The organism is Peribacillus sp. FSL P2-0133 (genome assembly GCF_037975445.1).
In the GTDB taxonomy this organism is placed as follows: Bacteria; Bacillota; Bacilli; order Bacillales; family DSM-1321; genus Peribacillus; species Peribacillus simplex_E.
The window spans coordinates 4,262,171-4,377,513 of the sequence record NZ_CP150254.1 but is presented as its reverse complement, the minus strand read 5'-3'; the positions used below and the strand labels follow the sequence as shown (position 1 = coordinate 4,377,513).

At 42.5% G+C, this 115,343-nt stretch carries 112 protein-coding genes, 2 riboswitches and 1 other annotated feature (1 of these 115 cut by a window edge); of the genes, 90 read left to right on the top strand and 22 right to left on the bottom strand.

Annotation, left to right across the window (positions count from 1 at the left end):
* The first annotated feature begins 248 nt into the window (after positions 1 to 248).
* From MKY17_RS21035 to MKY17_RS20970, 14 genes are all read left to right on the top strand, one after another.
* The gene (locus MKY17_RS21035) at positions 249 to 593 is read left to right on the top strand and encodes a hypothetical protein (protein WP_339200566.1); all 345 of its coding nucleotides are present in this window, start codon (positions 249 to 251) and stop codon (positions 591 to 593) included.
* 128 nt (positions 594 to 721) lie between these two features.
* Positions 722 to 1,606, top strand: a complete 885-nt coding sequence (locus MKY17_RS21030) for a PHP domain-containing protein (RefSeq protein ID WP_141993967.1) — start codon at positions 722 to 724, stop codon at positions 1,604 to 1,606.
* A gap of 211 nt (positions 1,607 to 1,817) precedes the next feature.
* Positions 1,818 to 2,519 carry a GntR family transcriptional regulator gene (locus MKY17_RS21025; RefSeq protein WP_339200565.1) on the top strand — a complete coding sequence of 234 codons (702 nt, stop codon included), beginning with the start codon at positions 1,818 to 1,820 and terminating at the stop codon, positions 2,517 to 2,519.
* Positions 2,520 to 2,797: 278 nt separating this feature from the next.
* Positions 2,798 to 3,223, top strand: a complete 426-nt coding sequence (gene phnG / locus MKY17_RS21020) for a phosphonate C-P lyase system protein PhnG (protein WP_141993965.1) — start codon at positions 2,798 to 2,800, stop codon at positions 3,221 to 3,223.
* A gap of 12 nt (positions 3,224 to 3,235) precedes the next feature.
* Positions 3,236 to 3,853 (top strand): phosphonate C-P lyase system protein PhnH, encoded by a 618-nt coding sequence (phnH, locus tag MKY17_RS21015; protein ID WP_141993964.1) that lies wholly within the window; start codon positions 3,236 to 3,238, stop codon positions 3,851 to 3,853.
* Entirely contained in the window at positions 3,835 to 4,968 is a 1,134-nt protein-coding gene (locus MKY17_RS21010) for a carbon-phosphorus lyase complex subunit PhnI (RefSeq protein ID WP_339200563.1), read from the top strand. Before phnH ends, MKY17_RS21010 begins: the two co-directional genes overlap by 19 nt.
* Positions 4,961 to 5,815: an alpha-D-ribose 1-methylphosphonate 5-phosphate C-P-lyase PhnJ gene (locus tag MKY17_RS21005; RefSeq protein ID WP_098369890.1), complete on the top strand. Its 855-nt coding sequence runs from the start codon at positions 4,961 to 4,963 to the stop codon at positions 5,813 to 5,815. The genes MKY17_RS21010 and MKY17_RS21005 overlap by 8 nt, the downstream gene beginning before the upstream one ends.
* Positions 5,816 to 6,661, top strand: coding sequence for an ATP-binding cassette domain-containing protein (locus MKY17_RS21000; protein ID WP_141993961.1), 846 nt, complete (start codon positions 5,816 to 5,818; stop codon positions 6,659 to 6,661).
* 31 nt (positions 6,662 to 6,692) lie between these two features.
* Positions 6,693 to 7,871: a phosphonate metabolism protein PhnM gene (gene phnM / locus MKY17_RS20995; protein ID WP_098369892.1), complete on the top strand. Its 1,179-nt coding sequence runs from the start codon at positions 6,693 to 6,695 to the stop codon at positions 7,869 to 7,871.
* A gap of 22 nt (positions 7,872 to 7,893) precedes the next feature.
* On the top strand, positions 7,894 to 8,607 hold the full coding sequence (locus MKY17_RS20990; protein WP_141993959.1) for an ATP-binding cassette domain-containing protein: 714 nt from the start codon (positions 7,894 to 7,896) through the stop codon (positions 8,605 to 8,607).
* Positions 8,608 to 8,735: 128 nt separating this feature from the next.
* Complete coding sequence (phnD, locus tag MKY17_RS20985; protein WP_339200561.1) at positions 8,736 to 9,770, top strand: phosphate/phosphite/phosphonate ABC transporter substrate-binding protein; 1,035 nt, start codon at positions 8,736 to 8,738, stop codon at positions 9,768 to 9,770.
* A gap of 27 nt (positions 9,771 to 9,797) precedes the next feature.
* The gene (gene phnC / locus MKY17_RS20980) at positions 9,798 to 10,586 is read left to right on the top strand and encodes a phosphonate ABC transporter ATP-binding protein (protein WP_098369895.1); all 789 of its coding nucleotides are present in this window, start codon (positions 9,798 to 9,800) and stop codon (positions 10,584 to 10,586) included.
* Positions 10,576 to 11,361 carry an ABC transporter permease subunit gene (locus MKY17_RS20975; RefSeq protein WP_098369896.1) on the top strand — a complete coding sequence of 262 codons (786 nt, stop codon included), beginning with the start codon at positions 10,576 to 10,578 and terminating at the stop codon, positions 11,359 to 11,361. Before phnC ends, MKY17_RS20975 begins: the two co-directional genes overlap by 11 nt.
* Before the next feature lie 59 nt (positions 11,362 to 11,420).
* Positions 11,421 to 12,233 (top strand): ABC transporter permease subunit, encoded by an 813-nt coding sequence (locus MKY17_RS20970; protein WP_144526807.1) that lies wholly within the window; start codon positions 11,421 to 11,423, stop codon positions 12,231 to 12,233.
* Positions 12,234 to 12,388: 155 nt separating this feature from the next.
* Here the strand turns inward: MKY17_RS20970 and MKY17_RS20965 are convergent, their stop codons facing one another.
* On the bottom strand, positions 12,389 to 12,892 hold the full coding sequence (locus MKY17_RS20965) for a DinB family protein (protein WP_339200558.1): 504 nt from the start codon (positions 12,890 to 12,892) through the stop codon (positions 12,389 to 12,391).
* 701 nt (positions 12,893 to 13,593) lie between these two features.
* On the opposite strand from MKY17_RS20965, the gene MKY17_RS20960 reads away from it, so the two are divergent.
* The 13 genes from MKY17_RS20960 to MKY17_RS20900 all read left to right on the top strand — a co-directional run bounded on the left by MKY17_RS20960 (position 13,594) and on the right by MKY17_RS20900 (position 25,752).
* Positions 13,594 to 14,262, top strand: coding sequence for a YdeI/OmpD-associated family protein (locus MKY17_RS20960; RefSeq protein WP_339200556.1), 669 nt, complete (start codon positions 13,594 to 13,596; stop codon positions 14,260 to 14,262).
* Positions 14,263 to 14,378: 116 nt separating this feature from the next.
* Positions 14,379 to 15,392: a permease gene (locus MKY17_RS20955; protein ID WP_098369899.1), complete on the top strand. Its 1,014-nt coding sequence runs from the start codon at positions 14,379 to 14,381 to the stop codon at positions 15,390 to 15,392.
* Positions 15,392 to 16,156 (top strand): TIGR03943 family protein, encoded by a 765-nt coding sequence (locus MKY17_RS20950; RefSeq protein ID WP_339200555.1) that lies wholly within the window; start codon positions 15,392 to 15,394, stop codon positions 16,154 to 16,156. The genes MKY17_RS20955 and MKY17_RS20950 overlap by 1 nt, the downstream gene beginning before the upstream one ends.
* Before the next feature lie 147 nt (positions 16,157 to 16,303).
* Complete coding sequence (locus MKY17_RS20945; RefSeq protein WP_098369901.1) at positions 16,304 to 16,759, top strand: Rrf2 family transcriptional regulator; 456 nt, start codon at positions 16,304 to 16,306, stop codon at positions 16,757 to 16,759.
* A 74-nt stretch (positions 16,760 to 16,833) separates the two neighbouring features.
* On the top strand, positions 16,834 to 17,544 hold the full coding sequence (locus MKY17_RS20940) for a DsbA family oxidoreductase (RefSeq protein WP_144526518.1): 711 nt from the start codon (positions 16,834 to 16,836) through the stop codon (positions 17,542 to 17,544).
* 139 nt (positions 17,545 to 17,683) lie between these two features.
* A complete protein-coding gene (locus MKY17_RS20935) occupies positions 17,684 to 17,956 on the top strand; it encodes a hypothetical protein (RefSeq protein ID WP_098369903.1) in 273 nt (90 codons plus the stop codon).
* 542 nt (positions 17,957 to 18,498) lie between these two features.
* Positions 18,499 to 19,314, top strand: a complete 816-nt coding sequence (locus MKY17_RS20930) for a uroporphyrinogen-III synthase (protein WP_098369904.1) — start codon at positions 18,499 to 18,501, stop codon at positions 19,312 to 19,314.
* A 13-nt stretch (positions 19,315 to 19,327) separates the two neighbouring features.
* On the top strand, positions 19,328 to 20,776 hold the full coding sequence (gene cobA / locus MKY17_RS20925) for a uroporphyrinogen-III C-methyltransferase (RefSeq protein ID WP_339200553.1): 1,449 nt from the start codon (positions 19,328 to 19,330) through the stop codon (positions 20,774 to 20,776).
* Between the two features lie 532 nt (positions 20,777 to 21,308).
* Entirely contained in the window at positions 21,309 to 21,719 is a 411-nt protein-coding gene (locus tag MKY17_RS20920; protein ID WP_098369906.1) for a DUF4064 domain-containing protein, read from the top strand.
* A gap of 176 nt (positions 21,720 to 21,895) precedes the next feature.
* The gene (locus MKY17_RS20915) at positions 21,896 to 23,791 is read left to right on the top strand and encodes an immunoglobulin-like domain-containing protein (RefSeq protein ID WP_339200550.1); all 1,896 of its coding nucleotides are present in this window, start codon (positions 21,896 to 21,898) and stop codon (positions 23,789 to 23,791) included.
* A gap of 189 nt (positions 23,792 to 23,980) precedes the next feature.
* A complete protein-coding gene (locus MKY17_RS20910; protein ID WP_179890984.1) occupies positions 23,981 to 24,364 on the top strand; it encodes a DnaJ family domain-containing protein in 384 nt (127 codons plus the stop codon).
* 94 nt (positions 24,365 to 24,458) lie between these two features.
* Complete coding sequence (gene lepB, locus MKY17_RS20905) at positions 24,459 to 25,007, top strand: signal peptidase I (protein ID WP_192206107.1); 549 nt, start codon at positions 24,459 to 24,461, stop codon at positions 25,005 to 25,007.
* Between the two features lie 259 nt (positions 25,008 to 25,266).
* Positions 25,267 to 25,752, top strand: a complete 486-nt coding sequence (locus MKY17_RS20900) for a DedA family protein (protein WP_098369910.1) — start codon at positions 25,267 to 25,269, stop codon at positions 25,750 to 25,752.
* 84 nt (positions 25,753 to 25,836) lie between these two features.
* Here MKY17_RS20900 and MKY17_RS20895 read toward each other — a convergent pair whose 3' ends face one another.
* The gene (locus tag MKY17_RS20895) at positions 25,837 to 26,571 is read right to left on the bottom strand and encodes an SDR family oxidoreductase (protein WP_098369911.1); all 735 of its coding nucleotides are present in this window, start codon (positions 26,569 to 26,571) and stop codon (positions 25,837 to 25,839) included.
* Between the two features lie 463 nt (positions 26,572 to 27,034).
* Between MKY17_RS20895 and MKY17_RS20890 the strand changes: the two genes are divergently transcribed.
* The 8 genes from MKY17_RS20890 to MKY17_RS20855 all read left to right on the top strand — a co-directional run bounded on the left by MKY17_RS20890 (position 27,035) and on the right by MKY17_RS20855 (position 36,101).
* Entirely contained in the window at positions 27,035 to 28,372 is a 1,338-nt protein-coding gene (locus MKY17_RS20890) for an MATE family efflux transporter (protein ID WP_098369912.1), read from the top strand.
* A 155-nt stretch (positions 28,373 to 28,527) separates the two neighbouring features.
* Positions 28,528 to 29,940 carry a dipeptidase PepV gene (pepV, locus tag MKY17_RS20885; RefSeq protein ID WP_144549186.1) on the top strand — a complete coding sequence of 471 codons (1,413 nt, stop codon included), beginning with the start codon at positions 28,528 to 28,530 and terminating at the stop codon, positions 29,938 to 29,940.
* A 21-nt stretch (positions 29,941 to 29,961) separates the two neighbouring features.
* The gene (gene dat / locus MKY17_RS20880) at positions 29,962 to 30,816 is read left to right on the top strand and encodes a D-amino-acid transaminase (protein WP_339200548.1); all 855 of its coding nucleotides are present in this window, start codon (positions 29,962 to 29,964) and stop codon (positions 30,814 to 30,816) included.
* Positions 30,817 to 31,028: 212 nt separating this feature from the next.
* Positions 31,029 to 32,267 (top strand): Nramp family divalent metal transporter, encoded by a 1,239-nt coding sequence (locus MKY17_RS20875; protein WP_144549190.1) that lies wholly within the window; start codon positions 31,029 to 31,031, stop codon positions 32,265 to 32,267.
* A gap of 230 nt (positions 32,268 to 32,497) precedes the next feature.
* Positions 32,498 to 33,055: an RNA 2',3'-cyclic phosphodiesterase gene (thpR, locus tag MKY17_RS20870; protein WP_339202430.1), complete on the top strand. Its 558-nt coding sequence runs from the start codon at positions 32,498 to 32,500 to the stop codon at positions 33,053 to 33,055.
* Positions 33,056 to 33,076: 21 nt separating this feature from the next.
* Positions 33,077 to 34,084 (top strand): hypothetical protein, encoded by a 1,008-nt coding sequence (locus MKY17_RS20865; RefSeq protein ID WP_098369916.1) that lies wholly within the window; start codon positions 33,077 to 33,079, stop codon positions 34,082 to 34,084.
* On the top strand, positions 33,996 to 35,027 hold the full coding sequence (locus tag MKY17_RS20860) for a diacylglycerol kinase family protein (protein WP_142323938.1): 1,032 nt from the start codon (positions 33,996 to 33,998) through the stop codon (positions 35,025 to 35,027). The genes MKY17_RS20865 and MKY17_RS20860 overlap by 89 nt, the downstream gene beginning before the upstream one ends.
* A gap of 291 nt (positions 35,028 to 35,318) precedes the next feature.
* Complete coding sequence (locus tag MKY17_RS20855; RefSeq protein WP_063232868.1) at positions 35,319 to 36,101, top strand: phosphotransferase family protein; 783 nt, start codon at positions 35,319 to 35,321, stop codon at positions 36,099 to 36,101.
* Here MKY17_RS20855 and MKY17_RS20850 read toward each other — a convergent pair whose 3' ends face one another.
* Positions 36,102 to 36,377 carry a YtzH-like family protein gene (locus tag MKY17_RS20850; protein WP_034309293.1) on the bottom strand — a complete coding sequence of 92 codons (276 nt, stop codon included), beginning with the start codon at positions 36,375 to 36,377 and terminating at the stop codon, positions 36,102 to 36,104.
* A 241-nt stretch (positions 36,378 to 36,618) separates the two neighbouring features.
* Between MKY17_RS20850 and trmB the strand changes: the two genes are divergently transcribed.
* On the top strand, positions 36,619 to 37,257 hold the full coding sequence (gene trmB, locus MKY17_RS20845; protein WP_098369918.1) for a tRNA (guanosine(46)-N7)-methyltransferase TrmB: 639 nt from the start codon (positions 36,619 to 36,621) through the stop codon (positions 37,255 to 37,257).
* 139 nt (positions 37,258 to 37,396) lie between these two features.
* On the top strand, positions 37,397 to 38,242 hold the full coding sequence (locus MKY17_RS20840; RefSeq protein ID WP_098369919.1) for an MBL fold metallo-hydrolase: 846 nt from the start codon (positions 37,397 to 37,399) through the stop codon (positions 38,240 to 38,242).
* Between the two features lie 50 nt (positions 38,243 to 38,292).
* Here MKY17_RS20840 and MKY17_RS20835 read toward each other — a convergent pair whose 3' ends face one another.
* Positions 38,293 to 38,610: a hypothetical protein gene (locus MKY17_RS20835; protein ID WP_339200545.1), complete on the bottom strand. Its 318-nt coding sequence runs from the start codon at positions 38,608 to 38,610 to the stop codon at positions 38,293 to 38,295.
* 177 nt (positions 38,611 to 38,787) lie between these two features.
* Here MKY17_RS20835 and MKY17_RS20830 point away from each other — a divergent pair, with 177 nt between their 5' ends.
* The 3 genes from MKY17_RS20830 to MKY17_RS20820 all read left to right on the top strand — a co-directional run bounded on the left by MKY17_RS20830 (position 38,788) and on the right by MKY17_RS20820 (position 41,452).
* Complete coding sequence (locus MKY17_RS20830) at positions 38,788 to 39,861, top strand: M42 family metallopeptidase (RefSeq protein ID WP_076364630.1); 1,074 nt, start codon at positions 38,788 to 38,790, stop codon at positions 39,859 to 39,861.
* A gap of 81 nt (positions 39,862 to 39,942) precedes the next feature.
* Positions 39,943 to 40,464 carry a DUF84 family protein gene (locus MKY17_RS20825; protein ID WP_098369922.1) on the top strand — a complete coding sequence of 174 codons (522 nt, stop codon included), beginning with the start codon at positions 39,943 to 39,945 and terminating at the stop codon, positions 40,462 to 40,464.
* 118 nt (positions 40,465 to 40,582) lie between these two features.
* Positions 40,583 to 41,452 (top strand): AraC family transcriptional regulator, encoded by an 870-nt coding sequence (locus MKY17_RS20820; protein ID WP_339200544.1) that lies wholly within the window; start codon positions 40,583 to 40,585, stop codon positions 41,450 to 41,452.
* A gap of 112 nt (positions 41,453 to 41,564) precedes the next feature.
* Here MKY17_RS20820 and MKY17_RS20815 read toward each other — a convergent pair whose 3' ends face one another.
* Positions 41,565 to 42,014 carry a YtoQ family protein gene (locus MKY17_RS20815; protein ID WP_098369924.1) on the bottom strand — a complete coding sequence of 150 codons (450 nt, stop codon included), beginning with the start codon at positions 42,012 to 42,014 and terminating at the stop codon, positions 41,565 to 41,567.
* Between the two features lie 123 nt (positions 42,015 to 42,137).
* Between MKY17_RS20815 and MKY17_RS20810 the strand changes: the two genes are divergently transcribed.
* The 6 genes from MKY17_RS20810 to murC all read left to right on the top strand — a co-directional run bounded on the left by MKY17_RS20810 (position 42,138) and on the right by murC (position 50,456).
* Positions 42,138 to 42,644, top strand: coding sequence for a hypothetical protein (locus tag MKY17_RS20810; protein WP_098369925.1), 507 nt, complete (start codon positions 42,138 to 42,140; stop codon positions 42,642 to 42,644).
* 109 nt (positions 42,645 to 42,753) lie between these two features.
* A complete protein-coding gene (locus tag MKY17_RS20805) occupies positions 42,754 to 43,065 on the top strand; it encodes a thioredoxin family protein (RefSeq protein WP_076364640.1) in 312 nt (103 codons plus the stop codon).
* 50 nt (positions 43,066 to 43,115) lie between these two features.
* Positions 43,116 to 43,922, top strand: coding sequence for a DUF1444 domain-containing protein (locus tag MKY17_RS20800; RefSeq protein ID WP_098369926.1), 807 nt, complete (start codon positions 43,116 to 43,118; stop codon positions 43,920 to 43,922).
* Positions 43,923 to 44,176: 254 nt separating this feature from the next.
* A riboswitch (glycine riboswitch) is annotated at positions 44,177 to 44,278 on the top strand.
* Positions 44,279 to 44,405: 127 nt separating this feature from the next.
* On the top strand, positions 44,406 to 45,593 hold the full coding sequence (locus MKY17_RS20795; RefSeq protein ID WP_339202429.1) for an amidohydrolase: 1,188 nt from the start codon (positions 44,406 to 44,408) through the stop codon (positions 45,591 to 45,593).
* 428 nt (positions 45,594 to 46,021) lie between these two features.
* Positions 46,022 to 48,865, top strand: coding sequence for a DNA translocase FtsK (locus MKY17_RS20790; RefSeq protein ID WP_339200541.1), 2,844 nt, complete (start codon positions 46,022 to 46,024; stop codon positions 48,863 to 48,865).
* 286 nt (positions 48,866 to 49,151) lie between these two features.
* Complete coding sequence (murC, locus tag MKY17_RS20785) at positions 49,152 to 50,456, top strand: UDP-N-acetylmuramate--L-alanine ligase (RefSeq protein WP_098369927.1); 1,305 nt, start codon at positions 49,152 to 49,154, stop codon at positions 50,454 to 50,456.
* A gap of 56 nt (positions 50,457 to 50,512) precedes the next feature.
* On the opposite strand, the gene MKY17_RS20780 is transcribed toward murC, so the two are convergent.
* The gene (locus MKY17_RS20780; RefSeq protein WP_141993937.1) at positions 50,513 to 51,625 is read right to left on the bottom strand and encodes an aminopeptidase; all 1,113 of its coding nucleotides are present in this window, start codon (positions 51,623 to 51,625) and stop codon (positions 50,513 to 50,515) included.
* Positions 51,626 to 51,854: 229 nt separating this feature from the next.
* Between MKY17_RS20780 and MKY17_RS20775 the strand changes: the two genes are divergently transcribed.
* The 5 genes from MKY17_RS20775 to ccpA all read left to right on the top strand — a co-directional run bounded on the left by MKY17_RS20775 (position 51,855) and on the right by ccpA (position 56,398).
* The gene (locus MKY17_RS20775) at positions 51,855 to 52,364 is read left to right on the top strand and encodes a DUF948 domain-containing protein (RefSeq protein ID WP_339200540.1); all 510 of its coding nucleotides are present in this window, start codon (positions 51,855 to 51,857) and stop codon (positions 52,362 to 52,364) included.
* Positions 52,365 to 52,412: 48 nt separating this feature from the next.
* Complete coding sequence (locus MKY17_RS20770) at positions 52,413 to 52,985, top strand: YtxH domain-containing protein (RefSeq protein ID WP_144551082.1); 573 nt, start codon at positions 52,413 to 52,415, stop codon at positions 52,983 to 52,985.
* A 129-nt stretch (positions 52,986 to 53,114) separates the two neighbouring features.
* On the top strand, positions 53,115 to 53,441 hold the full coding sequence (gene ytxJ / locus MKY17_RS20765; RefSeq protein ID WP_098370103.1) for a bacillithiol system redox-active protein YtxJ: 327 nt from the start codon (positions 53,115 to 53,117) through the stop codon (positions 53,439 to 53,441).
* A gap of 494 nt (positions 53,442 to 53,935) precedes the next feature.
* Positions 53,936 to 55,012 (top strand): bifunctional 3-deoxy-7-phosphoheptulonate synthase/chorismate mutase, encoded by a 1,077-nt coding sequence (locus MKY17_RS20760; RefSeq protein WP_034309244.1) that lies wholly within the window; start codon positions 53,936 to 53,938, stop codon positions 55,010 to 55,012.
* A 381-nt stretch (positions 55,013 to 55,393) separates the two neighbouring features.
* Positions 55,394 to 56,398, top strand: coding sequence for a catabolite control protein A (gene ccpA, locus MKY17_RS20755; RefSeq protein ID WP_339200539.1), 1,005 nt, complete (start codon positions 55,394 to 55,396; stop codon positions 56,396 to 56,398).
* An 82-nt stretch (positions 56,399 to 56,480) separates the two neighbouring features.
* Here ccpA and MKY17_RS20750 read toward each other — a convergent pair whose 3' ends face one another.
* From MKY17_RS20750 to MKY17_RS20740, 3 genes are read right to left on the bottom strand one after another with little or no spacing between them, the layout of a single operon-like run.
* Entirely contained in the window at positions 56,481 to 57,662 is a 1,182-nt protein-coding gene (locus MKY17_RS20750; RefSeq protein WP_098369932.1) for an acetoin utilization protein AcuC, read from the bottom strand.
* Positions 57,655 to 58,305, bottom strand: coding sequence for an acetoin utilization AcuB family protein (locus tag MKY17_RS20745; RefSeq protein ID WP_098369933.1), 651 nt, complete (start codon positions 58,303 to 58,305; stop codon positions 57,655 to 57,657). Before MKY17_RS20745 ends, MKY17_RS20750 begins: the two co-directional genes overlap by 8 nt.
* A 26-nt stretch (positions 58,306 to 58,331) precedes the next feature.
* Positions 58,332 to 58,964 carry a GNAT family N-acetyltransferase gene (locus MKY17_RS20740; protein ID WP_339200538.1) on the bottom strand — a complete coding sequence of 211 codons (633 nt, stop codon included), beginning with the start codon at positions 58,962 to 58,964 and terminating at the stop codon, positions 58,332 to 58,334.
* Between the two features lie 345 nt (positions 58,965 to 59,309).
* Here MKY17_RS20740 and acsA point away from each other — a divergent pair, with 345 nt between their 5' ends.
* Complete coding sequence (gene acsA, locus MKY17_RS20735) at positions 59,310 to 61,028, top strand: acetate--CoA ligase (RefSeq protein ID WP_098369935.1); 1,719 nt, start codon at positions 59,310 to 59,312, stop codon at positions 61,026 to 61,028.
* 132 nt (positions 61,029 to 61,160) lie between these two features.
* Here acsA and MKY17_RS20730 read toward each other — a convergent pair whose 3' ends face one another.
* Positions 61,161 to 64,193 (bottom strand): transglycosylase domain-containing protein, encoded by a 3,033-nt coding sequence (locus MKY17_RS20730; RefSeq protein WP_098369936.1) that lies wholly within the window; start codon positions 64,191 to 64,193, stop codon positions 61,161 to 61,163.
* A gap of 148 nt (positions 64,194 to 64,341) precedes the next feature.
* Positions 64,342 to 64,558, top strand: a binding site (T-box leader).
* 67 nt (positions 64,559 to 64,625) lie between these two features.
* On the opposite strand from MKY17_RS20730, the gene tyrS reads away from it, so the two are divergent.
* Positions 64,626 to 65,882, top strand: a complete 1,257-nt coding sequence (tyrS, locus tag MKY17_RS20725; RefSeq protein WP_098369937.1) for a tyrosine--tRNA ligase — start codon at positions 64,626 to 64,628, stop codon at positions 65,880 to 65,882.
* A gap of 98 nt (positions 65,883 to 65,980) precedes the next feature.
* On the opposite strand, the gene rpsD is transcribed toward tyrS, so the two are convergent.
* Both rpsD and MKY17_RS20715 read right to left on the bottom strand, forming a co-directional pair.
* Positions 65,981 to 66,583, bottom strand: coding sequence for a 30S ribosomal protein S4 (gene rpsD / locus MKY17_RS20720; protein ID WP_098369938.1), 603 nt, complete (start codon positions 66,581 to 66,583; stop codon positions 65,981 to 65,983).
* Between the two features lie 530 nt (positions 66,584 to 67,113).
* Positions 67,114 to 67,593, bottom strand: a complete 480-nt coding sequence (locus MKY17_RS20715) for a GAF domain-containing protein (protein WP_098369939.1) — start codon at positions 67,591 to 67,593, stop codon at positions 67,114 to 67,116.
* A 154-nt stretch (positions 67,594 to 67,747) separates the two neighbouring features.
* On the opposite strand from MKY17_RS20715, the gene refZ reads away from it, so the two are divergent.
* Positions 67,748 to 68,404 carry a forespore capture DNA-binding protein RefZ gene (gene refZ, locus MKY17_RS20710; RefSeq protein ID WP_098369940.1) on the top strand — a complete coding sequence of 219 codons (657 nt, stop codon included), beginning with the start codon at positions 67,748 to 67,750 and terminating at the stop codon, positions 68,402 to 68,404.
* Position 68,405: 1 nt separating this feature from the next.
* Here refZ and hisJ read toward each other — a convergent pair whose 3' ends face one another.
* A complete protein-coding gene (hisJ, locus tag MKY17_RS20705; protein ID WP_098369941.1) occupies positions 68,406 to 69,209 on the bottom strand; it encodes a histidinol-phosphatase HisJ in 804 nt (267 codons plus the stop codon).
* A gap of 166 nt (positions 69,210 to 69,375) precedes the next feature.
* Here hisJ and ezrA point away from each other — a divergent pair, with 166 nt between their 5' ends.
* The 7 genes from ezrA to rarD all read left to right on the top strand — a co-directional run bounded on the left by ezrA (position 69,376) and on the right by rarD (position 78,431).
* On the top strand, positions 69,376 to 71,070 hold the full coding sequence (gene ezrA, locus MKY17_RS20700; protein ID WP_098369942.1) for a septation ring formation regulator EzrA: 1,695 nt from the start codon (positions 69,376 to 69,378) through the stop codon (positions 71,068 to 71,070).
* A gap of 232 nt (positions 71,071 to 71,302) precedes the next feature.
* Positions 71,303 to 72,451 carry a cysteine desulfurase family protein gene (locus MKY17_RS20695; protein WP_339200536.1) on the top strand — a complete coding sequence of 383 codons (1,149 nt, stop codon included), beginning with the start codon at positions 71,303 to 71,305 and terminating at the stop codon, positions 72,449 to 72,451.
* Positions 72,448 to 73,659, top strand: a complete 1,212-nt coding sequence (thiI, locus tag MKY17_RS20690; RefSeq protein WP_098369944.1) for a tRNA uracil 4-sulfurtransferase ThiI — start codon at positions 72,448 to 72,450, stop codon at positions 73,657 to 73,659. Before MKY17_RS20695 ends, thiI begins: the two co-directional genes overlap by 4 nt.
* Before the next feature lie 82 nt (positions 73,660 to 73,741).
* Positions 73,742 to 73,948, top strand: coding sequence for an alpha/beta-type small acid-soluble spore protein (locus tag MKY17_RS20685; RefSeq protein WP_034309203.1), 207 nt, complete (start codon positions 73,742 to 73,744; stop codon positions 73,946 to 73,948).
* 135 nt (positions 73,949 to 74,083) lie between these two features.
* Positions 74,084 to 75,667, top strand: coding sequence for an acyl--CoA ligase (locus tag MKY17_RS20680; protein WP_141993925.1), 1,584 nt, complete (start codon positions 74,084 to 74,086; stop codon positions 75,665 to 75,667).
* A gap of 152 nt (positions 75,668 to 75,819) precedes the next feature.
* Positions 75,820 to 77,421 carry an amidohydrolase gene (locus tag MKY17_RS20675; RefSeq protein ID WP_144526542.1) on the top strand — a complete coding sequence of 534 codons (1,602 nt, stop codon included), beginning with the start codon at positions 75,820 to 75,822 and terminating at the stop codon, positions 77,419 to 77,421.
* Positions 77,422 to 77,501: 80 nt separating this feature from the next.
* Positions 77,502 to 78,431, top strand: coding sequence for an EamA family transporter RarD (gene rarD, locus MKY17_RS20670; RefSeq protein ID WP_098369947.1), 930 nt, complete (start codon positions 77,502 to 77,504; stop codon positions 78,429 to 78,431).
* 93 nt (positions 78,432 to 78,524) lie between these two features.
* Here the strand turns inward: rarD and MKY17_RS20665 are convergent, their stop codons facing one another.
* A complete protein-coding gene (locus MKY17_RS20665; protein WP_339200534.1) occupies positions 78,525 to 79,352 on the bottom strand; it encodes a protein-glutamine gamma-glutamyltransferase in 828 nt (275 codons plus the stop codon).
* A gap of 302 nt (positions 79,353 to 79,654) precedes the next feature.
* Positions 79,655 to 79,763: riboswitch (TPP riboswitch) on the top strand.
* A 134-nt stretch (positions 79,764 to 79,897) separates the two neighbouring features.
* On the opposite strand from MKY17_RS20665, the gene MKY17_RS20660 reads away from it, so the two are divergent.
* The 5 genes from MKY17_RS20660 to MKY17_RS20640 are packed head-to-tail and all read left to right on the top strand — an operon-like array spanning position 79,898 to position 83,490.
* Positions 79,898 to 80,902, top strand: a complete 1,005-nt coding sequence (locus MKY17_RS20660) for an ABC transporter substrate-binding protein (RefSeq protein WP_098369948.1) — start codon at positions 79,898 to 79,900, stop codon at positions 80,900 to 80,902.
* A gap of 11 nt (positions 80,903 to 80,913) precedes the next feature.
* Positions 80,914 to 81,198 (top strand): thiamine-binding protein, encoded by a 285-nt coding sequence (locus MKY17_RS20655; RefSeq protein WP_034309193.1) that lies wholly within the window; start codon positions 80,914 to 80,916, stop codon positions 81,196 to 81,198.
* Positions 81,195 to 81,977, top strand: a complete 783-nt coding sequence (locus tag MKY17_RS20650; protein WP_144551105.1) for an ABC transporter permease — start codon at positions 81,195 to 81,197, stop codon at positions 81,975 to 81,977. The genes MKY17_RS20655 and MKY17_RS20650 overlap by 4 nt, the downstream gene beginning before the upstream one ends.
* Positions 81,961 to 82,704, top strand: coding sequence for an ABC transporter ATP-binding protein (locus MKY17_RS20645; protein ID WP_339200532.1), 744 nt, complete (start codon positions 81,961 to 81,963; stop codon positions 82,702 to 82,704). Before MKY17_RS20650 ends, MKY17_RS20645 begins: the two co-directional genes overlap by 17 nt.
* 15 nt (positions 82,705 to 82,719) lie before the next feature.
* Positions 82,720 to 83,490 (top strand): TatD family hydrolase, encoded by a 771-nt coding sequence (locus MKY17_RS20640; protein WP_339200531.1) that lies wholly within the window; start codon positions 82,720 to 82,722, stop codon positions 83,488 to 83,490.
* A 36-nt stretch (positions 83,491 to 83,526) separates the two neighbouring features.
* Here MKY17_RS20640 and MKY17_RS20635 read toward each other — a convergent pair whose 3' ends face one another.
* Complete coding sequence (locus MKY17_RS20635) at positions 83,527 to 84,327, bottom strand: NAD kinase (protein WP_098369952.1); 801 nt, start codon at positions 84,325 to 84,327, stop codon at positions 83,527 to 83,529.
* Between the two features lie 328 nt (positions 84,328 to 84,655).
* Between MKY17_RS20635 and MKY17_RS20630 the strand changes: the two genes are divergently transcribed.
* From MKY17_RS20630 to tpx, 9 genes are all read left to right on the top strand, one after another.
* Positions 84,656 to 86,323, top strand: a complete 1,668-nt coding sequence (locus MKY17_RS20630) for a PrpR N-terminal domain-containing protein (protein WP_339200530.1) — start codon at positions 84,656 to 84,658, stop codon at positions 86,321 to 86,323.
* A gap of 155 nt (positions 86,324 to 86,478) precedes the next feature.
* Positions 86,479 to 87,453 (top strand): 2-keto-3-deoxygluconate permease, encoded by a 975-nt coding sequence (locus MKY17_RS20625; protein WP_063232702.1) that lies wholly within the window; start codon positions 86,479 to 86,481, stop codon positions 87,451 to 87,453.
* Between the two features lie 29 nt (positions 87,454 to 87,482).
* Positions 87,483 to 88,775 carry a four-carbon acid sugar kinase family protein gene (locus MKY17_RS20620; protein ID WP_339200528.1) on the top strand — a complete coding sequence of 431 codons (1,293 nt, stop codon included), beginning with the start codon at positions 87,483 to 87,485 and terminating at the stop codon, positions 88,773 to 88,775.
* Entirely contained in the window at positions 88,775 to 89,770 is a 996-nt protein-coding gene (gene pdxA / locus MKY17_RS20615) for a 4-hydroxythreonine-4-phosphate dehydrogenase PdxA (protein ID WP_098369955.1), read from the top strand. Before MKY17_RS20620 ends, pdxA begins: the two co-directional genes overlap by 1 nt.
* 307 nt (positions 89,771 to 90,077) lie before the next feature.
* Positions 90,078 to 91,079: a signal peptide peptidase SppA gene (gene sppA, locus MKY17_RS20610; protein WP_339200527.1), complete on the top strand. Its 1,002-nt coding sequence runs from the start codon at positions 90,078 to 90,080 to the stop codon at positions 91,077 to 91,079.
* Between the two features lie 12 nt (positions 91,080 to 91,091).
* The gene (locus MKY17_RS20605; protein ID WP_260399618.1) at positions 91,092 to 91,631 is read left to right on the top strand and encodes an RDD family protein; all 540 of its coding nucleotides are present in this window, start codon (positions 91,092 to 91,094) and stop codon (positions 91,629 to 91,631) included.
* 99 nt (positions 91,632 to 91,730) lie between these two features.
* Positions 91,731 to 92,423: a DUF2953 domain-containing protein gene (locus MKY17_RS20600; protein ID WP_339200525.1), complete on the top strand. Its 693-nt coding sequence runs from the start codon at positions 91,731 to 91,733 to the stop codon at positions 92,421 to 92,423.
* A 14-nt stretch (positions 92,424 to 92,437) separates the two neighbouring features.
* Positions 92,438 to 92,914: a GerW family sporulation protein gene (ytfJ, locus tag MKY17_RS20595; protein ID WP_098369959.1), complete on the top strand. Its 477-nt coding sequence runs from the start codon at positions 92,438 to 92,440 to the stop codon at positions 92,912 to 92,914.
* Positions 92,915 to 93,087: 173 nt separating this feature from the next.
* The gene (gene tpx, locus MKY17_RS20590; RefSeq protein ID WP_034309176.1) at positions 93,088 to 93,588 is read left to right on the top strand and encodes a thiol peroxidase; all 501 of its coding nucleotides are present in this window, start codon (positions 93,088 to 93,090) and stop codon (positions 93,586 to 93,588) included.
* A gap of 168 nt (positions 93,589 to 93,756) precedes the next feature.
* On the opposite strand, the gene MKY17_RS20585 is transcribed toward tpx, so the two are convergent.
* On the bottom strand, positions 93,757 to 94,074 hold the full coding sequence (locus tag MKY17_RS20585) for a hypothetical protein (protein ID WP_144526548.1): 318 nt from the start codon (positions 94,072 to 94,074) through the stop codon (positions 93,757 to 93,759).
* Between the two features lie 553 nt (positions 94,075 to 94,627).
* Here MKY17_RS20585 and MKY17_RS20580 point away from each other — a divergent pair.
* The 4 genes from MKY17_RS20580 (at position 94,628) to MKY17_RS20565 (ending at position 98,559) form a co-directional block, all read left to right on the top strand.
* Positions 94,628 to 95,614, top strand: coding sequence for a class I SAM-dependent methyltransferase (locus MKY17_RS20580; protein ID WP_098369961.1), 987 nt, complete (start codon positions 94,628 to 94,630; stop codon positions 95,612 to 95,614).
* 177 nt (positions 95,615 to 95,791) lie between these two features.
* Positions 95,792 to 96,997 carry an acetate kinase gene (locus tag MKY17_RS20575; RefSeq protein WP_339200524.1) on the top strand — a complete coding sequence of 402 codons (1,206 nt, stop codon included), beginning with the start codon at positions 95,792 to 95,794 and terminating at the stop codon, positions 96,995 to 96,997.
* Positions 96,998 to 97,207: 210 nt separating this feature from the next.
* Positions 97,208 to 98,050: an EcsC family protein gene (locus MKY17_RS20570; protein WP_339200522.1), complete on the top strand. Its 843-nt coding sequence runs from the start codon at positions 97,208 to 97,210 to the stop codon at positions 98,048 to 98,050.
* Positions 98,047 to 98,559 carry a MogA/MoaB family molybdenum cofactor biosynthesis protein gene (locus MKY17_RS20565; RefSeq protein ID WP_339200520.1) on the top strand — a complete coding sequence of 171 codons (513 nt, stop codon included), beginning with the start codon at positions 98,047 to 98,049 and terminating at the stop codon, positions 98,557 to 98,559. Before MKY17_RS20570 ends, MKY17_RS20565 begins: the two co-directional genes overlap by 4 nt.
* Before the next feature lie 58 nt (positions 98,560 to 98,617).
* Here MKY17_RS20565 and MKY17_RS20560 read toward each other — a convergent pair whose 3' ends face one another.
* On the bottom strand, positions 98,618 to 98,932 hold the full coding sequence (locus MKY17_RS20560) for a hypothetical protein (RefSeq protein WP_283897859.1): 315 nt from the start codon (positions 98,930 to 98,932) through the stop codon (positions 98,618 to 98,620).
* Positions 98,933 to 99,144: 212 nt separating this feature from the next.
* Here MKY17_RS20560 and MKY17_RS20555 point away from each other — a divergent pair, with 212 nt between their 5' ends.
* A complete protein-coding gene (locus tag MKY17_RS20555; protein WP_144526551.1) occupies positions 99,145 to 100,350 on the top strand; it encodes an argininosuccinate synthase in 1,206 nt (401 codons plus the stop codon).
* Positions 100,347 to 101,726, top strand: a complete 1,380-nt coding sequence (gene argH, locus MKY17_RS20550) for an argininosuccinate lyase (protein ID WP_144551124.1) — start codon at positions 100,347 to 100,349, stop codon at positions 101,724 to 101,726. The genes MKY17_RS20555 and argH overlap by 4 nt, the downstream gene beginning before the upstream one ends.
* 55 nt (positions 101,727 to 101,781) lie before the next feature.
* Here the strand turns inward: argH and MKY17_RS20545 are convergent, their stop codons facing one another.
* Positions 101,782 to 102,216, bottom strand: coding sequence for a universal stress protein (locus tag MKY17_RS20545; protein WP_141993998.1), 435 nt, complete (start codon positions 102,214 to 102,216; stop codon positions 101,782 to 101,784).
* Between the two features lie 490 nt (positions 102,217 to 102,706).
* Complete coding sequence (locus tag MKY17_RS20540; RefSeq protein WP_339200519.1) at positions 102,707 to 103,804, bottom strand: Xaa-Pro peptidase family protein; 1,098 nt, start codon at positions 103,802 to 103,804, stop codon at positions 102,707 to 102,709.
* 119 nt (positions 103,805 to 103,923) lie between these two features.
* Here MKY17_RS20540 and MKY17_RS20535 point away from each other — a divergent pair, with 119 nt between their 5' ends.
* The 3 genes from MKY17_RS20535 to MKY17_RS20525 all read left to right on the top strand — a co-directional run bounded on the left by MKY17_RS20535 (position 103,924) and on the right by MKY17_RS20525 (position 106,417).
* A complete protein-coding gene (locus tag MKY17_RS20535) occupies positions 103,924 to 104,604 on the top strand; it encodes a metal-dependent hydrolase (RefSeq protein ID WP_098369969.1) in 681 nt (226 codons plus the stop codon).
* Between the two features lie 197 nt (positions 104,605 to 104,801).
* Positions 104,802 to 105,026 carry a hypothetical protein gene (locus tag MKY17_RS20530; protein WP_339200518.1) on the top strand — a complete coding sequence of 75 codons (225 nt, stop codon included), beginning with the start codon at positions 104,802 to 104,804 and terminating at the stop codon, positions 105,024 to 105,026.
* A gap of 71 nt (positions 105,027 to 105,097) precedes the next feature.
* Complete coding sequence (locus MKY17_RS20525) at positions 105,098 to 106,417, top strand: DRTGG domain-containing protein (RefSeq protein WP_137018167.1); 1,320 nt, start codon at positions 105,098 to 105,100, stop codon at positions 106,415 to 106,417.
* 27 nt (positions 106,418 to 106,444) lie between these two features.
* Here the strand turns inward: MKY17_RS20525 and MKY17_RS20520 are convergent, their stop codons facing one another.
* Positions 106,445 to 106,747 (bottom strand): YtpI family protein, encoded by a 303-nt coding sequence (locus MKY17_RS20520; protein ID WP_076364735.1) that lies wholly within the window; start codon positions 106,745 to 106,747, stop codon positions 106,445 to 106,447.
* Positions 106,748 to 106,915: 168 nt separating this feature from the next.
* Between MKY17_RS20520 and MKY17_RS20515 the strand changes: the two genes are divergently transcribed.
* Complete coding sequence (locus MKY17_RS20515; protein ID WP_144526553.1) at positions 106,916 to 107,854, top strand: bifunctional oligoribonuclease/PAP phosphatase NrnA; 939 nt, start codon at positions 106,916 to 106,918, stop codon at positions 107,852 to 107,854.
* 55 nt (positions 107,855 to 107,909) lie between these two features.
* Here the strand turns inward: MKY17_RS20515 and ytrI are convergent, their stop codons facing one another.
* Both ytrI and MKY17_RS20505 read right to left on the bottom strand, forming a co-directional pair.
* Positions 107,910 to 108,413: a sporulation membrane protein YtrI gene (gene ytrI, locus MKY17_RS20510; RefSeq protein WP_098369972.1), complete on the bottom strand. Its 504-nt coding sequence runs from the start codon at positions 108,411 to 108,413 to the stop codon at positions 107,910 to 107,912.
* Entirely contained in the window at positions 108,410 to 108,745 is a 336-nt protein-coding gene (locus MKY17_RS20505; RefSeq protein WP_098369973.1) for a YtrH family sporulation protein, read from the bottom strand. The genes ytrI and MKY17_RS20505 overlap by 4 nt, the downstream gene beginning before the upstream one ends.
* Positions 108,746 to 108,927: 182 nt before the next feature.
* Here MKY17_RS20505 and dnaE point away from each other — a divergent pair, with 182 nt between their 5' ends.
* The 5 genes from dnaE to accA form a co-directional block, all read left to right on the top strand.
* The gene (gene dnaE, locus MKY17_RS20500; protein ID WP_339200517.1) at positions 108,928 to 112,287 is read left to right on the top strand and encodes a DNA polymerase III subunit alpha; all 3,360 of its coding nucleotides are present in this window, start codon (positions 108,928 to 108,930) and stop codon (positions 112,285 to 112,287) included.
* Positions 112,288 to 112,399: 112 nt separating this feature from the next.
* Entirely contained in the window at positions 112,400 to 113,641 is a 1,242-nt protein-coding gene (locus tag MKY17_RS20495) for a malic enzyme-like NAD(P)-binding protein (RefSeq protein WP_141993903.1), read from the top strand.
* Positions 113,642 to 113,646: 5 nt separating this feature from the next.
* Positions 113,647 to 114,276, top strand: coding sequence for a GntR family transcriptional regulator (locus tag MKY17_RS20490; RefSeq protein ID WP_098369976.1), 630 nt, complete (start codon positions 113,647 to 113,649; stop codon positions 114,274 to 114,276).
* 90 nt (positions 114,277 to 114,366) lie between these two features.
* Complete coding sequence (gene accD, locus MKY17_RS20485; protein ID WP_098369977.1) at positions 114,367 to 115,230, top strand: acetyl-CoA carboxylase, carboxyltransferase subunit beta; 864 nt, start codon at positions 114,367 to 114,369, stop codon at positions 115,228 to 115,230.
* A protein-coding gene (gene accA / locus MKY17_RS20480) for an acetyl-CoA carboxylase carboxyl transferase subunit alpha (protein WP_098369978.1) crosses the window boundary here: on the top strand, positions 115,227 to 115,343 show its 5' end (the start). Its footprint extends 882 nt past the window's final position; 117 of the gene's 999 nt are visible here — the first part of the coding sequence; it begins with the start codon at positions 115,227 to 115,229; its stop codon lies off the right edge, out of view. Before accD ends, accA begins: the two co-directional genes overlap by 4 nt.

Sequence of the window (115,343 nt, the reverse complement as noted above, 5' to 3'; positions counted from 1 at the left end):
CCCAGGACTCGCTTTTCTAAGCAGGAGTCTCGCACACCCGCTCCAATCAACTTTGTTTTATTTAGATAGAACTCCTTTTGTTTACAAACTAAATAATAATTGTTTGCCAATAGTTTTTTTGTAGGTTTGTAAAATGGGAACGTTGTTTCCTCTCCAGGCAATCTGCAGGTGAACTCGCTTTCTTTGAGTTTGTCGACCTAATGGGAATGGTTTCAACCAGCACCTTGGTTAAGACTAGGTTATCCTTCATGTTTTTTACAGTAATCCTTAATGGATTGAAGAAATTTGCGACACTCCTGCCGAATAACTGGCTAGCCGAGACTCCGGAGACGCTTGCGTCGAGGAGGCTTGGCAGACAGTCGGCGGAAAGGGAGCGGATTTCTGAAATCAACTCGAATGAACCTTGGTTAAGACAAGGTTATCCTTCATGTTTTTTTACAGTAATCCTTAATGGATTGAAGAAATTCCAGCCGAATAACTGGCTAGCCAAGACACCAAAGGCGCTTGCTTTGATGAGGCTTGGCAGACAGTCGGCGGAAAGGGAACGGATTTCTGAAGTCAACTCGAATGTTTTTATTTGTCCACAGCCTTAAATACTTAAGTATTTTCACCAATCTGTATGACTATTACACCTTTACGTTTTTTTACATCTTCTTAACGGGACCGACATGGCACTAAGTTAAAATGATAATGGGTAACGAATAAGAATGGGGGGATTGGCATGAAGGTTGAATTACATTGTCATACGAACATTTCAGATGGTTCCAGTTCTTTTGAAGAACTATTGGAGACTGCAAAAAGGGAAAGCATTGGCCATATAGCGATTACGAATCACGATACAACGATGAGATTGCAAGAGATGGTGGAACGGGGAAAGGAAATAGGAATTGAAATCATCCCTGGAATAGAAGTTTCTGGTTATGACTTTGCAAGAGGAAGGCGTGTACATATTTTGGGCTATTTTGTTGAGCCTGGTCATAAGGCACTTGAGGAGCTATGTAATCCACTGATTCATAAGAGGAATGCAGCTTCTGAAAAAATGGTGGAACGGCTGATTCATGCAGGATATCGAATAACTTGGGATCAGGTTTCTAAATTCAGGGGAGGAACCGGTGTTTATAAACAGCATATTATGCTGGCGCTGCGCGAATCGGGGTATACGGATTCTATCTATGGAGATTTGTATAAGAAGATCTTCAGTCGCGGCCAAAATGGAGAAGAGCCAGGCATAGCCTTCATTCCTATGGAGTATGTGGATGCCATCCTTGCTGTGAAGGCGATTCGTGCTGCCGGAGGCGTTCCGGTCCTTGCTCATCCTGGACAATACGGGAGCTTCGAAATTATTCCCGATCTTGTAGAAGCAGGGCTTGAAGGGATTGAAGTTCTTCATCCTCATCATGGTCATGAAGAAGAGGAAAGAGCGATTTCATATGCAGATCAATATAATCTCATTAAGACAGGAGGTTCGGATTTTCATGGGGATTATGGGGAGAATCCGATTCGGCTTGGCAGCATGAGCCCTGGAAAGGAATGTGTGGATGCTTTGAAATTAAGGAAAAAAAGCATGTCCATTAATGATGTGGTATTGAAAAATATCGATCTATGAAACCAGGAGTTTTGCTGTGAAAGCGACCTGATCATATGCTGGATGTCGTATTGAAAAGATCCATAAAATAAGTATTCCCTTTCGTTCTGGTAATTGACCAGGACTTTTTTTTTACAAGAAAATCATGGTAGCTTCATATTTTCTCATTACACTGACACTAACAAGGAAAAATAGGTATTGGACAGATCTAATATTTAAAGGGGGATTTCTGTTGGCGGAAAAAAACTTTTTAGTGGATCATTTAATATCGGAAATTAAGAGTGGGACCTTTCAATTGGATAAAAAGTTACCTTCAGAGCATATACTCGCTGATCAATTTAATGTTCCAAGAATAGTTGTCAGGAAGGCATACGAGCAGCTTCAAGATTTAGGCTTTATCTATTCAAAGCAAGGTAAGGGAAGTTATGTCCAGGAAAGCAAGAAGCAAATTCCGTTAATTCTATCCGGAGATGTCAGTTTCACCGAGAAAATGAAAGAATTCCAGTTTTCCTTTCAAACGAGTACTATTTTTTGCGAAGAAATTTCTTATGATCAGAAGATTTTTCAAAGCCTCGAGGCGGAAAGGGATGACAAGGTCTTTAAAATTGGCAGGCTTAGGTTAATGGACGATTTCCCGATTGCTCTTCATACATCTTTTGTAGCAAAATCAACATTTCCTGAAATTGAAAAGGACGGTCCTGATATTACCTCTATGTTTCAATATTATAGGCAGCGTGGCTTTGTGGAATTCGGATCCAGCAGCAGTACACTGAACGTGATTTTTCCTACTCTTTTCGAACGGGATATTTTGCAGTGTTCAAGTTTAATTCCACTTTTGCAAGTGGAATCGTTATGCCGGGATAAGCGGAGCAATCAAGTCCTTGAGCACACGGTCATAATCTATCGAAGCGATTGTTTCACATATGTTATATAAAAACTTCCATTCCAGATATCGCTCGAATTCACAAGTAAATGCTCTGAATTCACGAGTAAAAGTACGAAACTCACGAGTAAATGCTTCGAATTCACGAGTAAAAGTACGAAACTCACGAGTAAAGCTCGAATTCACGAGTAATGGCACGAAATTTTGAATAGTGTAGGTCCGGCTTTAACAAATTTCATACAAGATTTACTCTTTCTTAACGTACGTTCACTTGGCAACAAGATACATTGAAGATGTAGCGGGAAACTAAAACATTGGAGGCCAATGGAATGAGAAGAAGGGAAAGAACCGAGATTTTGATTCAAGGCTCTGAGGACATTGCGAAGGAATTTGCCAAGGAAATAGCAATGAAATATAAAGTTACCGTCATTCAAAAGCCAGAGAGTGCCCTTGTGTTGCTAAAGACAAGGGAAACGGCAAAAAAGAGCTTGTTTTATCTTGGGGAAATGCTGGTGACTGAATGCACGGTCCAAATTCAGGATTCAATTGGGATTGGTATCGTTAAGGGACATCGGGAAGAGCTGGCACATCGTTTAGCTATCATTGATGCTGCTTATCAGGCTGATCTTGGCGAAACGAGATCATGGTCACATGTTTTGGAAAATGAGAAGGAGAATATACAGAAAAATCTTCAAGAGCTGAATCGATCAATCTTAAGAACCAAGGTAAACTTTGAAACAATGGATGTTCAATAAGGGGGGAAAGTAATGAATTTGGATGTAGTTCATGATATACAAACTGTTTATAGAAAGCTTGTAACGGCGACTTCAAGACCTGGAACTTTAGTGGTTTTGGAGAGGGAAGCCAAGACTTTGGATGTTCAAATGGAATGCCTATCTTCTACTATCCTGCTTGCACGAACGGTACTTGACCCTGAAGTGACTTTTAAGGTCATTGCAAAGGAGGGGGAGGCGGTGTCAAGAATGATCAATCAGCTTACTTATTCAAAGCCTGTCGATTTGCCGGAAGCGGATTTTATCTTTATTTTACATGATGCCTCCGAGGAGCAAATGAAGGAAGCGATAAATAAAGCAAAGGTAGGAAATCTGTTTAACCCCCATGAATCGGCAATGATCATTCTAGAAGTGCCGGATGTAACGAAAGGGGACTCAATGATTCTTTCTGGACCGGGAATTCAAGAGGAATCATTCATAAGCCTCCCGAATGTCTCCGCCTGGCTTGGTGTAAGGAACGAAAAAAACATAGAATTCCCTTTAGGAATCGATATGTATTTTGTGGATCAACAAGATCGTTTAATAGCTTTACCGAGAACGACTCAAATCAAAGAAAATGGGGGTGAGATTATATGGGATATGTTGCAGTAAAGGGAGGAACAAAGGCGATTGAGGAATCGATCAAACGCTTAAAGTATGAACGGGTCAAAAAAGGGACGGCTATAGAGCTGCATAAGATAGAAGCTGGGATGAGAGGGTTGATTGATCAGGTTATGTCAGAAAGCAGTTTGTATGATCAATCACTGGCTGCACTTGCCATTAAACAGGCTGAAGGCAATCCGGAAGAAGCTGTTTTCCTCTTGAGGGCCTATCGATCCACTTTGCCGCGAAAACATGTTTCACGTGTGATCAGTTCTGAAAATATGAAAGTGGAACGGCGGATTTCAGCTAGTTTTAAGGATGTACCTGGCGGACAGATTTTAGGTGCCACGACCGATTATACACATCGGTTACTAGATTCGGAGCTGGAAAATGAATCGGATATAAGCATTCAAGATTGGTTACGGGCTTTTCAAGAAGAAAATCATTCAACAGAATATCAGAACCATATGGCTGATTTAAACTCTCTGCCTAAAGTTTTGGACTACTTAAGAAGTGAAGGCTTATTAGCAAGCTGTGAAAACAATGATTTGCAGCCTGGGGATGTCACAAGGAAAAGTCTGGAGTTTCCTTCAATGCGGAGTGAACGCCTGCAAATTTTAACAAGAGGCCAAACCGGTGCAGTGACATCACTTGCTTATGCAGTCATTCGTGGATATGGTGCACTGCACCCGACAGTAGGGGAGCTGCGGGTAGGTCAGCTGCCCGTCCATCTCGATCACCCGCTGCTCGAAGGGAAAGAGGAAGATAGCTATTATATTGGGGACTTTACAGCAACGGAGGTAGAGATGCTCATTCCGCTTACGGTAGAGAAGGAACAAGGCAAAAAAGAAATAGAGTTTGAAGTTGGCTATGGCATGTGCATGGGACAAAATGAAACAAAAGCAATCGCAATGGGCATCCTGGATAATTGCCTGGAAAAACCCAACAAGGAGTTTCCAAGTCACAACGAGGAATTCGTCCTTTATCATATAGATTCAGTTGAATCAACGGGTTTCATCTCCCATTTGAAGATGCCTCATTATGTTACGTTCCAATCCAAGCTTGATAGCATCCGGAAGTCAAAAGATAAGACCACAGAGCAGGAGGTTGGATCGCATGAATAAAACCTATAATTTTGCATTCTTTGATGAAGGGTCGAAACGGGAGATTAGAAGGGCAACACTGAAGGCGATTGCCATTCCCGGTTATCAAGTCCCATTCGCTTCAAGGGAAATGCCGATTGGGCGTGGTTGGGGCACGGGCGGCCTGCAGTTGACATTGTCATTGATTGGAAAGGATGACGTCCTTAAGGTGATCGACCAAGGTTCGGATGAATCCGTTAATGCCGTTAACATAAAAAAACTCGTATCTGACACCACTGGGGTAAGGACGACGGATAGCACAAAAGATGCCTCTTTAATCCAGTCTAGACACAGGGTGCCGGAAGTGCCGTTGCAACGAGACCAGATTTTAATTCTTCAAGTTCCATTACCGGAACCTTTAAGGAATTTTGAGCCGAGCGAACATGAAACGAAAAAGCTTCATGCTGAGAGAGAGTATAGCGGTGCATGGCTTATGTTATTTGAACAAATCATGAAGTACGGAATAATGGCGACGGATGCAGACCATCCGGTGATGGTCCACGACAGGTATGTCATGGCACCAAGTCCAATACCAAGATTCGATAATGCCAAGCTGGACGAAAGTGAAGCACTCATTTTGTTAGGTGCAGGCAGGGAGAAAAAGGTATATGCAGTACCTCCTTATACAAATGTATCATCTTTGGCATTTGATGATTACGAATTTGAAATCGAGTCCTTTACAAATCATGCTTGCATTCTCTGCGGGTCCAATGATGTGTTTTTGGATGAACTTGTTGATGAGGAATCAGGGGGAACGTATTTCCTATGCAATGATACAAGCAATTGCCTTGAAATGGTCAATCAAAAACAATCATTGGGAGTGAATTAAATGTCTGTGCTAGAGGTACCCGTATTATCGGTTAAACAAATGAACAAACAGTACGGTAACGGATGTTCAATTTGTAAACATATGAAATTAGGAAAAGTGGCGAAAAACTATTGTCACGAATGCGGGACGGTATATGCCTGTAGAGATGTGACGTTTGATTTGTATCACGGTGAAGTTCTAGGAATTGTAGGGGAAAGCGGCAGCGGTAAATCCACTTTAATGAAAAGTTTATATTTTGACGAAGAAGTAACAGATGGAGAAATGTATGTGGCGGGCTTTGAGGATGGAAAAAAGAATTTATTCATGGAGTCAGCCCAGAAAAAAAGATTCGTTCGAAACCACCTGATGGGGAAGGTTTATCAAAACCCGATTCTAGGGTTGAAAATGGATTTCTCCTCGATAGGCAATATTGCTGAGAAGTTAATTTCAGCTGGGAACAGACATGTTGGCAGCATGGAAACAAGAGGCGCCGAGCTTCTTGAAGCAGTCAATATTCCCATTCATCGAATGAAAGAAGAACCAAGGAATTTCTCAGGCGGAATGCAGCAACGGGTCCAGATAGCAAAAGCATTGTCCAACAATCCCCCCATACTGCTTTTGGATGAGGTCACCACGGGTTTGGATTTATCAGTTCAAGCAAGTGTTTTGGATCTAATTAAAGGTCTCCAAAGAGATTTGAATATCAGCATTGTATTGGTATCCCATGATTTGGGCGTAATCCGAATGCTTGCAGACCGTACGCTCGTCATGCTGGAGGGTAAAGTAATCGAGCAAGGTTTAACAGATCAAATACTTGAAGATCCACAGCATCCTTATACCCAAAAATTAGTACACTCACTGCTGTAAAAGAAACTAAAGGAAAATGGGGGAAGAGACATTGTTGCTGATTAAAAATGGAAAAATAATTACGGAAGACTCGATCCTGATGGACCATGATCTCTTAATTAAGGATGATAGAATTTGCCGTATTGCACCTGTGGGAGAAATCGAAATGAGTCCTGAGATGGAAGTGCTGGACGCTTTGGGTGGATATGTCTCACCTGGTTTCATTGATCTCCATTCGGATTATATTGAACATATGACTGCGCCGCGCCCGACTTCTTTAATGAATTTTCAATTGAGCTTAAGAGAAACGGAAAAGGAACTGATTACGCACGGGATCACGACCATGTTTCATTCTCTGTCGCTCTATAAATCCACTGAATACGCATATAAGCCAATTCGGGAGCCTGAGAATGTAAGGAAGCTCATCGACTTAATTGATCAAACACATACGATGAAGCACCTGGTCCGTCATCGGTTTCATGCCCGGTATGAAATCGATAATTTGGAGGATATTGATAGTTTAAAAGAATATGTTTCCGAAAAGAAAGTGCATCTGGTCTCATTCATGGACCACACTCCAGGACAAGGGCAGTATCGGCATCTAGAGATATATCGAAACACTTTAAGGGGGTATAACAATTATAGTGATGAAGCCATTGATGTGATGATCCGGACTCATCAAGTGAAAGAAAAGCTGACGATTGAAAGAATGAAGGAAATTGCACTTCTAGCAAGGGAAAATAATATTGCCGTTGCCTCACATGATGATGATTCAATAGAGAAGCTTGAATTGGTTCACAGCTTCGGAACAAGTATAAGTGAATTTCCAATCACACTTGAGATTGCCCGTAAGGCCCATGATATGGGGATGTATACCATAGCTGGTGCACCAAATGTGCTTTTGGGAGGTTCTCATAGCGGGAACTTAAGTGCCTCTGAAGCCATTCAGGATGGAAGCATAGACATATTATGCAGTGATTATTACCCTGCGGCCCTGCTGCATTCAATGTTTGAATTGGTCGAAAACCATGGGATGGATCTTGTCGATATGTTTAAGCTAGTTACGATTAATCCCGCAAAGGCAGTCAAGATGGAGGACGAAATTGGATCGATTCACGAAGGGAAAAAGGCTGACATACTTATTATTGAAAAAATTTCGGGTGATTTCCCTGTAATAACAACTGTGATTGTAGACGGAAAATTGATTCAAAAAACGAATTACAGGATCTAAATTTTAGAAAGCGGGTGGGAAAGTGGAGAACATATTGGAGATCAATGATTTATCAAAGTCTTTTATTTTACATAATCAACGCAAGAATATCCATGCGGTCAGCAACATTACGATCACAGTGAAAAAAGGCGAATTCATTGGCATTACAGGCAAGAGCGGCAGCGGAAAATCAACGATCCTAAAATCGATTTATGGTACCTATCGGGTTCAAGAAGGAGACATCTGGTATGAATCTTCCCACTATGGTGCGATTAATCTAGCAAAAGCTACAGAAAGGGAAATGATATACCTGCGTAAGCATGAGATAGGCTATGTATCTCAATTTTTAAATGTCATGCCAAGAACTACAGCAAGGCAGCTTGTTACCGGTGCCATCCTTGAAATGGGACAAACCAGGGAAATGGCCAATATCGAAACGGAAAAAATCCTCGACCACTTTGAAATAGGAAAAGAGCTATGGGACAGTTACCCTGCTACTTTTTCAGGAGGGGAGAAGCTAAGGTTAAATATAGCAAGAGCAATGGTGAAAAGGCCGCGGCTCCTCCTGCTGGATGAACCGACTGCAAGTTTGGATCACGATTCTAAAGTGAAGGTGAAAACCCTGCTGGAACAGCTAATGAACGAAGGAACGACAATGCTGGGTATTTTTCATGACTTGGAGTTCATGAATCGGTTAGTAAATAAAGAATATAGCATACAGAATGGATGTTTTACTCAAGCTATTCAAAAAATTTAACGACGAATTCACATAAATTTTACTGAATGTTCAGCCTCCTTAACGGCAGGTTAGTATTGTACCGGTATTGTTTTATGGGAAGTGACTGAAATAAGAAAAGATCTTTTAAATAGGAGGGAAGATTTAACGTGAAAAAATCGATGATGTCCATATTGATGTTAGTTATTTTGCTGGTGTTCACAGGCTGTTCTTCCACTAGTTCAACAGGTGCAAATGAAGATGATATATTAACCGTAGCATGGCTGCCAAATGAATCCGGGGAAGATTTAGGGGAAGCCCGCGATGAAATCGGGAAGATCTTGGAGGACGCCACAGGAAAGAAAGTCGAACATAAGACCACTACGGACTATAACATTGCAATCGAGGCAATTGCTAATGGAAACGCGGATTTAGCATTCCTGGGAGCGCAAGGATATATTGAAGCAAACAACAAAAACGATAGTGTTCAGCCTCTAGTTGTTCCAAGCGGTGAATCAGGTACGTTGGATGATGCAGTCTATAATAGCTGGCTGGCCGTTCAAAATGCAGATGACTATAAAATTAACGGCGAATACAAGATAGACGGTATCCAAGGGAAAAAGTTCTCTTTCGTATCAAATAGCTCAACATCTGGCTTCAAAGTCCCTTCCACAGGAATCGTTGATTATTTTTCGCAGCAAGATAAGTTTAAGGAATTAACGGCCGAGGATTTATTGGAAGGCGGGAAAGATAAATTCTTCAGTGAAGTGCTTTATGGCGGTTCACACCAAGGATCGGCTGTTAATCTTTTGACCGGGAAAGCGGAAGTGGCGGCTTTTTGTGACACATGTGTCAATAATTATGTGGAGCTGGCTGATGGGGAAGAGAATAAAGCAGGTGCCGTGTATAAGGTGAAGAAGGATGCAGCTGAACCCTTCAACACAGTTGTAGATAAGACATTCTCACTCATTTCAGTGACTCCGGTTCTGAATGCACCTTTCGTTGTTAACACCGAATTAGTCAGTGAGGAGACACGTGAAAAAATTCTTGAAACGTTGATGTCCGATGAAATGGCAAATAATGAGAAAGTTTTCGTACCGGAAGATTCTAAGTTATCAGGTCTATTTAAACGGGTGAGCGGAAAAGAAAGATTGGTAGAAGTTGAGGATGACTGGTTCAATCCAATCCGGGAATTATCTAAATAAAGGCAGTAAAATGTAGGAGGAGCATACATGAAAACATTATTGGAAGTGAAAAATGTCTCAAAACATTTTGGAAATGGTACAAAGGCGTTATCCAATATTGACTTCACTGTGAAAGAAGGAGAGTTCGTTTCTATCATAGGGCCATCTGGAGCAGGGAAATCAACTCTCCTTCGATGCATCAATAGGATGATCGATGCTTCTAGCGGAGAAATCATTTTTGATAATGATCATGTATACAAGGTGAATAAAAGGGAGTTAAAGAAAGTACGCAGGAAAATAGGGATGGTTTTTCAGCATTACAATCTTGTAAATAGACTAAGTGTGATTGAAAATACCCTGCATGGACGATTAGGCTATAAATCTACACTGGCTGGAATCCTTGGCCTTTATAGTGAAGAGGAGAAACTTCAGGCTGCTAAAGTTCTCCAAATTCTCGGTCTGGAAGATCAAATCTATAAAAGGTCCGATCAGTTGAGCGGAGGTCAGAAACAACGGGTTGGCATTGCGCGGGCGCTTATCCAAAATCCTAAATTGCTATTATGCGATGAACCGATTGCCTCTCTTGACCCGAATTCTTCCAAAGTGATCATGGATCATTTAAGGAATATCTGCACTTCCATGGGGATCACAGTCGTAGTCAACCTGCATCAAGTCGATGTTGCCCTGAAGTATTCGGATCGAATCATCGGTGTGAATGGCGGGAAGGTTGTTTTCAATGGCACAACTCAAAATATTACCTCAAATGATATCCATCAGATTTATGGATCAGATGAAGGAAAGTTGATTTTTGATTTGGGAGGTTCCCATGTCGGCTGATGTTTTTGCAAAAAAGAGAAGAAATTCACTTGTATTGTTTTTGCTTATTGGGGCTGCGACGGCTGTTTCCATTATCATTACAGAATTCAGCATCGCAAAAGGGGTTACTTCGGTTCCTAAGGCCATACAATGGTCGTTATCGAACTTTTATCCAACAAAGGATTCCCTAACCAAACTCCCGGACATTTTGATAAAGCTGAAAGAAACGCTTTTAATATCCGTTGCTGCAACCACATTCGCGGGAATATTGGCCTTTGTATTTGCGATATTGGGTTCCAATACGACAAGGGTGAATGCTTTTTTCGGAGGGTTTAGCCGCGGGGTAGCAGTTTTATTTAGAAATATTGATGTCTCAATATGGGCGTTAGTTCTGTTATTCTCATTTGGACAAAGTTCCTTGACCGGTTATTTTGCCTTGTTTTTCGGATCCTTCGGGTTTTTAACAAGAGCTTTCATTGAAACGATCGATGAAGTGAGCTGCAGTTCCGTAGAAGCTTTGCAGACAACCGGCGCAAGTTATCTAACCGTCATTTCGCAGTCTGTTATCCCTTCAACAATTCCGCAAATGATCAGCTGGGTACTTTTTATGATTGAAACGAATATCAGGAATGCAACATTGGTCGGACTGCTTACAGGATCGGGTATTGGTTTTACGTTTAATCTTTATTATAAAAACTTGAGTTATGACATTGCCAGTCTTGTCGTCATTACGATCATCATTTCGATATTATGTATTGAATTGATCTCAAATTATGTGAGGAGGGTGATTTTATAATGCAGGCAGAGGGTCCAATCAAACCATTTCCTTCTCCTACTGGACAGGATTTAGATAAAATGCTACTTGAACGACTAGCCAAAAAGCCCTTCTCGAAATCTTCGATCGCCATTAGGTTGAGTGTGCTGGTACTAGCAGTTTTGACCATATACGCTTTTGCCAGTTTTGATTATAAGGATGTTAAACTGTGGGACGCGCTATTATTGACCGTCGATAATTTGAAGACCATGTTTTTTGAGCCGCATTTGAAGCACTTTACCTTCACTCAAGCGCTTTATCAGGTGTCGATTACATTGGGTTTAGCTTTCTTAACGACAATATTTGGTGCAATCATTGCCCTGATGTTGGGACTATTAGCGGCTGGAAATATCTCGTCCAAGCCATTATCGATTGTCATAAAGGGATCGGTTGCCCTGATTAGAGCCGTACCTACCGTATTATGGGTCCTCATTTTTGCAGTCGCAGCAGGGTTGGGCAGTGTAGCGGCAGTTATAGGGATGACGTTTCACTCCATAAGTTACCTTGTAAAGGCCTACTCGGAATCCTTCGAGGAAATTGATAAAGGTGCCATAGAAGCCCTGCAAGCAAGCGGAGCGAATTGGTGGCAAATCGTGTTCCAAGTCATCATTCCATCTTCGATCACTTATATCATTTCATGGACTTTCATGCGCTTTGAAATCAATTTTGCAGTGGCGGTCGCAATGGGCGCAGCGGCAGGCGCAGGAGGAATCGGCTTCGATATGTTCATGGCAAGTGGATTTTACTTTGACTTGAGTGAAATTGGAGCAATCACTTATTTTATCCTGATAATTGCAATCTGTCTTGAAATCTTCGCAACACAAATCAAAAGGAAACTTAAAGTATCATCTTGATGCTAGAATTGGGAAATATGGGTTCTGCCCATCTATCAATTTGGTGCAGCCCCCGACAGTCCGTTCGTTTCATAGAATGCATGAAAAAAGACCACAAAATGAAGTGGTCTCTTTGTTTGGAAATCGATTTAAATGTAGTCATTGTCATGAAAGGCTTATATAAGGGCGGACTTTATTTCTTGTATCTGTTTGATATGCCTTTGTTCATGTAACGATAATAATTCAATCCATTGATCCAATGAGAGGTCCCCGAACAGGGGATGCTTGGCTTTCTTTCTGCTTAACAAGATATCTGAATCCATATCATAAAGAACCTGTAATAAACGATCCCTTGATTCTGCCAGAAAATCCATAAGGCCCGATAATTGAAATGGGGTTGAAGAGGGTGAAACGATTTCAGGGGATACGAATTTCTTTGTTCTATTAGTAACCAGGTAAATGTTTTTTTGAATGATATTATTAAAGTCCCTTTCCCGAATGCCATTTGCTATAGCTTCTGTAAACACCTGTTCCGTAAGATATAAATGATGGCAAATTTGGGCGATGCTCCATACTTCAGATGCAGGCCTATGGTGGAGCATTGTTTCATCCAACTCCGTAATTTCCTCTATTAACTGGTTTCTTGATTCGAATAGCAAATCATACTCGATATAATTCATGAGAACCCCCCTTTTGTGACACCTCGATTTGAAAGCATCACGGAATTTTTGTTATGGGAAAAAAGGGATATCGACTGCATGACAAATGCAATAAAACTAAGATGAAACGATGTGGTACTTATAAAAAAACGCATTGATCTCAAAAGAATTATGATTTTTATTCATTGATGGAATATGAATGTCTAATGGGGTGTGACACTATGCATATAAGGAAGGTTCTATTTGGGAAAGATCGTCAAAGATATCTCGCATTGTAAAAAAAAAGCATGTTTCATGTGTAAGACCTTGCTTCAAAGATTGGCTTTTATGTTGTCTTGAGGAAGATATGCAGAGCTGAAGTCAGGTCAGTACTTCCAGGGACTACATTTTTTGGAGCTTTGATACCCTATCATGCCTATGCAAAAAAGTTAAGTTTATGCCTACGCGCTTCAATACAAGAATGCGACGTCCAGGGCTTCCTCTGATGAACCGGATAATGTATACTGGCATTCACTAAAAGAAGTTGGACATTGGAATTGATTATATCTGAATTATAGCACAGTTAATATTTTCCTAGAAATAATTATATGAAAAAAGACGGAAGGTTTACACATCGTCTTTTTGCTTTTTATATTGGATAGACTATCAAGAGAAAAGTTGCTAACGCAATGGGGAGCTTATAAACTGAAGATAGACAAAATGAACGAGGATGGTGAATCCCAATGGCTAAAACAATAGTCGAAAAACTGAATTTACATAAATATGAACGGGTTGCAGTCTTGAATCTGCCAGCCGGGGCGGATTATTTAGCGGAGCTGCCGGATTACGATACAGAGCTTAATGAAAGTGCCTATGATCTTATATTTGCTTTTGTATTGGATATGGATTCTTTAAAAGGAATCGTGGATAAGGTGATCGAGAACAATCACTTGAATAAAAATGGCTATATTTATTTGGCGTATCCCAAGAAGGGGAATAAAGAATATGCTACATATATTCATCGTGATGATCTGATGCAAGGCCTTGGTGCGGATGATGACGGTTATGTTGGCTCGAGTGACCTGAAGTTTGCACGTATGGTTGGGTTGGATGATGTCTTTACGGTAGTTGGACTAAAAGAAGATTCGAAAAATAGAAACCGTCCATATACTAAAGCAAGCCAATCAGTAGATGATTATATCGAAATGATTTCTGAAATTGAGAAAGATTTGCAGGATTATCCTGATTTGCTTGCGTTCTATCAATCACTTACCCCAGGGTATCGCAAGGATTGGGCTCGTTACGTGTATAGTGCAAAACAAGAGGCGACCCAAGTGAAACGGCGCCAGGAAATGAAAACGATTTTAGGAGAAGGTTACAAGAGCAGGGATCTATATCGAAGAAATAAATGAGGGTGGGGAATGTCTTCCATTCTCTTTTTTCATGTTCTGTTCATCCTATCAAAAGCATATACTAGACCGAATCAAAACTTAAATCGTAATAATTATGATTTGTGAGGTGGTAGAATATGCTTTTGAAACGATACACGGCAAATTTGCTGTTAGTGATGCTGCTGTTTTCGATGCTGGCATTCTTTTTCCTAGGCGATGTATTCATTCCCAAAGCGATTGATCTCTCGGGCTACCCGATGCTTCACTCTGTGTTCGTCGTGTTTTTGGGATTGTTTTTAGAATCGATTCCTTTTCTGTTCCTGGGGGCCATTGCCTCATCGTTCATCCAGTTGTTCATCAGTGAAGAAATCATTCAGCGGATGATACCAAAAAGACCCCTGACGGCCATTTTTGCTGCGATAGGGGCGGCGCTGATCATTCCGGTTTGCGAATGTGCAATCATCCCGGTCGTCCGGAAATTGATTCAAAAGGGTGTCCCGGTCCATGCAGGTGTTGTCTTGCTCGTAACTGCCCCAATATTGAATGTCATCGTGTTCGGCTCAACTTATTATGCGTTCCAAAATAATCCGGCCATTCTATATGGAAGAATCATTCTTTGTGTCCTGACTGCCATCATCGCAGGTTTATTCATTCATATATTCAGCACGAAAGATGTGGTGAAAGAGGATAAAGTGGAACTGGTTCACGGGGATGAACATGATATTCAGTCCAGTAATAAATGGACAAGCTTCATGGAACATACTTCACAGGAATTTTTTATGGTCGGCAGATACTTTATCATCGGGGCCTTGTTTGCCAGTGTATTTCAAGTGTTTATGGATCGGTCCGTAATGGCGGATATTGGTCAGGCACCAATAAAAGGCACGGCATTGATGATGGGAATTGCATTTGTGCTTTCACTCTGTTCATCAGCTGATGCATTCGTTGCCGCCTCCTTTTCCCATAGTTTTCTGCCAGGATCTTTACTCGGTTTCCTTGTATTCGGTCCCATGCTGGATTTGAAAAATGTCCTTATCATGATGTCCTGTTTTAAACGGAGCTTCGTCGTCACGTATGTCCTGCTTGTTTTCGCAGTCGTATTCAGTCTCTGCCTGATTGCAGGCGGATTGATCAGTAAGGGGGGCTTCTGATGAAACGTTTATTTATTCAAAGACTTGAAGGATTGCTGCTGCTTGGACTGGGCCTCATGATCTTTAAATTGTATGTTTCAGGATATTTAACGAAATTGATTGCACCCAAAATGATTCCATATGCATTGGCGGCGCTTTTTGCCTTTTTAGTGATCAGCCTTCTCAGAATGAAAAAACAAAAGCAAGGTGGACATCATTGTAATTGCGGATCGAATGGAGAGTCTTCCTCGTCGGCACTGGTCCTGAAATATAGTTTGTTCTTCATTCCGATTCTTCTGGGCTTCATCTTGACCGATTTTACATTAAGCGGCGAAGTGCTGGCGAAAAGGGGGCTGGCGAAGCAGCAGACACAGATGGTAAGTTCTTATGATCCAGGGAAACATGCGAATGGGGAGAAAATCTCCGTAACCGATGATAATTATTTTGAAGTACTGGATGATTTACTGAACAACCTCGATACGATCGAGGGGAAGGAAATAGAGATTTCGGGGTTCATATACCGTGAGGATGAATTTACGAAAAAACAAATGGCCATCTCCCGCCTCTCCATGTCCTGCTGTGTGGTCGATGCGACGTTATACGGATATATGGTCAACGGGAACGTGGAAGGAATGAAGACGAATGATTGGTATACGATTACAGGGACATTAAAAAAAGGAAGCTATAAAGGGGAACCCGTACCGGTGATCGATTTAAAAGAGTCGAAGAAAATAAAGGCACCCGAAGAAGCTTATTTATATGAAAATGTACAAATCATTCAGTAGAATTGGAAAACCCGGAAAAAGGATGCTTTTGCCGAGCAGGAAAATCGTGCGCTGCGGTCGAAAAAAACGGAAACGGCGCCATTTGTTCGGAAGCACGTAACATAGTATAATGGCCTTACCATGGATAGGGTGTAAGGGGGAATAATCATGTCTTCAGGTAATCGAAACAATCAAATCGGACCGCCGCGTTTCGCTATTGCCATTCACTCTCTGGTTTGGCTCGCACAAAGCGAAAAGCTCCTGACAAGTTCGGCAATCGCCTTAAAGGTGAAGTCACACGCCACTTTTTTAAGAAGGGTGATGGCCCAGCTTGCAGCTGCGGGGATCGTCGAAACGAAGGAAGGACGGGAAGGCGGATATAGCTTGAAGGTGCCTGCGTCTCAGCTTACTTTGGCGGATGTGTATCAAGCGGTAAGGCCGGAATGCCTTGTTTGTTTGGAAACGAGCGAATGCGGTGAAGTCGGGAAGCAGCTGGATACGGCATTGGAGGAGATCATGAACGAAGCCGAAAAGGAAACATTGCGCCTGCTAAAGGGCTATACATTGGAAGAATTCATGAAAAAAGTCGACTTCACCAATTTTGAAAATGAGTGTCTGGGGTAATATCCTTGCAAGAGGATACCCAGGATTATATAATGTGCTTAATGCGATTGCATTTAAAATGAGGAGGTTTTTACATGAAGGTGGAAATTTGGTCGGATTATCAATGTCCGTTCTGTTATATAGGAAAGCGTCGATTCGAAGAGGCGTTAAAGCAGTTTGAAAATAAAGATCAGGTAGAGGTCTCATTTCGCAGTTTTGAGTTGAATCCAGAGGCTGAGCGGGATATCAATATGACTCAAAATGAAATGCTGGCCAAGAAATACGGCATGTCTCAAGCGCAGGTGGAAGCAAGCAGCCAAAACCTGACTCAACAGGCTAAAGAATTGGGACTCGATTATCATTTGGACAAAGTGGTCTTAACGAATTCATTCGATGCTCACCGCTTGATGCACTTTGCTGAATCAAAAGGTAAAGAGAAAGAAATGAATGAACGCCTATTTAAAGCTTACTTTACGGAAGGCAAACATATTGGCGATCACGCTACATTGGCTAGTTTGGCTGAAGAGGTTGGCCTTGAAAAGTCCGAGACGGAGGCCATGCTGGCAGGAACGGCATTCACTGCAGAGGTTAGGGGAAATGAGCAAGAAGGAAGCCTGCTTGGTATTACTGGTGTGCCATTCTTCGTCATTAACCGCAAGTATGGAATCTCCGGCGCCCAGCCAACAGAAGCATTCTTGGATACGCTTAAAAAAGTATGGGCTGAGGAAAATCCGCTTACAATCGTGAATGATCCAGCAACAGGCGACACCTGTACGGACGGTTCCTGTAGCGTGCCGGAAAAATAATGCAGATATGAAGAAGGAGACCCGAAACTGGGTCTCCTTTTTTACTTATAAAGGAAATGTTATTTATGGCAAAGAATATAGTATATAGGATGGTTTTTCGAAAAAGTCCGAAATGAAAGGGAGCTAAAAGGTGTATATAATGATTGGAATACTAGTCTTCGTGATTGCATGTGTAGTAACTGCCAAAATAATTTCCTATAAATATTGGACATGTATTTATACGGCATTCGGGAATGAAAATTATTTTAAGGTAGTTGCGAAATTGGAAAGGGAAGGGATACAATTCAAAACGAAAACGCCTATTAATTCAGGATCCGAAAACTTTCAAAATCGCCATGAAACAATTCAATATGATGTTTTTGTGAAAAAGGAACAGGAGCATATTGCCCAAAGGGCCGTTCACAAAAGTTAATAAAGTGAAAATCTTGTATCTGGCTGTCCTGGTGGCGGCCTTTTTTACTGGCTAGGAAAGGTAAATAGGGAAATGAAGTTTTACGTATGTGATGATATTTCTTATTGAACTAACAATTACTACTCTAACAAACGTTCCATTCATAACCTGGTTCTTTAAGCGAAATGACCTGGAGTGAACTCCAGGTCAAATATTACTTCCTTGGAAACTCACGAGTATTTGCTCCAAACTCACGAGTAAAAGCCCGAAACTCACGAGTAAACGCTCGAAACTTACGAGTACTCGCTCGAAACTCACGAGTATTTGCTCGAAACTCACGAGTAAACGCTCGAAACTTACGAGTACTCGCTCGAAACTCACGAGGGTGAGACTAATAAGAAGAAAAATGCTGCTAATCCATTTTTCCATTGAATTTATATAGGATAAAAGAAAGAAAAAGCGTTGATTTTGATATGGAATTCGTTTTTTATAGTTTCAAAGACTGAAAATTTGTATAATGGGTGAGATGGATTTAATTGAATGTACATATAGGAGGGGCATGGATGAGTAAGCTTAATGGCAGGACCGTTGCTTTATTGGGAGCGCGGAAGACGGAAGAACTTAGTAAAATCGTTCAAAATCTTGGGGGAGTCCCGCTCGTACGCCCGGCACAGGGGACGGTATTCCTGGATGATTCCCATTTGGAAGAGGATGTCACCCGGTTGATGGCAGGGGAGTTCGATTGGATCATCCTTACGACGGGAGTGGGGACGGAATTATTATATAAAACGGCAGTGAAGATGGAAGCGGGAGATCGTTTCATAAAAGCCTTGCAGTCTATGAAAATTGCAGCCAGGGGCTATAAAACGGTGAATATGCTGAAAAAGCTTGGCCTGCAGCCATTAATCCGGGATGATGATGGCAGTACGGCAGGGCTTGTTCGCAATCTGGAAGGTCATCTGTCTAAAGGTGTAAAGGTCGCTTTGCAGCTTCACGGCGATCCGGCTCCTCTTTTGATGAACTGGTTGGATGAACAAAAAGTGGAACATAAAGAAATCCTGCCATATGAACATATACCGCCCGAAAAAGAAACGATGCAGCAGCTGATCCAAGAAATCCTTGAAGGCAAAATCGATTCGGTTGTGTTCACGAGTGCACCGCAGCCGCGAAATTTAATGAGATTTGTCCGTGAACAAGGTGTGGAGGATAAGATAATCGACCTGTTTGCATCAGATGTAATTGCTCTTGCGGTCGGAAAGGTAACGGCACAGGTGGTAATCGATGAAGGGATCGAGCGGGTCATATATCCTGAAGATCAGCGGATGGGCAGTGCAATGGTGGAGCTGGTGAAATATTATCATGGAATAGCAAGCAGATAGGGGTGAGTTCGGCATGACCAAGGGCAAGGTCTATTTTGTTGGTGCTGGTCCGGGTGATGTGGGCCTTATTAGCGTAAAAGGTCAAAAAGCGATTGAAAAAGCGGACATCATTTTATATGATAGATTGCTAAATCCCAAATTGTTAGAGGCTGCCACCCTCGATTGTGAATTGATATATTGTGGCAAGACACCTTATACGAATGGCATCACTCAAGGGGAAATCAATGAGCTGCTTGTTTCCAAAGCACTGGCAGGGCATCGGGTCGTTCGCTTGAAAGGCGGGGATCCTTCCGTTTTTGGAAGAGTAGGGGAGGAAGCTGAATCGTTGAAAGATGTGGGAATCCCATTCGAAGTCATTCCGGGGGTTACGTCCAGCATTGCTGCATCCATGTACGCGGGAGTCCCCGTCACGCATCGGGATTATGGACGTTCCTTTGCGATGGTGACGGGCCATGACCAAACGAAGAAGGATATGGATTGGAACGGGCTTGTGAAAAGTATAGATACGGTTGCCTTTTATATGGGTGTGGCCAACCTTCCGTATATCCGCGAAAATTTGATTAATCATGGAAAGCCGGGGAATACGCCGGCACTCGTCATACAATGGGGCACTTATGGAAGACAGGAAAGTGTCGAGGGGACTTTGGATGATATCGTCGAAAGGGTAAGTGAAAGGTCGCTTGGCAATCCTGCGATCACCTTGGTCGGGGATATCATTTCACTAAGGGGAAAACTGCAATGGTTCGAAAAGAAGCCACTGTTTGGGCAACGGTTTTTAGTGGCCCGGACCGGGACGGCAAAAAGTTCCTTGGCAGAAACCCTGGATGAACTTGGCGGCGAAGTCATCGAGTTTCCTAAATGGAATGCGGCCAAAGTGAAAATAGATGAAAGTCAGCTGCTCTCTTTTCTTTTGTATGATCGGATTCTCTTCACTTCGCCCGAAAGTGTCCATGGATTCTTGGATTCACTCACTGAACATGCTATTGATTTCCGCCGGATTTCTTCTAAACTTTATGTGTTATCAAGGAAATCGAAAAAAGTTTTACAGCAACGGGGACTGATGGCCGAACTCAAATCCGAGATGTCGGAAGCCGGAACCCTGTTGGTTGTTGGAGATCGAAACAGAGATCAAAGAGATCCGGCTCATGGGGACGGAGACTATTTTCAATCAGTCGATAAATTCGTCGATGAAAGATTCCTTGAAATTCTTCCGAGAATGCTGGACGGGATAGCTGTCGGAACGGTACTATTTTCGAATCGGCATTCAGTTGATATGCTGATGCAATATGGGAAAAAGGCAGATGTGGATGTTGAAGGGCTGCTAAATCAAGCCTCCATCGGGGTAATCGGGGAAAGCACTGGCAATAGACTTAAAGACTATGGATTTACATTGGATATGATGCCGAAAGAACCGTCTGTCGAACAATTGGTGGAGTTGATCTTGAATAGGAAAGTTTTTTAGGCTCTGATAAAAACAGAGTCTATTTCCTTTGGAAGGGATTCGTTATTCATACCCGTTGAAATGTTGTTTGCGTTCAGTGTTATGGCCTATCGTGTTATCATTTAATTAGGAAAGTTCGAAAAGCCTCACCTACTGCTATTATTGAGGATTTCCGGAATTGATGTTTAACATTCAATGACAGGGGGTGACTTCATGTTTAATATTGGCGATATTTATGGCAATTATTCTACATTGCCCTGCTTGTTCTGTTATTCGTAATGGTTGTGAAGGCGTTCCATTTCTTTATAAAATATATGACAAAGGTGAATAACCTGGAAAGTAAAAGAGATGAATTACATGATCGATTGAAAAAAGGGATGACTGATGGCCCTTTCTTCGGGTCGTTAGGGCAGGGATGGGCGTTGAATGGATTTGGTCGACTTTACCAAATGATGGACGCTCATAAGATTTTGAGGAGTAAGGAATAAAAGTCTTTTATTCCTTCACAGATTGGGTATTATATATACGTGACTTTTCCAGGGAGGCGAAGTAAATGAAACGGACATGGGAATTCGTATTAAGTATCTTAGGCGTGGGTATCGCTGTGATTTTTTTAATCATGACGATCATTGCGGCCGTTTATCTCAACAGTATCGATATGAAAGAAATGATGGACTACTCTTTAATGACAGATTCTGAGTTTTCCTCGTCTGAGGTAGATATGTCGATCAAGTTGTTCATGGGCATACTATGGGCGGGAATCATATCGCTGTTTATTGCATTGGCAGGCGGTTTGATCGCTATCTTTCTATTAAAAGGCGGCAAAGCGAAGGGAGCCGGAATCTTATTGATCATTACGGGCATTCTGACGATCTTTCATGTTTGGCCGCTTATTTTCTTCATCATACCGGGTATCATGTGCCTTGTAAGGAAGCCGAGGGAACCGGTGGAAGTGATCGTTTGATCCGACACAATACATAGTGTGATTTGAAAACAAAGGAGCTTTCCCGAAAATGCGGGTAAGCTCCTTTTGTGCTGTGAGGATATTTTAGGGGAATATACCTATTTATACCTGCAATCACCAGTCTATCATGTTACTATTATTATAGATTTAAATATAAATAGACTGGAGTTCGATCGATGAAGATACCTTTAATGAAGGTTGGAGCACTGACCTGTTTAACGATCGGTTTGTTCAATGGACAGGCTTTTGCGGAGTCTGGAATAACCAATGCTTGTTCATCATTCGGTGAGATTCAATCCAATGTAAATCCTTCCCATAAGCAGATTAACTGCTTACTGACGAATGCGGCAATTGAGGCCGAAATCCCCCCTGAAGTTGTAAAAGCGGTGGCTACGCAGGAAAACGGGGATTGGAGGCAATTTAATGAGGACGGTAAACCGATTATATCCGGCGATGGCGGTATCGGTCTTATGCAGCTTACCAATAAAAGTGGGTATGACCAGAAAAAGCTGGAAAATGATATAGTCTACAATATCGAGGCAGGCGTCGAGGTACTGGGTGATATGTATTCAAGAAGGGATTTGCCCAAGATCAAAGGTGCAGGACGAAGGGTCATCGAAAATTGGTATTTCCCTGTAATGGCATACAATGGGACAAAACCGGTTAACAGTCCTCTTTACCAGGAAAACGGGAAAATAAATCCGAATGCCTACCAAGAGGAAGTTTTTGCTGAGATAGAAAAACAAAGTTATTTGGATTTGGATGGCACAAAACTGGCCGAATATCCATTCAAAACAACGGACTTTCAATATGACCGGGAAAGCACCGAAAATATCATCTTTAAAAATCTTGAATACACACTGACAGATCAAACTCATGACTCTGTTTATTGGTTCAAGGCAGGAGACAAAGTTGTGACGACATCCAGTGCGAATATCAGGAAAGAAATAAGCACTACGGCAGGTGCAGTACTTGTGCCGCCAAATACAAGCTTGACCATCACAGGGAATTTTGACTATCACGAATCTAAGGGAAATAAATTTGTCTTTTACCCAGTACAAACGGAGGACAAGAGTATTAAGGGGTATGTTTCATCGGCTTACATCTCCAATAGTCCATCGGTTGTCGTGCCCATCAAGGATACGAATAAACCTGTGATTTCAGGGGCAGCTGGTAAATCGATACCATTCAACTCAACTTTCAATCCTAAAACCAGCGTGAAGGCGAAGGATGATAAAGATGGTGACTTAACGAGTGCCATACGTGTGGAAGGTAAGGTGGATACCAAGAAAGTGGGCACCTATAATTTGACTTATACGGTAGCTGACAAAGCTGGGAATGTTGCCAAGGCCACAAGGAAAATAACCGTTTATGATCAAGTCAAGCCGGTGATTTCCGGTGCCGGGAATAAAACCATCAAACTTAATTCTACATTCAATCCAAAAACAAACGTGAGTGCCAAGGATAATGCCGATGGCAGCTTGACTAGTAAAATCAAAGTGACGGGTACAGTGAATACGAAGAAAAAGGGGACCTATACATTGAAGTATACGGTCACCGATTCATCGAAAAATGCAGCGACAGTCACAAGAAAGATCACGATAGATGGCACCAAGCCAGTCATCTCGGGAGCCAATAGTAAAACCGTTGGCTATTATTCGACATTCAACCCTAAATCAGGCGTATCTGCGAAAGATAACCTGGATGGCAACATGACTAGTAAAATAAAGGTGACAGGTACGGTGAATACAAAGAAAAAAGGAACGTATACATTAAAGTATACAATCACTGATTCATCGAAAAATACTGCGACAGTCACAAGAAAGATTACGGTAGACAGCACCAAGCCGGTCATTTCCGGTGCCAATAGCAAAACCATTGCCTATAACTCGACATTCAATCCTAAATCAGGTGTATCCGCGAAAGATAATCTTGATGGAAGTTTAACAAGTAAGATCAAAATAACAGGGACTGTGAATACGAAGAAAAAAGGCACCTATACATTGACTTACACAGTTACGGATAAATCGAAGAACAAGGCAGAAGTAAAACGGAAAATCACAGTTAAATAGAAGGCAAAATGGGATTCCCGCAATAGGGGAATCCTTTTTTTGGCTGTCAGAATGTGTTTGGCTGAAAGATATGCATATATAATAGTAGAAAGTGTTCAAGGATTGATCCTCCAGGGTGGAGCGAATATTGATAAAAATGTTATAATTGTAAATACATGTAATGCGAAGTGATCTGAAGGGGGATTGTTTATGGGCAAAGAACAAGGGCATGTGAACTGGATGGATCAGATTTTTAAGGAATATGAAAGAGACGGCGGGCTGAAGAATAATCCTGGCTTTGGAAAACCGCTTCCGGAGTCGGCGCTATCGGGAAATATATATGACAACTTCTTGACGAAGGCCATGGATGCCGGTTACCTTCCGCTTTGGATAAAATGGCAAAAAGAAATTCGGGAAGAGCTATCAGGATTGGTTCGATTGAAAAAAATGAATGGAACTGAATCTGAAATTAAGAAACGAATTGCTGAAATAAATGAGAAAGTCCGTACATATAATGCAATTTGTCCAGCCAAAATGCAGCGCAGGGAAATAGAGTTGGAAAGCATCGAAATCCAGTATGGAAAATGGAAGTAATTGATAATGTGTAAAATGCGGGTATTTGTATGACGTGATCATTAATGGATTATGATATAATGACATGAATAAAAAACAGAGAGAGGGACTTCGATTGGAAAAAAGAAAAGAAGTTTTTTCATGGATAAAAGCGATATTGATTGCAGTCATTCTAGCTTTTTTAATTCGAACGTATATTTTTGCACCGATTGTCGTGGACGGTGAGTCAATGATGCCGACTCTGCAAGACCACGAAAGAATTGTTCTTACCAAGTTTGGAACGAATATCGATAATATAGACCGGTTTGACATTGTCGTTTTTCATGCAACGGTAGATAAAGATTATATAAAAAGGGTAATTGGTCTGCCAGGTGACCATATTGAATATAAAGACGATACGCTTTATATTAATGGGAAAGCTTATGAAGAACCATACTTGGACAAATATAAGAATCAGATGGCAGGGGTGCCGCTGACTGAATCCTTCAAGCTGGAGGATATTACAGGCAGCATGACAGTGCCGGAAGGCCAGTTGTTCCTTATGGGGGACAATCGCCAAAATAGTTTGGATAGCCGTGAAATAGGCACGATTTCCGTCGATGAAATTGTCGGCAAGGCGAATCTAGTGTATTGGCCAATCAATGAAATAAAGCTTGTGAATTAAGAAGAAGCGGACTCGGGTATCGAGTCCGCTTTATTGTTGCCGTTATTCATTTACGTAAAGAGGAAACATTGATTAGTATTATCATACAGGTATTTCAACAAAAAACGTGTCCATTCTTCTTTTTTTTCTGTTTTTTTTATGAAAATCAACTCATTTGGGTTAAATTAGGTTATCCTATTAAAAAGAAGTAATCACGTTACCCAGGCCCGTGTAAAATATGGATTACTTTAAAAAAGGGTGCTGAGATGGAGTACTTTAGATGGATATTGTAAAAGATTTAATATCAAACTATGGTTATTTTGCGATATATGGACTGTTGGCCATTGGGATTATTGGCTTGCCGGTACCTGATGAGTTCATGATGACTTTTGTCGGCTATTTGTCATCCATTTCCGTTTTGAATGTCCAGGGAGCATTCCTTGTCAGTTTCCTTGGTTCGATATCCGGGATGCTTGTCAGTTATTTCATCGGAAAAAAGGTGGGGAAGCCTTTTTTGAGGAAGCATGGTAAGTGGATCAAAATGACCCCCGCGAGGTTGGAGAGATTGGAGAAATGGTTCAATAAATACGGTCCTTGGACCATCATCATAGCCTATTTCATTCCAGGAGTCCGTCACTTCGCCAGTTACATTTCCGGGATGAATGGAATGGGGAAACGCAAGTACTTTATTTTTGCAGGAGCAGGGGCTTTCAGCTGGTGTTTGGTATTTACGACTTTTGGTTATTTCATTGGTGTGTTAACGTGACTCATTTCAACTTACCCAAATTTCTTTATTGGAATCAGAAAATCCCGTTTCTGGATCTTTAGAAACGGGATTTTCCATTTCTGCTTATTGAGCTGAGTATCCGCCGTCGATGACAAGCTCGGCACCAGTTACGTATGAAGCTTCATCGGATGCTAGATAAAGCACTGCATTTGCAATATCCGCCGGGTGACCCAAACGTTGTAATGGAGTTGCTTTGATCATTTGGTTCACTAACTCTTTTGACTCTTCTAATTTTTGAGTCATTGGTGTTTCGATGATACCAGGGAATACAGCATTGACACGGACGCCCATGCGGCCATATTGCGTTGCGGCAGCCTTGGAAATAGCACGAACGGCACCTTTTGAAGCTGAGTAAGAGTTTAAGCCCATTCCGATTTGAGCAGTGAAGGAAGAAATGTTTACAACTGCGCCTTTACCTTCTTTAGCCATGTGAGGAACAACGTGTTTCATTCCAAGGAATGGTCCAAATCCATTGATGCTTAACATTAGCTGCCAATCGGCCAATGTCGTATCGTTAATGCCTTTTTCTGTTGAGATACCGGCATTGTTTACCAAAATGTCGATTTTGCCAAATTTAGCGATAACTTCATCGGTCACCTTTTTCCAGCTTTCATCTGAAGATACATCAAGTACAGTTCCATGGACATTATCCAGTTCATTCACAACAGCTACAGCTTTTTCATTGATATCAGCAGCAATGACTTGTGCTCCTTCTTTTGTGAATAGGTCTACCATTTCCCTGCCCATACCAGATGCTCCGCCAGTGATAATGGCTACTTTATCAGTCAATCTTCCCATCATGATCACTCCTAATTAGTTGTTATAACGATGAATATATGTTCAAGCATAGTGCAAAAGTTATATTATCAACGAGCAATACTATAACTCCTTCAAGAATCCGTCAAGCATTTTATTTTCCGGCTTACGAATCTCCTTTTTCTTGGTCGATAAAAAGTGCATGTATGCCTGTAAAAAATGGACTTCCCATAATTGTGCAGGTTGAAAGCGGTATCAATCTTTCAATCTTCTTATATTGAAACCGTAAATTATCAATATCTAAATAGCTTTACCCGTTCTATTTGAAACGATTCACAAGTAATCTTGTAGAGGCATCTCATGCATGCCGGGGAGCACCATATGTTCAACTATAGTAATTAAAATTGAATACTGCAATCTTTTTGTACTTTGAATACAAATTTTTATAACGCGATTCCAATTCTAACTTTTCAGAACTTTTATGTACATAGGAGGACATCATTTTATGAATAACAGAGTGTATCTTTCCTTGGCCATCCCGCTTACGATTTCGACGATGAGTACGCCCTTGCTCGGTGCGGTCGATACGGCTGTGGTTGGAAAGTTGAGTGATCCCGCTTATATTGGCGGGGTGGCTGTCGGAACCATAATTTTTAATACGATGTATTGGCTTTTTGGTTTTCTACGGGTCAGTACATCTGCCTTTGCTGCACAAGCGGAGGGGGCACGGGATGAAAAGCAAAGCCTGATGGCCTTGATTCGGCCTTTTTTCATTGCCGCGATCATCGGCCTGCTTTTTATCGTGATCCAAAAACCCATATTGAATATCTCGTTAGGCGCAATCGGTCCGGAATCGGACGTTTCCGCCTTTGCCGCAGATTATTTCGGCATCCGGATATGGGGTGCACCTTTTGCATTATTGAACTATGTCATCTTAGGCTGGTTAATCGGGAAATCCAGGATAAAAACATCTTTGTTCATTCAAGTTTTCATGAACTTGATCAATATTGTCTTATGCCTCGTTTTTGTAAATGGCTTTTCGTGGTCTGTATCAGGGGTTGCTGCCGCTTCATTGATATCAGAGATTTCCGCTTTTTTGCTGGGCTTGTGGGTCATCCGAAAAGCGGTTAACGTACCGGATTCATTTTCATTCCGGGAGGGGTTCGATCGGGCTTCCCTGAAAAAAATGATGGTGGTCAACAGGGATTTATTCATCAGGACCATTTGCCTGATCACGGTTTTCAATCTTTTTACGGCCAAGGGAGCCACTTTCGGGACAGAGACACTGGCGGCCAATGCCGTACTCATTCAAATCCATTACCTGATGGCCTATTGCTTTGATGGCTTCGCGAACGCGTCGAGTCTTCTGGTCGGGAAGGCGATTGGTTCGAGAGATATAAACCTTTATAAAAAAACACTCTCACTATCGGCGCGGTGGGGCTTGTATGCTTCGTTCATACTTGCCGCATCTTACTATCTATTCAGCGATAAGGTCATTCTCCTTTTCACGAACATTCCCGGCGTCATCGAACTGGCCCATGAATATGGACTTTGGATAGTCCTGTTCCCATTCAGTGCCTTTATCGGACTCATTTTTTATGGAGTGTTTACCGGTGCGACAGAAGCCGTTCCAGTTAGGAACTCAATGCTCCTTGCACTATTGGCTTTTCTATTTGTCCAATTCATGGCTGTCCCGCATAATGGCAATCATGGATTATGGCTTGCATTCCTGGCTTTCAGTTTAGGACGTTCCGTGTTTTTAGCATTATACATCCCAAGGCTGAACCGAAAAGTAACAAAGCTTATGGATGCTGATAGTCTAATGAAATCATCTTCTTTTTAATAAAAGAGGGTGTTTTTTATTAATGCAGGGAATTTTATCGGTAGTTTTATGTTGGCGATAATACGGGAATACGAAGAATAGGTAGCAACGCTTGGCGAATCAGGTAGTAAAAGTGATAAAATGAAAAATATATATAAAAGAGGAGTTGTCGTATTTTGAGTGAATTGAATTGGCGAGAAGAAGTTGAAAAACGGAAAATGGACTTATTACTGGACACACAAAACTTATTGAAAATAAAAAGTGTACTGGATGAAGAACATCCGACAGAGGAGGCCCCATTCGGTAAAGGGGTGAAGGAAGCGCTTGATTTCATGCTTCAATTAGGCGAAAAAGACGGTTTTACTGTTAAAAATGTCGATAATGTCGCTGGTCATATCGAAATGGGTGAAGGCGAGGAGTTAATCGGGATATTATGCCATGTCGACGTGGTACCTGAGGGAGATGGCTGGAGTTCGGATCCGTTCGGCGCTGAAATCCGCAATGGCCGCATATATGCTCGTGGGGCAATCGATGATAAAGGGCCGACGATGGCTGCCTATCATGCGATGAAGCTGGTCCGGGAGCTAGGAGAACCTTTGAACAAACGTGTGAGGATGATCATTGGAACCGATGAAGAATCGAACTGGCGCTGCGTTGACCGTTACTTTGAAGTGGAGGAAATGCCCTCGATCGGCTTCGCACCAGATGCTGACTTCCCGATCATCAGTGCGGAAAAAGGAATCTGGGATTTCTCGGTTATACACCCTGCCGATGCAGGAAATGGCACGAACTCTGAAGTGAATGTTATGGAATTTTCTTCAGGTCGAAGGACGAATATGGTACCGGATTTTGCTACGGCTATTGTGGAAGCGGCCAACCCTGCTGAAGTGGTGGCAAACTATCAGGATTATTTGCAAAAATACTCATTGATGGGCCAAGCAGTTCCGCAAAAAAATCAAGTGCTGCTTGAAATGAATGGTGTCTCGGCACACGCGATGGAACCGAAAAATGGAAAGAATGCAGGTCTGCATTTAGCCGTATTTTTAACTGATCTTACTCTTGATCCGCATGCGAAAGCCTACTTCACTTTCATAAAGGATCGTTTGTTTGAAGATTCCCGCGGAAATAATTTAGGTGTGGCTTATTCGGATGAGCAAACAGGAGAATTGACGGTCAATGCCGGCGTTTTCAATTATTCTAAACAAGGCGACAGCTCGATTGGTTTCAGCATGCGTTATCCGGTGACATTTGAGTGGGAACAACAAAAGGCGGCATTGGAAGAAAGACTTGCGGCATATAATTTGAAAGTGAAGACCAATTCGCATTCAACTCCACATTATGTGGACAGTGAAAGCTTCTTGATTAAGACGTTGCAGGAAGTTTATGAAGCGGAGACAGGTGATAAAGCTGAACTCCTTTCGATTGGCGGCGGCACTTACGCCCGTTCATTGAAAGAAGGCGTTGCATTTGGCCCGCTTTTCCCAGGCAGCGAAGACATTGCGCATCAGAAAGATGAATATATTGATATTGAAGATATGCTTAAGGCTACGTCCATTTATGCACGTGCCATTCATGAATTGGCTAAATAAGAGGCAAAGAGGGAGAAAGACATGGGGAAAATCATTTTTAACGGCGACCTTAAAAGCAGGCACGAAGTAAAGGTAGATATTGAAGACCGGGGATATCAATTCGGTGATGGCGTCTATGAAGTCATCCGGGTTTATAATGGCGAATTATTTGCGGGGGAGATGCATCTTAACCGGCTGATGGACAGTGCGAAGTTGATACAGATGAAAGTTTCCTTTACTGCAGCGGAAATCAAAGCACTCATGGAAGAGCTGGTCGCTGAAGATCAACTGAAGGACGGTATCGTCTATATGCAGCTGACAAGGGGCGTATCTCCGCGTACACACTCATTTCCAACTGCTGAGGTGGAACCGGTCTTTGTTGCCTATACCAAGGAAATGCCTTATACAGGAAAAATAAAGCCAGGGGTCAAGGCTGTTACCACCGACGATATACGCTGGCTGCGCTGTAATATCAAGAGTTTAAATCTACTGGGTAATATAATGGCTAAACAGCAAGCTGTAGAAGCCGGCTGTGATGAAGCGATCCAGCATCGTGATGGTACGGTGACGGAGGGAAGTTCGTCCAATGTCTCAATCGTGGTGGATGGACTACTTAAAACGCATCCGGCCACAAACTTGATCCTGAATGGGATTACCCGTCAGGTGATGCTGAAAATTTGCGCTGATCATGGGATTCCATATGTCGAGGAAGCCTTCACCGTCGAGGACATGATGGCAGCCGACGAAGTCCTTTATACAAGCACAAGCGTCGAAGTGACACCAATTATAAATATCGATGGCCAAGCGATTGCAGCCGGGGAAGCCGGTCCGATAACCAAAAGACTGCAGAAACTGTTTTCCGAGGAAATCGAGAAGCAATGCGGTTCCGTTAAATAAATAAAAGCCCCTTTGCCACTATTGGCAAAGGGTTTTTTATATGTGTAGCCGAAGCAGATGGCCATCACCGAATCCCCGTTTACGTTAATTACCACCTTATGCAATCCTCCCTTTTTGACATTTTCAAGAACCAGGAATATAATTGCTAATAACCTAAAAAGTTTACCTACCACAACAATTTGAGTTGCGTATAAAAAGGAGTTGACATAGATATGTCCGATGTGTTGCATCAATCTTCTTCGAGAGGAATAAAAAAACTTCTTCCCTATCTAGGGCCTGCCTTTATAGCTGCTGTGGCCTATATTGATCCAGGGAATTATGCGACCAATATTACAGCAGGATCAAAATATGGCTATTCGTTATTATGGGTTATCTTCGCATCCAATTTAATGGCTGTGCTAATCCAATCACTATCAGCTAAATTGGGGATAGCCACTGGAAAGAACCTTCCAGAGCTATGCAGGGAAAGATTTTCGAAAAAAACATCTTTCTTATTATGGATTCAGGCCGAAGCCGTTATAATGGCAACCGACCTAGCTGAATTCATAGGAGCTGCACTAGGGATTTATTTGCTATTTGACTTACCGCTTATCACATCGGCAATAATTGCAGCGATTGGTTCCTTTGCCATTCTGGAATTCCAGCGCAGAGGTTATCGAACATTCGAAGCTCTGATCACGGTCATGATATTTGTCGTTGTGATAGCATTTGGTGCTCAAGTTTTTTATGCAAAACCTGACACTTCAGCCGTTGTTTTAGGACTCTTCACTCCAAAGTTCGAGGGAGTGGACAGTATTTTACTTTCGGCCGGTATGCTTGGAGCCACCGTTATGCCACATGCGATTTACCTTCATTCTTCTTTGACTCAAAGAAGAATAGTCGGAAAAAACGATATGGAAAGAAAAAGGATTTATCGTTTTGAGCTAATTGACATTGTCATCGCCATGTTGATAGCAGGCGCGATCAATGCCGCCATGGTCATAGTTTCAGCTGCCCTATTTCATAAGAATGGAATACTTGTAGAGGACTTGGATGTTGCTTATCAACAATTCGGTGCGATGCTTGGACCATCAGTCGCGATGTTCTTTGGAGTAGGATTATTATTTGCCGGTTTATCAAGCTCATCCGTTGGTGTAATGACAGGTGATGTAGTCATGCAAGGATTCATTAAAAGACATATACCGATTTATTTAAGAAGGGTCATCACCACCGTTCCGCCCCTGCTCATAATATTATGGGGAGTGAACCCATCCAAAGCACTTGTGATGAGTCAAATTGTACTCTCGTTTGGCATCGCGTTTGCCTTAGTGCCATTGATCATGTTTACAAGCAATGAAAAAATCATGGGCAGCCTGGTCAACCATAAAATCACCTCGAGCGTCGCCTGGCTTATAGCTGTACTTATCATTGGACTGAACTTGTTCCTGCTATACGAAACACTGTTCAGCTAAAGGAAGAAATGGCAGGGAAGGACCAATTTTTTGGTCCTTTTTTGTTTTATTTTTGCTGACTTTTTCGTTTTATCCACCCAGCCCGAAAAAACCGGCCTGGATCTGTGTATTATCCGTAGATTGGGAATATTCCTGATGGAGGGAATATTTATTAGGATGCCCAAGAAAAGGTATACGCAATGGGGATTATGGTAAAATTAAAGGGAAAATAGGAAGGAATGTAAGTGACCATGAATACACATTTTTTCTTTGCTTTAGTATTGCCTGATGATATTAAGGCTTATTTAAATGCTGTTACGGAACAACTAAAGCAAGACTTTCCATTTAAGAAATGGCTGCATCCAGCCGATTATCATATTACGATGGCATTTTTGGGCAATGCTCCCGATACATTGAAAGAGGATGCTTTGGGGCGTGTGGAAAACGAGCTTGCCAATGAGGCCTCATTCGGCTTGGAACTCAGTGTTATCGGCGGTTTTGGCAAGAGTGAGAGTCCAAGGATTCTATGGGCAGGCATCAAGCAGCAAGAAAGGCTTTTTGCCATTCAAAGGAAAGTCTATACTTCTTGTATCGAAGCAGGTTTTGAACTTGATAAAAAGCCGTTTAAGCCTCATATTACGCTTGCAAGAAAATTCGAGGGGGATAGTCCCTTTTCGTTGGAGAGCGTTCGCCAGATAGCGAATTTGGAGGATAAGCATTTTGAAGCAGTTCAGGTTGCGTTATATCAAACACATCTTGGAGCTTCCCCTTCATATGAAAAGATTTTCACGATAAACCTTCAAAAATAGTAAGAGATGGGTGGTGGTCGAATGGCACAGCTCATAAAGATGCAGGATTATATTTCCCGGTATGAGCAGGATATTTATCATTATCCAACACAATTTGCACGGTTGAAAAAACAGCAATGGAATAAATTGAAGGCTGCTTATAATGCGGGCGAGCTGGTTCGGTTGTATAGCGAACATACTGAAAGTGAAACACAGGTCAAATTTGATCCGCCTCAGGAAGAGTCAAAGGGTCTGTTTAATAAGGTGAAAGGCATATTCCACCGGACAGGTAAACAGGAGGCAGAGGCAGAAGAACTGCTAATACCGAACCAGGTTGAAGATACTAATGTTTTTTCATTAAGATTTCCGTTCCGACCGGCCAGTCTGGATGAATTAAAGCAAAATTTTTTAAATCAATTACTCCGTTTTCAAATGAAATGGGGGAGTTCGACGCTTCGTGAAAAGTCATTTGTGGACCAATCATTCTTTTTGGATGAGAGGCTCCGCTTTTTTCTGCAGCGTTTTCCGGATACGTTTCTCGTATTATATAAACCTATCTTTCTATTGAAAAATGCACCTGTTGAAGTCGAAGTCATTTTATTGACCCCTGTTGAGGCTTGGTGCATCACTTTTCTGGAAGCGGAAGAAGACGCTGCTTTCATCGGTTCGAGTGAACGGTTCTGGGTCCGCAGGCATCATAAGCATCCTGATAAAAAAGTGCTCAACCCTTTGTTGGGTGCAAATCGAATGACGAACATCGTCTCCCAGTTATTTGAGCTATATGAAGTGAACATGCCGATTAAAAAGGTGATTTTATCCCGGAATGGATATGTCGATTATCCCGAAGCACCTTATGATATTACGATGTTGGATAAACGGACCTTCCCGGAATGGTTTGAAAGGATGCGGGCTATATCGTCCCCTCTTAAGGCACAGCAGTTAAAAGGGGCGCAGGCATTGCTTGAATATTGCCAAACTACATCCAGCCTGCGACCTGAATGGGAAGCCGATCATAACCAAACAGAAGGAAATGAGCATGCCGCGCCTTAATGAAACGGTATATTTCATTGTCAATCCAATGGCTGGAAATGAAGAGAGTTTGAAGATTTGGAAAAAAGCCGAGGGAATATTGAAATCAAAAGCTGTTCCCCATAAGGTGTTCTTTACACGTGAAAAGGGGCATGCGCTAAGATTGACGAAGGAAATTCTATCAGGGACGAATCAGGATACCAGGGTGATCGCTGTCGGGGGAGATGGCACGATTAATGAAATGTTAAATGGCGCCATTGATTTCCCTCACGCTATCATCGGTTCCATTGCGGCTGGATCCGGCAATGATTATGTAAGGGGCATTCAAAAAACTAAGAGTGTGGAAGAAGCTCTTTCTTTATTTCAGGATAATGCCTTCCGTGCCATTGATATTGGACGGTTTCAGACGAATGGCAAGGCGGGTTATTTCGTGAACAGCCTGGGAATGGGCATTGATGCTGAAATTTCCGATGAAGCAGAACGTTCCGCTCTGAAAAAATGGTTTAATTTTGTCAGGGCGGGTAAATTAATTTATCTGTTCATTTTTATAAAAAAGATATTTACTTACAAGCCCAGTTGCATGGAATTGATCATTGATGGTGAGCGGCATCTTTTGAAAAAGGTTTGGTTCATTGTTATTGCGAACCAGCCCTACTTTGGCGGTGGGATGAAAATTTCACCGATGTCGAAGCTGGATGATGGCAGGTTGAACGTGATTGCGGTCCATGATATTACTTTGTTGAAATTATTGACCGTCTTCATCACCGTTTTTTGGGGCGGTCACCTAAGCATGAAAAATGTTGATTCTTTTGCCGGTAAAATGATAAAAATGAAGAATCAAGGGTCAGTAAAAATCCAGTCTGATGGGGAAATGGTTGGTACGCATGAAGTAGCTGCAGTGGTTCTGAAAGAGAAAATCCGCGTCATGTTCAAGGGTAATAACCCATACAAAAATATGAAATGATTTATTTGTTTTTGTTTTATGCGTATAATCGTTTTATAGTACTTGACGAAGAAACCGTTTTTCAACTAAAATTTAATTTATGGCTATTGTTTAATTGCTCAATAGCTATTTTTTTATTTCTCTAAATGAGGATGTTTTTAATTGCGGGTATCATCCCGATGCAAGTATATATGCAGCTTCGCCAGCAGGCGGATTTTTTATAAAACATGGACTCAAAGTAGTGGTAATACATACACTAGGTGAACGTACCCACATTTGTATGATTAAGCGAGGAAATCGAAGGTGAACCAGTTGGAACATTTATTAGGTCAGGAGTGGGATATATCCCCTGCCGGAGGAGCTACGGGAGAAGCCTTTATTGCCGAGAAAGAGGGGCAGAAGCTCTTCCTTAAACGAAATTCATCGCCATTTTTAGCTGTTCTTTCGGCTGAGGGCATTGTTCCAAAGTTAATGTGGACAAAACGCCTGGAAAATGGGGATGTAATTACGGCCCAGCATTGGATGGAAGGCAGGGAGCTATCTCAGCAGGAAATGAACAATATAAGAGTCGCAAAGCTGCTTCAAAAAATTCATCAATCCGATCCTTTGTTAAGCATGCTCAAAAGGCTTGGGAAATCCCCTTTACGACCTGAAAGTATACTTACAGACATAGAAACCGGGTTATCTTCGGATGTTACGGATATTCCGATTATCAAGCAGGCCATCCATTTTTTACAGAATAATCTCCTGTTGATTGAATGCGACGAAAAAGTCGTCTGTCATTGTGATGTGAACCATAATAATTGGCTCATGACCGAAACTGACGGATTGTTCCTGATTGATTGGGACGGAGCGGTCATTGGCGATCCGGCCATTGACCTCGGCATACTCCTGTATTCTTATGTCCCAAGGGAAGAATGGAATCAATGGCTTGCCCGTTACGGCAAGAAGCTTGACGCAGGCCTGGAGATGAGGATGAAATGGCACACGGTTTCACAACTTGTGCTTTCCATCCAATGGCATCATCGTAGAAAGCGTTACGAGGAAAGAAATGAATTACTGCAAAAGCTGGAAGCATTATTGATGGTTGGCTGATCAGAATTGATCTATATCATCCACCCACTGGGACAGGTCGTTTTGGTGGGTTGAAATATGTGCATCTAAATCGGCAGTACCGATGCCTGTTTGACTGTATTCGTAAATCTCCGTCAGTATCGTTTTCACATTGCTGTCAATTTCCATATTGATCATTAAGGATTTGACTAGCCTTTCAACCTGTTCACATTCAGAAACGGATCCGCAGCAGTCTGTTTGATGGTTGGTCAATATATCTTTCAATAGTGACATTTGATGTTCATGGGAAAGCGGCATATAATACCTCTCCTTTCTTAAATATGATTCAAGGGATTCCCAGGTGGTTGTCGCCTGCCCTTCACTTATTTATGGTGTGTTTTGCTGAAAGTTTTATACATGAAAACTACAGAGACTGTCGCCTGGATGGCCGGCAGTTTTTTTATTTGTTCGTTGTGTGTTTCCTGAAAAAATCAACTTGCGGGAATCCATGCACTCGTGTTATGGTTTGAACGATTATATTATAAATAGGGGTGTCATCATGCGTTTAAGAAATAAACCTTGGGCTGAAGACCGTTTGAATGATTTTCCACAATATGTAATTCAGCAACCAGTGAGCCATAAAGGTAAATGGCATGAAGTTTTCGGTAACGATAATCCGTTATATATTGAAGTGGGTACGGGAAAAGGCCGTTTCATCACAGAAATGGCAAAAGCCCATCCTGATGTGAATTTCATTGGAATTGAAGTATATGGAAGCGTCATTGTAGCTGCTTTGGACTTGCTGATTGAAGCGGATGTTCCAAATTTAAGGCTGTTGAATGTTGACGCAGCGAACTTAGGGGACTATTTTGCAAAAGGTGACGTGGACCGCGTCTACTTGAATTTCTCTGATCCATGGCCGAAATCACGTCATGCAAAACGTCGGTTAACATACAAGACCTTCCTCGAAGTATATGAAGGCATCCTGCCAGACAAAGGCGAGATTCACTTCAAGACGGATAACCAAGGGTTATTCGAATCTTCTTTGAAAAGTATTTCCGAGTACGGCATGCTCTTGAAATATGTAAGCCTTGATCTTCACAATAGCAGTTTTGAAGGCAACATCATGACTGAATATGAAGAAAAGTTCTCGAGTAAAGGCAACCGGATATACCGATTGGAAGCAATGTTCCAATAATCATCGATCAAAAACCAGGTGCACAGCATCTGGTTTTTTTCTTGTTAAGGCGGTGTATTTCATTCAGGAGGGTGACTTGATCTTTATCGATTTCAATATATGGAAGTGGGTGTTAAACTAAAGGAAGAGGAGGGGTAAAATGGAAACGATGCAAATAGGGGAAATTAAATTAACATGGTTGAATGGCGGTGTGACTCACTTGGATGGCGGTGCGATGTTCGGTGTTGTACCGAAACCGCTTTGGGCCAAGAAGTATCCTGTTAACGAAAATAACCAAATCGAGCTACGTACGGATCCGATTTTGGTGCAGGCCAATGGATTGAACATGCTTATAGATTCCGGTATTGGCAATGGAAAGCTGAATGACAAGCAGAAACGGAATTTTGGGGTGACGGAGGAATCCAATCTTGTCGAAGATCTTGGCAGACTTGGGATTCAGCCAAATGATATCGATTACATTTTAATGACCCATCTACATTTCGACCATGCCTGCGGTTTGACGAAACGTGAAGGTGAAACTTGGGTGCCTGTTTTCGAGCGTGCAGAAATCATTACGACCCAAACTGAATGGGTGGAAATGAAAAACCCGAATATTCGTTCAAAAAGTACATATTGGGCAGAAAACTGGGAGGCTGTCGCTTCTCTTGTACGTCCTTTTGAAGGTGAGCAGGAAATTACGGACGGCATTAAAATGATCCATACCGGGGGGCATAGTGATGGACATGCGATCATCATCATTGAGGATGGTGGGGATAGATTGATTCACATGGCAGATATCATGCCGACGCACGCGCATGCGAATGTCCTCTGGGTCCTCGCTTATGACGATTATCCCATGACTTCCATCGAGGCGAAGGAAAAGTGGATGAAATCCGGACTGGAAAATGGGTCCTGGTATAGCTTTTATCATGATGCCCAATACTGTGCCATCAAATGGGATGTAACGGGTAAGGAGATAATAGCCGAATTGAAACGGAAGCGATAAGAGGGAAAGCAAAAGGAGGACGTCATTTTGACGGCCCTCCTGTTGTTGTTTCAATCATTTTGCGCATTAAGCTCCAATATCGTTCCTGTTGATGCATCTGCAACAAACTCGAATTGCTCGCTTTTACCCTCTGTGTTTCTAGTGATCCCGCCTTTGTACACTTCATAGTCCAAGTCATTTTTTGTATAATTCTCCGGCTTCATCAAGATCCATGAGCCAAATATATTTCCATCCTTTTTAACTGTTTCCTTCACTTGGGCCAAGACTCTATCGGGAGAAGGTTTACTTGATTGATCCAATAGTTGTTTTGTCGCATAGCCAGCAGCAAACCCTGCTGCAGTACCTAGTAAAAACGTTTTCCAATTCATTGATTTCTCCTCCATTGCATTTATTAAAATCGCTTCTTCCAGTATACAGAAGAACGCTTTATTTGACTAATAATTTGAAATTTTACCCATTAACTGATAAATTAGAACTTTCTAGTGTATCACGATGCTAAGTTCTGTAAAATAGTAAGAAACAATACATAGGTTAGGGGTAGAAAAATGAATCATGAGACTTTGGAGCTTTTTAAAACATTGACGGAATTACCGGGAGCCTCGGGAAATGAACATGCAGTTCGGAGTTTCATGAAGCGGGAGCTGGAAAAGTATTCGGATGAAATCGTCCAGGATCGCCTTGGCGGAATATTTGGCGTAAAAAGAGGCGATGAGGATGGGCCGACTGTACTAGTTGCCGGACACATGGATGAAGTGGGATTCATGGTCACTTCAGTAACAGAAAATGGAATGATACGCTTTCAGACCTTGGGAGGCTGGTGGAGTCAAGTGCTATTGGCCCAAAGAGTCGAGATCATAACCGATAACGGTCCGGTCATTGGTGTCATCGGTTCGATTCCGCCCCATTTGCTTGATGAATCGCAACGCTCAAAACCAATGGATATCAAAAATATGCTGATTGATATCGGGGCGGATGATAAGGAAGATGTGAAGAGAATCGGCATTAAGCCAGGTCAGCAGATTGTACCGATTTGCCCATTCACTCCTATGGCCAATGAGAAGAAAATCCTCGCAAAAGCGTGGGATAATCGTTACGGCTGCGGACTTGCGATAGAATTGTTAAAGGATTTAAAAGGTGAAACGTTACCGAATATCTTATATTCCGGGGCAACCGTCCAGGAGGAAGTCGGGTTACGGGGTGCGCAAACTGCAGCTCATATGATCAAACCGGATCTTTTCTTCGCTTTGGATGCAAGTCCGGCGAACGATATGTCCGGCAGTAAAAGTGAATTTGGCCAGCTAGGAAAAGGGGCACTGCTCCGCATTTTCGATCGTTCGATGGTCACTCATCGCGGCATGAGGGAATTCATCCTCGATACGGCCGAGTCTAATGAGATTCCGTATCAATATTTCGTTTCCCAAGGCGGCACGGATGCAGGGCAAGTCCATATTGCAAACGAAGGCATTCCAAGCGGGGTGATTGGCATTTGTTCCCGCTATATTCATACACATGCATCCATGATTCATATTGATGATTATGCCGCTGCACGTGAACTGATTGGGAAATTGGTTCGTTCCTGTGATAAAACGACATTCGAGACCTTGATTAATAACGGTTGATAGTGGAAGCTGAAATGGAAAGGGGTGCTGTCATGAATCCTTTTCCATCAGCTTTTTTTACATAGAAGGAAGGTAATTATATTGAAAATAGCAGTAGGCAGTAAAAATCCGGCGAAAGTAAGTGCCGTGCTTGGTGTATATGAAGATGCAGAAATCATTTCGCTTCAAGTGGAGAGCGGGGTCCCGGAACAGCCTTTTTCAGACGAGGAAACGATGGAGGGGGCAATGACACGTGCCCGGAACTGCTTGATTCACAGTGATGCCGAAATGGGTATCGGGCTTGAAGGCGGTGTCGTGAAAATGGGACAAGCCCTGTTTCTGTGTAATTGGGGTGCAATGGCAACAAGGGACGGTGAGGTCTTTGTAGCTGCCGGAGCGAGAATCCCAGTTCCGGGAATTGTTGCTGAGAAGCTGCTGGACGGTGAAGAGTTGGGCCCGGTGATGGATGCCTTCACAAGGCAAGAGAATATTAGCAAAAAGGAAGGAGCGATCGGCGTATTTACAAATGAGCGAATCACCAGGGGGGAAATGTTCCTTCATATCATGAGGATGCTAGCCGGTCAACACGAGTATAAGCTGAAAATGAAAAAGCAGGATTTTTGAATCACTGTCATGGAAAAGCGGGTTTCGAATGATGGAAACGAACACTGCCAAAACAGAGCAGGAACGGACAGGATTTTATTGAGCGGCCTTGCTAGTATAGTGACAAGGGGGGAGCGAAATGGGGTGGGTTGAATCAATCCAAAAGGCCATCGAATATATCGAGGAGCACTTATTGGAGGACCTGACGATCGAGAGTATTTCCAGGCAGGCGAATGCCTCAGCTTTTCATTTTCAACGGACATTCACCATTTTAACGGATATAACCATTGGTGACTATATCCGTCGTCGAAGACTGACCTTAGCGGCCCAGGAGATTTCATCAACAAATGGCAAGGTCATTGATTTAGCCTACAAGTATGGCTATGACACCCCCGAGGCGTTTTCAAAAGCTTTTCGAAGGCAGCATGGGGTATCTCCAAGCGAAGCCCGAAAGTATATGGGGAAGCTGAAATTCTATGAACGCCTGGTGATACAGGTGATTCTGAAAGGGGCAAAACCGATGAAATACAATATCCTTGAAAGGGATTCCTTTCAATTGATTGGAATCAAGCAAGAGTTTTCTTTGGTTAATGAAGAGAATTTGATCGGGATTCCAAAGTTGTGGGAGAAAGTGAATTCGGATGGAACAGGAGATAGGTTAGCGAAGTTGAACAATGGCCAAATAGATGGCTTGATTGGTGTATGTGTCGATAAGCGGGCTGTGGAAAAAAATGAAACGATGGATTATTGGATAGGTGCAGAGTATGCCGGGAAAGTGCCTGAAGAGTTTTCAACCCTTACGATACCGGCTTCCAAGTGGGTTGCATTCGAAGTTCACGGACCTATGCCGGATGCCATCCAACAAGCTTGGAAACGAATTTTTTCCGAATGGTTCCCTACCAGCGGTTATGAACATGCCGGAACTCCAGAATTGGAAGTATACGCGAATGACGACGCTTCAAACCCTGACTATTACTCCGAAATTTGGATTCCCATTAAAAAGGGATAAGATAAAATATTCGTTTTTCGCTTGCAGGGGAGGCCCTGCAAGCTTTTTATTCGTTTCTTTATAAATGATCAGTCTTTCATACTTGAGCTGGACAGTTAAGGGACAATGGGATTTACAGCCCTTCTTCAAAAATATAAGAAAGCACCTTCATGGCTTGGTTAACGGATTCTACCGTGACACTCGCCTTTTCCGATAATTCCTTTAAGGCATGATGATGGGATTCCGGACGAATCAAAATAAGCGGTTTACCCAGGGAAATGGCGGTGCTTGCGTCCATGGCAGTATTCCACTGTTTATATTTCTCGCCAAACAGAGCGACGACAAGATCAGCTTTTTTCATCAAAAGGCCTGTCCGCAAATTATTGATTTGGGAAGCGGCCGCATCCTTCAGGATGGGATTCGGCTGTTCCCCGAGGATATCTTCACCGATATTATCGGAGCGTTCATGATTTTCCATCGGGCCTACAAATTCTAAAGGAAGCTTCAGTGCAGCGGACTTATCTCTCAGCTCACTTCTCCAATTTGAATGGATCTCCCCAGCAAGATACACGGTTAACTTCATTGTTTTCCTCCTCGGTATTAAAATTGCTTTCATTGTACCATGTTTTTTAGAAAATGGATGAATTCCATAAATAAGGATAATATTATCCATAAGGTAGTAAAAGAGACGGCTGGAGGAATGACGATGGCTTTATCGAATAAGAATATCCTTGTTTTTCTGTTGATAAGCAGTTTGATTGTGGGCTGCTCAAGTATCGAGAGACAAACCGAAAAGGCTATGAAGGCTGCTGAAGTGGCTTTTCGTGACGATGAAAAACAGCCCAATCAAGAGGCGGGGCTAATTCAGGTCTATCTGCCAAAGGATTTTAAAGTAGTGGAAGAACATGATAATAATTTGATTTTACAAAAAGGTGATAAGATTTATATATTATTTGACAATCCAAATGAAAAAGAAGACAGCTCCGTGATATATTTGGCGATAAAGGAACAAGATGATCAAAATGTAATGCTGCATTCTTTTCAGACTGAAGATAAATTCGGCTTTATCTCGATCAAAGAGATACCGAAAGAAAAGTATGAGCTTGCAGTGGGAATCGGCGGGGTGAAGCTGACAACCGAAACGGATAAAGACCAATTAAAAACCGATGCAAAACAAATGATGGAAATCGTTTCATCCGTGCCCCAGAAATAAGCTGACCCCTGCCTTTCAACCGATCCGTATTAATGGTTGATTTCTGGAGAGTCTGGTATGATGGGATTATAAAAACTAAGGTGTCATTTAGAGCAGGAGGAATATTCAAATGGAAAATTTACAAACCGTTGAGCAATATGATGCATTGAAAAATGAAGGCAAACATATCTTTCTTTTTTCGGCGACATGGTGTGGGGATTGCCGTGTAATCGAACCGATAATGCCGGAGATTGAAACGAAATTTCCTGACTTTACATTCATTCATGTGGACCGTGATGAATTCATCGATGTGTGTGCGGCTAATGATGTATTCGGTATACCAAGTTTCATCGCGTATGATAATGGTAAAGAGCTAGGCAGATTCGTGAGCAAGGATCGTAAAACGCAAGAACAAATTGAGGAATTCATACAATCACTATAATCAATATCCCCTTCTCGCTGGGGATTTTTCAATGAAGAGGAGGGTCAGTCATGAAAATGGACAGCACGAAGCTGAAAAATATCCTGAAGGAACGTTTAAAAGATGAAAATCGCACATTTAAATTCGATAGCAAGAAAGATACGTTACGGGTGGAAAATGTGAAGACCGGGAAGGGTATCACCATCGAGTTGCCTCCTGTACTTGCTAACTATGAAAACGTACAGGAAAAGGCCATCGATGAAATTATCTATTACGTGGAAGAGGCCCTGAATGTGATGGGGGGAGAACATAGCATGGAAGGCAAGGAGAAATTCATTTTCCCAGTCATCCGCTCGACCTCCTTTCCAATGGAATCGGAAGAAGGAAATCCATTTTTATTCGATGAGCATACGGCTGAAACCCGGATTTTTTATGCCCTTGATTTAGGGAAAACCTACCGTCTTATAGATGAAAAGATGATTCAACGGGAAAATTGGCAGGGTGACAGGATCCGTGAAATTGCCCTTTTTAATGCCCGTTCCCTCTCCACTGAAATGAAGTCGGATATCGTTGCAGGTAATGCATTTTATTTTTTGAACACGAATGATGGTTATGATGCCAGCAGGATCCTGAATGAATCATGGCTTCGGGAAATGAAGGACAAGATCGAGGGAACCATGGCTGTGGCCATTCCCCATCAGGACGTCATCATCATTGCCGATGTGAAGAATGATACGGGCTATGATATTCTTGCGCAAATGGCGATGAGCTTCTTTGCCAGCGGTCATGTTCCAATAACGGCTCTATCATTTCTTTACGAAGAAAATGAGTTGGAGCCCATCTTCATTATGGGTAAAAACAAAAAGCGTGAACAATAATATATTGAATACATAAGGACCGTGTCAGCATCTGACAGCGGTCCTTTTAAAGTTTAATAGAGTTTATGACCCTTAGAGTTGATATTTATTTTTTAATCGGTGATAATATAATTGTAATATTTTGAAAATATGGAATAAAACAATATAACGAGCGGATGAACGTTGTGGGAGAGTGCAAAGCATTGAGCCACCGAAGGAGCAAGTTCCAAAAATATCCCTTGGAGCAAATCTCTCAGGTAAATGGTACCGCAGCTGGACGCAACTCTGGAGAGCGCGCAGGAAGTGTGCCACCAACGGGGAAACCTCCATGACCAAAATGGAGTTAATCTCTCAGGTAAAAGGACAGAGAAGGGAGCGGTAAGTTTACGGAACCCTTCTCTGTCCTTTTTTATTTGGCTTTTTACATACAGAAGGTTTACAGCGAACATGGAACTTACTAATATGCTAATCAACTTGAAATAATGGGGGAGAATAATCGTGAATGTGAAAAGCAAATTAATGAACATGCTTGAAGCCCGTAAAGGGGAAATGGTTCAAATCCGCCGTCATTTACACGAGAATCCGGAGCTATCCTTCAAAGAAGAGAAAACGGCAAAATATATCATTGATTTTTATAAGGGGAAAGATGTATCGATTCAAACGAATGTAGGAAATGGATTAGGGATCATCGTGACGATCGAAGGTGGAAAACCAGGGAAAACGATAGGTCTCCGTGCCGATTTCGATGCACTGCCGATTTCAGAAGAAGCGGAGGTTCCATTCCGTTCAAAAAATGAAGGTGTCATGCATGCCTGCGGACACGATGGGCATACCGCTTATTTATTGGTATTGGCAGACTGCATCAATGAGCTGAAAGATTCCCTATCAGGTACGATCAAAATAATTCATCAACATGCAGAAGAAACACCCCCCGGAGGAGCCAAAAGCATTATGGAATCAGGGTTTTTGGATGAACTGGATGCTGTTTTTGGAATCCATTTATTTCCTTCTCATCCAGCAGGGGTTGTCGGGTATCGCGGCGGCTATTCGATGGCTGGACGGACCTATTTCAAGTTAGCGATAAAGGGTGTAGGCGGCCATGGATCCTCCCCGCATATGGCTAATGATACCATTGTGGCAGGCGCCCATTTCGTGACAGCCGTACAAACCGTAATCAGCCGTCGCTTGAACCCTTTTGATATGGGTGTAGTCACAATCGGCTCCTTCGATGGAAAAGGAAGCTTTAATGTCATTAAAGATCGTATAGAAATTGAAGGGGATGTTCGTTATATGACAGCAGAGACCCAACAGCTGATCGATAAGGAAATCCACCGGATCGTTAAAGGGGTAGAAACGGAATTTGATGTTCAGTGCGAACTTACATATGTTCCCGATTATCCTCCGTTATATAATGACCCTGAACTGACGCGATTCGTGAAAAATAGCCTGGAAAGCATGGATGACAAAGATATTAAGAAGGTTGTGGAATTTCCGGTTTTCTCTGGTTCAGAAGATTTTTCGTATTATGCAGAAAAGATTCCTGGCTGCTTCTTTTACATTGGCTGTAAACCGAAAGGGGTGGAGAAGGCATATTTCAATCACCATCCTAAATTCGACATTGATGAGGATGCCCTTTTGATCGCTTCCAAATCAGTGGCGCAGGTTGTATGCAGTTTTTATGAATGGAAATAGTACCTTTGGTCTTTGTTTGCAAAAAAAACGCAGAAACCCACAAAACACCGTTCGGTATTAACGAACGGTGTTTTATGGGTTGCGGCAGGTATTTGGATGCCGTCGGCGGTTTCATGAAGGATGTTGCAATGAATTGGCCAGTCTGCTTCAAAGGCTGCATGAAAACTTAATCTCTTTGTAAACGCGATTTAACAGCGGTGTTTTATTTAAATAGTAGACTAGGGGCTAATGTTATTTCGCAATTAATAGGTTTAAACTCATTCCAAAAGGGGTTTAATAGGGTAGGAGTTCTGCGAAATACGTTAAGTTAGCAGGAATACGATAAAAAAAAAAGATGCTAATCCCAATTCAGCTTAAATTTTCTCGATATTTTTAAAATAACTGGTAGAATTAGTTACATAACTACAGATGTAGAAAGAGTGATAGTTTTGAAATGGCTAAATAAGATGAAAAAATGGTTCCAAGCAGAGGAAATTATTGAAATCGAAGAAATTATTATAGATGAGCCGCTTGATGAAGAGACATTAAAGAAAATGGATTTTTCAAAGCTTTCTAAGTCAAAGAAAGAAGAAATAAAGGTTTACAATCAAAAAGTGGAAAAAATGTCCCAGACGCCAGACCCGGATACGAAAATCCTGTTTCAATATCCAAAAGGACAGTTCAAGTTTCCGCTCATTCCAGACCGGGAGCAGAATAAAAGAAAGCCTAGGGAAAGAAACAGGGAAGAAAGTGAACCCAAACAGGGGAAGAATGTGACCAAAGAAACAACGAGAAGGCCTGTAAGGGATACTGAACCAAAACGGAGAAGCTTCGACCGGGAGGAAACCTCAAAAATAGTCCCGTCAAATACTCCATTCCGCCCAACGGAAATCCCTTCACCCATTTATGGGTTCCGTCGTCCGGAAAAAAAAACAGTCCCTTCTGAAGAAATTGTCGAATATGAATTAGAAAGCAAAATGCCCATCCTTAAAAAAGAAGGACCCGATATCGAGATTCCGGTACCGATCCCTGAAATCTCAAAAGAAGTGTCACATGAGGAAATGACGATAGAACCATCCGTTCTTATACCGGAACAAGCTGAAAAAAAAAGGGAAGATTCGGAGATACCCGCTTTCTTTCGTAGGAATTCCATTGAGTCACTGCCAGAAGAAGCAGTAAGCGAGCCTGACATAATTGAGCCTGCGGTGGAAAAAGAGGCTATTGAACAGGACCAGGTCGATTTTGGACGCGAAGTCGCTGTATCCATCATGGAACAGGCGGACGACACCCCGCCTGAAGCTATATCGGTTCCTGGGGAGGTTGCTGCACAATCAAATCAACCATCCGTTAGTCAAGGGACACTGCCTGAAGATCCATCTGAGGCAATACCTGAAGTGCAGCCTAAACGTCCGAAAAAACATATCCCATTTAATGTGATGATGCTTAAGCAAGATCGGGAAAAAAACAGCTTCATGAATAAAATGATGCCGGAAAAAAAAAGCCTTAATTCGGAAAGGGCAGTAGTTTCCCCTGATAAGCGACCAATGAATGATGCTGCTGAAACGGAGACAGGACAAGCGAAACCATCCGCCATTCCTGAACGGAAACAAGAGGAAGGCAGAGTTATGCCGAAAGAGGGGACTCCGGTCATTACACCAACCTTTTTGGACACTAAGGCTGGTTCGGAAATCGCCGCCGTGCCTGTAAATACAGTTGAATCCAATATTGGTTCCAGCCCGGTCACTAAGCCGCTCTTGGAACAGGAATCCCCCATTTCCGGAAATGGGTATCAAGAAGCAGTTTATACAGAGGCGGCAGCAGAAAGTGGCCAGGGCGATACCCCTGCAGTTTTTGGCTCCGTGGAAGCGGAGGATAATCCATATTATGTGTTTCCGAATATCGAATTGCTGACACCTCCCACTTATGCTGTGCATGATGATGAGTGGCTCGAGGAACAGACTTTATTACTTGATGAGACATTGAAAAATTTCAATGTCCGTGCAAAGGTCGTCAATGTCACTCAAGGACCGGCAGTAACTCGTTTCGAGGTGCATCCGGAGCCGGGAGTGAAGGTGAATAAAGTGACGAACCTGATGGATGACATCAAATTAAGCCTTGCTGCTCAGGATATGCGGATGGAAGCGCCTATTCCGGGTAAACATACAATTGGCATCGAGATTCCGAACAGGAAAAGCAAACCGGTATTTTTGCGTGAGGTTTTGGAAAGTACTGAGTTTCAAGAGCATGAATCACCGCTTGCCGTGGCTTTAGGACTCGATATATCCGGTCAGCCGATTATCACGGATTTGAGAAAGATGCCGCATGGATTGATAGCCGGGCAAACGGGATCGGGGAAAAGTGTATGTATCAACACGATGCTGGTCAGCTTGCTGTATAAAGCGACGCCGCAGGAATTGAAATTACTGTTGATCGATCCGAAAATGGTCGAGCTCGCCCCATATAACCGGATCCCGCATTTGGTCAGTCCAGTCATAACCGATGTAAAAGCGGCTACGGCTGCGTTGAAATGGGCTGTAGAGGAGATGGAACGGCGTTATGAATTGTTTGTACATGCCGGTGTGCGTGATATCACCCGCTTTAATGACCAAGCGGAAAAAGCCGGTCAATATTCAAGCAAGCTGCCTTATATCCTAGTGATCATCGATGAGCTTGCAGATCTAATGATGATGTCCCCGGCTGATGTAGAGGAAGCGATTTGCCGGATTGCGCAAAAGGCCCGTGCCTGCGGCATCCATTTGATTGTAGCCACTCAAAGACCTTCAGTCGATGTCATAACTGGATTGATCAAGGCAAATATCCCGACAAGGATCGCTTTTTCGGTTTCTTCACAAGTCGACTCACGTACAATCATCGATAGCGGCGGTGCAGAAAAATTATTGGGAAGAGGAGATATGTTATTCGCTGAAAACGGCTCTTCGAAAACGGTGCGCCTGCAAGGGACTTTCGTGAGTGATGAAGAAATCGATCAAGTCGTAAACCATGTTAAACTGGAGCAGCAGCCGAAATACCTGTTTGAACAGGAAGACTTGCTGAACAGGGCCGAAGTCACGGAAGATGCGGATGAACTGTTTTTCGAGGCCTGTGAATTTGTCGTGAGCCAGCAGGCGGCATCTGCATCGAGTGTCCAAAGGCGCTTCCGTGTCGGTTATAACCGTGCATCGCGTCTAATAGAAATGATGGAGCAACGGGGAGTCGTTTCCGAATCCAGGGGCTCAAGGCCCAGGGATGTATTGATTACGGAAGAAGAACTGGAATTTTTACATGTTAATTAAGAGAACCTAATAAAAGGAAATTGAATATAATGTGAAAGGGTGAAAACCCTTTTTTATCACCTTAATTGAGGGAAAAACCAATGATTTGATAAATTGGCATCTGCCTGACATGGATGAATGAATAAAAAAGTGATATAATAGTTTTTTGTTGATGAATGATTGAAGATAAGAGCTTGAAAAACCTATTAAGAAATTGCGTTACTAACAAGTCTCGTAATGGAAAAAACAAATAAAAGATGACGTCATATACTGTCATACAGGTAGACGATTGGTGGAGGTTCGCTTTATGACTGCTTACCATTTTGTGGGAATTAAAGGGTCGGGTATGAGTGCTCTTGCACAAATACTGCATGATATGAATATTGAAGTGCAGGGTTCCGATTACGAAAAAGAATTTTTTACACAATTGGCATTAGAAAAAGCCGGGATTAAAATCCTTCCTTTCAACGAGGAAAATATTCAACCTGGAATGACCATCATTGCAGGAAATGCGTTTCCGGATAGTCATCCGGAAATCGTGAAGGCAAAAGAACTTGATTTGCCGATTATCCGTTATCACCGCTTCCTAGGTGATTTCATGAAAAACTTCATTAGCGTGGCCGTTACGGGAGCGCATGGTAAAACATCGACGACCGGTTTGCTTGCCCATGTAATGGGGGGCGCTAAACCGACATCCTTCTTGATTGGGGATGGAACGGGTAAAGGTATCGTGAATTCTGATTACTTCGTATTCGAAGCATGTGAATATCGCCGTCATTTCCTTTCCTATTATCCGGATTATGCAATCATGACGAATATCGATTTTGATCATCCTGATTATTACGCCAATGTCGAAGACGTGTTCGAGGCTTTCCAAACGATGGCCCTTCAAGTCAACAAAGGCATCATTGCGTGCGGGGATGATGAGCATTTACCACATATTCAGGCGAAAGTACCGGTTATTTTTTACGGATTTGCAGAAGGAAATGATTTTCAAGCGAAAAATGTTTCCGTCACTCCGGATGGCACGACTTTTGATGTGCATGTAAGGAACAATTACTATGATACATTCACTATTCCTACTTTTGGAAAACATAATGTGTTGAATGCACTTGGTGTCATTGCACTTTGTAAATATGAAAACTTGGATACGGAAGCTGTGAAAGCCCAGTTGCGGACTTTTGGCGGAGTTAAACGCCGGTTCTCCGAAAAGGAAATCGGAAGTCAGATCATCATTGATGATTATGCACACCATCCGACCGAGATCTCTGCAACTGTCGACTCGGCGCGTCAGAAATATCCAGAGCGTGAAGTTGTTGCGGTATTCCAGCCACATACTTTCTCGAGAACGCAGGCATTCCTGGATGAATTCGCCGACAGCTTGAATTTGGCCGACAAAGTATACTTATGTGAAATTTTTGGATCTGCTCGTGAACATCAAGGGAAGTTATCGATTGAAGACCTTCAAGATAAGATTCCCGGTGCCGAGCTGATTACGGAGAACACAACATCAATATTGCAACATCATGAAAACAGTGTCGTGTTATTCATGGGTGCGGGGGACATTCAAAAGTTCCAGGCAGCCTACGAGCATTCACTGCAGGTAAAATAAAAAAAACGACCATCCGTTAATAGCGGGTCGGTCGTTTTTTTTTATTGGTGTTTATGTTATTTTAAATTTTCTGGATTTAAATTTTCCAGTTCCGGTAAAACGAAGCGTCCGTCCTTACGTATCAAGACGTCATCAAAATGGATTTCCCCGCCGCCATATTCAGGCCGCTGGATATTGACCAGGTCCCAGTGAATGTCTGAATGGTTTCCGTTAAAGGCATCATCATAGCATTGTCCGGGAGTGAAATGAAAACTTCCATCAATTTTTTCATCAAAGAGGATATCTTGCATCGGGTGTAGAATATAAGGATTTACACCAATTGCAAATTCACCGACATATCGTGCGCCTTCATCAGTATCAAAAATTTTGTTGATGCGTTCCGTATCATTCGCAACCGCTTCAACGATTTTTCCATCCTTGAATGTCAACTTCACGTTTTCAAAAGTAAAACCCTGATAAGGGGACGGAGTATTATACGAAATCACACCATTGATGGAATCTTTAACCGGAGCCGTATATACTTCACCGTCAGGAATGTTTAGCTCACCCGCACATTTGATGGCTTTAATGTCTTTGATGGAGAAGGTTAGGTCCGTACCGGGCCCAGTTAAGCGGACCTTATCCGTTTTATCCATCAATTCAACAAGATTGTCCATTGCTGCGCTCATTTTGCCATAGTCGAGGTTGCAGACTTCGAAATAAAAGTCTTCGAATGCTTCTGTGCTCATTTTGGCTAATTGGGCCATTGAATTTGTCGGGTAGCGAAGTACGACCCATTTTGTTTTTGGCACGCGGATATTTCTATGTACTTTACCGACTGTCTGTCCATGAATCGCCATCTTCTCTGAAGGGACATCGGATTGTTCATTGATATTATCCCCGGCACGAAGCCCGATATAAGCATCCATCTGTTTCATTACGTTTGCTTCAAACTCACCCATCAACTTGTACTGTTCTTCTTTGGCACCCATCAGCAAGGCACGATCCACTTGGTGATCCTTTAAAAGGACGAATGGGTAACCACCTGCTGCATAGGCTTCATTCACAAGTGCGTTAACAAGCTCACGCTGCAATCCGAAGTTTTCGATCAAGATTCTTTCACCTTTTTGAAGCTTCACGGAATAATTGATTAAGTTTTTGGCCAATGTACCAATTCTGGGATCTTTCATAAAAAATACCTCCATTGTTTAAATTCGACTTATCTTTTCTATCATACCCGATTTCCTGCCATAAGTGTCACCCATGAATTTCACGGAGGAACTGGATGCAGACAACAATATTTCCAGATTAGGGTTTGATAGGGTATATTGAAAAAATAAATAAGTTTATAATAATAGGGAAGGGGTAATTAATATCTAACAGCCATTAAATAAGTCGATTTTTTTCGGAGGTGTTCCAATGGAGATTATTTTATACGTAAGTGCTGCTGTTGCAGCGATAGCTTTTTTGGTACTTGTTATTTTCCTAACAAAGGTACTGACATCACTTCAAACTACCCTGGACAGTGTGGCCCGGACGCTGACAGGACTAGAGAGCCAAATGCAGGGCATAACGCTCGAAACTACTCAGTTATTACATAAAACGAATACGTTGGCTGAAGATTTGCAGCAAAAGTCGGAAAACCTGAACACGGTGGTGGATGCCGTGAAGGATGTTGGCACATCCATCTCTAGCTTTAATTCTTCCATCCAAAAGGTTTCCCATAAAGTGCAGGCTGAGATTGATAATAATCAAGAACGAATCTCACAAATTGTACAATGGAGCAATGTAGCCATGGAGATAAGGGACAAGTGGAAGGCCAGAAGCAAACAGTCTGCCCCGACCCCAGCCGAAAGGGCGGAGTTAGAAAGGGAAGCGCTTGAAACAGATAACCTGCCTAAAAAAAGGTTTTTACGTTCTAGATCTTAAAATCTAGTTAAATAAAAAATGAACTGAAAATTGAAAGGGGAATGTATTATGACTCAAAAAGAATTTGCGGCAAACGACTATCAGAAATCTTATGAGGACGAACGCGACTCGATCAATTCGAAGGACTTTATGATTGGCGCCTTGATCGGCGGGATGATCGGAGCGGCTACAGCTTTGTTCATGGCCCCGAAAACAGGCAAGGAATTAAGGAATGACTTCAATGAACAAGCTAAAAACATTTCAGAGAAAACAGAAAGATTAAGACTAACGGCAATGGAAAAAGGAACATTCCTTGCTGATACTGCAAAAGAAAAAACAAGCTCCGTCACGGAAATCGTTTCCAACAAATCTTCAAATATCGTCAATAAAGTGAAAAGCTTAAAAACGGGAAAAGAAAACGGCGACGCGGCTGATGATACGACGAATTCCAGCAATAAGGATATAGATGTAACCGGAACTTCCGATTCTCCTATCGTATCCGTCGAAACGAACTTTGCTAACGGCAATGACTCGGAAAATAATCCTGCAGATCCTACAAGCGGAAACAAGAATGCGGCAAAATTAAAACTTGATGAAGCGAAAAAGGCATTTGATGAAACAGAGAATAATCTAATGAAATAAACTCCTTGGATTCCTTTAATGGGGATGAAGAGGCATAAAGGGACGAAGAATAAGGCGGTGAAGTGCTTTGATGGCTTCATCGCCTTTTTGATGGTAAAATTTATATGGACAAGGAAAGGAGACTGTTTTATGGTCATGAGCAAAATCGAAACAGAAGAACAATTCAATGAGCTTCTAAAAGAGGATACATTCCTGCTTTTCAAGCATAGTGTAACGTGCCCGGTCAGTGCTGAAGCATTTGAACAATATGAGAGGTACATCTTGGGGAACGAACAACTTAAAACGGCCTATTTAGCCGTTCAGGAAGCTCGTCCACTATCTAATTATGTGGCAGAAACATTTGATGTCAAACATCAATCACCTCAGGCCATCCTTTTTAAAAGTGGAAAACCTGCCTGGAATGAATCTCATTGGCGGATTACATATGATTCATTGAGCAAGGCCATTACTGAATGAATGATGAAGGCCGGATCCCTTTTGTAAGGGGTCCGGCCTTTTATTATTCCATTTGGTGGCCATGTGAATTTTAAACGGTCTCAAGGGGAAACCTTTTCTTTAAAGGCCCTTCCTGTTCAAGTGGCAGACGATTTGATCATGGTCCAATGCTCTTTAAGATAAAATATCAATTAAATTATAGCTTTCTTGTTCTATTTCCAATATAATTCCTACAACGGATTGTTCCAATATTCAGTCTAAATCGTTTTTCCTGCATGAAACACCTGATTTTATGCATTCATAACTTTAATGCTTAAAAGCGTTTAATTATTAAAGAAAAATATCGTGACATTTATGGGCACTTCATTTATAATTGATTTAATCATACATGAAATATTCTAAATTTTTCATTGATAATACAATCGGGGTGGATGTTCGAGAATCCGGATGGGATTTTTTTAGTTTGAGTCCGCTGAGCCGATTTCTATTTTAAAAAACGAAGGGATGGATATGTAATGAGCAACAAAGAGCTTGATGGACTTCGTAATCAACTGGATGATGTGAACCTTCAGTTATTACATCTTATTAATCAACGTGCTGAACTTGTACAGGAAATTGGTCGCGTTAAAGAAAAACAAGGTGTAAACCGTTACGATCCGGTCCGTGAAAGAACAATGCTGGATCTTATCGAAGCCAATAATCAAGGACCGCTTGATCTTGGTTCGATTAAACATATTTTCAAAGAAATCTTTAAATTGGGCTTGGAGCTTCAAAAAGATGATCAGAAGAAAACGCTTCTTGTATCAAGAAAACAAAAGGCTGAAGACACGATCATCGACATTAAAGGTGAATTGGTAGGTAACGGGATCCCTAGCTTCGTTTTCGGACCATGTGCGGTTGAATCTTATGAACAGACAGCTGCGGTAGCGGAAGTCATTAAAGCTAAAGGTCTGAAATTGATGCGCGGCGGTGCATTTAAGCCACGTACATCTCCATATGACTTCCAAGGGCTTGGTTTGGAAGGTTTACAAATACTTAAACGTGTTGCTGATGAATACGGCTTGGCTGTCATCAGTGAAATCGTGAGTGCCAACGATATTGAAGCGGCGATCGATCATATCGATGTCATCCAAATCGGGGCGCGCAACATGCAAAACTTCGACTTGCTAAAAGCTGCAGGTGCTGTAAATAAACCAGTTCTTTTAAAACGTGGACTGGCTGCAACGATTGAAGAGTTCATTCATGCAGCGGAATACATCATGTCGCAGGGCAATGGCAACATCATCCTTTGTGAACGCGGTATCCGTACTTACGAAAAAGCAACAAGGAATACACTTGATATCTCTGCTGTACCGATTTTAAAACAAGAAACTCATTTACCGGTCATGGTTGATGTGACGCATTCAACTGGACGTCGCGATCTTCTGCTTCCTACGGCTAAAGCGGCTCTTGCAATCGGTGCTGACGGTGTTATGGCTGAAGTGCATCCAGATCCTTCCGTTGCTTTATCGGATTCTGCACAGCAAATGGACTTCAAACAATTTGATGAATTCTACGATGAAATTAAACGTTTGAACTGGGTAACTGTATAAGCTAAGAAAGTCTTTAAAATGATCTACTTACGGCCCTTACCAACTTGGCAAGGGCTTTTTTTAATGGTAAAATACTAGTTTTTGCAGAAAAAGCTTCGAAATAAGCACTATTGGATTGCAGGAAAGATTCTACTATCGTATGATAAATAACAAGAATGAGAACTGTTCGGAAGATTGAGTCATACATAAAGTGATATCTATGTGAATTTTATACTTGAATAGGGTATTGAATATTTGACTGAGAAGAGAGTAGGACTGCATTTTGTTAGGCAGATCGTTCCTAAAATAATCTTCCTTATAGAGAAAAACGCATAAAAGATTTTTTTTCGAAATAATTCGGGTCTTTTATGGGGAAAATGAAAGAAATGGAGGAATGGATGAATGAATAATATAACCATTTATGATGTGGCGCGTGAGGCGAATGTTTCCATGGCCACCGTTTCCCGCGTAGTTAACGGGAATCCAAATGTAAAGCCTGCAACAAGGAAGAAAGTTTCCGATGTGATTGAGAAGTTAGGGTACCGTCCCAATGCAGTGGCAAGGGGACTTGCCTCAAAGAAAACGACTACAGTCGGGGTCATCATCCCGGATATCTCAAGCATCTTTTTTGCCGAATTGGCACGGGGCATAGAAGATATAGCCACGATGTATAAATACAATATTATTCTAAGCAGTTCTGATGAGAATATAGATAAGGAATTCCATTTGCTGAATACGATGCTTGGAAAACAAGTGGATGGTATCGTGTTCATGGGCGGCAACATCTCTGATGAGCATGTCAAAGAGTTTAAGAATTCACCGGTTCCAATCGTACTGGCAGGTTCGGTGGATGAAAGCGGGCAAGTTCCATCGGTTAATATTGATTATGAGGCAGCGGCATTCGACGCTGTGACATTCTTTGCTGATAAAGGCCACAAGCATATCGCTTTTGTAAGCGGAAACCCTTCCGCGCTGATTAATGAAATGAAATTGACTGGTTATAAACGAGGGTTGAAAGAAGCTGGTCTCTCATTTGATGAAAGTTATATTGTTGAAGGTGATTATACATATGATTCAGGAATTGAATCTTTTGAAAAGTACCTGGAAGTTGAAGACAGACCGACGGCATTCATCGCCGGTGCTGATGAAATGGCTCTTGGAATTGTCCATGCCGCACAGGACAAAGGGTATAATGTACCGGATGACTTTGAGGTGATCAGCTTCGATAACACGAGATTGACATTGATGGTGCGTCCGCAAATCACGACGATCGTTCAGCCTTTATATGACATTGGTGCGGTTGCGATGAGGCTTCTTACGAAGTTGATGAATAAAGAACAAGTGGAGGAAGGTCTTGAAAAAGTGATCCTGCCGCATCGGATTGAAAACCGTCAATCAACGAAATAAACTTGTTTGGAGAGTGTCCCGGAGGACACTCTCTTTTGTTTCTCAACCGGACAAAAAAGATCGTTTTTCAACGATCTTTTGGCTAACTTTGTTCATTGCTTTTCGAAGTTTGCTTGGAAGACCTGATGGGATAAAGGACCTTTTCAAGCGTCAGGGCATTCTTCTCGGTAATTTCAGGCTTCCTCGGAATGGGTTCGTATATATCCTCCATGTCATCCCATTCATCCGGCAGGGTAACAGGGGACTCAGGCTGCCAGCAATCGAGCCATTCCTTTGATAGGGGACCTGATATATCATTGTTCGTCATTTCAAGCCAGACCCTCGCCCAAGCCCTCGGGACGACGCGCCATATATCATATCCGCCGCCGCCTACTGCAATCCACCGTCCTTCGCAAAACTTATGGGCCATTTCGTGGGCCAACTTTGGTATTTCCCTATAAATCTTCATGGTGGCAGATAAATGGGTGAGCGGATCGTAATAATGGGAATCGGCCCCGTTTTGCGTTAATATGACATCCGGTTTGAAGAATTCAATGACCTCCTTAAAAGAAGCCCTATAGCATTCGAGCCAGGATTCATCTTCAGTGAACGCATCGACCGGGATGTTGAATGAATAGCCGTAGCCTTTTCCCTGGCCCCGCTCGTTAATATTGCCGGTGCCGGGAAATAAGTAGCGCCCCGTTTCATGAATGGATAGGGTGCATACATCGGGATCATCATAAAATGACCATTGGACTCCGTCACCATGATGTGCATCGGTATCGACGTACAAGACACGTGCCCCATATTTTTTTTGCAGGTATTTAATCGCGACCGAACTATCATTGTAAATGCAAAAGCCTGAGGCTTTCCCGCGGAAACCGTGATGCAGGCCCCCGCCAAGATTAAGTGCGTGCAGGGACTGACCGGTCATGACGGCATCCACAGCCGTCAAGGTACCGCCTACAAGCAAGGCACTCGCTTCGTGCATCTTGGGGAAGATAGGGGTATCCTCTGTTCCCAGCCCATAATTTACTGCCTTTTCAGGGGGGAGCTTTCCCTGGCCTGCTAATTTGACAGCGTTTACATAATGGTGATCATGGATCAGTTCCAATTCTTCGTCGGTAGCCATTCTGGGCTTGATAATTTGATCATCATTGATGGCATGGTGTTTTTTTAATAAATCAAGCGTGAGCTTAAGCCGTTTTTGATTGAATGGATGTTCATCGTTGAATTTGTAGGTAAGGAGTTCATCCGAATAGACGAAAAGGGATGTATCATTCATGTGAAATCCCCGGTAGGCTAGGCCATAAAACGGTATAGCCTTCTTTCTTCAAATCCTCCACCACCATAAATGGATTCATCGTCTGTACACGAATTACAAGAATTTTATAATCGGTTCCATTTTTTTCAGGATAAACAAGGGTGCTCAGGATATTCGAATTGCGCCTTTTGAAAATATGGGCAATATCATGAAGGGAACCTGCCCTATCCGGGATTCTGATTTCGATTTGGGAACCGGGCTGATTGACTCCAGTCAACTCAACGTATGAATGAAGTAAATCGGAACCGGTTATGATGCCCACTAACTGCCTTCCCTTTACGATTGGAAGGCAGCTGATATTGTTATCACAAAAAACAGCCCCGATTTCTTCCACGAAATCCAGCGGGTGCCCCGTGATTATTTCCGTTTTCATGATGCTTGATAATGGTTTTTGTAAATCATTTTTGTATTCTGCGGTACGGAATATAGAAGGGGCAGCATCCCGAATATCTCGGTCGCTGACTAATCCCACAAGATGATAGCTGTCATCGACAATGGGTATATGGCGAATTCGCTTCTCCTTGATGATCATGACAGCGCTATGGATTGTATCGGTTGGAGTGAGGGTGATAATATCCTCATTCATTATTGTTTCTACAATCATTTTCCTTCCTCCTCTTATTCGCCTCTTTAATACATAAACCGATTCATAAAACGCAATTGGTCGAACTTCTGGATGGATTCCGGCGGGACTCTTTTGCCGATACGGGCCATCAGGCAGTTGGCCGGGTGGGAACTGATTTCAGGATCATCTGTTGCAAAGTAGACCAGGCCACCCGCACTCATCATTTTTTCCATGACCTTGCGATAGTCCCAAATATTCAGTCCTGTCCCTTTCAAATCCCAATGCCAATAGTATTCAGTGGTGATGATGATGAAGTCTTCAACCGAATCGTCTTCCATGGAAAGGCGGATCAGGTTCTTCCCGACGGAAGCACCCCGGTATTCAGGGATGACCTCGATTGCACCAAGCTCAATCAAGTCCTCCATCTTAATTTCCGACCAGCGCTCCAATGGATCGGGATATAAGTAAGTTACATATCCCACGATCGTTTTATTTTCACGGGCGATAAAGATCCTGCCCTCAGGCAAGTCTGCAATCTCTATTAACGCTTTATGCTGCAAAGCAGGCGGGCGAAAGGCGACCAAGTCTTCGTGAAACTCATAAGCGGACATTTTTTCGCCGTTCAACGGCCCTTCGATGATGAGCGTCCCGCTTAATGTCTGCAGTTCCTTAGTATAAAAGGTCTTATTATATTCCATTCTTTCACCACCCTTGTTATGTAGTAATCTTACACTCTAGCATTCCGGAGTATAAGAAGCATTGCTTGTAAAAACTGACCGAATGGAAAGCTTAAATAAATTATACATAAAAACAAGGGGCATAATTTAGAAAGTTCAACACATATATGAATCTTTTGTTACAGTGCTTCTTCTTTCCGAGCCATCAACATGAATTCACCTTAACTATAACATACTTGTAATTTTCAAAATTCAGCAAGCTGAATTTTCCCTAATATGGAAATACTTAATATTTTAAAAATTGAGAAAATTGTCTTCTTATACTATAATAAAAATATAGAGCCGAATGAAGGGGGAGTTTGTCGTATGAATGTGAAAGCGTTGCCAGTAGTGGAAGGTAATTTTAATTTAAAGAATTATGATGAAAAATACAAGAAGTTTGACTGGTCTGAGACGGAAAAGGAATTCTCCTGGTCTGAAACCGGTAAAGTGAATCTTGCACATGAAGCCATTGACCGCCATGTCGAAACATACAAAAAGAATAAAGTAGCCCTTTATTACAAAGACGATAAAAGAAATGAAAAGTATACATTCAAGGAAATGAAAGATTATACGAATCAGGCGGCCAATGTGTTCAAGAACATTGCAAATGTGGAAAAAGGTGATCGTGTTTTCATCTTCATGCCTCGCTCCCCGGAGCTTTATTTTGCATTGTTGGGCGCGATTAAAACGGGAGCGGTCGTAGGGCCGTTGTTCGAAGCCTTCATGGAAGGCGCAATAAGGGATCGTCTTGAAGATAGTGAGGCAAGTGTGATCGTGACGACACCTGAACTTTTGCCGCGCGTCCCAGTGGATGAGCTACCCCATTTAAAGCATATTTTCTTGGTGGGGGAAAATATAAAAGAAGAAGGAAAGTTCCATCACTTCAATAAAAAATTAAAAGAAGCCGACAAAAAATTCGAAATTGAATGGGTGGATCGGAATGACGGTCTGATTCTTCACTATACCTCCGGTTCCACAGGTAAACCAAAAGGAGTGCTACACGTTCATAATGCGATGATCCAGCATTATCAAACGGCAAGATGGGTCCTTGATTTGCAGGATGAGGACGTGTATTGGTGCACAGCGGACCCTGGATGGGTGACAGGGACGTCTTACGGGATCTTTGGACCTTGGCTGACAGGGACTTCGAATGTCATTGTAGGCGGGCGGTTCAAGCCTGAATCCTGGTACAAGACCTTGGAAGACTTTGGTGTCACGGTATGGTATAGTGCCCCGACGGCCTTCAGGATGCTGATGGGCGCAGGTGACGAAATCGTTAAGCGGTTCGATTTAAGCACTCTCCGCCATATTTTAAGTGTCGGCGAACCGTTGAACCCGGAAGTGGTGCGCTGGGGGATGAAGGTATTCAATCACCGTATCCATGATACATGGTGGATGACGGAGACCGGAGCTCAGGTCATCTGCAATTATCCTTGCCTGGAAATCAAACCGGGTTCGATGGGTAAACCGATTCCTGGTGTGAAGGCGGCGATAGTGGATGATCAAGGCAACGAGCTTCCACCGCATAGAATGGGGAACCTTGCCATCAAGAAAGGCTGGCCTTCGATGATGAAGACCGTCTGGAAGAATGAAGCGAAATATGAATCTTACTTTATGCCAGGTGATTGGTATGTGTCCGGGGATTCCGCATATATGGATGAAGATGGTTATTTCTGGTTCCAAGGCCGTGTGGATGATGTCATCATGACGGCAGGGGAGAGAGTTGGACCTTTCGAAGTGGAAAGCAAGTTGGTCGAGCATCCAGCCGTAGCTGAAGCGGGTGTCATCGGTAAGCCGGATCCGGTTCGGGGGGAAATTATCAAAGCGTTTATCGCCCTTCGTGACGGATACGATGCAAACGATGAGTTGATTGAGGAAATTCGTACATTTGTAAAGCATGGTCTAGCAGCACATGCGGCACCTCGTGAAATTGAATTCAGGGATAAGCTTCCTAAAACAAGAAGCGGTAAAATCATGCGCCGTGTCCTGAAAGCTTGGGAACTTGATTTGCCAACTGGTGATTTATCATCGATGGAGGACTGAGAAACTGAGTCATGCTGATTATTGAAAAGGAAAAGGCATCCATTGTCACTTTCATGGATGCCTTTTTGGGAGATTATAAGGAAACAGGCTGTCGGGCTAACCCGACAGCCTGTTTTAGTTCAAGAAAGAGTGTCATTCTTCCTCTTCTTCAGCTTTATCCGTGTCTTGCTCTTTATCATTGACAGTGTCTTTATCATTGACAGTGTCTTGAACTTTGTCGGTCTCTTGATTTTCTTTATCAGTATTTTCTTTGTTTTGATCTTTGTCTAGGGCTGGCTCTTTATCTTTATTTGTTTCATTTTCTGGTTCTTTATCTTTATCTGAACCGTTCTCTTCTTTTGAGTCTGGTTTTTTATCTTCGTTAGCTACTTTATCTTTTCCGCGATCATCTTTATTTTTTGCGGAATCTTCTTTTGAACCTGCTTTTTTAACGCCGCTTTCAACACGTTGGGAAGGGGCTGATTCTTTACCGACTATGTCTACGGCCGTTACGTAATAGGAACCGCCTGAGCCGACTTTGTAAACAAGATTCCCACCAGCATTGATGCTCGCCACTTTTTTGCCGTCCTTATAGACACGATAACCGACGACATCTCCTTCATGATGCAGACCCCATGTAATCTTATCGTTACTGATCGTTATGGATAGGGGATCTGGTGCTTTGCCATTATCATTCAATTTCGCTTTCGCCCCGACGACATTTCCTGATTTTTCGCCTCCAGGAATCACGGATCCCGGGTCAACGACATATTTCAGTCCGATATCTGCAAAGGAATCGGGATTCAACATGAACCCGCCGCTTGTGAATTCGCCAGGCGTTTGCGGAAGGGCTGCGTAGCGTTTGCTGCCGACTGATACATATTGTCCATCTATGAAACTATCATCCGCCCTGGATGGAGCATATTTGGCGATGAATAAATCTGATTTTACAAGACCTGCCTTTTGGCATGCACTTGAAGGCAGCAGTCCTGAAACGCCACAGAAGGAACGGTTGACAATTCCGCCCGGCATTTCAAATCGCTTATCAGGGTCGATGAGTTTAGGATCGACTTTGTATGCGGCATTGATCAGATCCGCCCAATAATACATATTACGTTTATTATATTCCAGACCATTGTAGGTCCCTTGCAAGGATTTAGGTGTGTCATATCCGAGCCATGTACCGAATGATACATTTGGATTGCTTGCGACGAACCAAGCGTCCCAATAGTTTTGGGACGTTCCGGTCTTACCTGCCCAATCACTTGAGAAAGCAAGTCGGTTTCTGACCGAAGCGGCCGTCCCGCTGTTTACGACATCACGCATCATATCAAGCGTCAAGTAAGCGGCTTGCGGAGAAAATACTTCCACTGGTTTCGCTTTATGTTCATAGATGACCTCGCCATCTTTCGATACGATTTTATCGATCATATAAGCATCGACGAATTCCCCCGAATTGGCAAATGTGCCAAATGCATTGACGTTCTCTTCAACGGTTACACCTCTGTCCATGGCACCCAATGACATGGCAAGATTTGAGTAATCCCCATTCGTTACAGTTGTAAAGCCCATTTTTTCCAAATAGGCAGCAGGCCTTTGGTTGATTATTTTCATGTAAAAGAGCGCTGCAGGGATATTATAGGAATTCTTAAGTGCCTCACGGGCTGTCGTTACCCCCGTATAGCTTCCGCCGCCATAGTTTCCTGGACGCCACGCTTTGCTGCCTGCTGGAATGGAAATGGGTACGTTGGCTGATACACTTCCAGGTGAGATTTTTCCTAACTCAATACCTGGGCCATATACGAGCAGCGGCTTCATCGTTGATCCGTTCGATCGCAGTGATGCAGTTGCATGATTCGTCTGTTCCCGCTTGAAATCACGGCCGCCTACGAAACTGATGATTTTTCCTGTTTTATTTTCGATAAGAATGGCCCCGGCTTCAACGGGCTCACTCACCGTTTTCATTTCTTTCGTATCAGGATCGACGACTTGTGCCGTCTTATCGTATCCGTAATTCGGATAGTTTTTCGTTACTTCCTGCATCTTGTCATAAATCTTTTTATCGATTGTCGTATAGATCTGATAGCCGTTTTGACGCAGCTTACGATCGGCAAGTGCTAGATATTGATCTTTTAAATCATCATTCTTTAAATCTTTCTCTTCATATCCATCTTCTTTTGCCAGACTGACAGATAGGATTTCGATGGAGCGTTTTTCGATTTCATAGGTGAGCCATGGATATTTCTCGGATGGCATCTCCGTTTTACCGATAAAGTCTTTTGTTATGTCGTATGCGACTGCTTTATCATATTCTTCTTTTGTTATGTATCCGTTACTATACATCCGCTTTAAAACGGTTTTCATCCGGTTGATGCCGGGCTCTTGATTTTCTTTCAGTTTTCCTTTCTGGGTATATGGTGTATAACCGAAAGGGCTTTGCGGCAATCCAGCGATAAAGGCTGATTGGGGCAGTGTCAGATCTTTGGCCTCCACGCCAAAAATACCTTCAGCGGCGGACTCGACACCAGCGATGTTACGGCCTGAAGAGTTTCGTCCCAAAGTGGAGACGTTTAAGTAGGTTTCCAAAATCTCTTCTTTTTCAAAGAACTTTTCGACCCGGAGCGCAAGAAGGATTTCTTTTGCTTTCCGTTCAAATGATACTTCGTTGGTGAGGACCTGGTTTTTAATGAGCTGCTGTGTTAATGTACTTCCTCCCGATTGGACGGATGCATTTGAAAATTCCTGGTAAACGGCACGCAGGATGGCTTTCGGGACAACTCCATCATGTTCATAAAAATACTCATCTTCTGTAGCGATGACTGCATTTTTTAGATGCTCGGAAACTTTATCGATGGACACTTCTTCACGCTCAAGGTCACTCTTAAGCTTGCCCAAGTATACGTTATCAGCAAAGTATACTTCAGAGGTCTCTTCATAATTGTAAATGTCTTTTTTTAAATCTTCTTTTGAGCGTACCGGCTCATCATTGACGAGGGCAGCGAAATAGCCGGCCCCGACGCCGCCGGCGAATGAGAATCCTAGAATCCCGACAATAATGAGGATCAGCGTTAAATTCCAAATGACTTGGTATGTAACCCGCGCGTTTTTGTGTGTTTTTTCATTTTGAAAAAAACGGGTCAGCTGCTTCCAGATTGTTAGAAATCTATCTTTTTGATTATTATTCATCGTATCATACCCCCTGAAATCACATATATTATAGCATATAACAGGTAGGGGAAAGGCATCTTTCTTATTTTTCTAGAATCTGTAAGAGTGGTGTTGACAATGATTCTTATGTATGATAAAAGTTTATTAACAATAATAAAATGATTAAATGATCGCGATGATAGGACCCAGTAGTCAGACTATCCCTGTTTCAGAGAGCCGGTGGTTAGTGGAAATCGGTACAAATGGTATGATGAATTACTTCCTTGAGCATTTGCTGTGAAATGATTAGTAGCAGGAAACGGTTGACGGCCGTTATTCGTCTTGAGCGGAGGGCATATTATGTCCTCAAGTTGGGTGGTACCGCGAATTCATTCGTCCCTTCATATTTTATGAAGGGGCGTTTTTGTGTGCTTTTTGCGGGTTTTTTCTAAGATGGAGGAGGAATATTTAATGGAATTGCTTAAAGACCTCGAGTGGAGAGGGATTATTTATCAACAAACGGATGAAGAGGGTTTTAAGGCCCTTTTAGAAAAAGAGAAAATTTCTTTATACTGTGGTGTCGATCCAACTGCGGATAGTATGCACATCGGACATCTATTGCCATTCTTGACATTGCGCCGTTTCCAGCAGCACGGACATCGTCCACTTGTGCTAGTAGGCGGTGCGACTGGACTTATTGGTGATCCAAGCGGTAAAAAAGAGGAACGCCAGCTGCAAACTCTGGAAAAAGTGCTTTATAATGCAGACTGCATAAAAGGGCAGCTATCCCACATCTTTGAATTCGACGGTGAAAATGGTGCGGTCATGGTCAATAACTATGACTGGATAGGTAAAATCGATATGGTTACATTCTTGCGGGATTACGGGAAATACATCGGTATAAACTACATGCTGGCAAAAGATACGGTTGCTTCCCGCTTGGATACGGGAATTTCCTTTACTGAATTTGCGTACACGATCTTACAAGGAATTGATTTCGGTCATTTATACAGCAATTACGACTGTAAATTGCAAATTGGCGGCAGTGATCAATGGGGCAACATTACGACCGGTCTTGAAATGATCAGGAAATCCAATGATGAGAATGCTAAAGCATTCGGTATGACGATCCCGCTCGTAACGAAAGCGGATGGAACGAAATTCGGTAAGACGGAAGGCGGAGCGATTTGGCTTGACCCGGAAAAGACGACTCCGTATGAATTTTACCAATTCTGGATCAATACAGCCGATGCTGATGTCGTGAAATACCTGAAATTCTTCACATTCCTATCTCGTGAGGCGATTGAAGAGTTAGAGCAATCCGTACAGTCCGAACCGCATTTGCGTAAAGCACAAAAAGCTTTAGGGGAAGAAATGACCCGTTTGATTCATGGTCAGGAAGCTCTTGACCAAGCAATCAAAATCTCTGCCGCCCTATTCAGCGGTGAGGTGAAGAATTTAAGTGCAGCGGAAATCAAATTGGGCTTTAAAGATGTCCCTAGCTTCGAACGTGAGAGCAAAGAAGATATCGGTTTGGTCGATTTAATCGTTGAAGCGAAAATTTCGCCATCAAAGCGTCAAGCCCGTGAAGATATTCAGAATGGGGCAATCTCCATTAATGGGGAGAAAGTGACTGATCTGCAATATGTAGTGACGGAAGCTGCCAAGATTGAAGGGGAGTTCATCCTCGTTCGTCGCGGCAAGAAGAAATACACATTAGTGAAATGATTGTTCAAAGCCCGGCTGAATCCCAGCCGGGCTTTGTCATGCAAGGGTGTTTAGGTGCAAAAAAAAACCCCATCCAAGGATGAGGTTTTTTGAAGTTATTAACGAGAGTAGAACTCAACGATAAGAGCTTCGTTAATTTCAGCAGGCAATTCAGAACGTTCTGGTAAACGAGTGAAAGTACCTTCTAATTTCTCAGCATCGAAAGTAAGGAAATCAGGAACGAAGTTAGTTGCTTCAACTGATTCTTTGATGATTGAGAAGTTGCGTGATTTTTCACGAACTGAGATTGTTTGTCCAAGAGACACTTTGTAAGATGGAATGTCTACGCGGCTTCCGTCTACAGTGATGTGACCGTGGTTAACAAGTTGACGTGCTTGACGACGTGTACGAGCTAAACCAAGACGGTAAACTAGGTTGTCAAGACGTGATTCAAGAAGAATCATGAAGTTTTCACCATGAACACCTTTAAGTTTGCCAGCGCGGTCGAACATTGAACGGAATTGACGTTCAGTGATTCCGTACATGTGACGAAGTTTTTGTTTCTCTTGCAGTTGCATTCCGTATTCAGAAATTTTTCTGCGTTGGTTAGGACCATGTTGTCCTGGAGCATAAGGGCGTTTTTCTAATTCTTTACCAGTACCTGTTAGGGAAATTCCTAAACGACGGGATAGTTTCCAGCTTGGGCCAGTATAACGAGCCATAGGATGACTCCTCCTTTAAATGTTTTTATTTTGGTAAAATAAAAACCGTGTGAATGTACGATCATGACCATTTTGTTTTCATGTACCTTCGCCCTAGCAGCAGAGAGTTACGAGATACACCTCTGAATTGAGGAACAAAATGAGAACATAAAGGCTGTCACATAGGCTGCAATATTTTACACAAGGAGTATTGTATAATATTCTGCTCAATGAGTCAAGGACAGTTATGATTTATTAAGGAATAGATAAAGAGAATCACAGCAGGAAAATACAAAATATTAAAAAAATGCAATTTATAGAGTGTTTTTTTTCATTGTAAGCATTATGAAATAATGAATCCAAAAATTATGGATGGTTTGAGACATTTCTTGGGTGCCTATGCCATGGGTGTGTTTCATTCTTCGCTAAAAATGTCAAAAGGGCCGATGAGGGGTTTTATATTGCGAAAAGTTCAGGAAAGGACCGGGTACATGTACAACGGGTCCTGTAATGGAAAAGGGAGCAGGCAAGGTTTGCCGCTCCCTTTTCCATTATAGATGATTGGAAAGGATTTCAGCGAACTTCTCCAGTCCTTGCTGATCCATTTCGTCAAAACGGTCCGTTATCGGGCTGTCGATATCGAGGACACCGAGCAATTTGCCATCCTTCATGAGCGGTATGACAATTTCAGATCTTGATGCCGCATCGCAGGCGATATGTCCAGGGAATTGGTGGACATCCTCTACGCGCAGGGTTTTTTCAGTTGCCGCTGAAGTCCCGCATACGCCCTTGCCCATTGGGATGCGGACACAGGCTGGAAGACCTTGAAAGGGTCCTAGAATTAATTGGCCTTCTTCATATAAATAAAAGCCTACCCAGTTAATCTCATCGAGAAAAAGATTAAGTAAAGCTGCCGCATTGCTTAAATTGGCTATTTGGTTCGTTTCATCTTCGATTAATGCAAGTAGTTGTTTTTGGACCAGTTCATAGTTTTTTTCTTTTTTTCCTTGATACATTTCGACATTAAACAAAAGCGTTCACCTGTCTTCCGCATATTTTTACAGCACTATCTAATCATGATGCTTTATTGTTGGGAAATTGTCGAGAACTTACTAAAGGATTCAGGCTCTTCCGTGAAGAAGTAGTCCACAAGACTTGTCTCAAAGAAAGCGAGGGATTGCCTGAATGAATCGCCAGACGCCAACGAAACAAGCCATTGTGGAAGCCGCATTGCATTTATTTCATTTAAAAGGCTATCATGCTACATCCATACGGGATATTGCGAATAAAGCGAAAGTGAACGCTGCAAATATTGCCTACTATTTCAAGAATAAACAGGGGTTGCTGGAATTCTGTTTCATTTCCTATTTAGAAGAGTATATCCTGGTCCTTGATAAGAACATGACATTGCTCGAACTTAAAGGCCCGCAGCATTGCTTGATGAATCTTGTAAAGGATATTCTTGCTTTCCAGAGGGAAAACTTCCTTGCTGCACGGTTCATATATGGGGAATCTTCACTCGATTCCAATTTAAACCGCGAAATTCATTCGACTTATTTTACTAAGGAAAAGTCTTATTTTCAATATATTTTGGAACAAGGAATCAAGAGCAGGAGTTTCCAGCAGGTCTCCGTTCCCATGTATATGCTGCAGTTGAAGGGATTATTGACGGCCCCTGTCCTGCATACCCATTATGCGATGGATGTGCTTCATGTCTTCCCGCAGGAAGCCTATTACACGAATATTTATGCCAATGAAGTCGGACGTTTTCTGCAAGATACCCTTTTCATTGCCGAAGACTTACAGCCACTGTTAGCCGGCCGGCCTGAAGTGTTTACATGAGTTACCCTTTAAAACCTGCAATCAGTGCCTGATGGCCCTGACCCAAATCTTTAGCCTGATGGGCATCGGAACCGTAAATAAGCGGAATTCCGAGATCTAAAGCACGTTTTGCAAATCGTTCAGGAGGATAGGGCTCACCGCATAGCGGCTTTACAAGCCCGGCTCCATTATAATCTAGTTCATACCTTTGATCCTTGATCATGTCGAGAACCTTGTAAACCCGCTCGTCAAAACTTGATGCCGGCGGATATCGATGCTGGAATTTATGGACAAGCGTAATGTGCCCGATCCGTTTTGGTTTATATATGCCTAAATCAGCTTCAATTGATTTTTCCAGTGTATCGTAATATTTGGTATAAACCGAATCCACTGAACCTAGTTCATTGGCAATCTCACCAAAACCATTATCGCTGAAATCGATGCAATGCCAACTGTTTTGATGCTTGATGAAGTGGACGGAAAGTATACTATCATCAAGGAATTCTCCGATTTCGTCGAGGAATGCTTTTGTTTCATTTTCATACCCCTCTATAAAGTCAACCTCGAGGCCTGTTTTGATCAGGATTTTGTCTTTATAGCGTTCTTTCAGTACGCGGAGCTCTTGAAAGTAATCCAGGAGCAGGGCAGCGTCCATGCCGCTGTCTTTTTCAGGGGTAGGATCTTGAAAATTTCGTGGCAATGGAGCATGTTCCGTAAATGTGATTTCCTTTAATCCTAGCTCGATTCCCCGCGTAATATATTCATCGAATTTATCCGTAGAGCCGTGTGGGCAAAACGGAGTGTGCACATGACCGTCAGCTTTCATGGTTCTTCCCTCCCAAAAAACAGGTATTTGTAGCAATTTTCTACAAAAAAATCATTTTTCTCGTCAAAAATTATTGCTAACATGGTATCATAAAAGCATTAAATTTAACATTTTTAAAATTGATATAAACGAGCAAGACTGTAAGGACTAGAACAGGGGGCTTACCATGGATTACATAATTGGGGTAATTGTATTAATTTTGATTTTCATCATTTGGGGTTATTTTTTCAAAAAGAAATATTTTAAAGAAATCGATCGACTGGAATCCTGGAAAATAAGCATCATGCACCGCCCCGTGCTGGAAGAGCTTTCTAAAGTCAAACAATTGAACATGACAGGTGAAACAGAGGAAATGTTCGAAAACTGGCGCATTGAATGGGACGCCATCATTACGGATCATATGCCCGAAGTCGAAGAGCTTTTATTCGATGCCGAGGAATTCGTCGATAAATACCGTTTCAGCCGATCAAAAGAGGTACAGCGCAAAATTACAGTCAAGCTGAATGAAATCGAAGAAATGATCAAAAAGATCTTATACGAACTGAATGAACTCGTAGGCAGTGAGGAAAAGAATCGATTGGAAATTGAGGATATCAAAGAATCCTACCGTCAATTGAAGAAATCCCTGCTTGCTCACAGGCATAATTATGGGAAAGCGGCTGATAAGCTGGAAAATTCCTTGGATGAAGTAGTGCAAATCCTCCAGAAGTATGAAGAAGAGACCGTGAACGGCAATTATTTGAATGCGAGGGAGCTTGTTCTATCCATTAAGGAAAAATTGGCGCTTCTGTCAGTTAAAATGGAAATGCTCCCAAAATTATTGGTAGATAGCCAATCAGAGCTGCATTCCCAGCTTCATGAATTGAAGGATGGTTATGAGGAGATGTCAGGGCAAGGTTATCTGTTGAGCCATATCCAATTCGAGCAGGAAATATCACGGCTTGAGGAAGAACTGGAACTATATAAAACACAATTGGAGAATGCCGAAACGGAAGCCGTGGAAAAGGGCATTAAGGAAATGCGCGAAAGCATTGAAGTGCTGTATGACCTTTTGGAAAAAGAAGTACTTTCAAAACAGTATATCTTGAAAAATGATGAAGTTCTCAGAAAAACGTTAAGTGACCTTGAATATGAAAACGATAAACTTAAAGTTGAAACCATACATGTTCAACACACATATCATTTGACGGAAAATGAGCTCGATGCACAACGGAAAATGGAAAAGCAGATTGCCCAGATTTCGAAACGCCATCAATTGCTCGTCTTGAAAATGGAGGATAATGTGATGGCAAGCTCCCTTATCAGTGAAGAGATGCAGGGGCTGGCGGCACAGTTGAAGGAATTACAGGAAAATCAGAAAGACTTTACCCTTAAATTACAGGCTTTACGAAAAGATGAAATGGATGCCAGGGATGCATTGGCCGAATTGAAACGCAAAATGGTCGATACTGGACGTTTAATTACAAAAAGCAATATTCCAGGTCTCCCAGAAGAGTATAAAGTGGTGCTTCAGGACGCCAAAGAAAGCATGGATGACGTTCAGGGGAAACTTGAAGAAAAGCCGCTTGACATGGCCTCTGTTTATATTTATTTGGAAAAGGCGGTTCAACAGGTGAATAGGGTCCACGAAAAAGCCAATGAATTGATCGAACATATGTATTTGGCCGAAAAGGTGATCCAATTCGGAAATCGCTATCGAAGCAGTCACGATATGGTTGCCGAGAGCCTTAGGGAGGCGGAGGCCAAATTCCGAAGCTACGAATATCAAGCCGCATTGGAAACGGCAGCCACGGCCATAGAAAAGGTCGACCCAGGCAGTTTACAAAAAATCGGGGCGAACATAGAAGAAGTCCTTTCCTAAAAAACCCGCCATGGCGGGTTTTTTTCTTTTACAGGACCCTGAATAGACTAGGCGGGAAGTTAAATCATTCTGCAGGAATAAAAAGAAGCAGGTCTCCTATCATTCAGTGGACCAGTGTTTTACATTCTCTTTCAAATTCAATTATGTTAATATTAGAAGTTGCAACAGCAACATTGAAACTTATATTTAGTAGAGTGACCATCATAGATACAAAAACATGGAAGGTGAACCCATGATTTATTTTGATAATAGTGCAACAACAAAACCATATCCCGAAGTAATCGAATCATTCATGAAGGTTGCTTCGGACTATTTCGGAAACCCCTCTTCGCTTCATGGACTTGGGGTGCAATCCGAAAAACTGCTTTCCGCTGCAAGAAAGCAAATCGCTGATTTATTAAAGGTGAAGAGTTCGGAAATATATTTCACTTCCGGGGGGACGGAAGGAAATAATCTTGCCATCAAAGGGGCCGCCCACTCTCAGGGAAATCGCGGCAAACACATAATCACGACAGCGATTGAACATCCATCTGTAGAAGATGCATGCCAATCATTGACGAAAATGGGCTTTGAGATCACATATCTTCCCGTTAACGAATTTGGGCAAATTGATGTAATGGATCTTAAGGAAGCATTGAGGGAAGATACCATTTTGGTTTCCGTCATGCATGTTAATAATGAAGTTGGCTCGATACAGCCGATTGCTGAAATTGGCAAATTGTTAAAAAAATACCCAAACGTGCTCTTTCATGTCGATAATGTACAGGGAACAGGCAAAGTTTCGTTATCATTGCGTGAAGCCAATGTGGATTTATGTACAATTTCCGGCCACAAGGTTCACGGCTTGAAGGGGACGGGCATCCTTTATGTTCGTGAAGGCGTTCGGGTCGATCCGCTTTTCCATGGTGGCAATCAAGAAACGAAAATCAGGAGCGGCACCGAAAATGTTGCGGGAATCGTCGCCCTATCGAAGGCTTTGCGTATTAGTATGAACAATCAATTGCTGTATCATGATAAGCTGCAGCAAATCAAAACTTATTTATATAAAGGCTTGAAGGAAATGGACGGAGTAATGGTTAACAGTCCTGAAAAGGGTGCACCCCATATTATGAATTTTTCCGTTCCGGGGCTTAAATCCGAGGTATTGCTGCATGCACTTGAATCGGAAGGAATATATGTTTCGACGACCAGTGCCTGTTCTTCGAAAAAAAGAACGGTAAGCAAAACGGTGGATGCGATGTTCCATAATTCAGCCCGTTCCGAAAGCGTCATCCGAATCAGTACTACCTATAGCAATGAAATGGAAGAAGCAAAGCATGTTCTGGCGGCGATACAGAAAATAGTCGCTAATTTAGAAAAAATAATGAGGGTTGCAAAATGAAATTTGATCATATAATTATCCGCTATGGAGAAATCTCCACGAAAAAAAGAAACCGTAAAGGCTTTGTAGACAAAATGAAGGCACATATCCGCTGGAGTTTAAAAGATATAGAAGGTGTAGTGCTTACTGCCAACCGGGAGCGGATGTACGTTCTCTTGAACGGTGCGGACCATAAGCCTGTCATTGAGCGGTTGAAAGGCATTTTTGGAATTCAGTCATTAAGCCCTGCAATAAAAATAGAGCGTGATCTTGAAGTGATGAAAACGGCAGCATTGTATTATCTTAATCATACTCTTGAAGAGGTGAACACGTTCAAAATCACGACAAAACGCGCGGATAAGGATTTTCCATATAATACCGATGAAATTAACAGGGCAATTGGCGGGCATTTACTTCGAAATACAGAAGATTTAAAAGTGGATGTAAAGAACCCTGATTTGAACCTGCTAGTGGAAGTGAGACGCGAAGCCGTGTATTTGACAGGTGAAATCATCCAGGGGGCAGGCGGTCTTCCATTCGGTTCAAGCGGGAAGGCGATGCTGATGCTTTCAGGCGGGATTGATAGCCCTGTTGCGGGATTCCTTTCGATGAAACGGGGATTGGACGTGGAAGCAATCCATTTTTACAGCCCGCCGTTCACAAGCGAACGTTCACGTCAAAAGGTCATTGATTTGGCAGGCAAGCTTGCAGAAATAAGTGGAAGCATGAAAGTGCATATCGTTCCATTTACGGAAATCCAATTATTGATTCAAAAACAAATCCCGGAAAACTACTCAATGACTACAACCCGGCGTTTAATGATGCGGGTCGCCGATCGAATCCGTGAAAAGGAAGAAGCCATGGCACTGATTACCGGTGAAAGCCTTGGACAGGTTGCGAGCCAGACGATGAGCAGCATGTTTGCCATCAATGAGGTGACGAATACACCGATCCTGCGTCCGCTGATTACCATGGATAAGACAGAAATCATCAAAATTGCAAGAGAACTTGATACTTTTGAAATATCCAATCTGCCGTACGAGGATTGCTGTACGGTCTTTACGCCGGCAAGCCCAAAAACGAAACCGAAACGTGAAAAAGTCAATTACTATGAAAGCTTCGTCGACTTTGAATCCTTGATTGAAAAAGCGGTCTCCGAAACAGAAATATTAACGGTTAAACCTGGTCAGACTTTCGATAAGGAAGAAGCGATGGAAGACTTATTTTAATATCCTGTAATTACCAATAAAATTGAACGAATGAAGCCATGTGTTTTAACACACTCTATAATCACAAGGAGGTGAAAAACACATGGCAAACAACAACAGCTCAAACGAATTATTGGTACCTGGAGTGGAACAAGCTCTACAACAAATGAAATATGAAATCGCTACAGAATTCGGCGTACAACTTGGTGCCGACACAACATCTCGCGCTAACGGTTCAGTTGGTGGAGAAATCACAAAACGCCTTGTTCAAATGGCTGAACAACAATTAGGCGGAGGATTCAACAGATAATTTAATAAACATGGCTACAGAGAGCGGGTTCTAACACCCGCTCTCTTTATTTATTTGTAAAAATAAATAGAAATATTAGAGAAGTATCTTGTATAATGAGTAGGTACTAAGAGTTCATAATTGGAGGGGAAGAATATGAAGCGTGAAGACTTATTGGCTCCGGAACATTACAACTTAGTGAGTGAAATGGAACGTTTTGCAAAAGATCCAGAAAAAGTTGCCGTCCTCTGGGAGAATGAAACCGGGGATAAAAAACAACTTACATATGAGAATTTATTAAAAAGTGCAAATAAAATCGGAAATGCCTTCAAGAAAAAAGGACTGGGTAAAGGTGATACGGTCCTTATCATAATCCCTCGTTTGGTGGAAGCTTATCAAGTGTATTTAGCCGCATTGAAAATTGGCATGATTGTCATACCTTGTTCCGAAATGCTTCGTGCGAAGGACTTGCAGTATCGAGTCAACCATGGTGATGTCAAAGGAATCATCAGTTATCATGAATATACTCATGAATTGAATGAAATAGAAGGGGCGGAAAGTCTCCTGAAATTTTCAATCGGAAAACGAATCGAAAATTGGCTGGATTTGAATGAGCTTGCCGATGAGGAATCAGATCAGCTGACTATGGCCGACACGAAGAGTGAGGATATGGCGTTCTTATCGTATACTTCCGGAACGACAGGAAATCCAAAAGGGGTCGTCCATACACATGGATGGGCTTATGCACATTTGAAAACGTCTGCAGCAAACTGGCTCGGCATCAGCGAAACGGATGTGGTTTGGGCAACTGCAGGCCCAGGGTGGCAAAAGTGGATCTGGAGTCCTTTCCTGGCGGTTCTGGGAACGGGAGCGGCCGGTCTTGCCTATCATGGGAAGTTCGAGGCGAAAAAATATCTTCAGCTGCTCCAGGACTACAAAGTGAATGCATTATGCTGCACACCGACCGAGTATCGATTGATGGCAAAGGCAGATAACCTTGATGACTATGATTTATCCCATCTTCATAGTGCTGTATCAGCGGGAGAGCCTTTAAATCAAAAAGTGTTCGAGGTCTTTAAAAACCATTTCAATATTGAAGTGCGTGATGGATATGGTCAGACCGAAAATACCCTGCTGGTAGGTGTAACGAAAGGCATGGAAATTAAATTGGGCTCCATGGGCAAACCGACTCCGGGCAACCATGTGGAAATCATTGATGATTCCGGTAAACCTTGTTCTCCTGGCATAGTGGGGGATATTGCCGTACATGTAGATACACCTGCTCTCTTTAAAGAATATTTTAAAGATCCCGAGCGGACATCGCAGCAATTCCGCGGGGACTATTATATCACCGGCGACCAAGCGAAAAAGGATGAAGATGGTTATTTCTGGTTTGAGGGTCGTTCTGATGATATCATCATCAGCTCGGGATATACGATTGGACCGTTTGAAGTGGAAGATGCACTTGTTAAGCATCCATTTGTTAAAGAGTGTGCCGTTATCGCAAGCCCTGATGAAATAAGGGGAAATGTGGTCAAGGCATATGTAGTTCTGATGGAGGATATCGATCCGAACAGTCAAGGCTTGATCCAGACGCTCCAATCGCACGTGAAAGAATTGACTGCCCCATATAAATATCCAAGGAAAATCGAATTTTTAGAAGAGCTGCCCAAAACGACATCAGGTAAAATCAAACGGGTAGATTTACGCAAAAGGGAAGAAGCACTCCTTAACAATTGATTGATAGCATTACCGTCAGCCCCCACGGCTGGCGTTTTTTTATTAACAGGTGTTTGGATAAAAGCATAAATTTGGGAATTCATGATATGAGATGGTACACTTACTGCATATCTGCACAGTAACAATCATTTAATAAGGAGTGTAAAGCCGGAATGGGAACGTTATGGTTCAATGGGTCGATTTATACGATGATTAAAGAAAACGATCAAGTAGAGGCAGTCTTCACTGAAAAGGGGGTAATTGTTGATACTGGCAGCCTGGACTATTTGAAAAATGAATATGCCGGCAATATTTCCAGGGAAATCGACTTAAATGGACAAACGATGCTGCCGGGATTAGTGGATAGTCACCTTCATTTGGTCGGGCATGGTGAAAGGCTGCTACGTTTAGACCTCTCTTTGATGGATAGCAGGGAGTCCATCTTGAAATCCTTGAAGGAAAAGTGCTCAAAAACCCCGGCTGGAAAGTGGATTGTTGCCGAAGGGTGGAATGAAAATGAATGGCCGAGTCCTGAATTGATATTACGGGATGAGCTTGACGCGATATCGACAGAACATCCCATCGTATTGAAAAGGATCTGCCGTCATGCCTTGGTGGTCAATTCCCGCGCCCTTTTGGAAGCGGATATTAAAGAAGATATAAAAGAACCTTCAGGCGGGGTGATCTGCCGTTATCCTGACGGACGTTTGAATGGTTTATTTAAAGAAAGTCAGGCGCAGAGCCTTATTTTAGACAGTCTTCCCGGCATTGATCAAGAGTATATCGAAAACGCGCTCACAGAGGCCATAGAAGACGCATATAAGCTAGGTTTGACTGGCGGACATACAGAGGACCTCCATTATTACAATGGCTTCATGCCGACATATCAGGCGTTTAAATCGGTAATCGAGGACCGGGAAATGGCCTTTCGCGCCAATTTGCTCGTCCATCACGAAGCGTTTGAAGAAATGCTGGCAGCAGGCGGCGGCTATCAGAAAGGTACGCGATATATCAAATTCGACAGCATGAAGATATTTACCGACGGCTCCTTGGGCGGACGCACAGCCCTGTTGAGCGAGCCTTATGTAGATCAAGAGGATACGAATGGAGTCGCGATATTCACTGAAAACGAGCTTCAGGAATGGGTGAAAAAAGCAAGGGATGCCGGAATGCCGATTGCTGTCCATGCGATTGGCGATCTCGCTTTTGAATACGTCTTGAATGCAATAGAAGCCCTCCCCCCGAAAAAGGGGCAGAGAGACCGGCTCATCCATGCGCAGATTGTCCGGCCGGAGCTGTTGGAGCGGGCGGCAAAGCTGCCGGTAATCTTTGATATCCAACCGGGTTTCGTCCCGTCCGATTTCCCGTGGGTGGAAGAAAAGGTTCCAGCCGATCTATTGGAATCATCCTATGCTTGGAAAACCTATTTGAAGTTGGGCATCATTTGTGCGGGAGGGTCGGATGCACCCATTGAACCATTAAATCCAATTTTGGGCATTCATGCAGCTGTCACAAGGATGAAAATCAACAGTGAGGACCGGACCGTATATGGCTTGGGCGAAAGGCTTTCCCTATACGAGGCTTTCGCACTGTATACAAAAGGGAGTGCTGCAGCAATCGGCCAGGAAAAACGTCGCGGTGTGATCATTGAAGGGTACGATGCCGATTTTACCGTGTTTAATCTGGATGTTTTTACTGTTGCGCCGGATGATCTCCTAAAAGCTGAGGCGGTCATGACGGTCATCGATGACAAAATCATGTATGATAAAAAATAACAGTTGCAAAAAAAGAAATGCGAATACAAAATTGTTAGATGGAATTAGATAAAGGAATGTAAATGGAAAGAAGGCTTGTTATGAAAGTGGATGAACAAAAAGAAGGGGCGATCTATGCAGCCCTTTCTTACATGATGTGGGGAGTCGTGCCGATTTACTGGAAGTTCCTTCAGGGAGTCGGTGCAACAGAAATTTTAGCTCAGAGGGTATTATGGTCTTTCGTGTTCATGCTGGTTTTATTGATGTTCATGAAAAAATGGCAAGCGTTTCTTGTTTATGTCAAAAACATATTGGGAAATCCCAAACTCTTTGCTGCATTACTAACGGCGTCACTGCTTGTTACAGCTAATTGGGGAGTGTTCATCTGGGCCGTTAACTCAGGACGGATCCTCGACACGAGCCTTGGATATTATATCAATCCGCTAGTCAGTGTACTATTGGGAGTGATAGTCTTAAAAGAAAAATTGAGCAGGGCCCAAATCATTTCATTCCTGCTTGCAGGAATCGGAGTCTTGATCCTTGGCATTCATTTTGGCACGATCCCGTGGATCTCTCTTGTTTTGGCCATGACGTTCGGATTATACGGTCTGGCAAAAAAAATGATCAAGGCCGAATCGGCGATCGGGCTGACGCTCGAAACGATGATGGTAACGCCTCTTGCCCTGGGTTACCTGATATACTTGATGAACAGGTCAGAAATGCAATTCTTTACAGAGGGAAGCACAAGCCTGCTGTTGGTGGGCGGCGGGATTGTCACGGCATTGCCTCTTTTATATTTTGCGAAAGGGGCGGAGAAGATCCCGTTATCGATGCTTGGCATTTTTCAGTATATCGCTCCGACCTTATCTTTATTGATCGGGGTATTCGTCTATCATGAAAGTTTTACTAAAGCACATCTTTTAGCCTTTTTGTTCATATGGTCAGCCTTGGCTGTTTATACATTATCCATAACGAAATGGGGTCAGGCAAGTGCCCGCAGGTTCAAAGGCAAAGGGAATATTGGTGCGTGAATAACAAAAAATGCTTGGGAGATTTCTCCCCAAGCATTTTTTTTATGCTGGTATTTAATGAAACGGCTATACGGCATAGGGGAAATGCCAGGGTCATGAAAGGTAAATATTCGAACCTATTTCAGAAACAATACAATTGGAAAGGCTGACAGGACTGTGATCAGGCTTTGCACGGGGGATATTTAGTTGGAATTTATTATAGAAGGAACTATCCAGGAAAATGATATGATCTGTCAGGAATGCTGATATGGTGGCGAACGGCTTTCTATTGCTATTTAATTCAGTGATGATTCCCTGTGCACTGGTAATCCCGATCCCGTGGCCATAAAAGAGGTTATTTCCTAATAATATGGCATTTTCACCTTGCCATTCAGGAGTTGCCTCGTCGTGTTCAGGGTTTTTGAAGTAAACGCAATCACCTGGTGAATAATCCCTTCCTTGATGAATGATGAGAGCCATATTTTGTGGAGGGTGCCAGTCATATAAAACTAGGTTTGAAAAAAGGTTGTCGAAATTCCTCGGGCCGATTAAATCCAAAATGGCCTTTAAAAAAGTGACGACTATTGCTGTCCCGCATTCGAAAGCATAAAGCCTTCCATTTATGAAAATGTCAACGATTGCAGCATGAGGGAGAATCCCTGGCTGAAGGGTAAAGGTGCCATCCTTTGAAAGGCGCCAATATTGTTTATTGGATTCCGATTCCTCAAGTGTGGAAAATTCTACATTACTTTTATCCAACGCAATAGCTGCCGCAATGACTCGATTCCTCAGTTGAATCTCGAAATTAAACTCTCCAAAGTTCCGATATTCAAAAACGTTAGAATCCTCCGCCAGCAATTGGACAATTTCAAGCGATTTAGCAGATGCTATTCCTGGTTGGATTTGACTGACATCTAACCATTTGTGATTAATCTTTATCATGATCATATCCACCTTTTGCTTATGAAATTAACGGTTTAAAAACCGGTAAACAAAAATGTCTACATGTAATGCTCATTATATGAATGCAAGCTTTGAATTGACTATTTGGAACGTGTCAGCCACCGTTGCAGCCGAGAATGATTGGAATGAAAAGAGGCAGAATTTTATTGCTTTCATTCCAAAAGATGTTTTGCTAGATATCCTAGAGTGCAAGGAATACCTTTCCAATTAGCGAGAAGAAGCAAATTAGTATTCCTTTTTCCCCATGAATTGATATAATGAGAGAGAAAAGTTCATATGTGCGAGAAATGTAGGGGGGCCAGTATGCTGGCTGAGATTGCATCCTTTAGATGCTGACTCTTTGAACCTGATCTGGATGATGCCAGCGGAGGGAACATATTATTACTGATTTTCTGTTTTGTATGTTAACGTCCGAATTCATCTTCGGGCGTTTTTTGCTTTTTTATCCAGTATTTGAATAAACCCTGGAGCCCCATTATGGTTCCGGCATATGGAACTTATATGATGTGTAGGAGGATAATGACTTGAATAAATTCTTGCCACTGTTAACTTCGTTGTTCCTTTTGGCTGGATGCGGTGCAGGCGGAACTAATGAAAAAGAAGAAGCATCTAAAAATGAAGGAAATGAAAAATTAAAAAAAGTATCGGTCGTGCTCGATTGGACACCGAATACAAACCATACAGGATTGTATGTAGCCAAGGAAAAAGGTTATTTTAAAGAACAAGGTCTTGATGTGGAAATTATCATGCCAGGTGAAGCCGGAGCTGATAAGCTTGTCGCTTCAGGGAAATCTGAATTTGGCGTGAGTTACCAGGAGGGCATAACGCAGGCCCGCGTGCAGGGCGTGCCGATTGTTTCGGTAGCTGCCGTCATTCAGCATAATACCTCGGGATTCGCTTCCCCTGAGGCAAAGAACATTAAAACTCCCAAGGATTTTGAAGGGAAAACGTATGGCGGCTGGGGGTCTCCGGTTGAAAAGGCCATCATTGATTCACTCATGAAAAAAGAAAATGCGGATGTAAATAAAGTGGATATAGTCAATACAGGAGACACGGATTTTTTCACTTCGGTTAAAAGGGATATAGATTTTGCCTGGATTTATTATGGATGGACAGGCATTGAGGCTGAATTGCGAAATGAAAAGCTTAATATGGTTTACTTAACCGAATACTCTGATAAGCTTGATTACTATACGCCTGTATTAACTACGAATGAAAAGATGATAAAAGAAGATCCGGAGACTGTTAAAGCATTCGTTCAAGCAGCTTCGAAAGGGTACCAGTTTGCGATCAAGAATCCTGACGATGCAGCGGACATATTAATTAAGTCTGCACCGGATCTTGATGCAAAACTAGTGAAGAAAAGCCAGGAGTGGCTTGCAGACAAGTATCAGGATGATGCTCCGCGATGGGGTGAACAAAAGCTTGAAATTTGGAAGAATTACAGTGATTGGATGACTGAAAATAAGCTTCTTGAAGGTGATTTCGATCCTGAAAAGGCATTTACCAATGAATTTTTACCAAAATAGGAGGAAATACAATGGCCAACTCATTAATTAGTATACAGATTATTCCTAAAGGGGAAAATGTCATCCCTATGGTCGATGAAGCAATCAAGATCATTGAAGAATCAGGTGTCAAGTATGAGGTTCACCCGCTAGAAACGACAATGGAGGGTGAGCTTTCCGAACTTTTTGCCGTGATAGAAAAAATGAATGTAAGAATGATTGAAATAGGATCGCCGAATGTCATTTCCCAAGTGAAAATATTATATCAGCCAAGCGGGATTACGATGGATACGTTAACGGAGAAATATCGCGCATGATCGGAAGGGGAATTTGGAAGAAGGGGGCTCCCTTCTTTCTTTTATTATTGTTGCTGATAGTATGGGAGTCAGTGACAGTCTTATTGAAAGTCGAAGAATGGCTGCTTCCCGCTCCATCGGCCATTTTCATTGAAGGAATTGAGTCGTCCCGCAATCTTTACGGACACCTTATATCCACAACCGAGCTTGCGTTGTCGGGTTTTTTTATTGGAAGCTGCATCGGCTTATTGATCGCGGCAATTTTACACCTATTTCCCGGTGTGAAGGACGCGGTTTATCCTCTGCTCATACTATCACAAAATATACCCATCATTGTTTTGGCGCCGCTCTTGGTGATCTGGTTTGGCTTTGGCATGCTGCCTAAGTTAATAGTGATTTCGCTTGTATGTTTTTTTCCGGTGGCGGTTGCATCATTGGAAGGTTTTCGCCAGACACCATACGAACTTAAGCATTATTTCAAGATGATGGGAGCGGGAAAAAATCAGTTATTTTGGAAGCTGGAACTTCCTCACTCGATTCCGTTCATTTTCTCCGGCCTGAAAATTTCAGCCACCTATAGTGTAATGGGTGCGGTTATTTCGGAATGGCTTGGAGCAAAATCGGGGATTGGTGTTTATATGACTCTCGCTTCCTCTGCGTTCAGGACAGATCGGGTGTTTGTTGCCATTTTCATCATCATGGGAATGAGCCTGATCTTTTTTGGAATCATCACCATCCTGGAGAAATACTTAGTTTCTTGGAAGAGAAAGGAGGGCGAAAAGGATGAAGCTGGAAATTAAAGACGTCTCCTATTCTTTCGATGATAAACAGAATATATTGGAGAAGATGAATTTCCATGTGGATGAAGGAGAATTTGTCACGATCCTTGGGCCATCAGGCAGCGGTAAAAGTACATTGTTCCACTTGATCGGCGGCATTTTGAAGCCGGATCATGGCATCATTTCACTGGATGGTAAAAAGATAAATGGCTTAAAGGGCCATATCAGCTATATGCCTCAGCAGCCTTCCCTTTTACCTTGGAGGACGGTATTGGAAAATGTTTTGCTTGGAAGTGAACTTGCTGGGGTCAGAGATAAAGAAAAGGCAAAAGCCCTTTTGATGAAAGCTGGATTAGAAGAGTACGAGAAAGCATATCCGCATGAATTATCTGGTGGCATGAAGCAAAGGGCCGCATTCATCCGGAGTATCTTAAGTCCACAGGACTTGATGTGCTTGGACGAACCCTTTTCTGCCTTGGATGAACTGACAAGATTGCAAATGCAAAAATGGCTGTTGTCGGTTTGGGAAGAAAATCGGAGGTCGGTGCTTTTTGTTACGCATAGCATAGATGAAGCGGTTTTCCTTTCAGATAGGATTTATGTGTTATCAGCAAAACCGGCTGCTGTCATCAAAGAAGTGGAAATTCCATTTCCAAGGCCAAGAAGTGAAGAACAGCTTCTTAGTGATGAGTTTTTTCATTTGAAGAGAGACTTATATGCAGCACTGAAACCAACTTTTTCTATTTAAGGGAGGCGATTAAACTTGAGGATCATCGACAGTCATATCCATTTGGACCGGTATGATGTTGTTAAGCGGAAGCAGATTCTGACTGACATGGAAATGGTTCATATGGAATCCTTACTGTCTGTTTCCATGAATTTGGCCTCTTCGATTAACAATTATCAGCTCTCACTGAAGGATTCACGAATAAAGCCTGCCTTTGGTTTTCATCCAGAGCAGCCCCTCCCAAGCGATGAAGAAGTGAACGAACTTTTGAACTGGATGCGGGAACATCGTCAAGATATGGTTGCCATAGGTGAGGTTGGGCTGCCCTATTACTTAAGGCAGGAAAATCCCGATATTGATAACTCAGCGTATATAGTGATACTGGAGAGGTTCCTGACCTTAGCTAAAGAGGTTGAAAAGCCGGTTATCCTTCATGCCGTACATGACGATGCACCCATCGTTTGCGACCTTTTGGATAAGCATCAAATCACAAAGGCACACTTTCATTGGTTTAAAGGCGATATCCGGACAGTCGAAAGAATGGCCGAAAAGGGCTACCGCATTTCGATTACACCTGATGTTTGTTATGAGAGAGAAATACAGGAATTAGTTTTTGCATACCCACTTAAGCTGATGATGATTGAAACGGATGGACCATGGCCGTTTGAAGGGGTTTTCAATGGGAAATGGACCCATCCCGGCATGATGCATGAGAGTGTGCGTCAGATTGCTTCGATTAAAGGATTGCCGATTGAGGATGTCTATGAAATCCTTTATCAAAATACGAAAGATTTTTATCATATATAAAGGTACCGGTTACCATACCCGGTACCTTTTTTTAGTTCAAAGAAAGGTTCTTTTAACCTTTTCCCAAAAGGAATTGTCTTTTAGCTTAACGGTCTTGATGACTTTACCGCTTAACCGGACCTTTACCTTTTCGACATGATTGATGCTTAGTGCTTCATTGTCCATTCCAATGATCGGATAGCTTGGTCCGTTTTCTTCAAGGTGGATGGTCAACGTCTTATCACCGCTTAAAATAAATGAGGAACCTAGGGTCCGATAGGTATTATTATTGACGGAAGCAAGTTCACTCACTTGAAAGCAAGGGAGGAGAGGATCGACAACGGCCCCATTGACTGATTTATTATAGGCGGTGCTTCCAGTCGGGGTCGCAATGATAATCCCGTCCCCGCGAAAAGTTTCAAAATGGAGTTGATCAATGAAAATATCCATGATGAACGTTTTGGTGATGGAAGACCGGATACTGAGTTCATTAAGGGCATAAAAGGAGGGCTGATCGTCCAATTGGATAGCGATAGTTGGATATTTACGTACCTCGATTTGCTCTTTTGTCATGGCATCGATCATTTTATCACTGTCTTCCAAGTGGAAATCGCAATACATATTCAAGTTACCTGTGGTGGAAATGCCCGCATATAAACAGTCATCCCTGAATCCGGTTTTACGGGCTGCCTGCAGGAATGTGCCGTCATCACCGATGCTTACGATGATGTTTGCTTTCGTGAAATCCTGGATGACTTCATACGAATGTTGCTTCGCCAAGTCTGACAAGTATTCCACCTTGCTGATCATCTCTGCATTCGGTGCATGGAAAAAATAAATATTCCTTCGAGTGTTCATCATGTACCCCCCTAGTATGTATGGTGATGAAAGGGCTTTCTTTTCTTTCAAGAAGGGAAAGCCGCCAGTACAAAATGAAGCTGCACATTTCGTACACTTTTATATGACATAGTTTATCATGGAATGAAGCATTTTTGTTATTCGTTTGAGGAAGCAGTATCGAAGAAAGAGTGATTAACTGGATAGCGAAGCAGTTCCTTTTAGGAAGTGAAAAGCGAATGATGGTATAATTAATTCTCAATAAGGGCTCTTTCAATCCCTGTCATACAATGGGTATATGATTAAATGGTGAATAGGGTTCGGATATATAAGAAAGTAGGTTATGTGTATGAAAGTACATATCATTGCCCCGTATGAATCAATGATTCCAATAATTAAAGCGTGCGTGCCTCTTTATCCAGATTTAGGAATAGGGTATTCAATAGGAGACTTGGAAAAGGGTGTGGAACTTGCGAAATTGGAAGAGGAAAACGGAGCGGATGCTATAATCAGCAGGGGAGGAACGGCCAAGTTAATTAAGAAATCCGTCAATATCCCAGTGATCGACATGCACCTTTCCGGTTATGATATGATTCGTTCCCTGACATTAGCCAGTGAGCTTAAAGATAAAACGGCGATCGTGGGATTTTCAAATATAACATCAGGTGCCCAATCGATAATCGACTTATTGGACCTTCCTTTACAGGTTTATACGGTCCGTGAGTCAAAAGATGTTGCTCCTCTCATTTTGACTTTGAAAAACGAGGGTTATAAACAGATCGTTGGTGATGTGATTACAATCAATACAACCATCTCTTATGGCATGAAAGGATTCCTCATTCAATCGGGAAAGGAATCAATCATAAGGGCAATCAATGATGCGAAGGAAATGATCACCTATCTTCAATACAAAAGCGACATCAATAGGATGTTTGAAAGGCTTTTAGTCAAAGAAGTCCAAAATATCGTCATTTTAAATAGTGATAATCAAATCGTCTATGAGCATTTAACTGATTTTGACTCCAATCCATTGACCGATGATCAATTTAGAAGCATGAATGGAGAAGTGAACGTAAGTAAGCAGCTGCATACCAGTTTTTCACACGATGGCAGCAGTATAGAGGTAGACGGCTTTTGGCATGATGGTTTGTACTCGTCATATGGGGTTTATGTATTAGATGCCAGTCCAATGAAACGATTCGATCAAAAAGGTGTACAGATCAAGGCAGCTTCTATCTCAGAACCGATTGCCTTGGATACCGTTCTGATCAAAAATGTAACAGCACTCTATAAGAACCATGAAATCATTCACTTAAAAGGAAATCGAGGGACGGGTAAAGAGTTTCTTGTCAATCATATACATAATGAACAAACAAAAAATGGAAATCTCCTTACAATTGATTTCAAAGAATTCAAGGAAGCTGATCTTAACAAGCTGCCTCTTGAGCATATCCGCACCATAACTATGAAGAATATCGATTGTCTGCAGGATTATGAACCATTAAGAGAATTTCTAAGCACTTGCTGCAGAAAAAGTCTATCGATATTCATTGTAGCAAATGTTCAAATCAACGAAGCCATTGCTGGAAATTTTGCAATAAATACGATTCATATGCAGGATTTATCGCAACGTAAGAGCGATATAGGAAACTTAACGAAATTCTTCTTATCCTATTATCATCAGAAGTACGGAACAACGGCGATGAATATAAAAAGTGATGCCCTTGCACTTCTGGAAGAGTATTCGTATCCTAACAACATTGACGATTTAAAACAATTAATTAAGCAAATAGCCTTGAATGAACAAGAGTATGTGATACGAAAGGAAACGATCGAGAAAATAATAGCTGATAATAACATTCCGACTGATATCTTCGTTTCACAAAAAGCGACGCTAAAAGAAATGGAAAAGTATATCATTCAGCGAGTTCTTAAAGAGGAAAATTATAATCAAACGAAAACTGCCGAACGATTGGGTATCAACCGGGCAACATTATGGCGCAAACTTAAAGAATGACTTTAAGTTTGCTTTTTTTTTGATTAAAGTGTTGCATTTTTAAACTATTTTCATTAAAAATAGTTTTATATTTTCATAAGTGTTGCTTTTATTAACATCATATTCTAATATAAAGTTTGTAAGCGCTTTAATAATAAAACAAAGGGGTTTTTATTATGAGAATTAAAGCAACGCTTGATCGTATCCCAGGGGGGATGATGGTTGTTCCGCTATTGCTGGCAGCCACTATCAATACATTATTTCCTAGTCTATTAAGGATTGGCGGTTTTACGGAAGCACTGTTCGTGAACAGTTCAAGTGCTTTGATAGCATTATTCCTATTAATTGCCGGAACGCAAATCAATCTTCGTACAGCAGGAACTTCGGTAAAAAAGGGCGTTACACTTTTAACATATAAATGGGTGTTAGGAGCGCTGGTCGGGCTACTAGGATTCTGGCTGGCCGATAGTAACGGATTATTTTTAGGAATGGCACCATTGGCAATTATTGCAGCCATGACAAATTCCAATGGCGGGCTTTATATTGCATTAGCCGGTCAGTATGGGAAGGAAGAAGACAAGGCCGCCTACCCATTTCTCGCCTTAAGTGACGGTCCATTCTTAACAATGGTAGCACTTGCTATTTTCGGGACAATGGGCTTCGCTGATGGCATGTTCTCTCCAACTTCGTTCATTGCCGTATTGCTTCCGCTGCTAGTCGGGGTGGTATTGGGGAATTTAGATTCCGAGATGAAAGATTTCCTTTCTAAAGGAAGCGATAAGCTTGTTCCGTTCTTTGCCTTTTCATTAGGTATGGGGATTAATTTCACAGCGATAATCCAAGGAGGATTAAGTGGGGTATTACTTGGTGTGATTACAGTTCTCCTAACTGGTGGAGGAGGGTATCTGATCTTTAAATGGATAGGATGGAACCCTATTGTCGGTGCTTCCGAAGGTTCCACTGCGGGTAATGCTGTCGGGACCCCGGTAGCTATCGTGGCAGCAAATGCCTCATTCGGAATCCATGCTGAGCTTGCTACGGTTCAAATTGCAGCAAGTGTCGTGACAACAGCTATCCTTCTCCCGATATTCATCGGCTTCCTATCCAAGCACTTGGATAAGAAGGGTGGAGTGGCTAAATACAATAATTAGGCTAGCCCATGTTTTGGAGGGGATTGAAAATGAAATTAGCGATCATAGCGGATGATTTAACGGGTGCCAATGATAGCGGGGTCCAATTAGCTCGACATGGTCTTAAAACGACCGTACTATTTGGATTGGATGAAGAAAATGTACGAAATTATGATGCCGTCGTATTTGATACAGACAGCCGCTCACTGGAGAGGCAAGATGCTTACGATAAAGTCAAGGCAGCAGCAGGTTTTTTAAAGCAGGCTGGCTTCTCAACGATCTTCAAAAAGCTGGATTCGACAATGCGCGGAAATATCGGTGCTGAAATGGATGCCATGTATGATGCTATAAAACCGGATTTAGTCATGATTGCTCCAGGGTATCCCAAAAATGGAAGATCCATTCTGGATTCTACCCATTATTTAAATGGCATCCCTCTTGGCGAAACAGAGATTTCCAAGGATCCAAAAACGCCTGTGACCCAATCATATCTGCCAGAGTTGATTGGTTCCCAGACATCACATCGAATTGGTACAATTACAGTGGGAGATTTGGAAAAAGGCAAAAACCATGTGAACAATAAGTTAAAAGGGTTTATAGACGATTCGATAACGTATATCATCATCGATGCAACCGAAGAGCAGCATTTGAAAGACATATTGAATTATACAAAGGAAATGGATCTTGAATTGGCCTGGGCGGGATCGGCAGGAATCGCCAATTACCTGCCTGACCATTATTCCATTCCACAAAAGGTAAATCGATTGACGATCCCTAATTCTAGCTCGCCGGTCCTTACGGTGATCGGAAGTGTAAATAAGAATTCACGGAAACAATTGAAAAAAATGTTGGAACAGATACAGGTACATGCAATATCATTCGAGTCCCATAAAGCTGTAGGGGACGACCGGGAAAGAACAGAGGAAATCAGGAGAGTCTATCATGAGGCCATCCAAATGGCAGCAGAAGGGCAGGATGTCGTCATTTATTCCACTGCAGAAAAAGCGGATATTGAAATGGCTTGGAAAACGGGCGAATCTAAAGGCCTTACTCATACTCAGGTCAGCAACGAGATTGTGAAAGCGATTGGCACAGTATGTTCTGTCCTGTTAGAGAAACAATATTTTAAAGGTGTGACAATGACCGGCGGCGATACAGCCAAGCAAATATGCAATCTATGGGATGTAAAAGGTTTCGAATTGCTTGATGAACTGGAAATAGGAGTCCCTATCTCCAAATTCTTGGGTAATGACGCTATTTATGTCGTCACGAAAGCTGGAGGATTTGGTTCAGAGGACGTATTTATCCATGCGTTGAATAAGTTGAAAGGGGAGAATGCTTGATGAGACCCATTATCGGAATTACTATGGGAGATGCGGCGGGTATTGGCCCGGAAATTATCGTAAAAGCATTGGCCCACGTTGAGGTGTATCAACAGTGCAGGCCGCTTATTATCGGAGATGCGAAAATAATAGAAAAGGTAAAGCCTATCGTAGGCTTTGAGGGGATGGTGCATGCCATTAAAGATCCTGCAGAGGCGAAGTATGAGTTCGGTTCGATAGATGTTCTGGATTTGGACATCCTGCCTTTGGACCTTCCGTTTGGAGAGGTTTCTGCTCTAGCGGGAGACGGCGCCTTTAAATTTTTGGCAAAGGCCATCGACTTGGCAAAGGAGAAGAAAATTCATTCAATCTGTACGGCCCCTTTGAATAAAGAAGCGCTCCACAAAGGTGGTCATATGTACCCTGGCCATACAGAGATTCTTGCTGATCTTACAGGTACAGATGACTTTTCGATGATGCTGACCACTCCCAATTTAAAGGTCATCCATTTGACGACTCATATGGGGCTGATCGAAGCTATCGAAAGCATTAATCCTGAGCGGACGTACAGAGTGATTAAGCTTGCACATGAAACGCTGACAAAGGCGGGCTTTCAAAACCCAAGCATCGCTGTTTGTGGTATAAACCCCCATGCAGGGGAAAATGGCTTATTTGGAAATGGTGAAGAAGAAGAGAAATTAATGCCTGGAATAGAACGGGCACAGGGTGAGGGAATCAATGTAAGCGGGCCGCTTCCTGCAGATACATTGTTCTTCAGGGCTGGCCGTGGAGATTTTGATATTGTCATTGCCTGTTATCATGATCAGGGACATGCCCCGATCAAGGTCATGGGAATTGAGGCTGGAGTCAATATTACCGTAGGGCTCAAGGGCGGCATAGTCCGAACTTCCGTAGATCATGGGACAGCATTTGATATTGCCGGGAAGAATATCGCTGATGAAAAAAGCATGCTTGCGGCCATTCAGTCAGCAATTGAATTAGCTCCAAAGCAATAAATATAGAAGCTGCCGGGATGAATCCCGGCAGCTTTTTAGTTTGGCTGATTTTCCGTTTAAAGCATGGCCTGCTCCGGCTCAAAATTAGAAACTTGAGGAAATTTTTTTATTTGCATGTATAACATCATCCCTCTTTTGTATAAATAGGAAAGAAAGGTATATGCAAATTGTACAAAATGCACCAATGCATTTCCAATTAGAGGATTATTTGCTACAATTTTATATGTCTTAGTTTATCATGGAATGAAACATTTTCATCATTAGTTCGTATGGTAAGAAGGATACATATATTTAAGGGGGAAAACAGATGAATGGAAAGCGTTGGGCGGCACTTGGAATCGCAGCCGTTTTATTTTTTGTCTCTATTGCTGTTGGGGCGGTTACGACTCTATTTACAGCGGATACGGAAAATATCATTGATGAATTATTTGCTTCCGAAAGTGCATTTTACGAGGAAGTCATAGAAGGCGATGATTACTCAAATGTTATTGCCGTATTTGATGTAGAGGGCACGATTCAAGATACAGGAGAAGCCTCATTACTTAGTTCAGCAACATATAATCACCGTGCCTTCATGGATAAGCTGAAGATGGCAGAGGAAAATGATGATATCAAAGGAATCATCCTTCGGGTCAATTCTCCAGGAGGCGGTGTCGTCGAAAGTGCAGAGATTTATGACAAGATCCTTGATATCAAGAAAGTGAAAAAACCTGTCTATGTTTCCATGGGGTCTATGGCGGCTTCCGGCGGATATTATATTTCTGCACCAGCCGATAAGATATATGCTAGCCCAGAAACGATGACGGGTTCACTTGGCGTCATCATGCATGGGTATAATTACGAGAAGCTGGCCAAGAAATATGGTGTCGAGTTCGAAACCATCAAAAGCGGACCACACAAGGATATTATGAGCCCGACCAGGGAGATGACTGGGGAAGAACGTGAAATACTGCAAAATATGATTAATAATTCTTATGATCAATTTGTAAAAGTAATTGCAGACGGACGCGGTATGACAGAGAAGGAAGTAAGGGAAATTGCCGATGGACGCATTTATGATGGGCGTCAGGCTAAAGAAAACCATCTAATCGATGATTTCGGCCATTTGGATGATGTAATTGCCGCAATGAAAACGGATATCGGTGAAAAGGATGCTCAAGTTATCCGTTATACAGATGAGGCAGGTTTTGGTTCATTATTCAGTATGGGTGCGCAAAAAATGTTGGGAAATGATGTGGAAACGGCAGTCTTGACAAAAATCCTTTCCTCTTCAAATTCTCCACGCTTAATGTATTTGTATGCGGAATAGGGGGGCTGAAGGATGACGGAACGAAATGAAAACAATGAACAAATCGCTTCATCCAATCTAATGGCAGATCAAGAGGTTCCCGTTCAGCAGGAATTTACACCAGCCAATAAGACCGTGGATGATGACGGAGTCAAGAAAGTGCATTTTGCAGGTTTTTGGATGAGGTTTTGGGCCTATCTAGCCGATCTATTGGTTATCGGAAGTTTGAACCGGATTTTGATTCATCCGATCTTCAAGTTTTATGAAGGGACAGATGATCTCTGGTTTTCCGCGGAGGGCTTCTTAACGGGGGTCGTATTCTTCTTATACTTTGTTTTGATGACCAAATTCTTGAACCAAACCCTTGGCAAGATGATTTTTGGACTGAAAGTCGTGGCATTGAAGGAAGAGAAAAAAACCATTTCATGGGGTACGATATTGTTCAGGGAGCTGATTGGCCGCTATATTTCAAAAGTCACTTGGATTGGCTATCTCTTGGCAGGGCTTTTACCGAAGAAACAGGCATTGCATGATGTCTTTGCAGACACGGGCGTTGTGTTGATCAGAAGATGATTTCTTCCATTCATAAATCTGTAAGAGCGGGATTTTCGCTTTTGCAGGTTTATTTTTTTTGCATATGCCGATAATGATAGGCTGAAGGGGTGTGGGTGCATGAAGTGGCTTTTGTTGATTATAGGTATCCTCATTTTAGTGCTGCTGATTGTTGTTTTCACTAATGTAAGAGTGTATATCGACTACAAACGTATCCAAACGAATGACCAAATACATATTAAATTATCAGCTTGGTATGGGCTTTTTCACTATACATTCAAGGTTCCGGTCATCAAAATGGAAGATGACTCTACGGCTATAGTAGTAAAGGAAGAGCAAGAAATGACCGGAAAAACCGAAAAGGAAGAAAAGAAAAAAATTACAGCCGAAGATTTGCGTGACGGATTCGCAGACAGTCTGGAGATGCTTCAGCATATAATCGGATTTCATAGGATCGTCCGTCAATTCACAGGGAAAGTCCAAGTCAAAAAATTCACCTGGCATAGTATGGTCGGTACTAAAAACGCTGCACACACCGGTGTTTTAACTGGAGCATGCTGGGCACTTAAAGGTTCAATCATCGGGTTGCTGACAACCTATTTCAACTTCCGGATCATGCCCTCCTATTCCATTACACCCGACTTTCAGAGATGGCAGGCAAACACGTCGATTTCCTGCATATTACAATTTAGAATCGGGCAAGCTATGGTGACTGGAATAAAACTGCTTCGTTATAGGAAAGGCGGAAAGCCGCATTTCAAGTCGAGGAAATTAGCGAAGCTATCAGATGATTCCAATAAACAATCGTTCTAGAGGGAGGAATTTAAATGTCAGATCATCCGATCCAAGGTTTAATGAAAGAAGCTATGGAAAATCTGAAAGAAATGGTTGATGTGAACACGATCATCGGGGATCCGGTGGAGACTCCGGATGGAAGTGTCATTTTAACCGTATCCAAAGTGGGATTTGGTTTTGCAGCCGGTGGCAGCGAATTTATGATGGATGGGAACCATCAAGGACAGCAAGGTGGTTCCAAGCAGCCTTTTGGCGGCGGTAGCGGCGGTGGGGTTTCCATAACACCAATTGCTTTTTTGATTGTCGGTTCCCATGGGGTGAAAATGATTCATCTGGATGAAGGGACACATCTTCTCGAAAAAATGATGGATTTAGCTCCTCAAGTCGTCGATAAAATTCAGTCCATGCTATCCAAGAAAGACAGTAATCAAAAGCAAGGCAGTAATCAAGGCGGCAGTCAACCAGCTGTAAAGAGGTATCAAGAACCTAAACAGGATATAGATTTCTAACTGTGACTCGGCACCCGCCGAGTTTTCTTTTTGCTGCAGTATTCCATCAACATAAAAAGCATGTATGTAATGTACAAGCACCATTCACATTTCCCAATTCAATTTATTGCAAAATTCCGGTAAAACAAATATGATTATGCTTGTACATATAGCAGAAAAGGGAGGAATTATTAATGGCTTCAGTTACATTTAAAAACAACCCGATCACTTTAGTGGGACAAGAACTAAAAGTTGGGGACAAAGCACCTGATTTTACAGTATTGGCTAATGACTTATCACCGGTTACATTAAGCGACTCCAAAGGTTCTGTCCGCATTATCAGCGTGGTTCCATCCGTGGATACAGGTGTATGTGATGCACAGACACGTAAATTCAATGAAGAAGCGGCAAAATTGGATAATGTGAAAGTACTGACGATCAGTAACGATCTTCCTTTCGCGCAAAAACGCTGGTGTGCTGCAAGCGGTTTGGACAATGTTCAAGTTCTTTCCGATCACCGTGACCTTTCATTCGGTGAAGCATATGGTGTCGTCATGCAGGAACTTCGTCTATTGGCCCGCTCTGTATTCGTAGTGAACAGCTCTGATGAAATCACATATGTAGAATATGTGAGTGAAGGCACTAACCATCCAAATTACGAAGGTGCAATCGAAGCGGCTAAAGCGGCAAAATAAGATGCAATCCTAAGAAACCGGGCGCTATGTGCCCGGTTTTTTGTTTTAACTTTTAACGGATGTTATTCTTGCCTGATTTTCAATGGAGCTGTGTATATTAAACTTTGAGTGCCGACCAATACAGTTCGTTTCTAATACACTGTTTTTATCATTATATGCTTGATTTAGTTATGGCTCCAAACTCGGACCATTCAGTGGTAAAACAATTTTGCCAGACCACTCTTGACCATTAGGTGTACCAACTTTTATGTCAATTTCATTAGGCCACGACGGCATTTGTCTTTGATGAGGTCCTGGAATAAACCCCGCTTGTTGCCCTGCTCGATATCCATCCCTATACCCTTGTCGATACCCTTGGCGATATCCTTGTCTAAACCCTTCTTGAAACCCTTGTTGTTGCCTGTTAGATTCATCTGCTGACTGTGTATCATGTTGCTGATTTATCGGATTAACCTGCCCATGATAGTATTGATATTGATTATCCATAATAATCACCACCTCATGTATGGTATTCTGTTTGGGCATTCATTGAGCCTTTCCAAGTAATAAAAAATCAGGGCAGCAACCCTTTATTTCAGTTTGTAGACAAAAGGGTTTCGGAAAACGTAACTGTGATTAAATGATGTTCCCGAACCAACTGACCTAAAGCAATATCTTCAACTCCTCGGGTATGGTTATATCTAAATTTTATAACAAAGATGATTGGAGAGGAAGGTGCGAGACTCCTGCGGGAAAAGCGTGTCTAGGGAGACCCCGCAGGCGCAAGCCGAGGAGGCTCCCAGACCGCCCGCGGAAAGCGAGTGCCTGGAGCGGAAATCAACGTCCAAATTGTACACCCTGTATTTTATTTACCTTTTAATTACTCATGGTTAAAAATTTTGAAAAAAGAGTGGCGTGCGAGAATTTCCTCATATGCGGACTTTCAAATCGGAAAATAGTTACGTTAAACAAACGAAGAATGATAAGCAGGACGTACGGCTTGTATCTCTTTCTTCTTACCTATAAAATAGGGACAGAAGCAAACAGGAGGAATTAATAAGTGAAGTCTACCCCAGTTGAACAATTATTTTATGAATTTGATGAAACAGCCCAAATATTGCAAAGTGAACTTTCATGTACGTATCTGGATGCCCTGGGTGAAACGGGCGAGAATTTCTTCCAAGGGAAAGTCCTGCAGGAGGAAATCAGTGAAGTATCGAAGAAAAGGTTAGTGAAGCATTATGCAGATTTTTCACCGGAGAAATATGAGAAGGAAGCAATCCGTAAAGCGTATCAGCTTGCTATTTTAAAAGGCATGCAGCAGAGCGTTCAGCCGAATCATCATATGACCCCTGATGCAGTCGGCATGTTCGTCAGCTATTTAGTCGGTAAATTCACCAAGAATCAAAAAGAGATAGTCATGCTCGATCCTGCCATTGGAACGGGGAATTTACTATTTGCGATCTTGAATCAACTTACTGATAAAAACATCGCTTCATATGGTGTCGAGATTGATGAAACCTTGATCAGGCTTGCATACGCAGGTGCCAACCTGCAAGAACACCCGCTGGAATTTTTCAACCAGGACAGCTTGGAGCCGCTTTTCATCGATCCTTCAGATGTTGTGGTCAGTGATTTGCCGATAGGTTATTACCCGAATGATGTGCGTGCAGCTGAGTATGAATTGAAGGCTGATAAGGGACATTCGTATGCACACCATTTGTTTATTGAACAAGGTGTTAAACACGCGAAGGATGGCGGACACCTATTCTTCATTGTCCCGAATAACCTGTTCGTCTCGGAGGAAGCTCCGAAACTCAATGATTTCCTGAAGAAGCATACACATATCCAAGGGATGGTGCAACTGCCGCTTTCCATGTTTAAGAGTGAAGCGGCTGCGAAAAGCATCCTGATCCTCCAAAAGAAAAAAGAGGGTATCGAAGCACCGAAGAAGGCATTGCTCGTACAACTTCCGAAGTTGTCGGATTTCGAAGCGACCAGGTCTGTCATGCAACAGATGGACGATTGGTTTAAAGAGGAAAAATAGTCAATGAAAGCTGATGCCGCAGGCATTGGCTTTCTTTTTTTTTGAAAGAGTGATTATTTGCAATTTTTCATTATTATTTGGTTGAATCCTCTTGCCATGATAAGATTGTACAATACACTGCACGTTTCGTTGGGATGAACATTGGAGGAACTAGCTTAGAGTAAAGGAGCAGGATGGATGTCAAAAATCGTGGCTATTAATGCGGGCAGCTCATCATTGAAGTTTCAGCTTTTTGAGATGCCAAGTGAAAAAGTAATTACAAAAGGTCTTGTAGAAAGAATCGGCTTGAAAAATTCCGCATTTACCTTAAGCGTCGAAGGCGAAAAGATTTCTGAAACGATGGATATACCCAATCATGAAATAGCTGTAGGGCTTTTATTGAAAAAGCTGATTGAACATCGCATCATTGACTCCTTTGAAGAAATAGATGGCGTAGGGCATCGGGTGGTGCATGGCGGTGAGATATTCACGGACTCGGTCTTGATTACGGAAGACGTAATAGAGGAAATCGAAAAGCTTTCCGAGTTGGCGCCCCTTCATAATCCCGCCAATATCACCGGAATCAAAGCCTTCAGGCGAATACTGGATGATGTGCCAGCGGTTGCGGTATTCGACACTGCCTTCCATCAAACGATGGCGGCAGGTTCCTATTTGTACAGCTTACCTCTTGAATATTATGAAGATTACGGAATAAGGAAGTATGGGTTTCATGGAACTTCACATAAATATGTATCGCAGCGGGCTGCCGAAATGATTGGCCGCCCAATTGAACAGCTTCGATTGATTTCGTGCCATCTAGGGAATGGTGCAAGCATTACGGCCATAAAGGGCGGCAAATCAATTGATACATCAATGGGATTTACACCATTGGCCGGTGTTACTATGGGAACGCGTTCAGGGAACATCGACCCTGCACTGATTCCTTATATCATGGAGAAGACGGGAAAAACAGCAGATGAAGTTCTGGATGTCCTGAATAAGAAAAGCGGCATTCTGGCCCTTTCCGGATTTTCCAGCGACCTGCGCGATATTCAAGTTGAAGCGGATAAAGGCAATGAGCGGGCTGAACTCGCACTTAAAGTGTTCGCAGACCGGATTCACAAGTACATAGGCTCCTATTCAGCTAAAATGGGAGGTGTGGACGGCATCATTTTTACAGCGGGCATCGGTGAAAACAGTCAAACCATTAGGGGGCGAATCCTGGAGGGGCTTGAATTCATGGGGGTATATTGGGATAAGGATCTCAATCGCACCTCGGGTAAGGAAGCGTTCATCAATGCACCCTATTCCCCTGTGAAAGTCATGGTCATCCCCACTAATGAAGAAATCATGATTGTCAGGGATACCATGAAAATAGCTTTAAGCGAAACTTGGAAAATATGACTTCCTGTTTTATAATGACCCCCTTATCTCTCTGGTAAGGGGTCTTTCCCATGAAAATTCATCCTCAAAATCCGCCTTCCCATGGATTTTATCTCCATGCAAACCGCTCCCCTTGAACGCTGGGTCGCCATCATCTATTCTTTGAAAACCTTTTCTCTATGTTATACTTAAGGGAGAATCCACCAATTCTGTACATAGGAGGCTTGATGCATGGAATTCACGAACCGGGAAATGAAACTTTTGAATGAAATTAGTGAATGGCAGGAAAGACTTTATCAATATGAGCCAACGGATCTGGCTGCATTGTATGATAAATGGTTGGAGCAGGGGTTTGCCCTGCTTCCGGAAAACATCCAACAACAATTTTTTGACAAGCTTGATACTTGGCTTTTTCATTTGCATGCCATGGTTCAGAGCTCACAAGTTCAAATAGATGCAAGAGAGCGGATTTTAGCATCTGCGCGCGTGTTTAATGAAGAAATCGAAACGTTGAGTGATTTGAAACACTTATCGATCGATCAGTTGAATTACATAGCCAATCAGCATATCGCTAAGCATCGCTTATATTCATTTGCACAAGGCGGGATGAGCGGATCAGGAGGCCTGCTTCTGCTAGGGAGCGATATTCCGGCCATGACGGTCATCAATGTCAGGATCGTACAGCTGATTGCGATGTCTTATGGTGTTGAGGTGAATACACCGTTTGAAATGATGCTGGCCCTTAAGGTATTCAATGCAGGAGCGATGCCAAAGAGGCTCCAAGGAATAGCTTGGGAAGAATTGATCCGCGAGGTCCAGACTGCAGAAGATGATTATTTTTATTTAGGAATCGAAGAACTGACCAACCCTACCTGGATGGAACAGCCGCTGAAGCAGCTGTTGAAAGCATTATCCATTACTGTTTTCCGAAAAAAACTGGTTCGGGGCATACCGTTCATCAGCATGGCCATAGGGGCTGGGTCCAATTATCAAATGACCCGGAGTGTCAGTGAATTTGCCCAGAAGTTCTATCAGTACCGTTATTTACTTGAGAAGAAGGCTGATGAAGAATGAGTGTCAAGAATCATAAAAAAGCCATCACGGAGGCAGTTCGCTGCATGGTGATAACCATCAGCGATACGCGAAATGAAGAAACGGATAAAAGCGGAGCACTGATGATGGAATTGCTGAAGTCGAAAGGGCATGAAGTGACGGATTATGTAATCGTTAAAGATGAGCGGAAAGCGATTCAGGATGCGGTCAATTCCGGTAGCCAAAGCAGCACGGTCGATGTCATATTAACAAATGGAGGCACTGGCATCGCCAATAGGGATGTGACGATCGAGGCGGTCAAAGAGTTGATGACCAAGGAAATTCCCGGTTTTGGCGAGATTTTTCGAATGCTCAGCTATCAAGAGGATATCGGGTCTGCCGCCATACTATCCAGGGCGATTGCCGGAGTCGTGAACAACAAAGCGGTTTTTTCCACCCCAGGCTCTTCAGGGGCGGTTAGGCTTGCGATGAATAAATTGATTCTCCCGGAATTGGGACATGTCGTTGGTGAACTTCGCAAGGATTTATAAGAGGGATGCAAAAAAAGCCACAGTTTTAAACTGTGGCTTTTTTTGCATGGAATAAGCCTTAATTATGCATCTTTTCAGTTACGCCTTGATTGGCACGATACCATAGCCATAAATCATTGATGATGGAAGCAAGTTCCGCAATTTCGGAATTAAGCTGGCATGATTTGGCGAAATTGCTCTCATCGGAAAGCCGAAACTGCTTTCGGTTAATGGTGGATTCCAGTTCCTTGATGCGGTCCGGGATGCTTCCCCGGATATTCTCCCAATGTACGAGTATTTGCTGTTGCTCGCCTTTTGTATATTCATCCCACTCTAGGTTCAAATCAGGAATTGGGATGCCAAGCCGTTCATCATGGATAAATAGTTCTTTCATATGACCTCCGCTTTTCGATTTTTCATACTCCTAGTTTACTATATTCTTGCGTAAGCATCCAATGTGTAAATTCCCAGAAATATTAGCGAATTATTTAGCAAAATGTTTGAAATACTACTTGTATTCCATTAATAAAGATGATAAAGTACTAATCATAGATTGAATAAAAATAACAAACGATGAATTTTTATTCACATGAAAGGACGATGAAAATGAAAAATCAAAAAGTTGTTTTAGCATATTCCGGAGGTTTGGATACTTCCGTTGCAATTAAATGGTTACAAGATCAAGGGTACGAAGTTGTGGCATGCTGCTTGGATGTCGGTGAAGGGAAAGATTTGGACTTCATTAAAGAAAAAGCGATCACTGTCGGTGCGGTAAGTTCCTATGTCATTGATGCGAAGGACGAATTCGCTGATGAATTCGCATTGACGGCTCTTCAGGCACATACTTTGTATGAAGGGAAATATCCATTGGTATCAGCTTTATCACGTCCGCTGATCGCGAAGAAATTAGTGGAAGTGGCTGAAGCGGAAAACGCGGTAGCCGTTGCGCACGGTTGTACGGGAAAAGGAAATGACCAAGTGCGTTTCGAAGTATCCATCTCCGCCTTGAACCCTAATTTGCAAGTTCTTGCACCTGTTCGTGACTGGAAATGGTCTCGTGAAGAGGAGATTGAATATGCAGCGAAAAATGGCATTCCCGTTCCGATTGGCATGGCGAGTCCATTCTCGATTGACCAAAACCTTTGGGGAAGAAGTAACGAATGTGGAATCCTGGAAGATCCATGGGCAGCTCCGCCGGAAGAGGCATATGATTTGACTGCAAGCCTTGAAAGTACGCCAGATACAGCTGATATCATTGAAATTGGTTTTGAACAAGGTGTGCCGGTTACATTGAATGATAAAAACTATAAATTGGCTGACCTGATCGTCGAGTTGAATCAAATTGCCGGCAAGCACGGAGTTGGACGTATCGATCACGTTGAAAATAGATTAGTAGGAATCAAATCGCGTGAAGTCTATGAAGCTCCTGGTGCAATGACATTGATTGCTGCACATAAAGAACTTGAAGATATCACGCTAGTAAAAGAATTGGCTCACTTCAAACCGGTGATCGAGAAGAAAATGACTGAATTGATTTATGAAGGACTTTGGTTCTCTCCGCTTCAAAAAGCTTTGGCTGCATTCCTGAAAGAAACACAAGTGAATGTAACCGGTACGGTCCGTGTGAAACTATTCAAAGGTCATGCGATTGTTGAAGGAAGAAAATCCGAGTACTCCCTATATGACGAAAAATTGGCTACTTATACAAAAGCTGACGAATTCGATCATGATGCAGCAGTTGGATTCATTAAGTTATGGGGACTTCCAACGAAAGTGAACAGCATGGTCACTAACAAGAAGGTGACAGTGTGAGCAGCAAGCTTTGGGGAGGAAGATTCACGAAATCTGCCGAAGAATGGGTAGATGAGTTTGGAGCTTCCATTTCCTTTGACCAGGAACTTGTCCTTGAAGATATTCAAGGCAGTTTAGCTCATGTAACCATGTTAAAGAAATGCAGCATTTTACCTGAAGAAGATGCGGATCAGATCATTGCGGGTCTGAAAACTTTACAGGAAAAAGCTGAGAAGGGTGAATTGACTTTTAAGGTTGAGATGGAAGATATCCATCTTAACCTGGAAAGTATGCTAATAAGCGAAATCGGTCCAGTTGGCGGAAAGCTTCATACAGGAAGAAGCCGTAATGACCAAGTTGCAACCGACCTTCATCTGTATATGCGTAACCAAACGAAAGTGATTCTGGAACTCATCAATGATTTGCAAATGGCGATTTTGGGACAATCCAAGAAAAATGTGGAAACACTAATTCCAGGTTATACACATTTGCAGCGTGCACAGCCCATTTCATTTGCCCACCATTTAATGGCTTATTTTTGGATGCTTGAGCGTGATAAGCAGCGCTTCACCGAGAGTTTCAAAAGGATTAACATCTCTCCATTGGGTGCCGGGGCATTAGCTGGGACTACTTTCCCGATTGACCGTGCCCTCAGTGCCGAGTTATTGGGGTTTGAGGGGATTTACGAAAACAGCCTTGATGCGGTGAGTGATCGTGATTTTGCCATTGAATTCATGAGCAACAGTGCGACAATGATGATGCATTTATCCCGTTTCAGCGAAGAAATCATTCTCTGGTCAAGCCAGGAATTCCAATTCATTGAATTGGATGATGCATTTTCCACGGGAAGCAGCATCATGCCGCAAAAGAAAAACCCTGATATGGCGGAATTGATCCGTGGTAAAACAGGACGGGTTTATGGGAACCTAACGGGGTTATTGACTGTTTTGAAAGGACTGCCGCTTGCTTATAACAAAGATATGCAAGAAGATAAAGAAGGCGTTTTTGATACGGTTAAGACCATTGTTGGTTCACTTAAAATATTTGCCGGCATGATTTCAACGATGAAAGTGAAAACAGAAGTAATGGAAAAAGCAACAAAAAATGACTTCTCGAATGCGACGGAATTAGCTGATTACCTGGCTTCAAAGGGTATGCCTTTCCGTAAGGCGCACGAAGTGGTCGGGAAGCTTGTATTGTTCTGTGTCCAGAATGGCTGCTATTTAGTGGACCTAAGCATTGAACAATTCCAGGAAGCTTCCGAGTTGTTTGAACAGGATATTTATGATGCATTAAATCCTTATGAGGCCGTTAAACGCCGTAACAGTGCGGGCGGTACAGGTTTTGCCCAAGTATTGCTGGCGATTGAAAAAGCGGAAAAACTTGTAAGTGAATAACAGGAAAAAGCTCGTTCACCAATTTGGCGAACGAGCTTTTTATCATTTTCTTTTATCAATTCGTACGCACGATCATTACATCACATTTTGAATGGCGAACGATGCCTTCCGACACGCTGCCGATGAGGAAACGTTCGACTGCATTTAGGCCTGTTGCACCGCAAACAATTAAATCGATTGAATGCTTTTTCGCTAAATCCCTTGGAATTTGAACTTTAGGAGAACCATATGCAACTTCTGTTTGGACCTTTGCAATCCCGGAGGCAATGGCTTCCGTTTTATACTTGTCCAATAGCTCATTGGCAAAGGTTTCAGAGTGATCACGGATAGTCATATCATAAGCTTCGACAGTAGGGAAATTCCTTGTATCCACGATATGTGTGAGCACAAGGGTAGCGTCACTGAGTTTTGCTAAATAGATTGCCTTTTTTAGGGCCCACTCTGCTTCTTCCGAACCGTCCACTGCTACAAGAATATTTTTATAATCTATACTATTCAAGTGAATCTCCTCCTTCTATTATATTCCTATTATACTATGTTTTACCTAATGGATCTGATTTCAATTGTAACAAATTAGCGAATGTTTTAGCCAATGATCTGGAAATCGCAAAATGAAAAAATGATTCAAACCTTAAGATGTGATGTGAAAAATATAAATGAAATATATCAAAGCATGCAAAAGCAAGTATAAATATAATGCATAGTTTAATATTCTTGAGAACAGCATTATAAAGGAAAATCAAAATTAGATTTATAACCATTTCAAGCCTTGGCTTTTCTCTTCTATTATAGTGTGGTTATGTCAGGGGTAAATGAATATGAATCAAGGTTCACCACTGAAAGATGGTTAAATGATGATGAAGGAAGAGTATATCTGGTTCGGACCGATTAGTTGAAATGAATTTTGAATAATAAATACCCCCGTCTTAAATGAAGGCGGGGGTATCCGGGTTTCGATATATTAAATGGTTAACACATCATCACCTTATGATTTGCAGGCTCTTCGGGAATTTGGTCAAAACTTCACAGCCGGTATCGGTGATCAGTAGATCATCTTCAATCCTGACGCCGGCAACATTTGGAACATATATGCCAGGTTCGATGGTATAAACCATTCCGGATTGAAGTTCAAGCGAATTCGTTTCAGTCAAGGATGGATACTCATGGACGCTGATCCCAAGTCCGTGCCCGAGCCTGTGCGGGAAGAATTCACCGTATCCTTTATTCCTGATGATGTTTCTGGCAGTCAAGTCTATCTCGGAACAGGATATACCAGGTTTACTGGCTGCAACGGCAGCTTCTTGTGCTTTAAGTACAGTTTCGTATATTTCTGCCTGTTTATCATTGATATCTCCGTAAGCAACCGTTCTAGTGATGTCAGAGCAGTACCCTTCATGAACGACGCCCAGGTCAAAGAGGACAAGGTCACCGCGCTGAACCTTCGTGTTCCCGGGTGTGCCATGTGGGGAAGCGCCATTTTTACCAGTCAGGACCATGGTGGAAAAAGACATTTGGCTGACGCCGGCCTTTTTCAATTCGTATTCTATCGCTGCAAGGATTTCCATTTCCGTTTTACCCTCATGAATTTCGCTGACACCCACTTCGATCGCAAAGTCGGCAAGTCGGCATGCTTCACGGATTTTGACCATTTCATCTTCCGATTTGATCATTCGCATCCTTTGAAGTTTTTCTTCTGCGGAAACGAGCTTTGGTGCTCCGAAGCATTGTTGGACCTTTTCATAACGTTCTACATTCATATGCTCTTTTTCAATGGCCATTGTATTAATGGTTATCCCGCGATTCTTCACTGCTTGCTTAACTTTTTCCCAAGGATTTTCAATGTCGGTGTAACCGATGATATCTCCAGCCCATCCTGCCTGTTTAGCATCCGGGACTTCCATCTGCGGGCAGACAAGGAGTGGGTCGGCATTTGCAAAAGTCGCAAGTGCTAGCAGTCTTTCATGTGGATCACTATAAAAACCGCTCAAATAGAAGATGCTCTCTGTAGATGTAAGTAAAGCGGCTTCTGCCTCATTGGCCTGTAACCAATTTTGTAGTTCTGTCAAACGTTCATTCATGACGATACCTCCATTAATAAGATATAATTACCTTAGCAATATTTAAAAGTATAGTAAATGGGAAAGGCCTAAGAAAGCTACTAAAAAAAATTAGTGGGTATGGGAAGGGAGCATCAAAAATGAAAGTATCTTTTCATGGACATGCAGTTGTAAAAATAGAAACGAATGGTAAAACGATTTTAATCGATCCATTCATTACTGGAAACGAATTGACCGATTTGAAGGTAGAAGATGTGAAACCGGATGTGATCATCTTAACACATGGCCATAATGACCACGTCGGTGATACGGTTGAATTGGCCAAAAGGCATGATGCACTTGTCATCGGCATTGCAGAAATTGCCGACTACCTGGGTGCTCAAGGAGTTAGGACCCACGGGATGAGCATCGGCGGAGCTTTCGAGTTCGATTTTGGAAAAGTGAAACTGACGCCAGCTTTCCATGGAACGGGATTCAATAACGGAGAGGGGCAAATCATTTATTTAGGAATGCCTGCTGGCGTATTGCTTATGTTAGAAGGGAAAACGATCTATCACGCAGGGGATACAGCGGTATTTTCCGATATGAAACTGATTGGGGAGAGACATCCGATTGACTTGGCATTCTTGCCAATCGGCGACAATTACACCATGGGGCCTGAAGATGCAGCACTTGCTGCGAAATTCCTTCAAGCCAAACAAGTCGTGCCGATTCATTACAATACTTTCCCTGTCATCAAACAGGATCCTGACAAATTCATCGACTTGCTTGAAGAGGGAAATGGACTGATCATGGAAGCCGGGGATGAAATAGAATTTTAATAGGAGCGGGAGCCTGCAGGGGCTTCCGTTTTTTTGTGTAACGTGTTGGCATAGCCGACCGAATTGACTGATCTCCGTTCAGTATTGCCTTTCACGCAGATGATTCCAGCAATGGAAAGTAAAGTCTCGTTCTGCAGCCAAGTCTTTTTTCCTTTCACAGGCATAAAATGAATAGATGAGAAAAAAGGGGGGATTGGATGAAACAGAGATTATTGCTGTGTTTGCTTTTATGCGGTGTGATGCTGTATTATGCCGTGCCGCGTTTGTCGTTGGAAAGTGGCGGTCTGGAGAGTCTGTTTGCGGGATCCTGGCTGTTGTTTGCATTGTTGGCGGTAGCTGGAAACTTGACGGGCATACTATATTCTCCTAAGAAACAAAAGGTAAAACGCAAGATGGAATACAAAAGGTTGCGCCAATACTAGTAGTTGTTTGATAAACTAGGCTCTTTGACCTTATAATGGGGAATAGGAATACCGTGAAAAGGGTGAAGCGCTTGGCTACAAAGCATGAACAAATATTAAAACATATCGATGGGCTCCCTGTTGGCGAAAAGATTTCCGTCCGTCAAATTGCGAAAGCATTGAATGTTAGTGAAGGTACGGCATACCGGGCAATTAAAGAGGCGGAGAACCAGGGCTACGTGAGCTCGATTGAGCGGGTAGGCACGATCCGTATTGAGAAAAAGAAAAAAGAGAATATTGAAAAGCTCACTTTCGCAGAAGTAGTCAATATTGTTGACGGACAAGTTCTTGGTGGGAAAACGGGACTTCATAAGACATTAAATAAATTCGTCATCGGGGCGATGAAGCTGGATGCCATGATGAGATATACAGGGGCAGGAAACCTGCTGATCGTCGGGAACCGTACACAGGCCCACGAGCACGCGTTAAAAGCGGGTGCAGCGGTGCTGATCACCGGGGGATTCGATACGGAAGAGCCCGTTAAAAGGTTAGCCGATGAATTGGAGATGCCAGTCATCTCAACGAGTTACGATACGTTTACCGTCGCAACGATGATCAATCGGGCGATCTATGACCAATTGATCAAAAAGGAAATCTTGCTGGTGGAGGATATTTTGACACCCGTACAGGAAACGACCTTTTTGACTGTGGGTGACCGGGTTCAGACTTGGCATGAACTGAATCAGGAATCCGGGCATAGCCGTTTCCCTGTTGTCGATGACAATATGAAGGTTCAAGGAATGGTCACATCAAAAGATATCATCGGACAGGAAGAGCTGACGCTCATTGATAAGGTGATGACGAAAAACCCGATGACCGTAGGCGATAAAATGAGTGTGGCATCTTCTGCACATATGATGGTTTGGGAAGGGATTGAGTTAATCCCGGTCGTGAATGACAGCCATATCCTAAAGGGAATCGTGAGCAGGCAGGATGTGCTGAAGGCACTGCAAATGAGTCAAAGGCAGCCACAGGTCGGCGAAACGATCGACGATACGATTACAAGCCAGCTTGTAATGACTTCGAATCGTGGCAAGGGCGAGGAAGTGTATAACTATGGCGTCACTCCGCAGATGACCAATTACCTTGGGACCATTTCAAGCGGTGTGTTCACGACATTGGTCACCGACTCAGCAAACCGTGCACTTCGAAGCTATAAGCGCGGTGACTTGGTCGTGGAAAACATGACGATCTACTTCATCAAGCCAGTCCAGATCGACAGTACGCTTGAAATCCATCCGCGTGTCCTTGATGTAGGACGTAAATTCGGAAAAGTGGATGTCGAGGTGTTTAACCAAGGCAAACTTGTCGGCAAGGCGATGTTGACTTGCCAATTGCTGGACCGATCATGAAAAATAAAAAGGATAATCGAAATTCGATTATCCTTTTTGGTTTGCAGCTTCTTCGATTGCATGTGGCAAATAAAATTTATACATTTTATAGCCGCCCCAAACACTGAATAGGCCAACGAAGATGAAAACGGCAGCAATGATATAAGTGATGGTCGTGTGGAACAGAAAAAGCTGATTGATTCCGAATAGTGCGACAAACGCACCGAGGGCGATGGAAGACTTCCCAGAAATCCACTTTTTCTCCATCGGCATCCTGGTTCGGACCGATTTGATTTTATAAAACAGATAGACCCCTAGCGAAAGAACGATCAAGGTGACAAGAATAGGCATCGTTTGAAATTCCCCCAATTTAACATATGTACCTTTTTATTGTAGCGGGAAATGAAAGAGAATGCCACAGTTAACAAGATGAGTCTTCCTATTTCCCCAATTTTTTGATTAAATGAAATATATCATCTTTATAAGGCTCGATAATACATATGTTAAGGGGAGATCTATATGAAAGCTGAAATATTAGCAGATATAAAGCGTTATGATACTATCATTCTCCATCGTCATGTCCGTCCAGATCCGGACGCTTATGGTTCACAGGGGGGATTGGCGGAAATCCTGAAAGCATCTTTCCCAGAAAAGCGAATTTTTACGGTCGGGAAAGAAGAACCGTCATTGAATTACTTAAGAAGGCTCGATGTGATTTCGGATGAAACATATCAAGGTGCTCTGGTCATCGTTTGTGATACCGCAAATACGGACCGGATTTGTGATGCAAGGTACACGACGGGTGATAAACTGATTAAGATCGATCATCATCCTAATGAAGATCCATATGGGGATATGCGTTGGGTCGATACATCGGCAAGTTCAGCAAGTGAAATGATTTATGAGTTTTACCAGTTCGGTAAAGAACAGGGCTTGAAGATGAGTGATGAAGCGGCACGCCTTCTATATGCAGGCATTGTTGGCGATACGGGTCGTTTCCTATTCCAGAATACGACTGAAAAGACATTTGCCTATGCCAGTGAATTGATTAACTATTCGTTCTCCCGCCCGCAGTTATATCAGGAGATGTATGACGTCGAGGAAAGCATAGTCCGGTTGAATGGCTATGTGTTGCAGCATTTTGAAATCCTTCCATATGGCACAGGGAAAATGATCATCACAAAAGATATACTTGAACAATTCCAGGCTTCTACATCTGAGGCATCTCAGCTCGTTTCCTCGCTCGGTTCGATTAAAAATGTTAAGTCATGGGTCTTTTTCATTGAAGAGGATAAAGAAATCAGAGTCCGTTTCCGTTCTAAAGGTCCGATCATCAATACGATTGCCCGTAAATATAACGGAGGAGGCCACCCGCTTGCAGCAGGGGCTTCGATTCATTCTTGGGATGAAGTGGATAATATCCTTGCCGACATGGAAGAGTTGAATAAATCGGAATGAAAAAACTTAAAGACCAAATCGCATATGATTTGGTCTTTAAATTTAGTGGATATTATTAAGAAGTAGTCCTTTTTAGTTTGATTTCAATATTCATTTTCGTATAAAACATGATCTCGACGACTTCAAGTCGATAGCGCTTTTTATTGATGGTAACGATCTTATTTTCGATGGATTTTTTCAAAAGCAGCTTTCCGTCATAGACACTGGCGACATCTTTGGCAAGAAGAGAGGAAAGGTCGTCCTCTATCACATCCTCGGCTTCTGCAATACTCAGCCGATCCAGACTGTATTTTTCATTCGTAATGGTTACTTCCACTTCCTGAATCGTCAATATCTCCTCGTTTTTCTGGTTCAATTTTTTATAATCCTGCTCCCAAATTGCGATTTTCCCGTTTAAATCCTGTATCACTTCACTTTGTTCGTGAAGGGTCCGGATCTGCTTCTCCTGCTGGACACCATGCATATAAAAGAAAATCACCCAACTGATCAATCCGCCAAGTGCGGCTCCGGCAAAGAAGCGCTGCCAGGTGGGAGACCGGTGATAGGGAGGAATCCTCATGATGAAATATGCTCCTGCGTGAACCAGTTTATGATCAGTGCTCCTGTCTGTGCTCCGCCAAGTGCAGATAGAATCAATAGGACCTGCTTGACTATATCCTTCGTTTCCCCGTGGAAAATACCGCGTTCGAAATTATAAACCATATCAAAAGTACCCCCGATTGCAGCGACAATCGCCCAAATACGAAGGCTGTCCGACAGTCGGAATACAGTCGTCATCGGGGCTTGTCCAGTAAAAAAAGCGGCGAGGCCCCCGATTATCGAGCCACCAAGCAATACGCCAAGCGATATGAAAAAGCTGTTGATGAAGGCTGGAACAAAGGCTTCATTCATATATCATCATCCTTTTTTTCTTGATATTCTTCTATTCCATTTATATGGGAAGTTCAGAGGTAATATGATAGTCGCCGGAAATCAGTAAGTTAAATTCCATTGGTAATGAGAACATATTTTCTTTTTTTGAAATAAACACTATAATGAAAAGAAACATGCCTTACAAAGGTGGGAGAAAAAACGTGTATACTCATCTCCATATTCAGAGCGGATACAGCCTGCTGACAAGTACGGTGAAGATCACTGAACTTGTGGCCAAAGCGAAAGCGGATGGCTGTACAAGTCTTGCCTTAACCGATCGAAATGTTATGTACGGTTCGGTCTATTTTTATAAAGAATGCAAGAGACAGGGGATAAAGCCGATCATCGGCATACTTGCAGATGTCCTTGATGAACGGGATTCGCCACATGGACTTCTTTTATTGGCAAAAAGTCTACAAGGATATCAAAACCTGCTTAAAATAAGCAGTGCCATAAAAACGAAATCCCCGTCAGGCATTCCAATGAATTGGCTTAAAGCCTATTCTCGGGGCTTGATAGCAATCACACCGGGTGTTGAGGGGCAAATAGAAACGCTATTGAGAGAAGAAAATCCTGAGGAGGCCAAACAGGCAGCGGGGCGATTTCTGCAAATTTTTGGTCATGATAACTTTTATGTATCCATACAGAGACTTTCGATCGCGAATGAGGAAAAAGGCAACGAAGCCATAAGTCAGTTGGCGAGAGATTTAGAGATAAAGATTGTCGCGACGAATCCAGTCTATTATTTGAACGAAAGCGATGCACTCGCTCAAGAAGTCCTATTGGCAATTGGAAATGGCGACAAGCTGGCGGATGAGACGCATACGGTTCTTGAATCCGATCAATTTTATTTGAAAAGCCGGGCACAGATGGCAGAACTATTTCATGACAGACCGGATGCACTCGAAAATACACTGCATATTGCCGCGCAATGCAATCTGGAAATTCCATTTCACCGTTCACTGCTTCCTAAGTACCCGACTGAAGATGGAGTCACAGCAGAGGAAATGCTCGAAGCCATCTGTTTCCAAGGGCTGAAGAAAAGATTGCCGGAGCCATCCATTCAATATGAAGAGCGCCTGCGATATGAATTGGATATCATCACCAAGATGAAATTCAGCGATTACTTTTTGATCGTTTGGGATTTCATGAAATTCGCTAAGGATCATCAAATCCTGACTGGTCCTGGAAGGGGGTCGGCCGCCGGATCGATGGTCGCTTATGTGCTGTCGATTACGGATGTCGATCCAATCGAACATTCCTTGCTGTTCGAGCGTTTCCTGAATCCGGAACGTGTCTCGATGCCGGATATCGACATTGACTTTCCGGATAACCGCCGTGAAGAAGTGATTGCCTATGTCGCGAAGAAGTACGGGGAACTTCATGTAGCACAAATCATTACATTCGGAACATTGGCTGCCAAAGCTGCGTTAAGGGACACAGGCCGTGTTTTCGGCTTGAATTCAAAGGAACAGGAAGCGGTATCGAAAATGATTCCAGGCCGCCTGGGCATCACGCTTCCCGAGGCCTTCAAGGAATCGAAAAGGCTCAGGGAATTCGTTAATGAGAGTGACCTGAATCAAAAACTTTTTCAAACCGCTTTATTGCTTGAAGGGCTGCCTCGCCATGCCTCGACACATGCCGCCGGCGTCGTCATCAGCGATCAGGCACTGACCGAGCATATTCCGATTCAGGGGGGGCATGAAGGCATCCATCTGACTCAATATCCAATGGACCTTCTCGAAGAACTGGGACTTCTTAAAATGGATTTTCTTGGACTCCGCAATTTAACGCTCATCGATAATATTTTAAATAACATCAAAAAGGGAACGGGGAAAAAGCTCGACTTGTCACATATCCCGATGGATGACCCCGAGACGCTAGCCCTTTTAGGGAGAGGCGAAACAACTGGAGTGTTTCAATTTGAATCGGATGGCATCCGAAAGGTTTTGATCAAGCTGAAACCGAACCGATTCGAGGATATCGTCGCGGTCAATGCTCTATATCGTCCAGGTCCGATGGAAAATATACCGCTGTTCATCGAGCGAAAACATGGACTGGCTCCGATTGATTACCTGCACGAGGATTTGAAGGATATCCTCGAGCCTACATACGGGGTCATCGTTTATCAAGAACAAATCATGCAAATCGCCTCCCGCTTAGCCGGGTTTTCATTAGGGGAGGCTGACCTGCTCCGTCGTGCCGTTTCGAAGAAGAAGAAGGATGTTCTGGATCAAGAGCGGCAGCATTTCGTGAACGGCTCATTGAAACAAGGATACTCCGAAAAAACGGCAGATGAGATTTATTCCTTGATCGTCCGCTTCGCTAACTATGGATTCAACCGAAGCCATGCGGTGGCGTATAGTTTCATCGCTTATCAGCTGGGTTACTTGAAAACCCACCATCCGGAATATTTCATGGCAGCACTCCTGACATCGGTCGTCGGGAATGATGAAAAGATATCGCAATATATCCGTGAAGCCAAAAAGAAAGGGATAATGGTTCTGAGTCCCTCGATTAACCGGAGCGGTTACCCGTTTTTACCGGAAAAGGAAGGGATCCGTTATAGCCTTGGAGCCATAAAAGGGATAGGCGGTACGGTCCTAAAAGAAATCTTTGCTGCAAGGAGGCAGAAGAAGTTCGCTGATTTATTCGATTTCTGTTTGCGCGTTTCGGGAAAAATCGTAAATAGAAAAGTGTTGGAGGCGCTTGTGCATTCAGGTGCATTTGATGAATTCGGTGAGGACCGGGCAACATTGTTGGCGAGCTTGGACGTAGCGATCAATCATACTGAATTGGTTAATCCAGATGATGACCTATTCGATATGTTTTCCGATGGCGAGTTTTCACTCAAACCGAAATACAACCGGGTCGAGCCTATCCCTATCGAGCACAAACTCTCATTGGAAAAAAGCGCATTGGGGCTTTATCTATCGAATCATCCGGTGACAAGCTATAGAGAACTTTTTCAGCACTTCGGCTGTTTGACCATAGATGAAGCTACCAATAAAAAGGAATCAAAAGTCTTGCTTGGCGCGTACATTACGTCGGTTAAAACCATAAGGACAAAAAAGGGCGATGTGATGGCTTTTTTGAGCGTTAGTGATGAAGAGGGGGATATTGAAGCGGTCGTTTTTCCAAATGTTTATAAAAATCACTCTGCCGACTTGAATCACGGACAACTCGTTATGCTGCAAGGAACATTGGAAGAGCGGGATGGAAAAACACAGCTCCTGATCAGGAACGTATACCCGCTTGAAAAAGTGAAGCAGATGAAAGAGGAAAGAAACGGAACGATATTCCTGAAAATCGAGGCTGGCAAGCAAACGAAGGATACACTGCAAAAAATAAAAAAAATTTTAATGCAGCATAGCGGTGAAACGAAGGTCATGCTTTTTTACGAGAGGGAAAACCGCTATGTACAGCTATCTTATTGGGATTGGGTCAATCCTACAGATAGACTGATGCAGGCATTATTTGACTTGGTCGGAAAAGGGAATGTGGTTTACAAGAAAGAATAACTGTTTTACAACTTTAATAGTTATGTTATATTGAAAACAGGCCGCTGTGGTCTGACCACTAGATTTCAGCATATATGATATGGGATACCCAATTTGGTTTAGGAGTGAAACTATGACATTAAGAGAAGAAGCTTTACATATGCACCGCTTGAATCAAGGAAAATTAGAAACAGTTTCGAAAGTACCGGTAAGGAATGCAGTAGATTTAAGCCTGGCTTATTCTCCTGGTGTCGCAGAACCGTGTAAAGATATTTACGATAAGCCGGATACCGTTTATGACTATACAATGAAGGGGAATACTGTTGCTGTTATTTCTGATGGAACGGCTGTATTGGGACTTGGGAACATCGGTCCGGAAGCTGCCATGCCGGTTATGGAAGGTAAAGCCGTTCTATTTAAAAGTTTCGCTGGAGTTGACGCTTTCCCAATCTGTTTAAAAACGACGGATGTGGACAAAATTGTAGAGACCGTTAAATTACTCGAACCGACTTTCGGCGGAGTGAACTTAGAGGACATAGCCGCACCAAATTGTTTTGAAATTGAAGAACGACTCAAGAAAGAAATGAATATTCCTGTTTTTCATGATGATCAGCACGGTACAGCCATTGTTACTGTTGCCGGTCTTGTGAACGCGTTACGACTAGTGAATAAATCAATGTCAGAAATTAAAGTGGTAGCGAATGGAGCAGGCGCTGCTGGCATTGCCATCATTAAATTGCTTTATAGCTATGGAGTTCGTGACATTATCATGTGTGATACGAAGGGTGCCATTTATGAGGGCCGTTCGACAGGTATGAATGATACAAAAGAACAAGTGGCGAAAGTGACCAATCGAAATAAGGTTTCAGGACCTTTGGAAACTGTCATTCAAAACGCTGATGTATTTATAGGTGTTTCTGCTGCAGGAGCATTGACAAAAGAAATGGTTTCTTCGATGAACCGGGATGCGATCATTTTCGCGATGGCTAATCCAGATCCGGAAATCATGCCGGAAGATGCAAAAGCGGCAGGAGCCAAAGTTGTTGGAACAGGCCGTTCGGATTTCCCGAATCAGGTCAATAACGTCCTTGCTTTCCCTGGGATTTTCCGTGGTGCCCTAGATGTACGTGCGACTCATATCAATGAAAAAATGAAGGTTGCTGCAGTACAAGCCATTGCCGGTTTAATACAGGAACATGAGTTAAACGAAGACTACGTCATCCCTGCTCCATTTGATGAGAGGGTAGCACCTGCAGTCGCGGCTGCTGTTGCCAAGGCAGCGATGGAAACGGGAGTAGCTAGAATTAATGTAGATCCAGAGGAAATTAAAGAAAAAACAAGGAAATTAGCGATCATTGGAAAAAGTGAGGAATAATTAATTTGGCAGGTCGTACTTCTTCATCCAAAATTTATCTCGATGTCGTTGAGAGCCTACGTACCATGATTGAAGCGGACAGCCTCCTGCCGGGAGATAAAATCCCATCAGAACGGGAGTTATCGGATCGTTTTAATGTTGGCCGTTCCTCTGTCCGTGAAGCATTGCGTGCCTTAGAACTATTAGGGTTAATAGAAACAAGGCGTGGTGAAGGGACGTTTATCAGGGATTTCCAGGAGCATAAGCTAGTCGAGCTTCTGGGAACCTTTTTTTTGCAAGATAAAAAAGTACAAGAAGATTTGTCTGAGACGAAAAGGCTGATTGAAATTGACTGTTTGCGGATAGTCGCCTTTTTCGCTACGGCTGAGGATATTAAAAGATTAATGGTCTGGGTCAAAGCGGATGAGTTTCATGATGATGATTTCTTCTTAAGAATTGCCATTTTGAATCGCAATCGATTGCTGGAAAGAATTTGGCGCATTGTCAACAGCTATGCTAGAACATCAGAGATGGTACAGGGTAATGTGAAAAAAGAAGATTATCTGGCACTTCTTACATATTTGCTCGAACGTGATGAAGAAAAAGCCATCGAAACTTATCTTATTAGAATTAGAAATATGTCGAAGGACGAGTGACACCTTTTTACACGATACTAATTTCATTTCTGATATAGTTTGTACCAAGTATCATAAAATAGATAATTGGTGGTAAAGGGAGGATTAAGCTTGCTTAAAGAGCTATTTGCGAAGTCTAAGAAGAAATATGCAACGGTTCCTTTAGATCGTGAGAAACAAGATGTACCGGAAGGAATCATGACAAAGTGCACCGGCTGTAAAAAAATCATGTATACAAAAGAATTGGTGAAAAACAAGAAAGTCTGTCTGCATTGCGGGTACCATCATCCGATGTCTTCCCATGAGCGCATCGAATTTTTATTCGACGCAGGCACTTTTAATGAATTTGATAAAGAAATGATTTCAGTTAACCCGCTTGAATTTCCGGATTACTTAGAAAAATTGGAAAAAGATAGAAAGAAAGCCAAGATTAATGAGGCGGTTGTCACAGGAGTGGGAAACATCAATGGGTACCAAGTTTCAACTGCCATCATGGATTCGAATTTCCGGATGGGAAGCATGGGATCCGTTGTTGGGGAAAAAATTACCCGTGCTATTGAACGTGCAGGTGAATTGAAGATTCCGTTCATCATATTTACGGCTTCAGGCGGCGCTCGGATGCAGGAGGGCGTTTTAAGCTTGATGCAGATGGCGAAGACAAGTGCGGCACTCAAGATATTCAGCAATGAAGGCGGACTGATCATATCAATGATGACTCATCCTACCACAGGTGGAGTTTCGGCAAGTTTCGCGTCACTTGGCGATATTAATCTAGCCGAACCTGGAGCCCTTATTGGTTTTGCGGGACGAAGAATCATTGAACAGACGATTCATGAAGAGCTTCCTGAAGATTTCCAAACGTCTGAATTCTTGATGAAGCACGGCCAATTGGATGCGGTCGTCAAACGTACGGAAATGAAGGAAACCTTGACGACGATCCTTAAAATCCATGCCCCGGGCGGTGAATGGTTATGATTTACGAATTAGAGTTCGAGCGTCCCATTACGGACCTTAGAAATAAGATTAAAGAGCTAAAAGCCATTTCGAAGGACGCTGATGTAGACTTAACAGCTGAAATCGAAACATTG

Coding starts and splice junctions, on each gene's coding strand:
- MKY17_RS20655 (WP_034309193.1), top strand. CDS start 80,914: ATGGCCAACTCATTAATTAGTATACAGATTATTCCTAAAGGGGAAAAT.
- ccpA (WP_339200539.1), top strand. CDS start 55,394: ATGAATAATATAACCATTTATGATGTGGCGCGTGAGGCGAATGTTTCC.
- MKY17_RS20780 (WP_141993937.1), bottom strand. CDS start 51,625: ATGAAAGATCCCAGAATTGGTACATTGGCCAAAAACTTAATCAATTAT.
- MKY17_RS20910 (WP_179890984.1), top strand. CDS start 23,981: ATGGGCAAAGAACAAGGGCATGTGAACTGGATGGATCAGATTTTTAAG.
- MKY17_RS20875 (WP_144549190.1), top strand. CDS start 31,029: ATGTCCGATGTGTTGCATCAATCTTCTTCGAGAGGAATAAAAAAACTT.
- MKY17_RS20650 (WP_144551105.1), top strand. CDS start 81,195: ATGATCGGAAGGGGAATTTGGAAGAAGGGGGCTCCCTTCTTTCTTTTA.
- MKY17_RS20575 (WP_339200524.1), top strand. CDS start 95,792: ATGTCAAAAATCGTGGCTATTAATGCGGGCAGCTCATCATTGAAGTTT.
- MKY17_RS20920 (WP_098369906.1), top strand. CDS start 21,309: ATGAAACGGACATGGGAATTCGTATTAAGTATCTTAGGCGTGGGTATC.
- trmB (WP_098369918.1), top strand. CDS start 36,619: ATGCGTTTAAGAAATAAACCTTGGGCTGAAGACCGTTTGAATGATTTT.
- MKY17_RS20775 (WP_339200540.1), top strand. CDS start 51,855: ATGGAGATTATTTTATACGTAAGTGCTGCTGTTGCAGCGATAGCTTTT.
- MKY17_RS20815 (WP_098369924.1), bottom strand. CDS start 42,014: ATGAAGTTAACCGTGTATCTTGCTGGGGAGATCCATTCAAATTGGAGA.
- ezrA (WP_098369942.1), top strand. CDS start 69,376: ATGGATTACATAATTGGGGTAATTGTATTAATTTTGATTTTCATCATT.
- MKY17_RS20605 (WP_260399618.1), top strand. CDS start 91,092: ATGACGGAACGAAATGAAAACAATGAACAAATCGCTTCATCCAATCTA.
- MKY17_RS20805 (WP_076364640.1), top strand. CDS start 42,754: ATGGAAAATTTACAAACCGTTGAGCAATATGATGCATTGAAAAATGAA.
- MKY17_RS20505 (WP_098369973.1), bottom strand. CDS start 108,745: ATGAATGAAGCCTTTGTTCCAGCCTTCATCAACAGCTTTTTCATATCG.
- MKY17_RS20800 (WP_098369926.1), top strand. CDS start 43,116: ATGAAAATGGACAGCACGAAGCTGAAAAATATCCTGAAGGAACGTTTA.
- MKY17_RS21000 (WP_141993961.1), top strand. CDS start 5,816: ATGTCTGTGCTAGAGGTACCCGTATTATCGGTTAAACAAATGAACAAA.
- ytfJ (WP_098369959.1), top strand. CDS start 92,438: ATGTCAGATCATCCGATCCAAGGTTTAATGAAAGAAGCTATGGAAAAT.
- MKY17_RS20900 (WP_098369910.1), top strand. CDS start 25,267: ATGGATATTGTAAAAGATTTAATATCAAACTATGGTTATTTTGCGATA.
- refZ (WP_098369940.1), top strand. CDS start 67,748: ATGAATCGCCAGACGCCAACGAAACAAGCCATTGTGGAAGCCGCATTG.
- MKY17_RS20730 (WP_098369936.1), bottom strand. CDS start 64,193: ATGAATAATAATCAAAAAGATAGATTTCTAACAATCTGGAAGCAGCTG.
- phnC (WP_098369895.1), top strand. CDS start 9,798: ATGAAAACATTATTGGAAGTGAAAAATGTCTCAAAACATTTTGGAAAT.
- MKY17_RS20540 (WP_339200519.1), bottom strand. CDS start 103,804: ATGAATGAACGTTTGACAGAACTACAAAATTGGTTACAGGCCAATGAG.
- MKY17_RS20895 (WP_098369911.1), bottom strand. CDS start 26,571: ATGGGAAGATTGACTGATAAAGTAGCCATTATCACTGGCGGAGCATCT.
- MKY17_RS20635 (WP_098369952.1), bottom strand. CDS start 84,327: ATGAACACTCGAAGGAATATTTATTTTTTCCATGCACCGAATGCAGAG.
- MKY17_RS20680 (WP_141993925.1), top strand. CDS start 74,084: ATGAAGCGTGAAGACTTATTGGCTCCGGAACATTACAACTTAGTGAGT.
- MKY17_RS21035 (WP_339200566.1), top strand. CDS start 249: ATGTTTTTTACAGTAATCCTTAATGGATTGAAGAAATTTGCGACACTC.
- MKY17_RS20685 (WP_034309203.1), top strand. CDS start 73,742: ATGGCAAACAACAACAGCTCAAACGAATTATTGGTACCTGGAGTGGAA.
- MKY17_RS20940 (WP_144526518.1), top strand. CDS start 16,834: ATGAAGGTGGAAATTTGGTCGGATTATCAATGTCCGTTCTGTTATATA.
- MKY17_RS20975 (WP_098369896.1), top strand. CDS start 10,576: ATGTCGGCTGATGTTTTTGCAAAAAAGAGAAGAAATTCACTTGTATTG.
- MKY17_RS20935 (WP_098369903.1), top strand. CDS start 17,684: ATGATTGGAATACTAGTCTTCGTGATTGCATGTGTAGTAACTGCCAAA.
- MKY17_RS20555 (WP_144526551.1), top strand. CDS start 99,145: ATGAAAAATCAAAAAGTTGTTTTAGCATATTCCGGAGGTTTGGATACT.
- MKY17_RS20850 (WP_034309293.1), bottom strand. CDS start 36,377: ATGCCGCTTTCCCATGAACATCAAATGTCACTATTGAAAGATATATTG.
- MKY17_RS20840 (WP_098369919.1), top strand. CDS start 37,397: ATGGAAACGATGCAAATAGGGGAAATTAAATTAACATGGTTGAATGGC.
- MKY17_RS20750 (WP_098369932.1), bottom strand. CDS start 57,662: ATGAATGATACATCCCTTTTCGTCTATTCGGATGAACTCCTTACCTAC.
- MKY17_RS20830 (WP_076364630.1), top strand. CDS start 38,788: ATGAATCATGAGACTTTGGAGCTTTTTAAAACATTGACGGAATTACCG.
- MKY17_RS20620 (WP_339200528.1), top strand. CDS start 87,483: ATGAAATTAGCGATCATAGCGGATGATTTAACGGGTGCCAATGATAGC.
- MKY17_RS20675 (WP_144526542.1), top strand. CDS start 75,820: ATGGGAACGTTATGGTTCAATGGGTCGATTTATACGATGATTAAAGAA.
- MKY17_RS20930 (WP_098369904.1), top strand. CDS start 18,499: ATGAGTAAGCTTAATGGCAGGACCGTTGCTTTATTGGGAGCGCGGAAG.
- MKY17_RS20665 (WP_339200534.1), bottom strand. CDS start 79,352: ATGATAAAGATTAATCACAAATGGTTAGATGTCAGTCAAATCCAACCA.
- MKY17_RS20570 (WP_339200522.1), top strand. CDS start 97,208: ATGGAATTCACGAACCGGGAAATGAAACTTTTGAATGAAATTAGTGAA.
- MKY17_RS20745 (WP_098369933.1), bottom strand. CDS start 58,305: ATGATTGTAGAAACAATAATGAATGAGGATATTATCACCCTCACTCCA.
- ytxJ (WP_098370103.1), top strand. CDS start 53,115: ATGGTCATGAGCAAAATCGAAACAGAAGAACAATTCAATGAGCTTCTA.
- tpx (WP_034309176.1), top strand. CDS start 93,088: ATGGCTTCAGTTACATTTAAAAACAACCCGATCACTTTAGTGGGACAA.
- MKY17_RS20740 (WP_339200538.1), bottom strand. CDS start 58,964: ATGGAATATAATAAGACCTTTTATACTAAGGAACTGCAGACATTAAGC.
- MKY17_RS20625 (WP_063232702.1), top strand. CDS start 86,479: ATGAGAATTAAAGCAACGCTTGATCGTATCCCAGGGGGGATGATGGTT.
- MKY17_RS20955 (WP_098369899.1), top strand. CDS start 14,379: ATGCTTTTGAAACGATACACGGCAAATTTGCTGTTAGTGATGCTGCTG.
- MKY17_RS20865 (WP_098369916.1), top strand. CDS start 33,077: ATGGCACAGCTCATAAAGATGCAGGATTATATTTCCCGGTATGAGCAG.
- tyrS (WP_098369937.1), top strand. CDS start 64,626: ATGGAATTGCTTAAAGACCTCGAGTGGAGAGGGATTATTTATCAACAA.
- MKY17_RS20495 (WP_141993903.1), top strand. CDS start 112,400: ATGACATTAAGAGAAGAAGCTTTACATATGCACCGCTTGAATCAAGGA.
- thpR (WP_339202430.1), top strand. CDS start 32,498: ATGAATACACATTTTTTCTTTGCTTTAGTATTGCCTGATGATATTAAG.
- MKY17_RS20835 (WP_339200545.1), bottom strand. CDS start 38,610: ATGAATTGGAAAACGTTTTTACTAGGTACTGCAGCAGGGTTTGCTGCT.
- MKY17_RS20645 (WP_339200532.1), top strand. CDS start 81,961: ATGAAGCTGGAAATTAAAGACGTCTCCTATTCTTTCGATGATAAACAG.
- MKY17_RS20770 (WP_144551082.1), top strand. CDS start 52,413: ATGACTCAAAAAGAATTTGCGGCAAACGACTATCAGAAATCTTATGAG.
- phnG (WP_141993965.1), top strand. CDS start 2,798: ATGAGAAGAAGGGAAAGAACCGAGATTTTGATTCAAGGCTCTGAGGAC.
- MKY17_RS20520 (WP_076364735.1), bottom strand. CDS start 106,747: ATGCCTATTCTTGTCACCTTGATCGTTCTTTCGCTAGGGGTCTATCTG.
- rpsD (WP_098369938.1), bottom strand. CDS start 66,583: ATGGCTCGTTATACTGGCCCAAGCTGGAAACTATCCCGTCGTTTAGGA.
- MKY17_RS21030 (WP_141993967.1), top strand. CDS start 722: ATGAAGGTTGAATTACATTGTCATACGAACATTTCAGATGGTTCCAGT.
- ytrI (WP_098369972.1), bottom strand. CDS start 108,413: ATGAGGATTCCTCCCTATCACCGGTCTCCCACCTGGCAGCGCTTCTTT.
- cobA (WP_339200553.1), top strand. CDS start 19,328: ATGACCAAGGGCAAGGTCTATTTTGTTGGTGCTGGTCCGGGTGATGTG.
- MKY17_RS20535 (WP_098369969.1), top strand. CDS start 103,924: ATGAAAGTATCTTTTCATGGACATGCAGTTGTAAAAATAGAAACGAAT.
- MKY17_RS20950 (WP_339200555.1), top strand. CDS start 15,392: ATGAAACGTTTATTTATTCAAAGACTTGAAGGATTGCTGCTGCTTGGA.
- thiI (WP_098369944.1), top strand. CDS start 72,448: ATGAAATTTGATCATATAATTATCCGCTATGGAGAAATCTCCACGAAA.
- MKY17_RS20915 (WP_339200550.1), top strand. CDS start 21,896: ATGAAGATACCTTTAATGAAGGTTGGAGCACTGACCTGTTTAACGATC.
- pdxA (WP_098369955.1), top strand. CDS start 88,775: ATGAGACCCATTATCGGAATTACTATGGGAGATGCGGCGGGTATTGGC.
- MKY17_RS20960 (WP_339200556.1), top strand. CDS start 13,594: ATGGCTAAAACAATAGTCGAAAAACTGAATTTACATAAATATGAACGG.
- MKY17_RS20890 (WP_098369912.1), top strand. CDS start 27,035: ATGAATAACAGAGTGTATCTTTCCTTGGCCATCCCGCTTACGATTTCG.
- MKY17_RS20760 (WP_034309244.1), top strand. CDS start 53,936: ATGAGCAACAAAGAGCTTGATGGACTTCGTAATCAACTGGATGATGTG.
- MKY17_RS20515 (WP_144526553.1), top strand. CDS start 106,916: ATGAAAGCTGAAATATTAGCAGATATAAAGCGTTATGATACTATCATT.
- murC (WP_098369927.1), top strand. CDS start 49,152: ATGACTGCTTACCATTTTGTGGGAATTAAAGGGTCGGGTATGAGTGCT.
- MKY17_RS20965 (WP_339200558.1), bottom strand. CDS start 12,892: ATGAATTATATCGAGTATGATTTGCTATTCGAATCAAGAAACCAGTTA.
- MKY17_RS20630 (WP_339200530.1), top strand. CDS start 84,656: ATGAAAGTACATATCATTGCCCCGTATGAATCAATGATTCCAATAATT.
- MKY17_RS20695 (WP_339200536.1), top strand. CDS start 71,303: ATGATTTATTTTGATAATAGTGCAACAACAAAACCATATCCCGAAGTA.
- MKY17_RS20970 (WP_144526807.1), top strand. CDS start 11,421: ATGCTACTTGAACGACTAGCCAAAAAGCCCTTCTCGAAATCTTCGATC.
- MKY17_RS20820 (WP_339200544.1), top strand. CDS start 40,583: ATGGGGTGGGTTGAATCAATCCAAAAGGCCATCGAATATATCGAGGAG.
- MKY17_RS20585 (WP_144526548.1), bottom strand. CDS start 94,074: ATGGATAATCAATATCAATACTATCATGGGCAGGTTAATCCGATAAAT.
- dat (WP_339200548.1), top strand. CDS start 29,962: ATGGGGAAAATCATTTTTAACGGCGACCTTAAAAGCAGGCACGAAGTA.
- rarD (WP_098369947.1), top strand. CDS start 77,502: ATGAAAGTGGATGAACAAAAAGAAGGGGCGATCTATGCAGCCCTTTCT.
- acsA (WP_098369935.1), top strand. CDS start 59,310: ATGAATGTGAAAGCGTTGCCAGTAGTGGAAGGTAATTTTAATTTAAAG.
- MKY17_RS21005 (WP_098369890.1), top strand. CDS start 4,961: ATGAATAAAACCTATAATTTTGCATTCTTTGATGAAGGGTCGAAACGG.
- MKY17_RS20560 (WP_283897859.1), bottom strand. CDS start 98,932: ATGAAAGAACTATTTATCCATGATGAACGGCTTGGCATCCCAATTCCT.
- hisJ (WP_098369941.1), bottom strand. CDS start 69,209: ATGAAAGCTGACGGTCATGTGCACACTCCGTTTTGCCCACACGGCTCT.
- MKY17_RS20600 (WP_339200525.1), top strand. CDS start 91,731: ATGAAGTGGCTTTTGTTGATTATAGGTATCCTCATTTTAGTGCTGCTG.
- MKY17_RS20530 (WP_339200518.1), top strand. CDS start 104,802: ATGAAACAGAGATTATTGCTGTGTTTGCTTTTATGCGGTGTGATGCTG.
- MKY17_RS20945 (WP_098369901.1), top strand. CDS start 16,304: ATGTCTTCAGGTAATCGAAACAATCAAATCGGACCGCCGCGTTTCGCT.
- sppA (WP_339200527.1), top strand. CDS start 90,078: ATGAATGGAAAGCGTTGGGCGGCACTTGGAATCGCAGCCGTTTTATTT.
- MKY17_RS20565 (WP_339200520.1), top strand. CDS start 98,047: ATGAGTGTCAAGAATCATAAAAAAGCCATCACGGAGGCAGTTCGCTGC.
- MKY17_RS21010 (WP_339200563.1), top strand. CDS start 3,835: ATGGGATATGTTGCAGTAAAGGGAGGAACAAAGGCGATTGAGGAATCG.
- phnH (WP_141993964.1), top strand. CDS start 3,236: ATGAATTTGGATGTAGTTCATGATATACAAACTGTTTATAGAAAGCTT.
- MKY17_RS20810 (WP_098369925.1), top strand. CDS start 42,138: ATGGCTTTATCGAATAAGAATATCCTTGTTTTTCTGTTGATAAGCAGT.